Source organism: Acinetobacter sp. S-1 (assembly GCF_059579785.1).
This window is the reverse complement of record NZ_CM184207.1, coordinates 805722-921064: the sequence shown is the minus strand read 5'-3', so window position 1 is coordinate 921064 and position 115343 is coordinate 805722. Positions and strand designations below refer to the sequence as shown.

The following is a 115343-nucleotide window of genomic DNA, read 5'->3' as shown; positions in this document are numbered from 1 at the left end:
GTAGATGGATCATTGTCATGATCGGTCTTCACAAGGCTGTCTTCAGCATTAAGTGGTGTACCGTTACGATCCACTGTTTCTGCTTCAACTGTTAACTCGCCATCAGCAAAGCCTGCCGGTACTTCTGCTGTATAGCTACCATCCGGTTGAACTGTTGCGGTCACTTGTTGCTCAAGTGGATTACCTGCCTGGTCTTGACCGGTAATCGTCAAGATCACTTCACTACCCGGTGCAACATCAGTCGTTCCACCTGTGATATGACCTTGGTTATCCACATCAACAGAAATCGTGCCATCAACTCGATCTAGACCATCTTGACCTGACAGATTGTCTTCAGCATTAAGCGGTGTACCGTTACGATCCACTGTTTCTGCTTCAACTGTTAACTCGCCATCAGCAAAGCCTGCCGGTACTTCTGCTGTATAGCTACCATCCGGTTGAACTGTTGCCGTCACTTGTTGCTCAAGTGGATTACCTGCCTGGTCTTGACCGGTAATCGTCAAGATCACTTCACTACCCGGTGCAACATCTGTGGTACCGCCTGTGATATGACCTTGGTTATCCACATCAACAGAAATCGTGCCATCAACTCGATCTAGACCACCTTGATCCGGTGTAGATGGATCATTGTCATGATCGGTCTTCACAAGGCTGTCTTCAGCATTGACTGGTGTACCGTTACGATCCACTGTTTCTGCTTCAACTGTTAACTCGCCATCAGCAAAGCCTGCCGGTACTTCTGCTGTATAGCTACCATCCGGTTGAACTGTTGCGGTCACTTGTTGCTCAAGTGGATTACCTGCCTGGTCTTGACCGGTAATCGTCAAGATCACTTCACTACCCGGTGCAACATCAGTCGTTCCACCTGTGATATGACCTTGGTTATCCACATCAACAGAAATCGTGCCATCAACTCGATCTAGACCACCTTGATCCGGTGTAGATGGATCATTGTCATGATCGGTCTTCACAAGGCTGTCTTCAGCATTGACTGGTGTACCGTTACGATCCACTGTTTCTGCTTCAACTGTTAACTCGCCATCAGCAAAGCCTGCCGGTACTTCTGCTGTATAGCTACCATCCGGTTGAACTGTTGCGGTCACTTGTTGCTCAAGTGGATTACCTGCCTGGTCTTGACCGGTAATCGTCAAGATCACTTCACTACCCGGTGCAACATCAGTCGTTCCACCTGTGATATGACCTTGGTTATCCACATCAACAGAAATCGTGCCATCAACTCGATCTAGACCACCTTGATCCGGTGTAGATGGATCATTGTCATGATCGGTCTTCACAAGGCTATCTTCAGCATTGACTGGTGTACCGTTGCGATCCACTGTTTCTGCTTCAACTGTTAACTCGCCATCAGCAAAGCCTGCCGGTACTTCTGCTGTATAGCTGCCATCCGGTTGAACTGTTGCCGTCACTTGTTGCTCAAGTGGATTACCCGCCTGATCCTGACCTGTAATCGTCAAGATCACTTCACTACCCGGTGCAACATCAGTCGTTCCACCTGTGATATGACCCGTGTTGTCTACATCAACAGAAATCGTGCCATCAACCCGGTCTAATCCACCTTGATCCGGTGTAGATGGATCATTGTCATGATCGATCTTCACAAGGCTGTCTTCAGCATTGACTGGTGTACCGTTACGATCCACTGTTTCTGCTTCAACTGTTAACTCGCCATCAGCAAAGCCTGCCGGTACTTCTGCTGTATAGCTACCATCCGGTTGAACTGTTGCGGTCACTTGTTGCTCAAGTGGATTACCTGCCTGGTCTTGACCGGTAATCGTCAAGATCACTTCACTACCCGGTGCAACATCAGTCGTTCCACCTGTGATATGACCTTGGTTATCCACATCAACAGAAATCGTGCCATCAACTCGATCTAGACCACCTTGATCCGGTGTAGATGGATCATTGTCATGATCGGTCTTCACAAGGCTATCTTCAGCATTAAGCGGTGTACCGTTACGATCCACTGTTTCTGCTTCAACTGTTAACTCGCCATCAGCAAAGCCTGCCGGTACTTCTGCTGTATAGCTACCATCCGGTTGAACTGTTGCCGTCACTTGTTGCTCAAGTGGATTACCCGCCTGATCCTGACCGGTAATCGTCAAGATCACTTCACTACCCGGTGCAACATCAGTCGTTCCACCTGTGATATGACCCGTGTTGTCTACATCAACAGAAATCGTGCCATCAACCCGGTCTAATCCACCTTGATCCGGTGTAGATGGATCATTGTCATGATCGGTCTTCACAAGGCTGTCTTCAGCATTAAGCGGTGTACCGTTACGATCCACTGTTTCTGCTTCAACTGTTAACTCGCCATCAGCAAAGCCTGCCGGTACTTCTGCTGTATAGCTGCCATCCGGTTGAACTGTTGCCGTCACTTGTTGCTCAAGTGGATTACCTGCCTGGTCTTGACCGGTAATCGTCAAGATCACTTCACTACCCGGTGCAACATCTGTGGTACCGCCTGTGATATGACCCGTGTTGTCTACATCAACAGAAATCGTGCCATCAACCCGGTCTAATCCACCTTGATCCGGTGTAGATGGATCATTGTCATGATCGGTCTTCACAAGGCTGTCTTCAGCATTAAGCGGTGTACCGTTACGATCCACTGTTTCTGCTTCAACTGTTAACTCGCCATCAGCAAAGCCTGCCGGTACTTCTGCTGTATAGCTACCATCCGGTTGAACTGTTGCCGTCACTTGTTGCTCAAGTGGATTACCTGCCTGGTCTTGACCGGTAATCGTCAAGATCACTTCACTACCCGGTGCAACATCTGTGGTACCGCCTGTAATATGACCCGTGTTGTCTACATCAACAGAAATCGTGCCATCAACCCGGTCTAATCCACCTTGATCCGGTGTAGATGGATCATTGTCATGATCGGTCTTCACAAGGCTGTCTTCAGCATTAAGCGGTGTACCGTTACGATCCACTGTTTCTGCTTCAACTGTTAACTCGCCATCAGCAAAGCCTGCCGGTACTTCTGCTGTATAGCTACCATCCGGTTGAACTGTTGCGGTCACTTGTTGCTCAAGTGGATTACCTGCCTGGTCTTGACCGGTAATCGTCAAGATCACTTCACTACCCGGTGCAACATCAGTCGTTCCACCTGTGATATGACCTTGGTTATCCACATCAACAGAAATCGTGCCATCAACTCGATCTAATCCACCTTGATCCGGTGTAGATGGATCATTGTCATGATCGGTCTTCACAAGGCTATCTTCAGCATTGACTGGTGTACCGTTGCGATCCACTGTTTCTGCTTCAACTGTTAACTCGCCATCAGCAAAGCCTGCCGGTACTTCTGCTGTATAGCTGCCATCCGGTTGAACTGTTGCCGTCACTTGTTGCTCAAGTGGATTACCCGCCTGATCCTGACCGGTAATCGTCAAGATCACTTCACTACCCGGTGCAACATCAGTCGTTCCACCTGTGATATGACCCGTGTTGTCTACATCAACAGAAATCGTGCCATCAACCCGGTCTAATCCACCTTGATCCGGTGTAGATGGATCATTGTCATGATCGGTCTTCACAAGGCTGTCTTCAGCATTAAGCGGTGTACCGTTACGATCCACTGTTTCTGCTTCAACTGTTAACTCGCCATCAGCAAAGCCTGCCGGTACTTCTGCTGTATAGCTACCATCCGGTTGAACTGTTGCCGTCACTTGTTGCTCAAGTGGATTACCTGCCTGGTCTTGACCGGTAATCGTCAAGATCACTTCACTACCCGGTGCAACATCTGTGGTACCGCCTGTGATATGACCCGTGTTGTCTACATCAACTGTAATGGTGCCATCAACCCGGTCTAGACCGTCTTGACCTGACAGATTGTCTTCAGCATTAAGCGGTGTACCGTTACGATCCACTGTTTCTGCTTCAACTGTTAACTCGCCATCAGCAAAGCCTGCCGGTACTTCTGCTGTATAGCTGCCATCCGGTTGAACTGTTGCCGTCACTTGTTGCTCAAGTGGATTACCCGCCTGATCCTGACCTGTGATGGTTAATGTGACTTCGCTGCCCGGTGCAACATCAGTCGTTCCACCTGTGATATGACCTTGGTTATCCACATCAACAGAAATCGTGCCATCAACTCGATCTAGACCACCTTGATCCGGTGTAGATGGATCATTGTCATGATCGGTCTTCACAAGGCTGTCTTCAGCATTGACTGGTGTACCGTTACGATCCACTGTTTCTGCTTCAACTGTTAACTCGCCATCAGCAAAGCCTGCCGGTACTTCTGCTGTATAACTGCCATCCGGTTGAACTGTTGCCGTCACTTGTTGCTCAAGTGGATTACCTGCCTGGTCTTGACCGGTAATCGTCAAGATCACTTCGCTGCCCGGTGCAACATCAGTCGTTCCACCTGTGATATGACCTTGGTTATCCACATCAACTGTAATGGTGCCATCAACCCGGTCTAGACCATCTTGACCTGACAGATTGTCTTCAGCATTAAGTGGTGTACCGTTACGATCCACTGTTTCTGCTTCAACTGTTAACTCGCCATCAGCAAAGCCTGCCGGTACTTCTGCTGTATAGCTGCCATCCGGTTGAACTGTTGCCGTCACTTGTTGCTCAAGTGGATTACCTGCCTGGTCTTGACCGGTAATCGTCAAGATCACTTCACTACCCGGTGCAACATCTGTGGTACCGCCTGTGTGAACCGTACCGGGTTTGTCGGAGAGTCAATATTCTGAGAGACTATCCCGATGACAAAATTAAAATATACCCCTGAAATCAGAGAAAGAGCGGTTCAATTATTGATTGAATCTGAAAAAGATTATCCATCGAATTGGGCTGCGATCACCGCTATTGCTCCCAAGATAGGTTGTACTCCTGAAACACTACGTGTTTGGTATCAAAAATATTTAGATAAACTAAATCCAGTTAAAGTACAGCAGCTTTCAGATCAAGAACGTATTAAACAACTCGAACGTGAAAATAAAGAACTGCAACGCGCCAATGAGATTCTACGTAAAGCAGCCGCTTTTTTCGCCCAGGCGGAGCTCGACCGCCCACACAAATAATGGTGGATTTTATCCATAATAATAAAGAGCTGTACGGAGTCGAGGCGATTTGTAGAATTTTACCGATCGCACCCTCAACCTATTACCGGACTCTAGATCTCTGCGAAAATCCAGAACATCGAGCAAAGCGAGATTTACATGACTTGCATCATGCTGAGGAGATTAAACGAATTTGGAAGGAAAGTTCAGGTCGGTATGGTGTACGTAAAGTCTGGCAAAAACTGAAACGTGAAGGCTATATTATTGCACGCTGTACTGTTGCTCGATTAATGAAAAAGCTAGGTATACAAGGTGTTTGGCGAGGTAAGAACAAACAAACCACCCGTAGCCGAGATGACCAAAAACGAGCAGATGATTTAGTGAAACGTAATTTTACTGCTGATCATCCTGACCAACTGTGGGTCAGTGACTTTACGTATATTCAAACTCATTCAGGCTGGGTCTATACCGCCTTTATTATTGATGTGTTCTCACGAGCAATTGTTGGCTGGAAAGTATCTACACGAATGAATACAGATATGGTGCTCGATGCATTAGAGCAAGCATTGCATGATCGAGGCATGCCAAAGAATGTGATTCATCATTCCGACAGAGGTGTGCAATATCTTTCCATTCGTTATACCCATCGTTTAGAAGCAGCAAATTTACGAGCATCAGTCGGTACGACTGGTGATTCATACGATAATGCTTTGGCTGAAACGGTGAATGGCTTATACAAAACAGAGGTGATTGAATATCTAAAAGCAGATTGGCAAGGTTTAGCAGATGTACAACTTGCGACACTAAACTGGGTAGATTGGTTCAATAAAAAGCGTGTACACAGTGCACTGGGTTATGTATCGCCTTTTGAGTTTGAAGCAATGTACTATGATAAGATTAACCCGTTAGGTCAGGTGGCCTAACTTAAATAAAAAAGTCTCCGACAAACCCGGTACGGTTCAGTGATATGACCCGTGTTGTCTACATCAACTGTAATGGTGCCATCAACCCGGTCTAGACCGTCTTGACCTGACAGATTGTCTTCAGCATTAAGCGGTGTACCGTTACGATCCACTGTTTCTGCTTCAACTGTTAACTCGCCATCAGCAAAGCCTGCCGGTACTTCTGCTGTATAGCTACCATCCGGTTGAACTGTTGCCGTCACTTGTTGCTCAAGTGGATTACCTGACTGGTCTTGACCGGTAATCGTCAAGATCACTTCACTACCCGGTGCAACATCTGTGGTACCGCCTGTGATATGACCCGTGTTGTCTACATCAACAGAAATCGTGCCATCAACTCGGTCTAATCCACCTTGATCCGGTGTAGATGGATCATTGTCATGATCGGTCTTCACAAGGCTGTCTTCAGCATTAAGTGGTGTACCGTTACGATCCACTGTTTCTGCTTCAACTGTTAATTCACCATCAGCAAAGCCTGCAGGTACTTCTGCTGTATAGCTGCCATCCGGTTGAACTGTTGCTGTCACTTGTTGCTCAAGTGGATTACCCGCCTGGTCTTGACCGGTAATCGTCAAGATCACTTCACTACCCGGTGCAACATCTGTGGTACCGCCTGTGATATGACCTTGGTTATCCACATCAACTGTAATGGTGCCATCAACCCGGTCTAGACCGTCTTGACCTGACAGATTGTCTTCAGCTTTTACAACATTACCATTTTGATCTACAACCTCAGACTCTACCTTCAAATCCCCATCAGCAAAGTCATTTGGCACTTCTACTGTATAGCTACCATCAGGATTAACAGTAGTTTCAATTTCCCGGCTAATTAAATTGCCATCTTTATCTTCACCCGTAATGGTAACATTCACTTTACTACCATCAGGAATATTTTCAGTCTTACCCGTTATAAGCCCACTACTTGCAACTTGGATACTATTCGTACCATTAGGTGTACTTGGTGAATTATCATCATCATTATGGGTGGCAGCAATTACACCCCCAACAGCACCCAGACCAGCTAACCAAGGTAAAAGGCTAACAAGTTGACTCCCTGCTTCTGGTAGTAATACTTCTAACCCAGGAATATCTTTAAAGTCAGAAACCCCATCAAACCAATAAAGAACACATCCATCTTCTTCAAATACTAAATCAGAAATTACTTCATCATAAGCAGTAAAGAAATTTTCAATAACTATTACTTCTCCATTTTTCAATTTAAGTAATAAGTTATTACCGTCACGGATAAATTCCTCAACATCGTCACGATGCATTTTCGTATGAACGATTGATGCTTCTGTTAAAGTAATCTGATTGGAATTAACTATTGATTTCTCTAATGAATCTTTTTCTATTACAATAAAATTAGTCATATTTCACCTAAAATTCTTATTCCATAAATTGGTAATTACTTAGAAATCCCAGTAATTTCGACAGTTACACGACGATCTGGTTGCAAGCAGGCTTTTAAGGCTTCTTGTGATTTAGCGTTAGGACATCCATCAGTTACAGGTTGAGTTTCTCCCATGCTTGCTGTACTGATAACGCTATCAGCCACCCCATTTTGGATTAGAAGATTCCGTACTGTATCCGCCCGGCTTTGCGCCAGCTTTTGGTTATAATTGTGATTGCCTAATCGGTCTGTATGACCAATCAACTTAATTGCACTTACCGAAACATATCCATGCGAAATTTTAGAAGCTAAATCCATTACTTCTTGACGCCCTTTTGGCAGCAAGTCATTAAGTGTAGAACCATCAAATTTGAATAAAGTATCTGCTGATAATTGGATTACTGAAGTGTGTTCAATAGTTGGAGTTTCTTCTTTTTTTGAGCAAACAAGTTCTTTTCCATTATTTAAAATATAAGGTTTGCCATTCTTATCTATGGAAAGGGTCAAATTATTGTCGGATAACTGATTGGTTTGAAGGTCTACATCACATGATTGACACTCTTGAGAAGTACAATTTTTAACTTTGAAATTGTAAATTTCAGGCTTCAAACGGTACTGCGCTGCATTATTAATATAGAAGCTACCCGATTGAATGTTGTCTATATAGAAATTAATAGGACAGTTTTGCTTTTCCGGAGCATCTTCTGCACATAATTTATCATCTCGTTTTACGTTTATTACTTGAGTCTTATCGTTGCCCCCTTCTTGAAACCGTAAACCTGTAGGCTGGGAATAATTGTTGGCTGCACAGGCAGACAGTCCAATTGACACAGCTATTACTAACAATCGCAATTTATACATATAGCATTCCCTAAACGTTAAAAGTAAAAACCATTGTTATCTCTATATTTGTGAAGCAGTTCTCATATATGCAAAGTGAAGTTATCAAATTCACATCATGATTTATGTGCATTTTACACATTTTTATTTTATTTCAAACTATGCTTTTTATATTAAAAATGAAAATAGTTTCAAAAAAATTCTCTTACAAATTTAAATATTTAATATTTAATATTTTTTTTAATTTATTTTTTTAATAAAAAATTGTTATTTTTTATCTACAACTAATTATGTGCATTTTTAACATAAAAAATTTGTGACTGCGTGACTTTAAGCTCAGTAGCGTCTTATGCGGATAAAGTAAATAATTTCTATAAGAGAATAAGAGATAAAAAAAGCCATACTGAAGTAGATGGCTTAGATGAAGAGCGGTTTGAAAGAAAAAATTAAGTTAAATTTAGTCTACTTTAAATTTAAACTTATAAATCAAACCCACCGAAGATTGGGGGCTCTTCTGTCGTACTATCATCATTGTTTGAGTTTCCTTCCGACGAGTTAGAACCATTTTCTTGTTCAGATGTTTGTGGAGGAGCTCCATCTTTACTTGATGGATAATCATCCATTAATAATATTGTACTTAGCGCAGCACAATGAGTTCTTAGGCTCTCATTATCATCATCGTACATTGTTGGATATAATTGTTTAGAATATTGTGAAGTATAACTTGCAGTCCAATTCTGCAAGATATTAGGTAAATTAAAAGTATAGTAATATGTTTTTTCTTCATTGGGTTGATAAGTATTAACAGTTTCATCATTTAAACAATAATTTGTTTCTGTTTCTTTTTCTGTTTTAGAACCTGTTAATTGTATAGCAGCTTTACAACTGTTGATGTACTCATAGATCGGTTCTGATGTCGTATTTTTCACAATGACTTGTAATTTATACCTTACCTTCAATCCACTATTTATTCCCAAAAGATCCATCCGATCCCCCATTTTCATAGGGATAAATGGAGCATAGTGTCTAACAAATTGAATTGTTCGCTCTACACCGCCACAATATTGTGTTACAGGATTTGGATAAGCAACAGCATACTCACCATCATCTTCCATTTGATTAGAACCTGGATTTGGTCGAGGATTAGTAACAGGGTTTTCGGTGCCAACCGTCATTTCACCTGTGCCAGTCCCCCCTAAAGTCACTCCAACATTAAATCCGCCGTCCTCTCCAGTACAACCCGAGAGCATAAACAAACCTACAGATACTAATGGTAATGTAAGACGCGAATGAGGCATATGAGTTATCTCAATAAACGTTGTAAGAACTAAAAACAGAAAATTCCTTTAAACCTGTTTTTTTCATGAAATATTTTATAGGAAACTTAAATACTTGGTATTATTCAATCACTATAAAATTTAAATTTTATAAAATTCAATTAGCTAACAATAATCTAGGCATTCAGAAATAAATATATTCTTTTACAATTGGATGATGTCTGGAACTCCTCTCTTATTAAAAGCTAATATAATTTAACAATAAACATACTTTTTGACAAACAAAAATGTGCAATTAAATCATTTTTTATAAAAAAAATTATATAAAGGGAAGTTAAAATTTAAAAAAAATAATAATATGTGCAATATGTACATATTTTTTAAATAATGGTACATTTCCTTTGAGTGACTCTACGTAAAGGAGATAGGACTGTAACATTTGAATAGAAAAAATTACGATAGCTCAAACAGTAGGTTTTTATTAAACATTTGACACTAGGGAAATGAGTTAAATTCTATGCGTGCGTATTCTTTAGACTTTCGCCAGAATGTAATGGCTGCTTACAAACAAACGCAACATAAGACAAAAGTCTGTAAACAGTTTAAGATTGCCAGATCAACACTGGATGAATGGATTGCTCTTGAAGAAACAACACAAGATTTAAAACCACTACCACTTACTCGTACTGGTAGACCCTTTTCTATTTATGACTTAAAAAGCTTTGAAGATTTTGTAAAATCTACACCCTTCTCTAAAATCAGAGAATTAATAGACCCTTTTGAACATAGATTTGGTTATAAAGTCTCATATTCTATTCTTTGGAGAGGCTTAAAAAAAATTGGATGGAAAAATAAATTTAAAAGTCGAGAGTGAGTCAATATTTATTTATCATATTGGAAAATACCCAGACGAAACTGTTTATTCGCATCAGTCGATCTTTCATCATTTTTACAATATTCTATTGCCGAAGAAAGTACAGCCTTAGACATCAAATTCCACATATCAAGACTTAATTTTTTAAGCTTTTCTACAGATTCAGGACTTAACTCGTCTGCAAAAATAGCTTGTTCTAAAAAATTGGTTTTTTGCGTTAGATTACTAATTCCGGCTGCAAGATGATCTGAAATATTTTGAGTAAATAGTTGCTTACTTTCATCCATGTGTGGATCTGGAGTAAAACTGGAATTCTGCAAAATAATTTGATCATTTTCTTCTATAACTAACCCCAATCGTTTAAGTTCGAGTAATATTGATTTTGGATGCTTTTCAGAAGATATCTGCTTAACCAAACCCTCAAAACTTGGTTCCTCCCCATTAAAAGGAATTTGGGTTGGCAGTTTTTGGCCTATCCACAAACCTATTACACGAGCAGGTACACTAATAGGTAATTGCTGATTAAACTGATTAATTAATCTATATTCACCATAGGTCTGACAAAAACTTCTGACATCACGTCGCCCTAAACCAGATAATAAGCTAACAGCAGAGTCTGTCTTTTTTTGTTTGATAGCGTCTAGCTCTTTAATGGCTTCATTATAAAATACCGACTTTAGTGCAGTTGAAAACTCATTGTAACCAATACCAGTTTTAATAAGCCAACGAACTAACTCAGGCATAATACTGATAGCATGTTCTAATGTCGTTTCAGTGTCATGAGACAACATCATGTCTTTAGAAGTTACCAAAGCCGATGTCTCTTTACCCATGCATACTCCAGTGTGAGATGAAATAGACTTCCCCAATTCAATAGTAGTTAGAAAGTTAAAAATCATTTTAATTTAATAAAATTATACTTTTTCAGCCTAATAAATTGTAGGCTTTTTTTTAAAAAAATGTAGGCTTTTTTTTATAAACTAACGAATTACTTCGTACACTTTGTTCATTCTCTACAAGCTGTGTTGATGTTAAAAAGGGAACAATTAAGTTTCTTATGAAACTAAGATATATCTAAAAAGATAAAAGAACCAATATTCAAAGAAAGCAAATTATTATAAAATTTTAAATAAAAACAAAAATTTATATCAAAAAAATATTTTGATTATCAATAACAATTTGAAAATTTAATTATGAAAAAAATAGGCTTATTCTTGATTCAATCTGAATAAGCCTTTTATAGAAATAATATATGAAATTTTACTCAATGATACCATCAACATCTATTACTACACGCCTGTTGGGCTCTAGGCATTTCACTAATAGATTTCTTGAAAGACCATCTGCACAGTGTTTTACAGGATCCTGCTCGCCTAGACCTTGCGCAATAAGAACTTGGGCATTGATTTGACTATTCAAAAAATATTGTTTTATCGTTTCTGCTCTTTTTTGAGATAAAGTTAAGTTATAAGCCTCCTGTCCTAAGTAATCTGTATATCCCAAAATCCGAATTGTTCTAATTTCATTAAATTTATGAAGTTCTCTAACCAAACGATCTAAATCCTCTCTTCCTTTTAGATTTATATGATTCAGATCACTTTTATCAAAAGCAAATAATGCATCTGCACCTAGTGTATAACGTTTGATTGATACTTGCTGTTTAGGCTCTTCTTTCTTTGGTGGATTGAATGATGGAGGACAAGCAGCATTCTCAGGATGAATCGGATTCCAATAGAAACTGCTTGCAATCATATTTTGATCAAATAAAACCTTATATTGGCAAGTGGTTATACCATTTTCACCTTTGCCAGGTGTATTAAAGTGAAATAAATAATTCCATTCTCTTGGTCTCCACCCATCATCATATTGTGGTCGTCCAATTAGTTCATATAACTGATCTTTTGTCATACCTGAACGAATTTGGCTTAAGCTTTGTAAATTTGGAAATGTTCCTAACTCCTTATTAAAAATAACATCATTAGCTTTATGCCATTTAGGATTGTCAGTCGTCCCCTCTTTTGTAATTAACGTACCAGTTGAACATCCACTAAAAATTCCCACTGCTAAACACATAATAAATAAATTTTTCATATCTTAATTCCCGTATAAATTTTGTATTCGATAATTTAAATTTAAGTAGTCTTTATATTAGACACACTGAAATATTCAATGTATCTAATAATCACTAAAGGCTTACCATTGGATACCTGCGCCTACAGTTCCTCCAAAATCACCACGAGAATTACCACTGCCAGACATTTTAAAAACCCATTTTCCATTATCTGAAATCGATGACATACCTATTGCGTAACCAGATTCACCTCGGTACGTACCACCGCTGATTGCCATCATACTTTTACCTGGAATGTAAGCTTGTGGTAATCCAGCAGTTGCCATTGCTTGAGCAATACCTCCATTGGCATGATCTTCTAAATCATCGATACGTTTATTCGTTGTATAGAATGCTTGTTCTAATTGATTACTTACATTAGCGACTTGTTGATCTAAAGAATTCAGCGCATCTCCCACATTATTGTAAGAGCCTCCACCCACATTATAAGTAGGGCCTGTATTGGTTTCATAATTGGCACCACCACCTAAGTAGTTATAAATATTGGTGTTGCTCGCATGTAACTGAGACCCATTAATCGCATCTTTCGATGTAGAGTTAATTGTGCCATCCGCTACATTTGTAACTTTACTGCCACCAGCATTTATACCCGTTTGATCAATAGTAATATTTCCTACAGAAACTTTATTTGTGGTAACCGAACCAGAAGTAACGGTATCAAACTTAACATCTTTATTGGTTGCCACTTGATAATTCGTACTACCATCAGCATTTTTAGTACTTGAAACAGTAATATTCTCCCCAGACGATACAGTTGTTTTAGCAGCTGTTGCAGCTGCATTTGCATTTTGAGCAACTTGTTTTAATTGATCTTCAGTAGCAGCTTGCCCAGAAACAATATTGTTAGGATTCCAAGTCGTATTTGTTAATCCATTAACTGTACCAGCTTCGCCATTAACAGTAACTTTTCCAGCCGAAATATTGCCTTTTTCACCATCAATATGAACATCTCCAACCTGAATTGTTCCAGTATTGCCATCAATTGAAACCGCTTTATCTCCTGTACCAATTTTAATCTGATCAGCCAAACTCACTTTAATGTTATTACCAGAATTCGTTACTAATACACCATTATCAGAGCTACCATTAATATTCACTGTTTGACCTGGTTTTACTGTGCTTGTCGCATTCGAACCTGAATCAGTACTTACATTCCAACCTTGGTTTGCATTTGCAACCTGATCATTTACATATTTAATTGCATCATCAATGTTATTCTGTCCAGTGCCACCAATATTGCTCCAGTTAATCTGGTTATTACTATAAAGAGCATTACCGCCAAACAGTTGAGTCAAGTTATTAGCAAAGCCAAAAAGCTGACTACCATTGATCGCATCTTTAGAATCTGCACTAATAATTCCCTCCGCAACATCAGTTACTTTTTTATCGCCTGCACTAATACCATCTTTCGTTAAGCTTGGCCCATTGGCAATAACAATACCATCCGTTGAAATTGTGGTATCACCAACTGTAACCTTATTAAAATCAACCTCATCGGCTGTCGCAACAGTGTATATATTTTGCCCATCTACGCCAGTGCTTGAAATAACAGTAATATTTTTCCCTTGTTCAACCTCTGTTCTGGATGCTGCTGTTGCCTGGTCTACATAGGTTTTATTGGTAATATGGTTTCCTTCAGTAATTGGACCTGTGTAGTAGCTGCCTCCATTATTCACCGTAAAACTATCGCCTAGCTTGGTTTCTCCTGTCGCAGTCAGGTTCGTCGTGTTCACTGTATTGAACGTCACATCCGCTGACGTACCAACCGTGATACTGCCATCCGCATTCGCTGTTAACTCAACATTGTCTCCAGTCACAAAGTTAACCTTGTTGTCATCTTTATTGACTGTCTTAACATCAACTCCGTCAATCTGCGTCACCACACTTTGTAAGGCTGTATCTGCCTTAACCAGACTGTCTTTGGTACTTTGACTCAAATCAACTGCATAGTCCGTAACATTGTTAGCATCAGGTGTACCTGCCGTTACCGTAACTGCACTTGATCCTGCTGACGCAGTGCTACCTTTGGCATTTACCGTATAAATATCCTGTCCATTGCTGCCTGTAGTTTTAACGACATCGGTAACATTCGTTCCTGCTGCAACCTCGGTTCTTGACGCTGCTGTTGCCTGGTCTACATAGGTTTTATTGGTAATATGGTTTCCTTCAGTAATTGGACCTGTGTAGTAGCTGCCTCCATTATTCACCATAAAACTATCGCCTAGCTTGGTTTCTCCTGTCGCAGTCAGGTTCGTCGTGTTCACTGTATTGAACGTCACATCTGCTGACGTACCAACCGTGATACTGCCATCTGCATTCGCTGTTAACTCAACATTGTCTCCAGTCACAAAGTTAACCTTGTTGTCATCTTTATTGACTGTCTTAACATCAACTCCGTCAATCTGCGTCACCACACTTTGTAAGGCTGTATCTGCCTTAACCAGACTGTCTTTGGTACTTTGACTCAAATCAACTGCATAGTCCGTAACATTGTTAGCATCAGGTGTACCTGCCGTTACCGTAACTGCACTTGATCCTGCTGACGCAGTACTACCTTTGACATTTACCGTATAAATATCCTGTCCATTGCTGCCTGTAGTTTTAACGACATCGGTAACATTCGTTCCTGCTGCAACCTCGGTTCTTGACGCTGCTATTGCTGAATCAATTGTATTTTGTCCAGTACCACCAATGTTACTCATTGAAAGTGTGCCATTACTATTTAAAACAGCATCACCCCCTAAAATATCTACTGTGCTATTAGCAACATTACCTAATATATTATTCGTTGCATATAACTGACTACCATTGATAGCATCTGTACTAGTCTCGGAAATAGCACCAGACCCTACATTTTTAATTTGACGTTCTGCTCCCGCTGAACCAACTGACAATTGCATCCCTGTATTTGTAACTTGTCCCGCAAAATTACCATAGGTCAAACCATTTAAATTTACCTCTGACTCTTGTGTTGCATCACTAACAGTATTTGCATTTGCACCTAAAGCAATTGAATTCTCTTTAGTAGCTAGAGTATTCGTTCCAATACTTACAACATTATTAGTATTTACACCTATATTAGAATTTGAGCCTAAAAGAACATTGTTATTGCCTTGAGAAGAAACCCCAGAAAAGTACCCTATAGCAATATTCTGGTTTCCTTGAACACTACCACCCGAAGCATAACCTATAGCAATATTCTCATTTCCTTTTATATTTGAACCAGAATTATATCCGAATGCCGAATTATTATTTCCAATAATACGTTGACCTGTATACGTACCTGTTAATGTATTGCCATTTCCCTCTAGGTTGACACCTGAAGCCGTACCAATAGCAGTATTAAACTCACCAGTAGAGTTTGTAGTATTACTAATTCCTGTTAACGCATTACTACCTAGAGCCGTATTATAGCTCCCAGTTCGGTATCGTGCCGCATTTTGCCCTACATAACTATTATGTTGACCAATGCTATTTTGACCTGCTTGATCACCAATAAATGTCGCATATAGGTATTGAGAATTACGCCCAGCTTGATTGCCTAACATAACACTATCTGAACCATAGGTATTTTTAACACCATCATCATAGCGTTGTGCATTTTGAGCGGCATAAGATCCGATAATAACTTCGCTACCACCTACTGAACGAGCATTTAGACCTATTGCTATAGATCCAGGTAGGCCATTCACATCATTAACGTGACTTCCCACAATTACTTGTGCATTATCACCAATAGCAATACCACTATTACGATTATTTACGGTTGCATCACTTCCAATTGCTACAGCATTTCGTGCCGTTATCACTGAACTTCCAAAACCCTGAGCAATTGATTCATTAGAATTTGTATCTACATAAGACTCACGTCCAAAAGCCAATGATCCAAAAGCTAATGCTTGAGCATAATCACCCAGAGCAATCGCTGCATCTGCATCAGCATTTGCAACACGTCCAATTCCAATCGCACTCCATCCATGAGCTTTTACACCATCACCAATAGCTACCGCAGCATTACCAACAGCATCAGCAGTTGAACCTAATGCTACTGCTCGATTTCCATTTGCAGAACTACTGTCCCCTAGCGCAATAGTGCCACTTCCAATTGCATTATTTATCCGACCTACTGCAACTGCACCATCACCCTCAGCTGTATTAGATGAGCCTATCGCTACAGCCCCGATACCATTAGCATCCTCACCATAACCAATAGCTACGGCACCTCCAGAACCTATAGTATATTGACTACCTTTTGTACTAGCTATACTGTTAGATCCAATCGCTACATTATTAGATAGGTCTTCATTTATATCAGAGTTATCTGCCGTTATATTTTTACCAATAGCAACTGAGTTTTTACCTAACGCATTAGCAGTTTCTCCAATTGCCACACTATTCGTGCCCGAAGCGGTTGTATCAATAAAACCAATTGCAATTGCTTCTTGCCCAGAAGCTCTTGCATCTAGATTTGTCTGAGCAACATTTTGCGCATTGGCCTGCACACCATTAATGAGGGTAAAACCGCCTGTTGCAGTCTGACCAAGACATGTCCATGGAACAGCACTAGTAAGATTGGTTGCCGCTTGACTCACACAGCTATTGCTCGGTCCGATAGCCGCAGTTACTGTTGGTGTTCCTATGTCTGCACTACCTGCAGCAAAAGCACCAGTTGATATTAAAGCGCCAGAAAAGAGAGCACTCCTAGAAAAAACAATAAATTGATTATGTTTAACTTTGCTAGATGTATGACTAATACCCACATTTGTAATATTGCTACCTGAACTACGCTTCCCTTTGGCTTTAGATAGCTCAGATGCAGTAACCCAAATTCCCAAAACCTCATTCCAGATTAACCGATATATCTTATTCATTTTAATTTCCTTTTTTGCATATGTTGGTTGGAAATATCCTTGTGCTTGAGTTAACTGCAAGAGGTATAACAGCTATAACTGCAGCAACAATTTTTCTATTAGTGTGATCAAATTATCATCAAGACATAAAATGTGCAATATGCACATTAAAATTAAATAAAACTATAATCATCCTTTTAAAAATTAATATTTTATTGATTTTTAAATATTTATTATTTTTAAATTTTAGTAATCAAGGACAAGTTTTAATAAATTCTTTTAATTCCCCCTCTAGACTTTGAATTAGAAAATGCTTTCAAAATCTAGGGGGTGGATTCTATCTAATAATTAAATTAGTAGGGCTATCTAAAGTTATAATTTTCTAGAGATGAGCAAAACACCAATACCTTTACCTTGGATTTATATAATAAAAATAAGTGGTTATTATAAAAAGTAAAGAAAAAGAAAGAATTAAATAAGTGTTTACAGTATTAAAACTTTTAATAAAGTTCCAGATATTCATAAATTTACCCAGTTACCATGCAAAACTACAGACGAAAAAAAAGCTCATAGCAATCGCATTGAGCCGTGCATAATACATGCAATATAGACCACACTATGCCTGAACAATGTGATTCTCATTTTAAAATACCAAAAAATGTTCAATTTGTACATAATTTATAAATTAGAAATAGATGTACTTTAGATGTCCTCTCCTGTACTAGTATTTCATGATAGTACCCTAAATGTACTACCGAGCTTCTAAAATTATCGTACTCACCTGACAGGTTATGTATTAATTGAACAAATAGATCCATATCAATAAAATTCTTATAAGCGAATTTAACTGCGACTACATTTTTAACAAATGCATTAAATCCTAATATGTAGTTTTACAAGTTGATCATAGTGTCATGATGCTAATAAAACGATATACGAAGTAAATTAATTCAGATGAGAATAAGAGAGGATTACTAAAATTTAGAAGATTTCCAAAATTGTAATAAAAAAACGGAACCAAATTATACATTTGATTCCGTTTAAAAATTTTTGGCGGAAGCGGTGAGATTCGAACTCACGGAGGACTCACACCCTCGTCGGTTTTCAAGACCGGTGCATTAAACCGCTCTGCCACGCTTCCAACGAGCGCTATAATATAAATAAAAATTGAAGTTGGCAAATCTTTTTACTTAAGTTTTCATCTAAATGCTCAAAATAAAAACAAAAAACCTTAAATTTTTAGTTTTTATCTACTTATTGCTACTTTTCATCTTAAACAAAACTCTCTTTTGAGATTCTTAGCTATCTTTGACAGCAGAACACTCTTGGCATAACTAAATGATATTCGTCTATCTTTTTGATAACATATTCACACAGATAAGAAGCTTTACGCTTTACTCAGGGTATTCTGCCCTTTGCACTTACTGATAAGTTTTAATTCCTGATGTAGTTTCTAACGAAACTATCTATATGAAAGAAGTTTTGGCCATATGATGAATCGCAAACTATTAACGGCTGAAGGTTATCAACGATTACAAGATGAGTTAAATGATCTTGTAAGAAAAGAACGTCCAGAGATTACTAAAATTGTGTCATGGGCAGCCAGTCTTGGTGATCGCTCAGAAAATGCAGACTATCACTACAACAAAAGAAAACTACGTGAAATTGATCGTAGAATTAGATACCTAACCAAACTATTTGAAGTCGCACATAAAGTTGAATATAGCCCTGAACAAGACGGAAAAGCATACTTTGGAGCATGGGTTGAGTTAGAAAATGACGAAGGCGAAGCTATTAAATTTCGCATAGTCGGCGATGAAGAAATTTACGGTCGTAAGGATTATATTTCTTTGCAATCGCCTATGGCAAAAGCTTGTTTAGGTAAAAGTATAGATGATGAAATACAAGTTCAAACTCCTAAGGGTAAAATGATTTGGTATATAACAAACATCTCTTATCAATAATTTAATTTTTATTACAATATAATTAAGTGAAATATAATATTGAATTATATTGTCATTGAAAATCAATATAGCTCATTGATTTTTAATATACACCTATATAAGCTCATGTATAAAAATAAAAAACATAAAAATTAAAATTAAAAAAATAAATAAAATGCCATCGATAATAGATTAAAAACCAAACAAAATTTTATTTTTATAATAAAGAGATTATTTAACTATGAAAGGTATAAAAATTTCTGCTATATCAACCTATCATCCAGAAACAATTAGAAATAATGATTACTATTTAAATAAATTTGAAGATAAAGACAGTTTAAATAGAATTTTTGAAAAAGTAGGTAGAAATAAAAGGCATGTAATTATTGATGAGGAAGAAAATGCTCTCACAATGGCAATTCATGCTTCAAAAAAATTATTAAAAAATTATAATATTTCACATGATAGTATTGATATTATTATCTTTTCCTCTACAACATTACAATATCTATCTCCAACTAATGCTTTACTTATTCATTCAGAACTAAATATTAAAACTGACTGTATATGCTTTGATATAAATGCTAATTGTTTAGGAATGTTTGTTGCCCTTGAACAGGCATCAGTTTTACTAGCGTCTAAAGAGAGCTACAAACGTGCACTAGTGATTGGATCTGACCATCTAACAATGCTCGGAGATGAAAAGCAACCAATTCCTTCAACAATTGTAGGAGATGCAGCAGCAGCCATAATACTTGAAAAAAATACTGGTGATTCAGGCATTATTGACAGGATGTATCAGACAGATAGTAGTTTTTGTAAAACTATTGTTTTTCCTCCTCATGGTTTAACGAATTACCATAGTAAGGAACAAAAAATTCATTGGGCACCATTTACTGGTTTAGAAAGCGTGGAATTTGCTGCGGACGCGTTAGAAAAGTTATTAAAGAAAAATAATTTAAAAATTGAAGACATATCTTGTTTTTTATTATCTCAATTTACAAAATCTAATATTGACATTCTTCAGGATAAAATCAATATACCTACTGAAAAAATTGAATATATTGGAGATCAATATGGGTATACAGGAGTAAGTAGTTTTTTTATTGCCTATAAAAAACGTTTAGAAAAATCACTTATAAATAAAGGCGATATTATTGTTTTTTGGTCTTTAGGAGCAGGTTATCAGACCGGTGTAATGTTATGGAAGATTTAATGAAAAATAACTTATAAAAATATTACCTTAGTTAAAAGATACTTTTTTAACAAGTATCTTTTAACTTCAATTTAATTATAAACAAATTAAATTTATTAGAACAAAACTAAATTATTTTATATTTTCAATTATTTAACTTATATCAATTTACCTAGTATCTAAATCAAATTTCACGTTGTACTAACACGATGGCTACAAAATGTAGCATTTTATACCCTATTTTCTCACATCAGAAGTGTATAAATTTTCTTCCTTAAGAAATTCATGTGTTTATGATGATATATCGAAGTTTTAATTGTACAAAATTTGACATTACTTTTTTTCAATATTATGATGCGCGCAGTTTAAATGTTGAGCATTTTTTAACCCACTCGAAAACTATGTAGATTTTCTACACAGTTTGTTTTTTTCATTTCATGTCATTTTGAATGACGTCATGACTGCCCACCCCTTATTGAATTTATCAACTTTTAGAAGTTATGGCAGCTTTTTGTCTGACTTTTAGGGCATAAATTATCTGTAGCGGAGACAACATGCACAGTAATTCAAGTTCTGGGTCGAGGCTTTGCCTTAACTCTTTATTTTCTTCTCTCTCGTTAAAAGCTCTTGCACTCAGTACTATATTTCTCCCATTTCATAGTCTTAATGCAGGAAAAACCCTACAGTACAATACTGTAGTTAACACAAACACTTTAACTGTTGTTGCGGTAGAAAGCCCGACAACCGTTTTCAAAGAAGATCAGTTTTTACACGGTTTTGGTTATGACCTAGCACGTAACTATGCACAGAACCTAAATGTAAAGCTGGACTTTAAAATCGTGGCAGACAATGCCACTGCACTTAGATGGGTTCAGCAAGGTAAAGCAAACTTTGCGATGACTACAGCAGGTTTAAGCACAATCGAAAACAAAGGTTTAATGTCGTTTTCTGCAAGTTGTGGTGACACAGCAAATTTGCAAAAAAATGGCTTAAATCCTGAGTTAAGTTGGGTATTTAAACAGGCTGATGACCCACTTACACAGACCGCCAGCGGCTTTGTATGCCAAAGTAAGCAAAATGGTGTGACCCAACAGCTTGCCTCTTTTTATAACCGCAATGTGGTGAAACCAGAAGCATGGTCAACCATTCAACGTGACTTAAGCACACGTTTACCGATTTACAAAGCGAGCTTTAAGCAAAGCGCAGCGAAGTATGATCTAGATTGGCATTTACTTGCTGCAATTGGTTATCAAGAATCATATTTAAAGCCAGAATCTGTTTCTCCCACAGGTGTGCGTGGCTTAATGATGCTAACCAATAGCACTGCTCGAGCAATGGGTGTAAGTAATCGTAGCGATCCTGCTCAGAGTATTCAGGGCGGCGCGAAGTATTACGATCTGATGCTAACTGAATTTGATAATATTCCGTTCCCTGATCGGAACTGGTATGCGCTGGTGGCCTATAACATGGGACCGGGTGCGGTAAGTCAGATTCAGAAGCGCTTGCAATCTCAAGGGAAAGATCCGAACAAATGGGTCAACCTCTATGACTATTTGCAAAGTAATAAAACGCGAAATGGTCGATATAAGCAAGCAGTTCAATATGTCACTCGTATCCGTGCTTATCTTGAACATATCAAAACGGCGCAAACACGAATCAATATCTAATTTTTATTTTTAAAAGTTGATAAATTCATTGTTTGTACAAATAAAAAGCTTACCTCTTTGGGTAAGCTTTTTATTTGAATTCTTTTAAGTTTAAGCAGTATGCTCTAATACTTTCTTAAACAAATCTTTTTGTTCTTGGCTTGGCTTAGCTGTTTGTAAAGCCATTAATTGAGACATGTCGCCTTGAACTTTAATTTTACCAGTCATGAATGCCTGCATAGCAGCAGCCATATCAAACTCTAAGAATACTTTACGTAAAGTCTCAGCATCCATATTTAAAGTTGTTTTGGCATTTGAAGACAAACCTTTTTGGATTTTACCCCCATCTAAAGCTAATTCGGTATTTCCAGAAGCATCTGTAACTACTAAATTAATTGCCAAGTTCGCAAGAGCGGGCGGCAAATTAAGATCACCTGCTTCAGCAGTTAATTTTTCGACAGTCGCAAACCAATCTTCAGTTAAAAATGCAGGCATGATTCTTCCTCAAATTTATTTGTTCAATTTCTCTGGTTGTCTATCCAGACAACATCATGTGAAGCAATTCTGCTTGTGGCTTGTTATAGCATGTAATTTAAATTTTGGGCTATGACTTTTTGTACGGAACATTCATTTTTTAGTATTTTGATACATTAAAGGCACTTGTTTATAAAGTGCCTTTAACATTCTTTATGCTAGCGTTTATTCAGCAGCGAAGCTTAAGTTCACGACATCTAAACGGTTCTTAAGCTCTTCCGGATCTTTAATATCGAACTCGCGCTGAGAATCTAGAGCCTCGAAATCAAACAATTCGCGGTCTGCTAACTGAGACGGAGATACGTTTTGTAAGGCCCCGAAAATGCTGTGTAAGCGCTTCGGATATTGTTTATCCCATTCACGTAGCATTTCATTAAGCATGGCACGCTGTAGGTTTTCCTGCGAACCACAAAGATTACATGGAATGATTGGGAACTGACGAATCTCGGCATATTTAATAATGTCTTTTTCTTCAACATATGCCAAAGGACGAATCAAAATGTTCTTTTTATCTGACGATAAAAGCTTTGGAGGCATCGCCTTTAAGCTACCGCCATGGAACAAATTCAAGAAGAACGTTGCAATGATGTCATCACGGTGGTGACCTAAAGCAACTTTCGTCGCACCAATCTCTTGTGCAAAGCCATATAAAGAACCACGGCGTAAACGTGAACACACTGCACAGTAGGTTTTACCTTCAGGTGTTAAGCGTTTAGTAATGGTATAGGTGTCTTTTTCTAAAATGTAATATGGAATGTTGTTCTCTTCCATATAACGAGGCAAAACATCTTCAGGAAAGCCTGGTTGTTTTTGGTCAAGGTTAACCGCAACCACCTCAAAATTAATCGGTGCGATACGCTTAAACTGCAACAAAATATCGAGCAAGGTATAACTGTCTTTACCACCAGACACACACACCATGACCTTATCGCCATCTTCAATCATATTGAAGTCACGAATAGCATGCCCAACTTGACGGCGAAGCTTCTTGAGCAAACGGTAATAGGCCGAGCTTGTTGGAAGTTCAGGCTTAAAATTAAATCCCTGATTGGACTCAACTGGCGCGTACATAGACGAGATATACCCATAAATAAAAATACCGCGCAATTTTATATGATTCAGAAGAGAATCGCATCAAAAGAATAGTTTCAATTCTTGAAGTCGTCACATTGCTCGTGCATGATGCAAAACACATGCTCTATTTTGACTGAAGCGTTCAAAATTTGTGCAAAATGCTTACTTTTTGGACTTTTCCACAGTTTTCCACAAAACCTGTGGATAAAATTGTGGATTTCTTCGTACTTGACAAACTGTTTTGGCCTTCTGTTAAGGGTTTTCTTTAAATTGATCATTTTTTAACCAATGTTTTTTATTATTAATAATCAATGAGTTAACCATGTCAATAGAATCATTTTAAAAAAATTTTTTAATTTTTTTTGATGAGCATTCGAACAAATCAGCTTGATTTTTTGAAAGAGTCGAAATAAAAAAAATTACACAAATCTTCTTTAAGTAATATTTTTTGATAAACTCTTTTGCAAGTTTTGAGTACCTAAAAATTGTGAATAACATAAAATGAAAAATTCGGTTCAATTTCTTGTTTCTTGTTTGCTGGGGATGACCACTTTTACGGTCGGCATAACTTCGAGTTCAGCAGGTCAAATGTATATTTACCAAGATAAAAACGGTAGTACATTACTCACCAACCGAAAAAGCTATGACCACTCCCTTAAAAAAGTAAAAGTGACCTATTACCCTGATAGTAATATTCACAGTTATACAAACTGGGGAGCATCAGAAGCTTCTGTTTTGCCAAGCTACAATAAAAATAAGAACGCTTTCGACCACATTATTAGACAAGCTGCACAACAACATGGTGTTTCAGAAGGTCTAATTAAAGCCGTTATGCACACCGAGTCAGGATTTAACGTAAGAGCTCGTTCGCCAGTAGGTGCTCAAGGGTTAATGCAGCTCATGCCTGCGACTGCCCGTCGTTTTAATGTCTCTAACGCCTATGACCCGCAACAAAATATTTTTGCAGGCGCTAAATATTTAAGTTGGTTGCTCAAGCGTTTTAATGGAAACACACAAATGGCGCTTGCGGCTTACAATGCCGGTGAAGGTAATGTCGACAAATATGGCGGTATTCCCCCTTTCCGTGAAACACAAGATTATGTGCGCCGTGTAACAAGTCGATACCAAAACCTATATGCATCAGGTTCAGGTTTTTCATCTTTTACCAATGCTTCAGTACAAACTGTTTCACATCCGTCTAATTTGGCAGAAAACACAACAGCTCAAATTACGACTCAATCACCTAAATATTCATCTTCTCGTCAAATCGTGACTTTATCTGACGGTACCTATACCGATGCACCAACAGGCACTTATGTCACCAATAATGCCACCGCAATTGCCCATATACGAATTGAATAAACAGTAAAGAAGAACTGTGGCTCGCAGTTCTATTTAGGTTAATTCAGATGTTTTAAATTGTAATGATCTATTACCTGATCTTTACCATTTTGACGAATTTAGCCAATTATTCTTTAAATTTAGGTACATTCTGTCACATGAAAGAATGTATCAATTCCTTATTTTTTTCTTGAATTTTTCCCCCAAGCCCCGCATATTAGCTTCATGATTTCGAATTTGTAAATCAGATAACATTTTATTTATAAGAGGATTTTCTCAATGATGCGGATTGGTTTGTTTTTGCTTACCAACCTCGCGGTACTGGTTGTAGCTGGCATTATTTTGTCACTCTTCGGTGTCGGTAGTTACCATGGCGCGGGTGGCTTGAATCTAGGCAACCTTTTAGTGATCTGTTTTGTGTTTGGTATGGTGGGATCTTTAATCTCGTTATTCATGTCAAAATGGATGGCTAAGAAAACGACCGGTACAGAACTGATCGACCCGAATGCTCCTCGTAACCAAGCTGAAAGCTGGTTATTGCAAACAGTCGCTGAACTTTCTCAACGTGCTGGTATTAACATGCCAGAGGTTGGTATTTTTCCATCATATCAATCCAATGCCTTTGCAACAGGCTGGAACAAAAATGATGCCTTAGTTGCCGTTTCATCTGGTCTACTTGAACGTATGAACAAAGATGAACTACGTGCAGTGCTTGCGCACGAGATTGGTCACGTTGCGAATGGTGACATGGTTACCCTAGCGCTCATCCAAGGTGTTGTGAACGCCTTTGTTATGTTCTTTGCTCGTGTAGTTGGTGACTTTATCGACCGTAATGTCTTTGGTCGTCAAGACGATGAAGCCCCTGGTATGGGTTACTTCATTATTACCATGGTATTGGATATCGTCTTTGGTATTCTCGCTTCTGCCATTGTGATGTGGTTCTCTCGTTATCGTGAATACCGTGCTGATGAAGCAGGTGCACGTTTAGCAGGTAAACAAGCAATGATTTCTGCATTACTACGTCTCCAAGCTGAGACAGAAATGCCAGATCAAATGCCAAAAGAAATGAAAGCCTTCGCAATTGCGGAAGGTAAAGAACAAGGTTTCAGCTTAGCTGCTTTGTTCCAAACCCACCCAACAATTGAACAACGTGTGGCAGCTTTACATCAATTAGATTGCCCATAAAACGTTTAATCTAAAAATAAAGCCTCCAAATGGAGGCTTTATTTTTTATTACATTGTTTGATAGAGACCCCACAGGTAACTTGCGCCCCACCAAACAGCTAAGCCAATTAAAAGCAGTACTAATGCACCTACTGAATCGGGAATATGCAACCATAACCAACTGACAACAGGATTTCGCCAGAAAGCTGAGTTCTGCTGCTTCTTTTCAAGCTTTTCATGCAAATAGGGATGAACAACATGGATATCGCTCTGAATCGCATATTCTTCGCGTATATGCGTGTGCACTACATCTAGTGCTTTTCGACTCGGTCGTATAAAAATATCGAAAATAGTTCCAGCCACAGGAACAAAGCCTACTACAGCATCTACAACAGCGAGTTTGATGACTGGAGTCAACTTATGTTGAGGTACACCAATTTGTTTAGCTTTATAAATCGCATAACACGTCAATGCAAAACCAGCGACATCACCGGCAAACGGAATAGTACTCAGTGCAGCATCGGCACCAATGCCCTGCTTTGTAAAAGGAATGCGAACCGCACTGTCCATCATGGTTGCAAACTTGGCCAGATCTCGTTCTAGTGCGATGACCTGTTGCTCTGTTAATTTTTTTTCTTGAGGCATTTAAATCAAATATATAAAGAGAAAGTTAATCTTAATATACTTGATTTAATACCTCTTTTTAAATTATTTACTTAACGAGTAGCTTTCGATCTAAACAAGGAACGCAGCAACACGTACATGACTGGAATAAAGAAAAGAACCAGTACTGTACCAAACATTACGCCACCTAAAATACTAATACCGATTTCTTGACGGCTTACAGCCCCTGCCCCTTGCGCAAAGACAAGAGGAATCACACCTGCACCAAAAGCCAAAGAAGTCATTAAAATCGGTCTTAAACGTAAGCTCGCGCCTTCTAAAGCTGCTTCAATTGCACTCTTCCCTTTTTCTTGAGCCAAGGCGGCGAACTCAACAATTAAAATTGCATTTTTACAAGACAATCCAATTGTGGTTAACAGTGCAATTTGGAAATACACATCATTTGGGAGGCCAAAAATATAAGAGAAAATGACACTTCCTCCCACCCCAAGCGGAATAGAGGTCATTACCGCAGCGGGAATACTTAGACTTTCATAGAGTGCAGCTAAACATAAGAAGATAAAGCCTGCGGAAATTAAATATAACCACACGGCCTGATTTGTCGACTTCTGCTCTTCAAAAGATAGACCTGTCCACGCCAAACCAACATCCTTTTGCTGATTTACAAGTTGTTCAACATCTTTCATTGCCTGACCTGAACTGCTGCCACTTGCAACATCAGCTTGTAACTGTAAGGCGCTATAGCCCATGTAGCGTTTTACAATTTCAGGAGCACCGCCCCAACTAAAGTTAGCAAATGAACTAAAAGGTACCATCTCATTTTGGTTATTACGTACAGACCAATTATATAAATCTTCCGGTTTTGATCTGAACTGGGCATCACCTTGAATCATAACGCGCTTGATACGACCACGGTCAATAAAGTCATTCACATACGTTCCACCCCACGCACTCGATAAAGTGTTGTTAATCGCAGGAAGCTCTAATCCATTTGCTAATGCTTGTTTCTGGTCAATTTTGATATTGAGGTTTGCTTTACTATTAGTAGATTGCTTATCAAAGTTTTCAAAACTTGAATAGCTTTTACTCTGCGTTTGCAACTGACGGAAGGTGTTATCTAGAAAATCTTGCCCTTGGCCATTTAAATCTTGAATCCATAAATCTAGACCATCTGTTTGGCCCAAACCATTGACTGAAGCAGGTAATGTCACATTAATTTGTGCATTATTGAATTGGCTGAAATATTTCATTGCACGCTTTTGTATAGCGTCAGCTGAGTTTTCTTTTCCAGTACGCACATCCCAAGGTTTTAAGGCAATAAATCCTTGAGCCAAGTTCTGGCCTGTACCAGAATAATTTCGGCCATAGCGGATCAAAACCAGGTCCACATTCTTATCTTCTTGAGTTAAGAAATATTGACGGACTTGTTCTCCAATTTTTTGACTTTGTGAGATCGGGGCACTATCAACAAGCTTAATTTGAACACTTAAAATGCCTTGGTCTTCTTTAGGAATAAATCCACTTTTTAAACCACTATAGAACAGTGCAAAAACAGCAATCAAAGCCACAAAAATCACGATAACCGATTTACTGTAACGGATGCTTGTTTGGACAATCTTGATATATTGATTTTTAAGTTGATCAATTTTTTTGTTAAACCAAACTGCCCAGCGCATAGGCTCTGGATTCGGTTTTAAAATTAAAGCGCATAACGCAGGTGTTAAGACTAATGCCACGACGAGTGATAACGCCATAGCGGCAACTAAAGTAATGGAAAACTGACGGTAAATCACGCCAATTGAACCACCTAAAAATGACATTGGAATAAAAACAGCAGTTAAAACCAATGTAATTCCGACTAAGGCACCACTAATTTCTCCCATCGACTCAATGGCTGCTTCTTTTGGTGTTAAATGCTGTTCATGCATGAGCCGCTCAACATTCTCAACCACTACAATCGCATCATCTACTAGCAAACCAATGGCGAGCACCAATGCAAACAGCGTTAAGGTGTTAATACTAAAACCGAGCACATATAAAACAGCAAAAGTTCCTAAAATAACAACAGGAACGGTAATACTTGGAATGAGTGTGGCGCGCCAGCTTTGCAAGAACAGGAACATCACCAAAATAACTAAAATAATGGCTTCAATAAGCGTCTTTACAACTTCTTTAATAGACTCTTGAACAAACGGCGTATTATCTCGTGGATAAACAATTTTATAGCCAGCAGGTAGCTTGGTTGTAAGCTGATCTAGAGTTTGATGGATGAGTTTAGAGGTCTGAATCGCATTTGCACCAGAAGATAGTGAAATGCCTAAACCAGCGGCCGGATAGCCATTAATAGTGTTAAAAGACTGATAATTTTCTGCACCCAACTCGACTCTAGCAATATCTTTTAAGTAGACATAGCTCGCTGTTTGATTTGCTTTCACTACAATATTTTTAAAATCTTCGACTGTTTTTAGTCGAGATCCTGCGGTGACTTTCGTATTTAAATATTGTCCATCAATGACAGGTAAATCACCGATTGCACCTGCAGCAACTTGTGTATTTTGAGCAGTGATTGCATTCGCTACATCACTTGGCATTAAATTATATTGTTTTAATTTCTCTGGATTTAGCCAGATTCGCATCGCATATTGCGAACCGAAAACATCAGACTCACCCACCCCTTCAATACGGTTCAGGTCATCTACCACATGCGTAGTTAAATAGTCCGATAGCTCAATATTGCCCGATTTACCTGTAGAGTCATATAAACCTACCACCATAAAAGTATCGCCGAGTGACTTACTCACGGTCACCCCTTGGCGTTGTACTTCATCAGGTAAACGTCTTATGACCCCACTAATACTATTTTGTACTTGGACCTGTGCTGTATCTGGATTTGTGCCATTATCAAAACTAATGGTAATTCGGCTACGTCCTGATGAATCACTGGTAGAGCTGAAATAAAGTAAATTATCAATACCTTGTATTTGTTGTTCTAAAATCTGAGTAACACTTTGCTCAACCGTTTGCGCATCCGCACCACTATAACTTGCCGATACTGTAATTTTAGGAGGGGCAATATCAGGATAGCGCTCTACGGGTAAATTCAGCACCGAGAAAATACCAAATGCCATAATAATAATTGCGAGTACACTGGCAAAAATGGGACGCTGAATAAAAAATTTAGATAGCATGGCTGCTCAGAATTAGGTCGTCAATTAACAGATGGCAATACCAAATTTGCCCTCTTGATCATCAACGAGCGATATAAAAAAGACAAGTAGAATTAACACAATAAATGCAATTAGAACAAAAACAAAGCAAGAACTGGCATTTCCTACAAACCCATAAACAAGGTTTTAACAAGTGTCACTGAAAATTCATGAATTCTTCATGATCACGTCAAGTTCAATCATCAGACTAAATACGTTTCGACTAAAACAATATGAGTAGAATTATGTTTAAAAGAGCACTTTTATGCTTAAGTTTAATTAGCTTGGTTGGTTGTAATGATCACGATAAAACTGAAAACTCACCAACCACACCAGAATATCAATTTCCTAAAATTTTAGTGGTAGGACACCGCGGCGCGAGCGCTTTACGTCCTGAACACACATTAGCTTCATATCAAAAAGCGATTGATGATGGCGCAGATTTCATTGAACCTGATCTAGTCTCTACAAAAGATGGCGTATTGGTTACTCGCCATGAAAATGAGATTGGTGGAACAACCAATGTAAGCACTTTAAGCCAGTTTGCAGATCGTAAAACAACAAAAAATATTGATGGTAAAGACTTAACAGGCTGGTTTACAGAAGACTTCACTTTAAGTGAATTACAGCAGCTTAAAGCGCGTGAACGTATTCCAGAATTCCGACCAGCAAACACAGCCTATAATGACCTTTACCCTGTTCCGACGCTAGAACAAGTGATTGAACTAGCTGAAGCAAATTATAAGAAAACTGGGAAAATTATTGGTTTATATATTGAAACCAAACATCCGACTTACTTTAAAAACCAGAAACTGGCAATGGAAGATGCCCTTCTTAAAACCTTAGCCAAATACGAATATACACGTGATATTGCACCTGTCTATTTACAGTCTTTTGAAGTGAGTAATTTAAAGTATTTAAAAGATCAGCTTGATCTTCATAAAACGATTAAACATGCACAAATCATTCAATTATATGACGCTAAAACCTCTCAACCAGCCGACTTCGTTGAATCTGGCGAAACTAAAACTTATGCCGATTTAGCCACAGCACAAGGCTTAAAAGACGTGGCTAAATATGCAAACGGTGTAGGGCCAAGCAAAGGCTATATTCTTAACTTTAATGACAGTGGCTCAGTTCAAACAACTTCGTTTATCACTGATGCACATACAGCTGGGTTAAAAGTACATCCTTATACTTTCCGCCCAGAAAATTATTATTTACCAACGCATTTAAAGTGCAGTCAAGATAAACCAGCGGAGCGCTGTCCATCTGGTGCTTTAAAAGAGTTTGAAGCCTATTTTAAAGCTGGTGTTGATGGAGTCTTTACAGATGACCCAGCACTTGGCCGTGAAGCCGTTATTAATTTTGAAAAAGCTGCAAAATAAATAAAGTTTTTAATAAAAAAACAGGGCAATAAATGCCCTGTTTTTTTATTTCTCTACAACATTATCAAAATAGAGCGGGATCCACTGATATTGCTCGGCATTTACTTTATAAACATGGCCAATGCCCGGGAATGGTAAATGTGGTGCGGCAACCCATTGTTGCTTATTTGAAATTTCAGCAAACATTTTTAGACGGGTATTAATTGCCTGCTCAGAATTCACATCAAAATCTACCCCAGTTTTTGGAGCATCAAATTGCAATGAATGTGAGTGAACAATGTCTCCAACAAAAATGATTTGCTGATCATTACTTTTTAAGCGGAAGCTATGATGACCTGGTGTATGACCACGAGTATCGATTACCTCAAAACCTTGAATGACATCGCCGTCTTTAAATGTCTTGAATGCTTTTTTTGCTTGGTATGGAGCAAGAGCAGTTTTTACGTTTTTAACAGTGCCCAAATAATTTTCTTTTTTGTCTGCTGGCACTGTTTTTTCAGAAGCTGGATTTAACCAGTAATCAGCTTCACGCTCATGTGCATATACTGTTGCATTTGGAAATACAGCTTTTCCATTTTGAGCAATACCACACACATGGTCTGGATGTAGATGAGTAAGTAAAACAGTTTTTACATTAGCAAGCTTATAACCTGCCAATTCAATATTTTTTGCAATCGAACCCAGTTGCGGGCCAAAACAACTTGCTGCTCCACTGTCTACAAGCGTTATGCTTTTTCCATCATCAACTAAAAATGCATTTACCGAGGTTTGAATCCCTTTCTCATTAACAGCAGCATATTTTGTTAAGATTTTAGCTTTCTGGGCCTGTTTTAGATTTTTGAATAAATCAGGATTTAAATAAATCGTACCATCAAGCAAAGAAGTTACACGGTAGTTTCCAAATTGATGGTGATAATATCCTGGTACTTGTGGGGTTACTGTTGGCTCAGCATAACTTGCATGGATGCTTCCAATTGCAAGGCCCAACGCTACACATAATTTTTTCATCTTTTCTTCTCTATTGAGTTATAAAGTCGAAATCTTTAAAAAAGATTTAATAATTTTTTAAGGGCTAGGGTATATAATGCATGAAAAGTGTCAGAAATATAAGTATATGAATAGCTATTCTCCCTATAAGGGTAAAAGCGGTCTTAAGCGCATATTAAATGCAACGGGCTACTCTATTTCAGGATTTAAAGCAGCTTATAAAAATGAGGCAGCTTTTCGCCAAATTGTTTTAATTAATATTATTTTGATTCCGGTTAGTTTTTTTCTTGATGTGAGCCGTAGTGAACATGTATTACTGATTATTGTATGTCTTTTTGCAATGATCGTTGAGCTATTCAACTCGGCTATTGAGGCTGTGGTTGACCGAGTCTCTCTTGAAAAACATCAGCTTTCTAAAAATGCAAAAGATATGGGAAGTGCTGCCCAATTTGTTGCACTCTCTATCATTGCAATTACATGGTTAATTATTTTATTAGGCTAAAAAAAACCATGCCTACAAGTAAATAAGCATGGTTGTAACAAAAGAGGAACTTCTAGCTGCTGTTCCTGTTTTTAATATAAATAATGGAACTTAATTATTTCTTAAAATTACGTGAAAAATAAAAAAATCCCTGCATAAGCAGGGATTTTTTGGTTAAAGCGTTGATGCGTTATTACATCATGCCGCCCATACCACCCATACCGCCCATATCTGGAACAGCTGGTTTATCTTCAGGAATGTCAGTAATCATACATTCTGTAGTTAACATTAAGCCAGCAACAGAAGCTGCATGCTCAAGTGCAGAACGAGTTACTTTAGCTGGGTCAAGGATACCCATTTCTAACATATCGCCATATTCACCAGTTGCAGCGTTGTAACCAAAGTTACCTTCACCACCTTTAACAGCATTGATCACTACAGATGGCTCATCACCAGCGTTTGCAACGATTTGACGAAGTGGAGCTTCGATCGCACGACGTAAAATGTTGATACCTGCTGTTTGGTCTTCATTAGCGCCTTTTAAGCCATCTAATGCATTAACCGCACGTACTAGAGCAACACCACCACCAGCAACAACACCTTCTTCAACTGCTGCACGAGTTGCATGAAGTGCGTCGTCTACACGGTCTTTCTTCTCTTTCATTTCAACTTCAGTCGCTGCACCGATTTTAATTACAGCAACACCGCCTGCTAATTTAGCAACACGTTCTTGTAATTTCTCACGGTCATATTCTGAAGTAGATTCTTCAATTTGAGCACGGATTTGTTGAACACGCTCAGCAATACCAGCAGCATCACCAGCACCATCAACGATAACCGTGTTTTCTTTAGAAACAGTGATTTTGTGCGCAGTACCTAAATCTTGAAGAGTTGCTTGCTCTAAAGACATACCAACTTCTTCAGAAATAACAGTTGCGCCAGTCAAGATTGCGATATCTTGAAGCATTGCTTTACGACGGTCACCGAAACCAGGAGCTTTAACAGCACATACTTTGATAATACCGCGCATATTGTTTACAACAAGTGTAGCAAGCGCTTCACCTTCAACATCTTCAGCGATGATAAGAAGAGGTTTACCAGTTTTTGCAACTGCTTCTAAAACAGAAATCAATTCACGGATGTTGCTGATTTTCTTGTCAACAAGAAGAATGAACGGATTTTCAAGTTCAGCAGTTAAAGTATCTTGCTTGTTTGCGAAGTATGGAGAGATATAACCACGGTCAAACTGCATACCTTCTACAACGTCTAACGCGTCTTCAAAGCCAGAACCTTCTTCTACAGTAATTACGCCTTCTTTACCTACTTTTTCCATCGCTTGAGCGATAAGTTTACCAACAGTAGTATCAGAGTTAGCAGAGATAGAACCTACTTGCTCGATCGCTTTGAAATCGTCAGCTGGTTTTGCATTTGAACGGATATTTTCAACTACAGTTTTTACTGCGATATCGATACCACGTTTTAAATCCATTGGGTTCATACCTGCAGTTACAGATTTGATCCCTTCATTTAAAATTGCTTGAGCAAGTACAGTTGCAGTTGTCGTACCGTCACCAGCGATGTCGTTAGTTTTGCTAGAAACTTCACGAACAAGTTGAGCACCCATGTTTTCAAACTTGTCTTTTAATGAAATTTCTTTAGCAACAGTTACACCGTCTTTAGTGATGTGCGGAGCACCGAAAGAACGGTCAATCACTACGTTACGACCTTTAGGGCCTAAAGTCACTTTAACCGCATCTGCAAGTACGTTTACGCCTGCAATCATTTTTGAACGAGCTGAATCACCAAATTTTACGTCTTTAGCTGACATATTAAACTCCGAATCTTTTTAAATACTGAATCTGATAATGAATTGAGTTATGGATTGATTAGCCTTCCAACACAGCTAAAATGTCTGACTCTTTCATGATTAAGAGTTCTTCACCACTTACTTTCACTGTTGTACCTGCATAAGTACCAAACAATACTTTGTCACCAACTTTAACATCCAAAGCACGTACGCCATTCTCAGTGATTTGACCATTACCTACTGCAATTACTTCACCTTGAGATGGTTTTTCAGCAGCAGAACCTGGAAGTAAAATACCACCAGCAGTTTTGGTTTCTTCTTCTACGCGACGAATTACAACGCGATCATGTAATGGACGAATGTTGCTCATAATTAACTCCATCAGACTAAGTCTTTTTGATTAATCGTTATTGCTTTAATCCAGAGCAATAACAAAATATTTAGATGTCACTTTTGTGGGGATGAAAAAAAAGGCTTCAAGGGGAAATAAGAAAAATTTTTCTGTTTTTTGAATATTTTTTAAACAATCAAATATTTAAACTCATCTAAACCAAATCAATCAGAAGTGAATTCAGCCAACTGCGCATTAAACCAATAATGATTAATTTTTCCTTCATTTGAAATGACATTAAAACTATTTGGAACATGATAATGCAAACGGCTAGAAGTCGCTGTTCCTGCATGAATATCATAAATAGGATGATTTATCTTTAACTGATAAATTTGCGTTAAATCATATACAGCAGTTTTATGTAAATGCCCGTGTAACATTCCAAATAGTCCCGTTGTACTCCATTTTTCGAGTGCCATTTTTCCTAATACAGGACAATCTTTAATACCATGCTCATCATCAGGTGGAGTATAAAAAGGTTGATGGAAAACAACTAATTTGATTTTATCCGCTGGCGCTTGCTGTAATCGCTCATATGTAGTTTGAATTTGCTCAATCGAAATATGTCCACGAGTATGATAACGACGGCGAATACTATTCACCCCAACAATATAAAAATGTTCAGTTTCTAAAGTTGGTTCAAGCTGGCCAAAAAAATATTGGTAGCGAGTAAATGGTGAGAAAAAACGGTTCCAGACATGGTACAACGGAATATCGTGATTACCAGGAACAACAAGATAAGGAATATTAAGGCTATCTAAAAACTGACGGCATTTATAAAACTGTTGATATCGGGCACGTTGAGTAATATCACCACTCACCACAATGACTTCAGGTTTATGTTGAGTGCAAAAAATTCGGATTGCATCTAAACATGCCTCAACTTCTGTTCCAAAATGCAGATCAGACAGATGTAACAACATTTGGCACCATAATATTTAAAGCATTCTTTTCTACAGAGAAATTTAAAGGTGCTTTCATCTCTAATATTTCACCATCTAAAGCTACTGTAAGTTTTGATCTTTTTGCACAATCTACCACCACATGATCTGCACAAAAACTATAAACATCTTGTGTCTCTTCTACTTTGCCTTGAATCCACTGCCACAACATGTTTAATAAACTAAGCCTATCACTTTTCGTAATGACCACTCCAGCGACTCGACCTTGTGCTGCACATTCGGCAATTCTTAATTTCATATCACACAACTGCAACTGGTTATTACCAAAGAAAATTAGAGGGGTTTTGACTGGATATTTCTTCCCATCAACTGTGACGGAAAGTTTCATGGATTTATTTTCTCTTAATAAAACATCCAGAGCTGAGGTATAGGCATGTAAAGGTAAGCGTCCTAAATATTTATTATAAAGCTCACGTTTCTTTATAAATAATGGATAAAGTCCTAGACTCGCATTATTTAAATAAACATGGTCATTAATTGTCGCAATATGTACAGAGCGTGGTGTACCTGTAGCGATGACTTCAGCAGCTTCTAACAAATCTAAGGGAATATCTAAAACTTTAGCGACATAATTAAAAGTTCCCAAAGGTAAAATTCCCATAGGAATATTAGTATGTCTAAGCTTTGACGCTACTGCATTTAAGGTTCCATCCCCACCCGCTGCAACGACAACACCTGAATTTGTATTTTGACTATGCCGATGAATCACTTGACTCATTAAATTATCAAAGGAAACATCTTCTGCTAATTCAAAAACTTGTATCTCGAAACCAAATTCGGTGAATACAGTCATTAACTGTTCATACATATCTTCATGTTTTGACGCATGAAAACCGGATTTTTGGTTATAGACGATAGAAAGAGGTTTTAAAGTCCGCATTTTTATTATCTTAGAGGGATTCATCACAAATATTGTATATAAAAACGCCTAATAAAAGTCCCTTTATGTAAATTTCGAATGAACATCATCTGTATAATCAATAATAATTCTCAAGAAAAAAATAAGAATCAAGCTGTTGATTTTTAAGGAAATAAATAATATAAATAACATACATACAACATAAAAATATTGAGAATAAGATATTGTAAAAAACTACAAGTTAATGATTTAAATAAGAAAAATATAAAAAAGTAAAATATCTATTTCTTAGTCTTTAGTCTTATTTTTTTTATGATTTTGTGCTTTAATACAGCCACTTTTTTATTTGATCTTTCATTGTACCTCTCAATGAATGACTTGTACGTTGTACATATTTTGAATAGGCCTCACCATGACCACAGTGAACGCACCAGAATTCGTTCGTCATCCTAAGCTTATCGCATGGGTTGAAGAAATTGCAAACTTAACCAAACCAGCAAAAATCGAATGGTGTGACGGAAGCGAAGAAGAGTATCAACGTCTAATCGACTTGATGATTGCTAACGGCACCATGCAGAAATTAAACCAAGAAAAACATCCTGGTTCTTATCTTGCAAATTCTGACCCATCTGACGTTGCACGTGTTGAAGACCGTACTTACATCTGCTCTCAAAATAAAGAAGATGCTGGTGCGACAAACAACTGGGAAAACCCAGCTGTTATGCGTGAAAAATTAAATGGTTTATTTGAAGGCTCAATGGAAGGCCGTACAATGTACGTTGTTCCTTTCTCAATGGGTCCTTTAGGTAGCCACATTGCTCATATCGGTATTGAGTTAACTGACTCTCCTTACGTTGCTGTTAGCATGCGTAAAATGGCACGTATGGGTAAAGCAGTTTATGACGTATTAGGTACAGACGGCGAGTTTGTTCCTTGTGTACATACAGTAGGTGCTCCACTTGCTGAAGGTCAACAAGATGTTGCTTGGCCATGTAACCCTGAAAAATATATCGTTCATTACCCAGAAACTCGTGAAATCTGGTCTTTCGGTTCTGGTTACGGCGGTAACGCATTACTTGGCAAAAAATGTTTAGCTCTTCGTATCGCTTCTGTCATGGGACGCGAACAAGGTTGGTTAGCTGAACACATGCTTATTCTTGGTGTGACTAACCCTCAAGGTGAAAAACACTACATCGCTGCAGCATTCCCGTCTGCATGTGGTAAAACAAACTTTGCAATGTTAATTCCACCAGCAGGTTATGAAGGTTGGAAAATCGAAACTGTAGGTGACGATATTGCTTGGATCAAACCAGGTGAAGATGGTCGTTTATATGCGATTAACCCTGAAGCTGGTTTCTTCGGTGTAGCTCCTGGTACAAACACCAAGACTAACCCGAACTGTATGGCAACTCTTCATAAAGATGTTATCTATACAAACGTAGCGGTAACTGAAGATGGTCAAGTATGGTGGGAAGGTCTTTCTAAAGAAGTTCCAACAAACTTAACTAACTGGAAAGGTCAACCTCACGTAAATGGTGAAAAAGCAGCGCATCCAAATGCTCGCTTCACTGTTGCAGCTGGTCAATGCCCTTCTATCGATGCTGACTGGGAAAATCCAGCAGGCGTTCCAATTTCTGCATTTATCTTCGGCGGTCGCCGCGCAGATACAGTTCCTTTAGTTTCTGAAGCTTTCGACTGGGTTGACGGTGTATATAAAGCGGCAACTATGGGTTCTGAAACTACTGCTGCTGCTGTTGGTCAACAAGGTATCGTTCGTCGTGACCCATTCGCGATGCTTCCATTTGCTGGCTATAACATGGCTGACTACTTTGATCACTGGTTAAGCCTTGGTCAACAAGTAAGCACAAAAGCTGAAGCAGCTGGTAATAAATTACCAAAAATCTTCAATGTAAACTGGTTCCGTCGTGATGCTGAAGGCAACTTCGTATGGCCTGGTTTCGGTCAAAACATGCGTGTTCTTGAGTGGATCATTGATCGTTGTGAAGGTCGTGCAAACGCTGTTGAAACACCAATTGGTCTTGTTCCAACATATGACGACTTGAACTGGGAAGGTACTGAATTCTCTAAAGAAGAATTTGACCTAATCACAGCTCAAGATAAAGATCAGTGGATTACTGAAATTGAAAGCCACACTGATTTATTTAATAAACTCGGTGATCGCTTACCGAAAGCATTAAAAGAACGTCAAGCGGCTTTACTTGAAGCTGTAAAAACTGGCTTCTAATTGCTATATATAAAAAAGGTCGCTATATGCGACCTTTTTTATTATGCAGCATCATCTTTTTGTCGACGCTCAGATAAATAAGCTTCTAATACTTTTACTTGTTTTTCATCAAATGCCAGACCTAGTTTTGTTCTACGCCACAATATATCCTCAGCAGTAGTTGCCCATTCATATTCACATAAGTATTTGACTTCGCATTCAAATAAATCATGTCCAAAATTCTGGCCTAATTGCTCTATTGCATTTCTCTCTTGGAGCATATTCCAGACTCTTGTGCCGTATGCATGCGCCCAACGGTTAGCAAGTGATTCAGACACTCCACTTACACGTGAATAAATCTGATGCGTTAAATCATCTAATGTTGTCCAGTTTTCAGCGCCAGGTAATGGCTCATCTGCAGTCCACTCCTCTGCCATATTACTAAAAAACGGGGATAGATCTTCTAAAGCAGCCTCTGCCAGTTTCCGATAAGTCGTGATCTTGCCGCCAAATATAGATAACAAAGGTGCTTTTTTATGTTCAGCCTGTAATGCCAAGGTATAGTCACGTGTAATCGCTGAAGGATTATCAGATTCATCATCACATAAAGCACGTACACCCGAGTACTGGCTTACAATATCAGCTCGAGTTAACTGCTTTTTAAAATGTGAATTGGTCACTGTTAAGAGGTAATCAATTTCTACCTCTGTGATCTCTACCTTTTGTGGATCACCTGTATATTCCTGATCGGTCGTACCAATCAGTGTATATTTTTCTAAATACGGAATTGCAAACACGATGCGTCGATCTTCGTTTTGCATAATGAAGGCTTTATGGCAGTCATATAATTTTGGTACAACAATATGACTTCCTTGGATCAGCCGAATTCGATAGGGTGATTTTAGCTTCAGATTTTCACTAATAATTTCTTCAACCCAAGGGCCTGCCGCATTCACTAAAGCTCGTGCACGTACCTGATAAAACTCTGCTCCGCTTTGTAACTCCAGATGCCACAACTCTTGTTCCCGATAAGCTTTAATACAACGCGTACGCGTTACGACTTTGGCACCTTTCTCTTTGGCCTGTAATGCATTTAAAACCACAAGACGTGCATCATCTACAGTACAGTCAGAATATTCAAAACCACGTGTGATAGCCGGTTTTAAAGGACTATCTTCTTTGAAGTAAATCAGATTTGATCCTAATAATTTTTCTCGTTTTCCCAAATGATCATAAAAAAACAAGCCCGCCCGAATTAACCACGCAGGACGTAAATGTGGTCGATGAGGCATAATAAAGCGCATGGGTTTAATAATATGTGGAGCTTTAGCCAACAACACTTCACGCTCTGCTAAGGCTTCTCTAACCAGTCGAAATTCTTTATGTTCTAAATAGCGCAGACCACCATGAATTAATTTGCTGCTAGCAGATGAGGTGTGACTAGCTAAATCATCTTTTTCACATAAAAATACCGATAATCTACGACCTGCAGCATCATTAGCAATACCAACACCATTAATACCGCCACCGATCACGGCAATGTCATATATTTTTGAATAATCATTAGGCTGTATTTTCATTTCTCATTTTCTTTTTATTGTTGATCTTATAAAAATTAAAACATCAAATTGATGAAACAACAATCAAAAAAGTAGAATAATCAATTTTAAATAACTAAGTGTTTAACCGTTAATTGATTACCCTACTAGTGAATTCAACCAGTTAAAGAACGAACTAATCCTCAGCCCAACTTTGACTACGTTTAACTGCCTTGAGCCAACCCTTATAAATCATCTCAGATTGCTCAGAAGACATTTTTGGCTCAAATACCTTTTCTATGGCAGATTTATTTCTTAACTCATGTAGATCTTGCCAGAAACCCGTCGCCAGCCCAGCAAGGAAAGCTGCACCCAAAGCAGTAGTTTCTTTCATTATTGGACGTTCTACTGGTGTCGCTAAAATATCAGCCTGAAATTGCATTAAGAAATTATTTTCCGTTACTCCCCCATCAACACGGAGTGTACGGAGCTCTTCTTCTGCATCTTGCTGCATTGCATCTAAAACATCTCGGGTTTGAAAAGCAATAGACTCTAAAGTTGCACGAATGATATGTTCAATACTAGCCCCACGAGTAAGTCCAAAAATAGCTCCACGCGCTGTTGGGTCCCAATATGGTGCGCCTAACCCTGTAAAAGCAGGTACAACATATACACCGTTACTGTCTTTCACACGTGTTGCATAAAGCTCAGAGTCTTTAGCATTCTTAATGACTTTTAATTCATCGCGTAACCACTGCACGCAAGAACCACCATTAAACACGGCGCCCTCTAGGGCATAGTTCACCTCACCACTCGCACCACATGCAATAGTAGTTAGTAATCCATGTTCTGACCGGACAATCTTCTTACCTGTGTTCATTAATAGAAAACAGCCTGTGCCGTAGGTATTTTTTGCCTGACCAGATTCAACACACATTTGACCAAACAGTGCGGCTTGTTGATCACCTGCGATTCCTCCAATGGGGATACCAACTTCTTGCCCACTTATGGTATGTGTATATCCATAAACCTCAGATGAGCTACGTACTTCGGGTAACATTGCTCGAGGAATCTCTAAAACTTGTAAAAGTTTTTCATCCCATTCTAGCTTTTCGATATCAAACAGCATGGTTCGTGATGCGTTGGTAAAATCAGTCACATGAACAGCACCATTGGTTAGTTTCCAGATTAACCAAGTGTCCACCGTACCGAACAACAATTCTCCTCGCTCAGCACGCTCACGACTTCCTTCAACATGGTCTAATATCCATTTAATTTTTGTAGCCGAAAAATACGGATCAATCACTAACCCCGTTATTTTACGTATGTATTCTTGCCATCCTGCCTTATGTAATTGATTGCATATCTCAGTCGTTTGTCGACTTTGCCAAACAATCGCATTGTAAATCGGCTTGCCCGTTTTTTTATCCCAAACAACCGTGGTTTCCCGCTGATTGGTAATCCCAATTGCTGCAACTTGTTCACTCTTAATGCCTGCTTGAGCTAAAGCTTCTACCCAAACAGCACTTTGCGTAGCCCAAATTTCCATAGGGTCATGCTCAACCCAGCCAGGCTGAGGATAAATCTGAGTAAATTCTTTTTGAGCAATACTGAAAACATTAGCATCATGGTCTAAAACAATTGCTCTTGAGCTTGTTGTTCCCTGATCAAAAGCAACAATATATTTTTTCGGGCAATTTGACATCTGAATGTCCCTTTCATTATTCACACACATCTAGTCCACAATGCCAAGACATCATGCCTAACTATATTTACTTAAAATTTTCTTTGGAATATATCATTATTTTTAAGGGGTATAGGTTTTCTTCGCCCAAACTCTACTCATTCTTTATCAATTTTTACTACTTGGAAAAAATAATATACCAAAGATCCCAACAATATTATAAAGGTGAGCTGATCGGCTAATTTGAAATCACATAAATATTCAACTTATTCTTTTGCTTAAATAACAAACATTGTTTTACAGACATAAAAAAAATAAAGTGAAATACTCCTCTAGAAAATATGTAAAAACGGAATAAATCTTCTCTTTTTTAGCATTCAACCCAAGCGAAACATGGAGCGACTCATGGTTGATCAACCTTCTACCGCAACAACTCCACACTCTAATTTAGATACAAAAACTCGTCTAAAATCAATTTTGGGCGGTTCTGCCGGTAACCTTGTTGAATGGTACGACTGGTATGTATATGCAGCTTTCACGCTCTATTTTGCTCATGCTTTTTTCCCAAAAGGTAGCCAGACGGCTCAACTCCTTCAAGCGGCCGCAATTTTTGCTGTAGGCTTTTTAATGCGCCCGATCGGTGCATGGATTATGGGTATCTATTCAGACCGTAAAGGACGTAAAGCGGGTCTTACCCTTTCCGTCACTTTAATGTGTATAGGTTCTCTTCTTATTGCCGTGACACCAAGTTATGAAAGTATTGGTGTATTTGCCCCTCTTCTTTTAGTTGTCGCTCGTTTAATTCAAGGCTTAAGTGTAGGAGGAGAATATGGAGCTAGTGCTACCTATTTAAGTGAAATGGCTGAAAGAAATCGACGTGGTTTTTTCTCTAGCTTCCAATATGTAACATTGATTGCTGGTCAGCTCACAGCCCTATGTGTTCTATTAATATTACAAATGGTATTAACTGAAGAACAATTACATGATTGGGGATGGCGTATTCCATTCTTTATTGGAGCTTTACTTGCTATTGTAGTTTTCCGTATTCGACGTGGCCTCTTAGAAACTCAATCTTTTAAAAATGCTCAAAGTGAAACAGACCAGCCTAAATCAGGCATGTTTGCTTTATTTAAACATTATCCGAAAGAAGCGTTCACAGTATTGTTTTTAACAGCTGGCGGGACTTTAGCTTTCTATACTTACACGACTTATCTGCAAAAATATTTAGTGAATACTTCTGGATTTACTAAACCTGAAGCTACCCAAATTACAACTTTAGCGCTATTTATTTTTATGTGTCTACAGCCGGTAGCGGGTGCTCTATCGGATCGCATTGGTCGAAAACCCCTTATGATTTTCTTCGGAATAACAGGTGTTTTATTCACTTACGTTTTATTTGATGCACTCGCAAATACACATAACTACTGGACAGCTTTCTGGTTATGTTTTGGCGGTCTTGTAATGGTGACTGGTTATACTTCAATTAATGCCGTAGTTAAAGCTGAGCTTTTCCCTGCACACATTCGCGCTTTAGGTGTTGCATTACCTTACGCAATTGCTAATACGTTATTTGGCGGAACAGCAGAGTTCTTTGCTTTAAGTTTTAAAGAAGCTGGGCATGAATCTTGGTACTTTATTTATGTAAGTATTATGATCTTCATTTCTCTCATTATTTATATTTTTATGAAAGATACCAAGCATCATTCAAAAATCAAAGAACATTAATACTTTACTAATAAGGGCTAATATCGTTCGCCGATGTTAGCTCAAATCATGAGATTAAGCCCCAACAACCTTTGTATTTTATGAGATACTAGCTATAAGAAAATAAGGACGATACTGATGAATAGAAGTATTTTATGCTTGGCATTAAGTAGTATGTTTGTTTTAACTGCTTGTCAGACTACCCCTCGACAATATAATGGTTCAACTGGATACCAGATTGAAAACCAAACAAAAACTTCGGCGACTTTAGCTTACACTTTAGCGGGTCGTAATAACCAGCAACTCGATGAACGTAAATTACAACGCGCTTGTCAGAATGTGCTAGGTGCTCAGAAAGTTTATAAATTATCAATTTTGAGTATCAATGAAATTCCTAATCCAGCGAAAGATGAGCATTATGGAATTCAACTCGGCGAAACTCGTGCTTCTTTTGGCTTATCAAATACACCTAGCTTAAATAATGGTGAAGACTATGCGACTCGCCAAGCGCTTGAAGCACGTCCAAGCACACTAAAAGTTGTTCGTTATACTTGTTCATAAAATAAAAAAGACGCTGTTCTTTTACAGCGTCTTATAAAAACTTACATTTCTAAACTCTTTAGCTTCATCTAGATCTGGCCATGTAGAAGCACTTCTTTCTTCAATTTTTTCATATTTGGGATGACTAAAGTTTTTAACACGGCTATCAGCCACCCAGACTTCTGGCGCAAACTTTAAAAATTCATCTAAGAAAAAGCGGTTACATTGATCGTATAAAACATCAGCTGCCAATAAAACATCAACTTGCTCAGCCTTATATAAATCATCTAAATATTCTAGCTCAACATTATTAAGTAAAGCGTTTTCACGGCAAGCATTAAAACTAACTTGATCGATATCACAGCAGATGACTCGTTTCGCTCCTGCCATTTTTGCAGCAATTGCAACTACACCCGAACCGGCCCCAAAATCCAAAACAACTTTATCCTTAACATGGTGCGGCTCTGCAAGTAACCACTGCGCCATCGCCAAACCAGATGCCCAACAAAAAATCCAATACGGCGTATCATCCCAAATACGGCGAATAACTTCATCATCTAAGCGATTAGTTGGAAAAACTGGTGGAATCAACCATAAAGAAATAGGCGTTTCTGGTAATTGTTGTACCATCAACTCACAATTAGGAATAACTTCATTTAGTGCTTGAAGTAAATGTTCAGGGGCTTTAGACAGTTGAAAAGTGCAGCTCATCAGATTTCTTTTAATTCATTTTTATAACAAGCATAACAGAGTCATTCCATTATGATTTGAATTTTTAGAATAACCTTTGGTTGGACCTACTTTTCTTTCGGGAAAAGTAGGCAAAACCATTGTCATCCGCAAAACTCGGCAGATACTCTCTAGAATCGAAAGCATCGCAGAAACATTAAATTTTTAACGTATTTCTGCCTCAAACAATTGCGGATGACGGTTACGCGTATCAAATAACAGCCTAGCGTTAATTAAATTAACCTAAAGCTTTTTCAGCAGCTTCTACAGTTTGAAGAATCAAAGTTGTAATGGTCATTGGACCAACACCACCCGGTACTGGTGTATAAGCAGAAGCAATTTCTTCAATACCTTGTAATTGAATATCACCTACGCCACCGCCATCACGAGGATGGAAACCAGCATCTACAACCACTGCACCTTGTTTAATCCAATCTTTTTGGATAAGTTCAGCTTTACCTACAGCACCAACAATAATGTCAGCTTGTTTCACAAGCTCAGGTAAGTTTTGTGTGCGTGAATGGCAAATCGTTACTGTTGCATTCGCTTGCAAAAGCATCATTGCCATTGGTTTACCTAAAATTGCTGAACGGCCAACCACAACCGCATGTTTACCAGCAATTTCGATATTGTTTTCTTTTAAAATGGTCATAATGCCCGCAGGAGTTGCTGAACCATAGGCAGCTTCGCCCATAGCCATACGGCCAAAACCAAGACAAGTTACACCATCAACATCTTTAGCTAATGAGATAGCATCGAAACATGCACGCTCATCAATTTGCTCTGGAACTGGATGTTGTAAAAGAATGCCGTGTACATCTGGGTTAGCATTAAGTTTTTCAATTTCAGCTAATAATTGTTCTGTTGTCGTTTCTTGTGGCAATTCAATTTTTAAAGAGTCCATGCCTACTCGACGGCAAGCATTTCCTTTCATGCGTACATAAGTTGCAGATGCACCATCATCCCCAACTAAAATAGTCGCCAAAATTGGGGTACGACCTGTTTTAGCTTTTAAAGCTTCAACACGTACTGACAAATTTTCTTCAATTTGCTTTGCTAATGCGCGACCGTCTAAAACCAATGCCACAGCACATCTCCAAGGTAGACATGAATTTAATGTGCCAATAATACATGATTATTTGGACAAATTTATTCTAGATGTTGCTTTTATGTTCATCTTATCTCAAAACAGTATTGTTTTTTTTGTAAAGGTTGCTAATATGTGCATCACCAAATGTAGGCGGGGTGGCAGAGTGGTCATGCAGCGGACTGCAACTCCGTGGACGCCGGTTCGATTCCGACCTCCGCCTCCAAATTTGGTAAAGCCCGGGTGGTGAAATAGGTAGACACAGGGGATTTAAAATCCCCCGCCCACAAAGCGTGCCGGTTCGAGTCCGGCCCCGGGCACCATTTTCTAGTACAGAAATTGGTGTCATAAAGAATCCAGCGAAAGCTGGTTTTTTTATGTCTAAAAAAAGGATACTTATTAGCATCCCTTTCTCGCCCCATATATTTAAGCAGTTTTTTGCTTATCTTTTTCAGGTGTTAAATTCGCATCCAACACCAATTGATAACCTCGACTAGAATCTACTTTATATTCTGCATTTTTAATTGAATCTACAAAAATCCAATCCGACAGCACCTGCTTATCATCTAGTGTAACCATCAAATAACCCCGCTGATTTAAATTACAATATGCCAATTCATCGATAAGCGTCGTAAAGGCAAATTCAAATTGCTGCAACTGAGCTAGCGGAATACTTAAATATTTTTCAAGACCCGGTGAAGAAACCGAACTTGTCGCCAGTTCAACCCCGACATATTCACCCTTTTGGCTATATAAGTAAGATGTCCACGCATTATGGGTATCGCCTGCCAAAACAATAATTTTCTTATTAAACTCTGCCAATTTAGTGTAAAAGAACTCTCGCTCAGCATAGTAACCATCCCAAGCATCAAGGTTATATGGAACTAAAGTTGTGACTCGCGCTTTTTCTTGAACAGTTAAAGTTGGATCACCCTGCTCTAATCGTAATTTTAATGTGACTAATTCTGTAATTTGCGCATTCATTTTAGCTAACGTATCTGGCGATGTTCCGCCTGAAGTAATTTGCCCCAGCGATGCCAACAACTCAGCAGGAATCCACATTTTACTCATTAAGACTTGCTGTCCCACAACATTCCATGTTGCAGTTGAACTTTGTAAGACACCTACTATATTTTTCTCTTTACTACCTAATAACCACTCACGCTGAGTTTCACCCATTAAGGTCCGCATTGGATTAGTCAAATCTGCTTGGAATTTTGCAATATCCAAACCATTTGCTGTTATATACTTGCCATAATCCAACTGCTCATCACGGGCAATAATGCGAGTATCTAACATCATTAAATTGACAAGCCCCCCAAAATCAAACCGGCGATAAATCTTAGTATGCTGATCATCGATAGGACGGATAGGCATCCATTCAAAATAAGCTTGTAAAGCCGCTAGCTTTCTTTCTAAAAACTTACCTTCATTCTTTGCTTTTGGAGTTTCTTCCGTATGATTCTCAGCCCCTTCACGCCAAGTATTATTTGCTAACTCATGGTCATCCCAAATTACAATAAAAGGATGACGCTGATGAGCGGCCTGTAAGTCTTTATCTTGACGATACAGCGCATAACGCTTGCGATAACCATCTAACTCAATAATTTCTTTATTATTATCGGACGGTAAAGTACGGCCCAGCTTTGCAGCATCTTCTGTCGCATAGCCATCAGCCCCATATTCATAAATATAATCGCCCAAATGAATCACTACATCCACGTTCTGTTTTGCCATTTCACGATAAACGTAAAAATAACCCGCAGGATAATTAGAACAAGAACATACTGCAAAGCTAACCTTATTAGTAGTTACAGGTAAAGTTTTAGTTTGCCCTATTGGCGAGACTTTACTACCAAATCGAAAGCGATAATAATAAGTCGTACCTGCTTGTAGACCTGTTGCATCCACCTTCACGGTAAAATCGTCAGTTTTAGTCGTTTGAACCGTACCAGCCTTTAAATTCTGCTTGAACTGATCATCGGTAGCAATTTCCCAAGTCACCTTAAGAGGTGCACTAAGGTCTACTGGTGTTAAACGCGTCCATAAAATTACTTTATCCTGCAATGGGTCACCACTTGCTACACCATGAAGGAAATCTGCTTGTGCTTCTGGACTTTCATCATCGGAACCATCGTTACACCCCGTAAAAGCTACAGGCAAAGATAGCGCCCCAAAACCAAATAAACTTTTTTGAATTAATTCTCGGCGTGAAATTTTCTCTGACATAAAATTACCTAAGTTTTAAGCAATGAGTGTCTTAAATTTAGGTAGATAAGATGAACAACTGATCTCAGTTTAATGAACAAATCATGACATAAACTGGTCAATTTATATAAATACCAACAAGAACTGATTGAAAATAAAGCAAACACTCTGATTTTCTCTTGCCAATCGCGCACTTGTCCTCTATTATTGCGCACATGCCCGGGTGGTGAAATAGGTAGACACAGGGGATTTAAAATCCCCCGCCCACAAAGCGTGCCGGTTCGAGTCCGGCCCCGGGCACCATTTTCAAATATTGAATTTGGTGCTACAAAGAATCCAGCGTATGCTGGTTTTTTTATGCCTAATCAAAATGAATTTTATGATAAGAATATTATTACTCGTTTACACTACCCTTTTTATAACAAAGGTTTACGCCATAGATCTTTTCTCTGGTACCCTTTCTCTCAAAGACAACCATTGGTATTTTTCACGTTGCTCTATTACCAAAGATGATTATTTAGTTAAAGCACCCGAACAGATAATAGATAAATTTAAAACGCTGGAACAAAAACGAGAAACTTATTGGGTCAGTTTGTTAGCGGACGCAGATTATCAAGAGAATGGTGTTTTAATTTTAAAAATTAAAGAAATAGACGAAATACATTTAAAGGCATCTTGCCACTTGTTAGATGTATTTGAAGATATTGAAAATCGAGAGTAATCACCACTCTCGATTCATCACCAGCTCTTCCATTTCTAGATCTAAATATCCAGCTTCCTGTGCTACCATCATCATTGCTTCAGCAATATAGTCAGCAGCACTATCATCTAAAGAAGAATCTAGATCTTCGAACTGAGGTTTCATCTCATTAATTTCAATTACAGTTTGATGAGCATATCGATAGATATCCTGCTCAGCTAAGGCAGGCTTCTGAACTTTTTTAGCAAATTGTTCAATGAGCTGCTTGAGTTCAGCGACCAAAATATCTGGATAATATTCATCATCAAACATCGGGAGAAGTAAGTCTTCGAACATACAAAAGTTTACACAACAGCAAAAACTTGCCGCTTATAACATATTTTCAAAAGAATAACGATATTTTTCCCTGACTCAATCATCTAGCTCATTAAATTAATGAGCTACTACCTGATTTTTATAAAGCCTACTTTGTTAAGCTTGTATCATCGCCTTCCAAACTAGAATTGCATCAGTCATTGCTTTGACATCATGCGCTCTAACAATGCATGCTCCTTGCTGAATACTAAGCAAATGCCCCGTAACGCTTCCTACCGCACGCTGATCTGCAGTTGCACCCTTTAATGCTTCACCAATAAAACGTTTACGAGATAGGCCAGATAAAATCGGATAACCCATTTCACCAAGCTTCCAAAATTCTTTGAGTAGTCTTAAGTTTTGCTGCGCATTTTTTGCAAAACCAAAGCCAGGATCAATAATAATATTATGTTTTTTCACGCCCGCATTTAAAGCTTCATTCACGCGCTGCTGGAGCTCCGCTATAACATCTAAGGTTACGTCCGTATATTGGTCTAACTGATTCATTGTAGTCGGCTCACCACGCATATGCATGATCACTACAGGTATATCCAGATCTGCTGCCGTTTTTAAAGCATTGGGACGAGTAAGCGCACGTACATCATTCCAAATATGTGCTCCTGCTTTTTTCGCTGCACGAATAACATCAGGCTGACTTGTATCAATTGATAGAACAATATTATGTTTAGCTAAAGCTTCAACTACGGGCACAACTCTTCGTATTTCTTCTTCTACGCTTACTTCAGATGCTCCTGGACGGGTAGACTCACCACCAATATCAATAATGGTGGCGCCTTGCTCTACCATGGCTAGCGCATAAGCAATCGCTTGATCTACTTGATTATGCTTTCCACCATCACTAAAAGAATCTGGTGTGACATTTAATATGCCCATAACGTGAGGCTGTGATAGATCTAACTGAAGCTGTCCACACTGTAAAATCTGTTGAGGCAAAGGCATTAGTTGCATAAAAAGCTCCAGTTTAAAATCAGGCTGTATTTTAGCAATTATCATCTATATATGGTGTTGATTTGTTTTTAGCTTTTAACAAACTCAAGCCCATAAAAAAAGCCACATGACTGTGGCTTTTTTAATTAACTAATTATTAGTTCATTGCTGGCAATGGTGGTGGTGTAGATGGACCATCTTTTGGTGGTTCAAATGCAGCCACTGGATTTTCAGCAACATATACTTTAGGCGGTTGTGGCTCACGGCCTTCCATAATGTCACGGATTTGATCACGATCAATAGTTTCCCATTCCATCAAAGCTTTTACCATCGCATGTGCAATATCTTTATTACCTTCTAAGATATTACGTGCAACTTTATATTGCTCATCAAGAATACGACGTACTTCTTCATCAACTAACTGTTGAGTTGCTTCAGAAATCGTACGGCTTCCCACATTACCAAAGAAACCATTTTGGTTTTCATCTTCATAAACCATTACACCCATTTTGTCAGACATACCGTACTTCGTAACCATTGCACGTGCCATTTTAGTAGCTCGTTCAAAGTCATTTGAAGCACCAGTAGATTGCTGTTGGATAAATACTTCTTCAGCAATACGACCACCAAACAAAATTGCAATTTCGTTTAGCATCTTGTCTTTATAGTGGCTAATTTGGTCTTGTTCAGGTAACTGCCAAGTTACACCTAAAGCCCAACCACGCGGCATAATCGTTACTTTATGAACAGGATCTGTACCCGGTAAAATTTCAGCAACAATCGCATGACCCGCTTCATGATAAGCAGTTGCACGACGTTCTTCTTCACGTAGAACCATCGATTTACGCTCTGGTCCCATGTAGATTTTGTCTTTTGCATCTTCAAAGTCATGCATGTCAACAGTGTTCTTATTACGGCGTGCAGCAAATAATGCAGCTTCGTTAACAAGGTTTGCCAACTGTGCACCAGAGAAACCTGGAGTACCACGAGATAGAACTTTAACATCTACACCGGTAACTGAAGGTAATTTTTTCAAATGTACATTCAGAATCTGCTCACGACCACGAATGTCAGGTAAACCTACCATTACTTGACGGTCAAAACGACCTGGACGTAATAATGCTTTATCCAAGACATCAACACGGTTCGTCGCAGCAATTACGATTACACCTTCGTTACCTTCAAAACCATCCATCTCTACAAGCATTTGGTTCAAGGTTTGTTCACGTTCATCATGACCACCACCTGTACCTGAACCACGATGACGTCCTACTGCATCAATCTCGTCAATAAAGATAATACAAGGCGCATGACGTTTCGCTTGCTCGAACATATCACGGACACGGGACGCACCCACACCCACGAACATTTCGACAAAGTCAGAACCTGAAATGCTGAAGAAAGGAACTTTAGCTTCACCAGCAATTGCTTTGGCTAATAACGTTTTACCAGTACCCGGAGGACCAACCATAAGTACGCCACGAGGAATAGTAGCGCCCAAACGTTTGAATTTTGCAGGGTCTTTTAAGAAATCTACAATTTCAACAACTTCTTGTTTTGCTTCATCACAGCCGGCAACGTCAGAAAAATTAACTTTGATTTGGTCTTCAGAAAGCATTTTTGCTTTCGACTTACCAAAACTCATCGGTCCATTTTTTCCGCCTGCACCACCACCCATGTTACGCATAAAGAACATGAATAACAGAATGATTAACAGTACAGGGAAACTAGCAATGAGAAGTTGCATCAAAATGCCTTGACGTTGAGGAGCTGTTCCCTCTACAACAACATTTTGCTTATTTAAGCTCGGCATAAGCTCAGTGTCTTCAACTTGCGGACGAACAGTTTCAAACTGTGATCCGTTAGTTTTTTCACCATTAATATTTAAACCGTCAATTGTGACTTGCTTAATTTGGCCAGCATTCACCGCTGCAACGAAATCTGAATATTTCATCGCAGTAGGCTTATTGCGGTCACTGATATTACTGAAAATTAAAATCAGAACACCAAGTATTATTAGCCACAATACGGCATTCTTGAAGTAATCGCTCAAAGCTTTATTCCCATATCGATCTAATTTGATCATGCCCAATCTTGGCTGATCGTCATAAAAACAGCAACTGTATTGCTTGCGGATAACCTAAAAGTACAAAATGCACAATTTTTAGGAGCTTGGCAAGTAAACTTTATTGCAATGCTTTCTTACGCCCTTGTCCAACCAAAAAAACTTCTTTAGAGCGCGCCCGAGAAGCTGCTGGTTTTGCTGTCTTTAACACATCAAAACTATCAACCACTTGTTTACGAAACTCATCGAATCCTGCGCCTTGGAACACTTTAACCACAAACTGTCCATTAGGACCAAGAACCTTTTGAGCAAAATCTAAAGCCAGTTCACATAAGTAAATCTGTCTAGGTTGATCAACAGCCCTATTACCTGATGTATTGGGGGCCATATCAGAAATTACAATGTCTACTTGTCGCCCATTTAAAATATTTAACAATTTTTCAAATACAGCTTCTTCTCTAAAGTCGCCTTGTAAGAAAGTGACATCAGGCAAAGCATCCATGGGCAAAATATCGGAAGCAATCACTAAACCTTTGCTACCCACAAGTTTTCCAGCAATTTGAGACCAGCTACCAGGAGCTGCACCCAAATCGACTACCGTCATGCCTGGCTTGATCAACTTATATTTTTCTTGGATTTCAAGAAGTTTATATGCTGCTCGCGCACGATACCCTTCCTTTTGTGCTTTTTTTACAAAAGGATCGTCTAGATGTTCCCTCATCCACGCACGACTACTTTTCGACAATTTCTGGTTTGTAATGCGTGTTGCCATAACTCACTAAATATCAAAAAAACTTCTGATCGTTCATTGTACGTGAAAATTACTCTCATTACAGTACGGATGTAGCGTAATCTCACCAAGTTTTACAGTTTTTTTCCAATAATGTTGATCGATTATTTATACAGTTTTTCGTACATCTGAATTTAAGTTTTTTGCTATACTAAGTCGTTTTTAAAATCAGGTATTTTTAATGGCCGCTTTATCTATCCATGAACGTAAACGTTTACGTCAAATTGGTCATGTGCTTAATCCGGTTGTCATGATTGGTGGACAAGGCTTAACAGATGCTGTTATCGAAGAAACTCTTCGTGCTTTAAACGACCACGAACTTATCAAAGTTAAAGTTACTGGTGAAGACCGTGAAGCACGTACTGCTGTAATTGATGCAATTGTAGAAGCCACTGGTGCAGAAGCTGTGCAAAAAATTGGTAAAATTGTTTTACTTTACAAAAAAGCAGCTAAGCAAAATCAGCATTTGTCTAATCTTGTTCGCCACGCTCATTTAGCAAACTAATTTGATTTGACAAACTATGGCAAGTTACGAACTTTCAGCTTTTGATCGTTTTCATGCTGTTTCTGTTGTTGGCGCAATTGAACAGCAAGCACCGCACACATTAAATGTCGGTTTTTGGATTCGTGATCCAAATCAACTCATTGTCTGGCCCCAAGAAGTCGCGGCTCATCCTCGTCAGGATTTTTTGTGGGAAGAAACTTGTTTCGAAATTTTTGTTGGCGTGCATGATGAAGATTATTATCGGGAAATTAACCTTTCCCCTTCTCAAGCATGGCAGTCTTATCAGTTTGAAGAATATCGCTATCCAGAAAGTATGCCTCCCCTTACTGCTTACGATATCGAACTGAACCATCTCAAGCGTACTCATTATGGCTTAAATGTTAGTCTTGATTTGGGACAATTTATGCAACAGCAACGCTTGAAATGGGCAAACCTTTATTTAGGTTTAACTGCAGTTTTAAAAACCAAAGAAGGTATGCAGTACTATGCAATGCAGCATAGTGGAAAAAGTGCAGATTTCCATAATAAGCGTGACTGGTTACATCAGTTTTAAAAGTAAAAAAGCGAGAAATTAATTCTCGCTTTTTTTATAGCTGGCTAAAAGCTAAGATCATTAGTTATCTCGTGCTTTATTCCAAGCTTCAACTGCATTATTTTTAGTACGCTTAATACTTTCACTTAAAGAATCTTTGTGCTTCAAAGAAATCTGGCTAATATCACCTTTAAGTTCTTTACTGACTTTAGTCAAATCTTCGATAAGTGCGTTAATTTCTGCTTTCAAAGCATTTTTAAGTTCAGAAAGTCCTTCTTGTGAAGTGCTAAACTGAGCTTTAATCACATCAAGACGTTGTAGAATATCTTGTTTAATTTGAACAAATTGATTTTGAATATTCTTGTTTAACTCATGAGTTTCAGCTTCAATTTTTTCTTGAGTTTCGCTTAAAACTTCTTTGACCTGCTCTTGAGTTTCAGTGATAGCTTCTTTCACCTGAGTTTTCGCTTCTGTAGCAACTTCTTTAATCTGCTCAGTTTTCTCGGCAACACTTTCTTTTACTTGCGCAGTTTTAGCAGTTACTGTTCTTTTCGCTTTAGTTGTAGTAGCTGCTACGGTTTCTTTCACTTCATTCACCTCAGCTTTTACCGAATCAACTACTGCTTGAGCTTTCTCGCTCACATCTTTTGAAACTTGATCATTACTCATGCTATTTCCTCATATTGTTTATTTTTTAACTAGCAATACAATAAATCCAGTTCTAAAAATTCAGCCAGCAAATTGTTAGACAATTTATCAAAAGTAACTGATTCGGATGAGCGGATAATTTTTTTGTAAAAATCAAGCAATGAATTATGTTTTTTAGCAGAAAATAAATAGACTTTTTGAGGTTCCATGCGTATAATGCGCTGTTAAGTTACAAGCGAGCAGACCGATAGGGAGGGGCATGTTTTATCACAACATCGCCTATCTTTTTTGGGTCTACTCGCTTTTTTACAGCCGAAATTCAGGAGCTTTGGTTTGAGCACCCCCGCCATTTTAGCCCTCGCAGATGGAACGATCTTTAAAGGAACGTCAATCGGCGCAACGGGAAGTACGACTGGAGAAGTCGTTTTTAACACAGCCATGACAGGCTATCAAGAAATTTTGACTGACCCAAGTTATGCACAACAAATTGTGACATTAACTTACCCTCATATCGGAAACACTGGCTGCAACGCAGAAGACGTTGAATCTGGTCGTATCCATAAAGTATGGGCGAATGGTTTAATTATTCGTGACCTTCCTCTACTACACAGTAACTTCCGTGCTGAGCAGTCTTTGAGTGAATATTTGCAAGAACACAATGTTGTTGCAATCGCGGACATTGATACACGTAAATTAACACGTATTTTGCGTGACAAAGGTGCACAAAATGGTTGCATCCTTGCTGGCGAAAATATTACTGAAGAAGAAGCAATTGCCAAAGCTCGTGCTTTTGGTGGCTTAAACGGTTTAGACCTTGCAAAAGAATGTTGCGATCCAACTGGTTTTGAATGGTCTGAAGGTTCATGGACTCTAGGCCAAGGCTTCTCTCAACCTGAATTAAAATATCATGTAGTTGCATACGATTACGGTGTCAAAACCAACATCTTACGTATGCTTGCAGACCGCGGTTGCAAATTAACCGTTGTACCTGCAGAAACTCCGGCTGAAAAAGTATTGGCACTTAATCCGGATGGCGTATTCCTTTCAAATGGTCCTGGCGATCCAGCTGCTTGTGATTATGCAATCGAAGCTGTAAAAACTATTGTTGAAACCACAACATTACCTGTATTTGGTATTTGCTTAGGCCACCAAATCCTGGCACTCGCTTCTGGTGCAAAAACTGTAAAAATGAACCATGGTCACCACGGTGCTAACCACCCTGTACAAAATCTTGAAGATGGTACAGTGATGATTACTTCACAAAACCATGGTTTCGCTGTAGATGCTGAAACTTTACCGGCTAACTTAAAAGCAACGCATAAATCATTGTTCGATGGCACCTTACAAGGGATTCACCGTACAGACAAACCAGCTTTCAGCTTCCAAGGTCACCCTGAAGCAAGCCCAGGTCCACATGATTGTGCCCCATTGTTCGATCATTTCATCGAACTTATCGAAGCATCTAAACAGTAATTAAGGAGCGAATAATGCCTAAACGTACGGATATTAAAAGCATCTTAATTATTGGTGCTGGCCCGATTGTGATTGGTCAGGCATGTGAGTTTGACTACTCAGGTGCTCAAGCGTGTAAAGCGCTTCGTGAAGAAGGCTACCGTGTTATTTTGGTTAACTCTAACCCAGCAACCATTATGACAGACCCTTCAATGGCTGATGCAACTTATATTGAGCCAATTACTTGGCAAACAGTTGCACAGATTATTGAAAAAGAACGTCCAGATGCAGTATTGCCAACTATGGGTGGCCAAACTGCGTTGAACTGTGCTCTTGCACTTGATGAGCACGGCGTTCTTGAGAAATATAATGTTGAATTAATTGGTGCAACTAAAGACGCAATTGAGAAAGCCGAAGATCGTAAACTCTTCGATATCGCTATGCGTAAAATTGGCTTGGAATGTCCAAAAGCTGCCATTGCTGAAACAATGGAAGAAGCTTTAGAAATCCAGTCACGCTTTGGTTTCCCAGTAATTATCCGTCCATCATTCACAATGGGTGGTTCGGGTGGCGGTATCGCATATAACCGCGAAGAATTCCTTGAGATTTGTGAACGAGGTTTTGACCTCTCTCCTACTCACCAGTTATTGATCGATGAATCTTTAATTGGTTGGAAAGAATACGAAATGGAAGTTGTTCGTGACAAAAACGACAACTGTATCATCGTATGTGCGATCGAAAACTTCGACCCAATGGGCGTACACACTGGTGACTCTATTACTGTAGCACCAGCTCAGACATTAACTGACAAAGAATACCAATTGATGCGTAACGCTTCGGTTGCAGTTCTTCGTGAAATTGGTGTTGAGACAGGTGGTTCTAACGTTCAGTTCGGTATTAACCCGAAAGACGGCCGTATGGTTGTTATCGAGATGAACCCTCGTGTATCTCGTTCATCTGCACTTGCTTCTAAAGCAACAGGTTTCCCGATTGCTAAAATCGCAGCAAAACTTGCTGTTGGTTATACCCTTGATGAATTGAAAAATGACATCACTGGTGGCGTGACTCCTGCAAGCTTCGAACCATCAATTGACTACGTTGTAACGAAGATTCCTCGTTTTAACTTCGAGAAATTCCCGCAAGCTGAACCAGTTCTTACCACTCAGATGAAATCTGTTGGTGAAGTGATGGCAATTGGCCGTAACTTCCAAGAATCTGTACAAAAAGCATTACGTGGTCTTGAAGTTGGTGTAAGCGGTTTTGATGAAAAAATCGAAGCTGGTGCAACAAATGCAAAAGAAATTATTCTAAAAGAACTTAAAGTTCCGGGTCCTGAGCGTATCTGGTATGTAGCGGACGCTTTCCGTCATGGTTTCTCTTTAGATGAAGTTTTTGAAGCGACTAAGATTGACCGCTGGTTCCTTATCCAAATTCAAGACATCGTTAAAACTGAAGCTCAAGTGAAAACTTTAGGTTTTGGTGACTTAAACGCTGACAACATCCGTTCGTTCAAGCGTAAAGGTTTATCTGACCTTCGTATTGCTCACCTCATGGGCATTTCACAAAAGCAATTCCGTAAACAACGTTGGAACTTGGGTGTTTATCCAGTGTACAAACGTGTTGATACATGTGCAGCAGAGTTTGAGTCTGGTACTGCATACATGTATTCAACTTACGATGAAGAATGTGAAGCAAATCCATCAAACCGTGACAAGATCATGGTCATTGGTGGTGGTCCAAACCGTATTGGTCAAGGTATCGAATTTGACTACTGCTGTGTACACGCTGCATTAGCTATGCGTGAAGACGGTTACGAAACAATCATGGTGAACTGTAACCCTGAAACTGTTTCTACCGACTATGACACATCTGACCGTCTATACTTCGAACCTGTAACACTTGAAGATGTACTTGAAATCGTACGTACAGAGAAACCTAAAGGTGTAATCGTACAGTACGGTGGTCAAACTCCGCTTAAATTGGCACGTGCTTTAGAAGAAGCAGGTACTCCAATTATCGGTACATCACCAGATGCGATTGACCGTGCTGAAGACCGTGAACGTTTCCAACAAATGATCCAACGTTTACAGCTTCGTCAACCAAACAACAGCATTGTAAAATCTGCTGAAGAAGGTATCTCTGAAGCTGCAAAAGTAGGTTATCCGCTTGTTGTTCGCCCATCTTATGTATTAGGTGGTCGTGCAATGGAAATCGTATATAACGAAGAAGAACTTAAACGTTACCTTCGTGAAGCAGTTCAAGCATCTAATGAAGCCCCTGTTCTTCTTGACCGTTTCCTAGATGACGCAACTGAAGTTGATGTTGACTGTGTATCTGACGGTAAAGACGTTGTGATCGGCGGTATCATGCAGCATATTGAACAAGCTGGTATTCACTCAGGTGACTCTGCATGTTCGATTCCTCCTTATTCTTTATCAAAAGAAATTCAGGATGAAATGCGTCGTCAAACGATTGCGATGGCAAAAGAACTTGGTGTTGTCGGCTTGATGAACGTTCAGTTCGCTGTAAAAGGTGACGATATTTACGTTCTAGAAGTTAACCCACGTGCTTCACGTACAGTTCCATTCGTATCTAAGTGTATTGGTGATTCTTTAGCGAAAGTTGCTGCGCGTTGTATGGCAGGTCAATCTCTTGAGTCTCAAGGATTTACTAAAGAAATCATTCCAACTCACTTTGCTGTGAAAGAAGCCGTTTTCCCATTCGCTAAATTCCAAGGCGTAGACCCTATGCTTGGACCTGAGATGAAATCTACAGGTGAAGTGATGGGCGTAGGTAAAACATTTGGTGAAGCATTCTATAAAGCTGTTTTAGGCTCAAATGAACGCTTACCTGGTTTACCAACTGAAGGCGAAGTAAAACATGCTTTCTTATCAGTACGTGAATCTGACAAGAAATACATCGCTGATATCGCTAAGAAATTAGTTGAATATGGCTTCAAGCTTGTTGCAACAGGTGGTACTTACCAAGTGCTTAAAGAAGCAGGTTTAGAATGTGAATCTGTAAATAAAGTTACTGAAGGTCGTCCACATATTGTTGACCGCTTGAAAAATGGTGAAATACACCTTATTGTCAATACCACTGAAGGTAAACAGGCTCAATATGACTCTGCAATGATTCGTCGTGCTGCCCTACAAGGCAAAGTGTATTACACAACGACTATCAATGGCGCAGAAGCTGTTTGCCAAGCCTTTGCTGTGAAATTGCCAATGGATGTATACCGCTTGCAAGATTTAACTGTAGGTTAATTTTTTTACCGATAAGTCCCGTCACCTTATCGGTGGCGGGATTTTTTCATTTTTTTAACTGTGTTTTCTCAACTTAAGAGGGACCGAAATGCAACGTTATCCAATGACCCCTGAAGGTAAAATCGCCTTAGAGAAAGAATTACAACATCTGAAATCTGTTGAACGTCCACGTATTACTCAAGCGATTGCTGAAGCACGTGAACATGGGGACTTAAAAGAAAATGCAGAATATCATGCTGCTCGTGAACAGCAAGGTTTCTGTGAAGGCCGTATCCAAGATATCGAAGGAAAATTGGGTGCTTCACAAGTCATCGATGTTAAGGACTTAGAACAAAACGGTCGTGTTGTATTCGGTGTTACGGTAACGATTGAAAACCTTGATACTGAAGAACGCAAGACTTATAAAATTGTTGGTGATGATGAAGCTGATTTTAAAATCAATAAAATCTCAGTGAACTCACCAATCGCACGTGGCCTTTTGAGCAAGAGTGAAGGTGATGAAGTAAAAATCGTTACTCCTCAAGGCGAAGTGGAATATGAAATCGTAAGTGTAGAATATCTTTAATTTATAAATAGATATACTTAAACTATAAAACCCCTCAATTGAGGGGTTTTTTTATATTTCAGACTAATATTAAAAAATTCACTATGCATCTTTTAAAAAACCTGATGCAAAGATTTGAAAAGCATTTAATGCTTCAGGAAGTACCTGTTCAGGATATTCACTAGAGGCCACCCATAATGCAGCGTTCATGGCAGCGCCATTTAAAAGCACTGCTGCCGCTTCAGGATCTACAATTTTAATTCGTTCTGCTGCCAATAGCTGTTCAACGCACTCACGGGTAGACTGCAGACATCTATTTTGACTTGGCCAATGCGCTGGATCGCCCAGCACTGCAGGTCCATCACGTAACACAATACGCTGAAACTCAGGATTCAAAGCATTTTGTATATAGGTCTGCCCTTCAAGTAGTAACCCTTCCCAAAGATCATCAGGCTGCTCTCGATGCTGCTGGGCATATTCTGCCATTTGTGAATCAATTTGATCGACCACTGCAGCAAATAAACCACGCTTATCGCCAAAATGATGGTACAGCGCCCCACGGGTCAACCCTGCTTCTGCCGTGAGCTTATCCATTGAAGTATCTGCATAGCCATATTCAGCAAATGCACGACGTGCTACTTCAATCAGTTTCTTGCGGGTTTCCGCCATCTTTTGTTCACGAACAGACATGTATTTCACCAAGGAATCATCACAAAAAATTTTAATTGACATACGCCTCGTATGTCAATTATGTTTACATACGAGGCGTATGTGAAATCTAAGCGACATTTATTGATTTGATATTTAAATACTGAAGGAGAACAAACCTGATGAGAACTGCAATATTTCCTCAAGACCGTCATGCATTATATGAACAGCATGGTTATTCAGCCGCAATTCAATCGAAAGATTTACTCTTTGTTTCAGGGCAGGTTGGTAGCCTTGAAGATGGCTCGCCTGTCCTGATTTTGAAAAACAGGTAATCCAAGCTTTTAAGAACTTAGCAGAGACACTGAAAGCAGCTGGTTGTACTTTCGATGATATTATTGATGTCACCACCTTTCATACTGATCCTGAACGGCAGTTTGAAAGTATTATGAAAGTTAAAAATCAGATCTTTACACAAAAGCCTTATCCAAACTGGACCGCTGTGGGCGTAACTTGGTTAGCAGGCTTTGATTTTGAGATTAAAGTCATTGCACGTATTCCTCATAATAATTAGTTCAAATTAGCATCCCCTTTAATATTTGATTCACTGGCTGGGCTGAGATTATGGGTTCAGCTTGAATCGCAATTCGGTATAATGGCATATTCCCTTTTTTTATATTTCCCTTATGGCTGAAAAGTTAATTGGCTCCCCTGTTCGTCACTGGTGTGAATTTGAGTTTATTTCCAAAACTGTGAAAAATCCAAATATCCATATTAAAGGGAATTACTCTTACTACTCGGCATATTGGGATCAAGGTTTTGAACGTTGTGTAGTGCGATATCTACATGACAAGCCTTCTACTCCAGACAAGCCAATTGATCAGCTCTATATTGGTAATTTTGTTTGTTTTGGCGCTGAATGCGTGATTATGATGGGTGGTAACCAACTTCATCGGCCAGACTGGATATCGACATTCCCCTTTGATACCCGAAGTTTTTTAGCCGCTGGTGACACTATAATTGCAGATGGCTGCTGGATTGGAAGCCGTGCAATGATTATGCAAGGTGTAAAAATCGGTGAAGGTGCTGTTGTTGCAACTGGAGCTGTGGTCACTAAAGATGTCCCCCCCTATGCAATTGTTGGTGGCGTACCTGCAAAAATTATTAAATACCGTTTTCCTCAAGAGCAAATAGAAAAACTACTTGCTTTAAAAATTTATGATTTAGATGAAAAACAAGTTTTAAAAATGCGGGAATATTTACAAACGGATGATATAGATGCATTAACAGCACATCTTAAAAAATTACAGAGCGAATAAAATATATTTGCAAGAATTTCTTGCTTAAAAACACAAATGATTACGTGCTCGAATTTCAATCGTAAGAAAAGAAGTATAAAGTATTGAATAAATAACCATCATTACAATAAGGAATAAACTCATGTTATATCAACATATTCTTGTACCAATTGACGGTTCTGAAACTTCTATGGTTGCTATGAAAGAAGCAATCAAAATTGGGAAAGCATTAAACAGTAAAATTACGGTTGTACAAGTTATGGCACTTGACCCGATTATTGCTGACCTTTACGTTAAGACGGGGCAAACCAATGAATTGATTGAGCGTACTAGAACATATTTGCTAGATATTTTAGAGCAAGCCAAGCAACAATTTTTGCAAGAAGGTCTTAGTGTAGAAACCAAATTACTTGAAGGTTTTGTTGTTCACGAAGAAATTATTCAAGCTGCACAAGAGCTTAATGCTGATCTGATTGTGATGGGTTCTCATGGCCGCACAGGGGTCCGGAAACTCGTGTTGGGAAGTGTTGCACAAAAAGTTTTAGGGGAAAGCCATATTCCTGTGTTAATTGTTCGCTAAAGTGAGACGCCTGTCTGGCTAAAGTGAACAAGATAGGCTTCTATTTCTTAAAAGGCATAACCTCTTCACGCGATTGCTCAACCGTTATCGTTTTTTTACTTTTGAAAGCTTCCCAAGAATAATTTTTATAATTTAATTGCCATAAATAATATGGTTGCCCCACATCTTTAAATTGAATGTTTAGTATCATCCATGCCTCATCATGACAATGGGGCGATTTTTTATAATCTTGTTCTGAAAAACATGCTCGAATCATTTCTCGTGAAGAAAAAGTAATATCTTTTAGTGCAACTTGATACTTCCCATGAGGTTTGAGCTTAATGAAGTCAGCATTTTCTTCAAAACGCCCTCCTCCTGAGTAACCAGTAAACCATTTATTAACTACTGCGATTGCAAACTCATTTTTATTTAATGGATATAAAGCTGGAAAGATTTGTAATCCATCTGGTGCCAAATCATCGGTGTGAGGCTCTTTATTATTATGTTGATAATCTTTAAAGTCCCATTGATCAACTACTTTATATTGATTATTTTGCTTCTTAACCTGAACAATTTGTGGACTTTCATCTATTAGGTAATAAACCGGATCTTGCGTATTTTTTCCCTTCCACAGGATAGCTTCACCACTGCATTTCTGTCTCAGTTGCTTGCATATCAAATCTATGTCTTGCTGAGAAGCCTTTATATTTGCAAAAGGTTGAGTTGAAATATCCTTTTCAGCATAACTCACCTGTGCCATCAAACTTAAAAGTAATACTGCTCCAATACACCATTTATTATTCTTTTGCATGTGTATTTACTCTCTAACATAAATATTAAGGCTGCCAAGCAAACTGCTTTAAGTCAACTTTACCATTTAACAAATAAACACCTTCAGCTTCCAATTTTAATTGCTGAATATTTTCACCTTTTTCATTAAATTTACTTAGGCTAATTTTTCCTTGAGAATTAATCACACGATACCAAGGAACTTGATGATCAGCTTCAAGATGTTTCAAAACATAGCCGACTAATCTTGCATGTTTTGGTAATCCTGCCATACGAGCCACTTGTCCATAAGTTGCAACTTTTCCATATGGAATCAAAGCGATGACTTCTAAAATTTGTCGATGTAGTTCATACTGAGTTGTCAAAATGGAATCCATAAACGTTGACATTATTCATATCATATAAAAATTTTTGAATAAAATTAAACCTACTCCAAGATGAGCTCAAGGGAAAATCGCATGAAAAAAATATTGCTGTTGATCAGTGGAACTTTACTGTGTGTTTCTTGTACTACTCGTCCCCCTCTACAAAAGCCAGACTTATTAGAGGAGCCTGGTAATAATAGACCTGTAGTCCCTGTAACTTTCGTTTTTACAACAAACAATCCTTCTGCTGCACAATTTGATAACTTTACGCAGATGCGTAAAGAAATCAGCATCCTTAATAAATATTATTTAGATGACCAAGGAAAGAAAATATTTAATTTCAAATTAAACCGTTATATCCCTTACGAAGAGTTCTCAAAGTTACATTGTGATTTGAAACAACAAATTAACCAGCCTTATCCCATTTCTACTGAAACTATTCCTGCCAGTGTAAATACATGTTTTCCTAAGCGTACTGCAAGTAAAGAAGTCATTATTTTTATTTATGATGCCTATTCAACAAAATGGAAATTTAAAGATGTAACAAGTAGAGCGTTTCGTAATAATGGCAAACCTTTTATTTTATTAGATTGGAACCGTCTAAATTATAATATTCAGGCTGGTAGCGTGCATGAAATGGGACATGTGTTTGGTCTAAAACATGTTTGTGCGCCAAAAGCTACAAAACGTACTCCAACCAACATCATGGCAAGCGCCGAATGTAAATTAGGCAGTGGTGGCTTAAGAAATTTAGGATTTACGCCAGTACAACTTCAAACTATTTTATCGACATACAAACAATATCCCTAAAATTTAATTTCAATATATGCCCCTAAGTTATCTTGGGTAGCGATGTAATTTTCAGGGGTCAGTAAAGATGTCATGTAAGTACTCGCCTTTAAGAAATTTTCGGCATTGACTGGATAGGGCTGCCAAAATGTTTTCAAATTATTGGTGTAAATTGGATAAAGGCGAAGTAAGTCTTTTGACAAATCTAACCTTGCTATACAGCCAAATGGCAAAGCATTTTGCTGTTCATATTCACCGTCACTATTAAACACTGCATTGCCTATATTAAAAACAACAGGCTTTTGGTTGATGATCTGGATAGGTTGAATAGTATGAGCACCATGACCAATGATCAGGTCAGCGCCAGCTTGGGTTAGAATCGTAGCAAGCTTATTCTGCTCTTTTGTAATGGGCTTAAAGTCGACACCCCAATGGCAAATAACAATAATTTTATGTTCAGGATGAGTCAGCCTATAGCGACCTATTTGTTCAAGCAAAACACCATTTAAACACGCAACCCCACTCTTATAACCTAAAGCATAAAAATCATAATCGAGATAGGCAGTGTCTCTGTGCCAGTATCCGTTAAAAATAGCATAATGCTTATTTTCAAAAGAGAGCTCAAAGTAATTATGAGCATCTTTTTGGTTTACACCTGCCCCGATATAAGAAATGTTAGCCTGATCCAACTGTTGTAATGTATAGGTCAGCCCACGATCCCCATAGTCTTTTAGATGGTTGTTTGCCAACACCACATGATTAAGGTGAATATTTTTGAATTCTGCTAATGTTTGTTCAGCATCAGCTTTAAGAATAAAAGGCTTTTTATGATCTAAAGGAGATTGGTTTTCTAAAGAAAATACCGCTTCAAAGTTAGCAATATTTAAGTCATGTTCACCTAAAAAAGCTTTTATTTTTTTAAAAGAATAGCCATATCCATACTGTTGCAGAGCATCTATTTGCCCTCTAGCCTTACGTTTTTCAGTGTAGATTTCCCCAAAGTAGGTATCGCCTAAAATATTAATAATGCCACTTGGAGTTGAGCAAACTTTAGGTTTTACATTCTGTGCTTGGAAACAATGATAGTAAGGAATCAAGTGCTCAGCACGATGAATATCATCTAAGAATAAAAAGAAACCTATCGTTTGGTTTTCTTCAAAGAACGTCAGATAAATTTTTCTAAAAGAATTTATAAGATATAAGACTTCTACTACATTCTGTCCCATTAATGGTGTCTGAGGGAGATAAATCTTTCCTTGAAAATTCAGCTCCTTTATAAAGAATAGTTCTTTTATATCATTGGGATAGCTATAAATTTTTCTGATCAATAAAAACAAATGCTTTAGTTGATTTTGGGTAACTTCATTTTTTAAAGTTAAGTTATAGGTAGCGGCTCTTTTAGAGAAAATTAAAGATGCTTGCTCATTTGTACCACAGAGCATCTTACTTAAAGCATCTTTTACATCTGCTGCTTGAGTAAAAATTAAGAACTGCAATAACTCGGTAAATGTATAACTTTCTGATGTTTTTAAACCTAAGTTTTGTTGTCCAATGTGCTTACTCATATTTTGTGGCACAACATAGACATCTTGAGCTTGTACATTTTTTTGCTGAAATTGTTCTAATGCGTAGTCGATTAGAAGTAGTGTTGAAATATCATCGTCAAATTCGAATTGCCATAAAGCTTCATCGAAACTTGTAGTGTCGATATGTGCTAATAGCTTGATCTCAACGGGTTGATATTTCATGGTTCATATCCTTGTAATCTTTAACGTAAGCGATATAACCCGATAAGTTATGCTCTTGGTCATCAATCCGTACTCGGAAACGATCATGGCGAATATAAAAAGCATGTAAAATTTTATCTGGCCGTGCCATATACATCGCCATTTCCGGATAAAAAAATCCTGTCGTTTGAAAATCAGCTCTAAACTCAATTAATTTTTGAAGCTCAGGCATATACGCCTGCTCAAAAAGTGCTGTACGTCCCTGCTCTTTTAAGCGGCTTACCATTTTATAAGCAGCCATTAACATTTCTAGTAAAGTCGCATAAGTCGTTTTTCGATTACGAATAAAAATAAAATGTTTTAAATAATTATTTAAACCAAAAATAAAATATTTATCTTCAGGGCATATTTTAGTGAGTTCATTTGTACAATAACTTAACCAATGGTCATGATATTTTTCATATCTCTTTTCAATAAAATATTCAAACATTAATTTAACAGTTTCTAATAATCTATAATCTTGGTTAATTTGATATAACCTTAATAAAGCTAAAGCAGCTTCACCATCATAATAAATAATTCTGAATTTTTCTTTTAAATCATAATCTGGATAATTTAATACATGAGTTGTTGAGCCATTTGAGTCTATTAATTTTAAAATACCATTTGCAAGTTTCTCTGCATATTTTTGATAATTAGTTTTTTGAGTAATTTCTTGATATTTAGTTAACATTAAAATAGCAGCCGCATTGGCACCTAATTTAATTTCAAACTCCCCTTCTTTACCATCAATCATGAAAGCAGTTTCTGAGTCTTTTTCTTTATAGAAGTTGGTCAGTGCATATTGGATAGCAGCATGTATCTTGGGCCAATATTCTGGCTTGCTCTGCACTTCAAATGTTTCCAGCAACGCATACACCGAGGTACAGTGGCGTACCGTATTGTAGTTACGAATATCTCGATCATAGGCAGAAAAATAGCCATAGATAAATTTGCCATTTTCTTGAATTTGATCATGCAAAAATGCCGAATTTTTTTCAATTAACGACTGAAAATGCTGTTTCTTATTGCTCGAAATCGCCCTAATACCATTCGCATCATAACCACTCGCTAAATTAATGAATTGCCCATTTTCATAAAATGCTGCGTAGGTATCAAAAGTCCAAATGTCTTGTAGCTCTTGTAGTTTAATCTGTGGTTTAGTCGCGTTATATTTTTGCTTAATTGAATAATTCAGATTTGTTTCATCAAAAAAGTTGGGTTTGTCATAGCTCAAACCTCGTATAATTGCCTTTCCATAAATCTCTTGCTCCAGAAAAGCTACTGAACACTTTTCATCAAACCCAATACCTTTACGGTAGTGGTTGTTGTGAAATTGATGATGGACCTGCTGCTCTACTATTTTCCAAGCTTGTTTCGTTAAATTATATGCAACATCAATTTTTATATAATCAACAAGTGACTCATATGCAAACTGGTCATTAATGAAAGCTAATAATTGTATTTTTGCTTGAGAAAAGTTTGTTTTTTTACTATGCCATACGTTACATCTTTGGTCTTTAGGCCCATAAGATATAAATAAAATCGTCTTCTTTTGAAGATCTGAAACATGGGGAGCGATATGTTCTAACCAAAGGTTCAGTTGTCTTTGGAAGTTTAAAAATGCTGTCACTCGAAATCAGTTCCTATCCGTTGTTTGTTGTTCTATAAAGTTTTCAATCCATCATAGCATGAACATGTAAAAAGCTAAGTTAACGTATTGTTTAGACATAAAAAAAGAGCCCGAAGGCTCTTTTTTTATTTGGTTAATTATCTATTAATAGATAATTGAGTTGTTATTTAACAAATCTACTAAACTAGTAATAGGATTTGTTGCATGCTCTTCATTAGTTAAAGTTAGCAAGGTGGTAGGTGAGGAAGCACTACCACTACCATCTCGGTCAACCAACAAGGTGACTTGATTCCCACTAATAGTCACACTGAGATAGTTATTAATAGTAGTTGCTGTTGCACCTGATAATAAAGATGACACATCAATTTTATCGCCTTCAGACATATTAAAATCCAGCCATTGATCAGTACCGTTTCCACCTGTTGGGCTTGAACCATTAAGTACATTGTAAATTAACAAATCAGCGCCATCACCTAATGTGAAGACTTCATTTGTAGATTGACTTACAGCAATGTCGTTCCCTGCTGTGCCCGCATTTGGCGTACCAATCAAAACATTATCAGCATCTACCTTAATTGTTAAAGTTTGCGTGTTTACAGTACCATCCAATGTCTCAATTTTATATGTAAAGACATCATCTTTTCCAAGATCAGCAATTTCACCATTAGCTTGATAACTATAGGTTCCATCTAAATTAACAGTTAAAGTTCCATACGTTCCTACTATTGGTGTTGAATTTACGTCCAAATAAGTGCTAGGCGTAGTCGATCCAGCCGCAACACCAATTTTAAAGACACTTGAATACAATGTATCATTAGAGATTAGGTCACCTGATACAGTTGATGCTGTATATGTTGTACCTGTAATATCTAATTGAATATTATTAATACCAAATGTCTTACCAGTAGTATTCGTCCAGTTAAACAATCCTGAACCATCACCATAAGCAATATTTAAATCATAATCAGCCGATGAAGTTCCTGTATTAGTCACTTTATAATAATATTTTGTACCACTGATGGTTGATGTCCAAGTGGCCAATTGAGTATCTAGTACTGCTCCATCTCTCTCTAGTTCAATAACCACATTATAAGCACTGGTTTGATTTCCTCCTAGACCAAAATTCTGAGTCACATTTGATGGTAATATTGATGTGAAAGAAATATATGCTGTTTGCCCTGCACCTAGGGTAAAACGCCCAGAATCATCTGGAATTGCCGTACTACCTGTCGCAGGAGGTGAAGTAGGTAATGCACCGTTACTTCCAGTTACCTGAATACTATTTAAAGAATCACCGGAACCATTTAATACCTGATCAAATAAAGTAGTAACTGTACCTGCGGAAGCCTTATTATCAGCGGTCAGTTGCGTTACTAATTTATCAGCCTCCTCAAGTCCTATTTTATCCGTCCAATCTAATGTAACCAAACTGGAGTCTAAACGAATATAAATAGTTGCCTGTTTTGAGTGGCCATCATTATCTTGTACGGTATAAGTAAATGCTTCAACCTTACCTAAAGCAGTTGCATTAGCCGTCATTTGATAACTATAAGCACCGGTTGAATCTATAGTTAAAGTACCATACATCCCTTCAATGACTTTAGGAGTACCAGATATTACATTTTCATCTACACCTACTGTAGTTTCTTTAATAGAAACAACTGACAAATCTAAACCTATCGGTGCAGTAGTATCATTAGATAAAACATTACCAGTAATAAGATCTGTATTATTAATGGTTGCTACTACATCATTAGACGATAATACTAAATTACCTAATAAGTTCAGAGATAATAAGTTACTTAAAGCACTCGAAGTTGAAGAATTTGGAGCAAGAATAAACTTATAAACACCAGCATCATCCAAAGAAATAGATTGCGAACCAGACGCGGTAAAAGTTAAAACACTATTATTTAATGTATACGCATTAGCAACAGTATTATAAACCTCATAGCTACCTGTTGATGTTTCTTTGGCAATAATCAAATCAAGACTACCGCCAATATTTCCGCCTAAAATAGCATCAATCAAATTCCCAACTGCACTTATATCTAAACCGGTAGATCCACTTGCTGTTAATGTTAAAGTGATTTGCTCATTTGTACCGACGGTCACACCAGGAGCGGATGTTGCACTCAGATCTAAATCAATTAAATCTCCAAGAACACCAGCATTAGCTAAAGTAAAAATACCACCACTAATATCTGGACGATCTGCTGTAGTAGATAACTCATAGTTAGTTTGATTAGGGTCATCAAGCGCGACAATATTATGCAGACTTGCAATTGTTGGTGTAGATATATTGCCAGCCGCATCCCTTGAGGTAACAACCACTGTGTCCCCTAAAGCTATTGCAGGGTTCAACGTGACTGTATAACTACCATCAGGATTAGCTGTAGTTATACCAAGTAATGTATCTGGAATACCATCGCCATCACTGTCTATACCACCATAGACATTAATAATACTATCAGCTTCCGCAGCTCCGACAAAACCTGTAACGGTGGTTTCATCCAATGAAGAAACTATAGGTGCTTTTGGTGCAATAACATCTGCTACACTTATAGTTAAAACGGCTGTATCTGATTGAATACCGTCTGATAAAGTGTAAGTAAAGTCATCTACCTGACCATTAGAATCTACACTACCATTCAAAACATAACGATAAACACCATCTTTATTGATATATAAAGTGCCATATAAACCTTTAATCACTGCATCTGTACCATCAGTAGGGATATCTACTCCATCTACTTTGGTCACAAGTGCTGCATTACTATTACCACGATCATCTGCTCCAGATCCATTGTCAGCAAAGACATTACCCGCTAATTCTGGTGTAGTGTAATAAGTTTCTGAACCATTGATGGTTACATTGGTAAACTCAAGTACAGTAAGTAGATTATCAACCAAGGCATCAGCAATAAAATCTAAAACAGTATCAACACCTCCCAAGAGACTACCAACTAATGGTATTTGCACAATTGCTGCAACGATATCAGTTACAGCCAAGGTTTCACCAGCAGCATTAGCAGCATTTAACAGTGGTTCTAAAACATTTCTTACTAAAGTTCCTAAAGTTAATACTTGACCATTTAAGGCAGTTTCTACCGCATCTAATACAGCATCCTGATTGTCAGCTCCTAATAAAATACCTTGGTCACCCAGTTCTGCTAATGTTAAGTCGTCTAACAAATCACCAATAGCACTACTATCGTTCTGCACTACAACACGATATTGACCTTCTGGCACGCCTGTCAGATGCACAGCTATTGTTTTGCCATCATCTACAATCCCTAGAACTCCTAAACCTAGCGCATCAGCAATTAAACCTCCATTTGTAGTTGTAGCCGTGGTGTACTGTACCCAATTAGTTCCATCAAAATATTCCACCAATACACTAAAACCAGAAGCAACTGCTATCAAATTGTCTTGGCTTACTTGAATAACAACATCACCTTCATGACCTGTACCAATATCCGCGCTATTTCTAGGAACAGAAAACTCAACATTCATTGAAGTATCACCAATAATAGAGGTATCAAGAACATTAATATCCTGAGCTATTATTGGTGCGTCCCAAATAGTACTTACAAACGGACCTGGATCAAACGTTACATTATCATTAATAGCATCAATGGTATCTAGCGCTACCGCTGTCGCTGTATCCGTCGCAGGGTTGCCGTTCACATCGGTCGCTGTCCCCGTGTAATCCCCAGCCAATGCTGGTGCCGCAATACTGCCACTGATCGTGCCATCTGGCGCAACAGTCACTGCCACCGGATTGCCTGCCGGGTCCAGAATTTCAACTGTCGCACCCGGCTCGGTGCTGCCTGCAATCGTCGCTGTCCCATCGGCATTGATGGTTACCGTGAAGTCAAAGGCCGGTGCTGTCGTATCTACCGCTGTCGCTGTATCCGTCGCAGGGTTGCCGTTCACATCGGTCGCTGTCCCCGTGTAATCCCCAGCCAATGCTGGTGCCGCAATGCTGCCACTGATCGTGCCATCTGGCGCAACAGTCACTGCCACCGGATTGCCTGCCGGGTCCAGAATTTCAACTGTCGCACCCGGCTCGGTGCTGCCTGCAATCGTCGCTGTCCCATCGGCATTGATGGTTACCGTGAAGTCAAAGGCCGGTGCTGTCGTATCTACCGCTGTCGCTGTATCCGTCGCAGGGTTGCCGTTCACATCGGTCGCTGTCCCCGTGTAATCCCCAGCCAATGCTGGTGCCGCAATGCTGCCACTGATCGTGCCATCTGGCGCAACAGTCACTGCCACCGGATTGCCTGCCGGGTCCAGAATTTCAACTGTCGCACCCGGCTCGGTGCTGCCTGCAATCGTCGCTGTCCCATCGGCATTGATGGTTACCGTGAAGTCAAAGGCCGGTGCTGTCGTATCTACCGCTGTCGCTGTATCCGTCGCAGGGTTGCCGTTCACATCGGTCGCTGTCCCCGTGTAATCCCCAGCCAATGCTGGTGCCGCAATACTGCCACTGATCGTGCCATCTGGCGCAACAGTCACTGCCACCGGATTGCCTGCCGGGTCCAGAATTTCAACTGTCGCACCCGGCTCGGTGCTGCCTGCAATCGTCGCTGTCCCATCGGCATTGATGGTTACCGTGAAGTCAAAGGCCGGTGCTGTCGTATCTACCGCTGTCGCTGTATCCGTCGCAGGGTTGCCGTTCACATCGGTCGCTGTCCCCGTGTAATCCCCAGCCAATGCTGGTGCCGCAATACTGCCACTGATCGTGCCATCTGGCGCAACAGTCACTGCCACCGGATTGCCTGCCGGGTCCAGAATTTCAACTGTCGCACCCGGCTCGGTGCTGCCTGCAATCGTCGCTGTCCCATCGGCATTGATGGTTACCGTGAAGTCAAAGGCCGGTGCTGTCGTATCTACCGCTGTCGCTGTATCCGTCGCAGGGTTGCCGTTCACATCGGTCGCTGTCCCCGTGTAATCCCCAGCCAATGCTGGTGCCGCAATGCTGCCACTGATCGTGCCATCTGGCGCAACAGTCACTGCCACCGGATTGCCTGCCGGGTCCAGAATTTCAACTGTCGCACCCGGCTCGGTGCTGCCTGCAATCGTCGCTGTCCCATCGGCATTGATGGTTACCGTGAAGTCAAAGGCCGGTGCTGTCGTATCTACCGCTGTCGCTGTATCCGTCGCAGGGTTGCCGTTCACATCGGTCGTTGTCCCCGTGTAATCCCCAGCCAATGCTGGTGCCGCAATGCTGCCACTGATCGTGCCATCTGGCGCAACAGTCACTGCCACCGGATTGCCTGCCGGGTCCAGAATTTCAACTGTCGCACCCGGCTCGGTGCTGCCTGCAATCGTCGCTGTCCCATCGGCATTGATGGTTACCGTGAAGTCAAAGGCCGGTGCTGTCGTATCTACCGCTGTCGCTGTATCCGTCGCAGGATTGCCGTTCACATCGGTCGCTGTCCCCGTGTAATCCCCAGCCAATGCTGGTGCCGCAATGCTGCCACTGATCGTGCCATCTGGCGCAACAGTCACTGCCACCGGATTGCCTGCCGGGTCCAGAATTTCAACTGTCGCACCCGGCTCGGTGCTGCCTGCAATCGTCGCTGTCCCATCGGCATTGATGGTTACCGTGAAGTCAAAGGCCGGTGCTGTCGTATCTACCGCTGTCGCTGTATCCGTCGCAGGGTTGCCGTTCACATCGGTCGCTGTCCCCGTGTAATCCCCAGCCAATGCTGGTGCCGCAATACTGCCACTGATCGTGCCATCTGGCGCAACAGTCACTGCCACCGGATTGCCTGCCGGGTCCAGAATTTCAACTGTCGCACCCGGCTCGGTGCTGCCTGCAATCGTCGCTGTCCCATCGGCATTGATGGTTACCGTGAAGTCAAAGGCCGGTGCTGTCGTATCTACCGCTGTCGCTGTATCCGTCGCAGGGTTGCCGTTCACATCGGTCGCTGTCCCCGTGTAATCCCCAGCCAATGCTGGTGCCGCAATGCTGCCACTGATCGTGCCATCTGGCGCAACAGTCACTGCCACCGGATTGCCTGCCGGGTCCAGAATTTCAACTGTCGCACCCGGCTCGGTGCTGCCTGCAATCGTCGCTGTCCCATCGGCATTGATGGTTACCGTGAAGTCAAAGGCCGGTGCTGTCGTATCTACCGCTGTCGCTGTATCCGTCGCAGGGTTGCCGTTCACATCGGTCGCTGTCCCCGTGTAATCCCCAGCCAATGCTGGTGCCGCAATGCTGCCACTGATCGTGCCATCTGGCGCAACAGTCACTGCCACCGGATTGCCTGCCGGGTCCAGAATTTCAACTGTCGCACCCGGCTCGGTGCTGCCTGCAATCGTCGCTGTCCCATCGGCATTGATGGTTACCGTGAAGTCAAAGGCCGGTGCTGTCGTATCTACCGCTGTCGCTGTATCCGTCGCAGGGTTGCCGTTCACATCGGTCGCTGTCCCCGTGTAATCCCCAGCCAATGCTGGTGCCGCAATGCTGCCACTGATCGTGCCATCTGGCGCAACAGTCACTGCCACCGGATTGCCTGCCGGGTCCAGAATTTCAACTGTCGCACCCGGCTCGGTGCTGCCTGCAATCGTCGCTGTCCCATCGGCATTGATGGTTACCGTGAAGTCAAAGGCCGGTGCTGTCGTATCTACCGCTGTCGCTGTATCCGTCGCAGGGTTGCCGTTCACATCGGTCGCTGTCCCCGTGTAATCCCCAGCCAATGCTGGTGCCGCAATGCTGCCACTGATCGTGCCATCTGGCGCAACAGTCACTGCCACCGGATTGCCTGCCGGGTCCAGAATTTCAACTGTCGCACCCGGCTCGGTGCTGCCTGCAATCGTCGCTGTCCCATCGGCATTGATGGTTACCGTGAAGTCAAAGGCCGGTGCTGTCGTATCTACCGCTGTCGCTGTATCCGTCGCAGGGTTGCCGTTCACATCGGTCGCTGTCCCCGTGTAATCCCCAGCCAATGCTGGTGCCGCAATGCTGCCACTGATCGTGCCATCTGGCGCAACAGTCACTGCCACCGGATTGCCTGCCGGGTCCAGAATTTCAACTGTCGCACCCGGCTCGGTGCTGCCTGCAATCGTCGCTGTCCCATCGGCATTGATGGTTACCGTGAAGTCAAAGGCCGGTGCTGTCGTATCTACCGCTGTCGCTGTATCCGTCGCAGGGTTGCCGTTCACATCGGTCGCTGTCCCCGTGTAATCCCCAGCCAATGCTGGTGCCGCAATGCTGCCACTGATCGTGCCATCTGGCGCAACAGTCACTGCCACCGGATTGCCTGCCGGGTCCAGAATTTCAACTGTCGCACCCGGCTCGGTGCTGCCTGCAATCGTCGCTGTCCCATCGGCATTGATGGTTACCGTGAAGTCAAAGGCCGGTGCTGTCGTATCTACCGCTGTCGCTGTATCCGTCGCAGGGTTGCCGTTCACATCGGTCGCTGTCCCCGTGTAATCCCCAGCCAATGCTGGTGCCGCAATGCTGCCACTGATCGTGCCATCTGGCGCAACAGTCACTGCCACCGGATTGCCTGCCGGGTCCAGAATTTCAACTGTCGCACCCGGCTCGGTGCTGCCTGCAATCGTCGCTGTCCCATCGGCATTGATGGTTACCGTGAAGTCAAAGGCCGGTGCTGTCGTATCTACCGCTGTCGCTGTATCCGTCGCAGGGTTGCCGTTCACATCGGTCGCTGTCCCCGTGTAATCCCCAGCCAATGCTGGTGCCGCAATGCTGCCACTGATCGTGCCATCTGGCGCAACAGTCACTGCCACCGGATTGCCTGCCGGGTCCAGAATTTCAACTGTCGCACCCGGCTCGGTGCTGCCTGCAATCGTCGCTGTCCCATCGGCATTGATGGTTACCGTGAAGTCAAAGGCCGGTGCTGTCGTATCTACCGCTGTCGCTGTATCCGTCGCAGGGTTGCCGTTCACATCGGTCGCTGTCCCCGTGTAATCCCCAGCCAATGCTGGTGCCGCAATGCTGCCACTGATCGTGCCATCTGGCGCAACAGTCACTGCCACCGGATTGCCTGCCGGGTCCAGAATTTCAACTGTCGCACCCGGCTCGGTGCTGCCTGCAATCGTCGCTGTCCCATCGGCATTGATGGTTACCGTGAAGTCAAAGGCCGGTGCTGTCGTATCTACCGCTGTCGCTGTATCCGTCGCAGGGTTGCCGTTCACATCGGTCGCTGTCCCCGTGTAATCCCCAGCCAATGCTGGTGCCGCAATGCTGCCACTGATCGTGCCATCTGGCGCAACAGTCACTGCCACCGGATTGCCTGCCGGGTCCAGAATTTCAACTGTCGCACCCGGCTCGGTGCTGCCTGCAATCGTCGCTGTCCCATCGGCATTGATGGTTACCGTGAAGTCAAAGGCCGGTGCTGTCGTATCTACCGCTGTCGCTGTATCCGTCGCAGGGTTGCCGTTCACATCGGTCGCTGTCCCCGTGTAATCCCCAGCCAATGCTGGTGCCGCAATGCTGCCACTGATCGTGCCATCTGGCGCAACAGTCACTGCCACCGGATTGCCTGCCGGGTCCAGAATTTCAACTGTCGCACCCGGCTCGGTGCTGCCTGCAATCGTCGCTGTCCCATCGGCATTGATGGTTACCGTGAAGTCAAAGGCCGGTGCTGTCGTATCTACCGCTGTCGCTGTATCCGTCGCAGGGTTGCCGTTCACATCGGTCGCTGTCCCCGTGTAATCCCCAGCCAATGCTGGTGCCGCAATGCTGCCACTGATCGTGCCATCTGGCGCAACAGTCACTGCCACCGGATTGCCTGCCGGGTCCAGAATTTCAACTGTCGCACCCGGCTCGGTGCTGCCTGCAATCGTCGCTGTCCCATCGGCATTGATGGTTACCGTGAAGTCAAAGGCCGGTGCTGTCGTATCTACCGCTGTCGCTGTATCCGTCGCAGGGTTGCCGTTCACATCGGTCGCTGTCCCCGTGTAATCCCCAGCCAATGCTGGTGCCGCAATGCTGCCACTGATCGTGCCATCTGGCGCAACAGTCACTGCCACCGGATTGCCTGCCGGGTCCAGAATTTCAACTGTCGCACCCGGCTCGGTGCTGCCTGCAATCGTCGCTGTCCCATCGGCATTGATGGTTACCGTGAAGTCAAAGGCCGGTGCTGTCGTATCTACCGCTGTCGCTGTATCCGTCGCAGGGTTGCCGTTCACATCGGTCGCTGTCCCCGTGTAATCCCCAGCCAATGCTGGTGCCGCAATGCTGCCACTGATCGTGCCATCTGGCGCAACAGTCACTGCCACCGGATTGCCTGCCGGGTCCAGAATTTCAACTGTCGCACCCGGCTCGGTGCTGCCTGCAATCGTCGCTGTCCCATCGGCATTGATGGTTACCGTGAAGTCAAAGGCCGGTGCTGTCGTATCTACCGCTGTCGCTGTATCCGTCGCAGGGTTGCCGTTCACATCGGTCGCTGTCCCCGTGTAATCCCCAGCCAATGCTGGTGCCGCAATGCTGCCACTGATCGTGCCATCTGGCGCAACAGTCACTGCCACCGGATTGCCTGCCGGGTCCAGAATTTCAACTGTCGCACCCGGCTCGGTGCTGCCTGCAATCGTCGCTGTCCCATCGGCATTGATGGTTACCGTGAAGTCAAAGGCCGGTGCTGTCGTATCTACCGCTGTCGCTGTATCCGTCGCAGGGTTGCCGTTCACATCGGTCGCTGTCCCCGTGTAATCCCCAGCCAATGCTGGTGCCGCAATGCTGCCACTGATCGTGCCATCTGGCGCAACAGTCACTGCCACCGGATTGCCTGCCGGGTCCAGAATTTCAACTGTCGCACCCGGCTCGGTGCTGCCTGCAATCGTCGCTGTCCCATCGGCATTGATGGTTACCGTGAAGTCAAAGGCCGGTGCTGTCGTATCTACCGCTGTCGCTGTATCCGTCGCAGGGTTGCCGTTCACATCGGTCGCTGTCCCCGTGTAATCCCCAGCCAATGCTGGTGCCGCAATGCTGCCACTGATCGTGCCATCTGGCGCAACAGTCACTGCCACCGGATTGCCTGCCGGGTCCAGAATTTCAACTGTCGCACCCGGCTCGGTGCTGCCTGCAATCGTCGCTGTCCCATCGGCATTGATGGTTACCGTGAAGTCAAAGGCCGGTGCTGTCGTATCTACCGCTGTCGCTGTATCCGTCGCAGGGTTGCCGTTCACATCGGTCGCTGTCCCCGTGTAATCCCCAGCCAATGCTGGTGCCGCAATGCTGCCACTGATCGTGCCATCTGGCGCAACAGTCACTGCCACCGGATTGCCTGCCGGGTCCAGAATTTCAACTGTCGCACCCGGCTCGGTGCTGCCTGCAATCGTCGCTGTCCCATCGGCATTGATGGTTACCGTGAAGTCAAAGGCCGGTGCTGTCGTATCTACCGCTGTCGCTGTATCCGTCGCAGGGTTGCCGTTCACATCGGTCGCTGTCCCCGTGTAATCCCCAGCCAATGCTGGTGCCGCAATGCTGCCACTGATCGTGCCATCTGGCGCAACAGTCACTGCCACCGGATTGCCTGCCGGGTCCAGAATTTCAACTGTCGCACCCGGCTCGGTGCTGCCTGCAATCGTCGCTGTCCCATCGGCATTGATGGTTACCGTGAAGTCAAAGGCCGGTGCTGTCGTATCTACCGCTGTCGCTGTATCCGTCGCAGGGTTGCCGTTCACATCGGTCGCTGTCCCCGTGTAATCCCCAGCCAATGCTGGTGCCGCAATGCTGCCACTGATCGTGCCATCTGGCGCAACAGTCACTGCCACCGGATTGCCTGCCGGGTCCAGAATTTCAACTGTCGCACCCGGCTCGGTGCTGCCTGCAATCGTCGCTGTCCCATCGGCATTGATGGTTACCGTGAAGTCAAAGGCCGGTGCTGTCGTATCTACCGCTGTCGCTGTATCCGTCGCAGGGTTGCCGTTCACATCGGTCGCTGTCCCCGTGTAATCCCCAGCCAATGCTGGTGCCGCAATGCTGCCACTGATCGTGCCATCTGGCGCAACAGTCACTGCCACCGGATTGCCTGCCGGGTCCAGAATTTCAACTGTCGCACCCGGCTCGGTGCTGCCTGCAATCGTCGCTGTCCCATCGGCATTGATGGTTACCGTGAAGTCAAAGGCCGGTGCTGTCGTATCTACCGCTGTCGCTGTATCCGTCGCAGGGTTGCCGTTCACATCGGTCGCTGTCCCCGTGTAATCCCCAGCCAATGCTGGTGCCGCAATGCTGCCACTGATCGTGCCATCTGGCGCAACAGTCACTGCCACCGGATTGCCTGCCGGGTCCAGAATTTCAACTGTCGCACCCGGCTCGGTGCTGCCTGCAATCGTCGCTGTCCCATCGGCATTGATGGTTACCGTGAAGTCAAAGGCCGGTGCTGTCGTATCTACCGCTGTCGCTGTATCCGTCGCAGGGTTGCCGTTCACATCGGTCGCTGTCCCCGTGTAATCCCCAGCCAATGCTGGTGCCGCAATGCTGCCACTGATCGTGCCATCTGGCGCAACAGTCACTGCCACCGGATTGCCTGCCGGGTCCAGAATTTCAACTGTCGCACCCGGCTCGGTGCTGCCTGCAATCGTCGCTGTCCCATCGGCATTGATGGTTACCGTGAAGTCAAAGGCCGGTGCTGTCGTATCTACCGCTGTCGCTGTATCCGTCGCAGGGTTGCCGTTCACATCGGTCGCTGTCCCCGTGTAATCCCCAGCCAATGCTGGTGCCGCAATGCTGCCACTGATCGTGCCATCTGGCGCAACAGTCACTGCCACCGGATTGCCTGCCGGGTCCAGAATTTCAACTGTCGCACCCGGCTCGGTGCTGCCTGCAATCGTCGCTGTCCCATCGGCATTGATGGTTACCGTGAAGTCAAAGGCCGGTGCTGTCGTATCTACCGCTGTCGCTGTATCCGTCGCAGGGTTGCCGTTCACATCGGTCGCTGTCCCCGTGTAATCCCCAGCCAATGCTGGTGCCGCAATGCTGCCACTGATCGTGCCATCTGGCGCAACAGTCACTGCCACCGGATTGCCTGCCGGGTCCAGAATTTCAACTGTCGCACCCGGCTCGGTGCTGCCTGCAATCGTCGCTGTCCCATCGGCATTGATGGTTACCGTGAAGTCAAAGGCCGGTGCTGTCGTATCTACCGCTGTCGCTGTATCCGTCGCAGGGTTGCCGTTCACATCGGTCGCTGTCCCCGTGTAATCCCCAGCCAATGCTGGTGCCGCAATACTGCCACTGATCGTGCCATCTGGCGCAACAGTCACTGCCACCGGATTGCCTGCCGGGTCCAGAATTTCAACTGTCGCACCCGGCTCGGTGCTGCCTGCAATCGTCGCTGTCCCATCGGCATTGATGGTTACCGTGAAGTCAAAGGCCGGTGCTGTCGTATCTACCGCTGTCGCTGTATCCGTCGCAGGGTTGCCGTTCACATCGGTCGCTGTCCCCGTGTAATCCCCAGCCAATGCTGGTGCCGCAATGCTGCCACTGATCGTGCCATCTGGCGCAACAGTCACTGCCACCGGATTGCCTGCCGGGTCCAGAATTTCAACTGTCGCACCCGGCTCGGTGCTGCCTGCAATCGTCGCTGTCCCATCGGCATTGATGGTTACCGTGAAGTCAAAGGCCGGTGCTGTCGTATCTACCGCTGTCGCTGTATCCGTCGCAGGGTTGCCGTTCACATCGGTCGCTGTCCCCGTGTAATCCCCAGCCAATGCTGGTGCCGCAATACTGCCACTGATCGTGCCATCTGGCGCAACAGTTACTGCCACCGGATTGCCTGCCGGGTCCAGAATTTCAACTGTCGCACCCGGCTCGGTGCTGCCTGCAATCGTCGCTGTCCCATCGGCATTGATGGTTACCGTGAAGTCAAAGGCCGGTGCTGTCGTATCTACCGCTGTCGCTGTATCCGTCGCAGGGTTGCCGTTCACATCGGTCGCTGTCCCCGTGTAATCCCCAGCCAATGCTGGTGCCGCAATGCTGCCACTGATCGTGCCATCTGGCGCAACAGTCACTGCCACCGGATTGCCTGCCGGGTCCAGAATTTCAACTGTCGCACCCGGCTCGGTGCTGCCTGCAATCGTCGCTGTCCCATCGGCATTGATGGTTACCGTGAAGTCAAAGGCCGGTGCTGTCGTATCTACCGCTGTCGCTGTATCCGTCGCAGGGTTGCCGTTCACATCGGTCGCTGTCCCCGTGTAATCCCCAGCCAATGCTGGTGCCGCAATACTGCCACTGATCGTGCCATCTGGCGCAACAGTTACTGCCACCGGATTGCCTGCCGGGTCCAGAATTTCAACTGTCGCACCCGGCTCGGTGCTGCCTGCAATCGTCGCTGTCCCATCGGCATTGATGGTTACCGTGAAGTCAAAGGCCGGTGCTGTCGTATCTACCGCTGTCGCTGTATCCGTCGCAGGGTTGCCGTTCACATCGGTCGCTGTCCCCGTGTAATCCCCAGCCAATGCTGGTGCCGCAATGCTGCCACTGATCGTGCCATCTGGCGCAACAGTCACTGCCACCGGATTGCCTGCCGGGTCCAGAATTTCAACTGTCGCACCCGGCTCGGTGCTGCCTGCAATCGTCGCTGTCCCATCGGCATTGATGGTTACCGTGAAGTCAAAGGCCGGTGCTGTCGTATCTACCGCTGTCGCTGTATCCGTCGCAGGGTTGCCGTTCACATCGGTCGCTGTCCCCGTGTAATCCCCAGCCAATGCTGGTGCCGCAATGCTGCCACTGATCGTGCCATCTGGCGCAACAGTCACTGCCACCGGATTGCCTGCCGGGTCCAGAATTTCAACTGTCGCACCCGGCTCGGTGCTGCCTGCAATCGTCGCTGTCCCATCGGCATTGATGGTTACCGTGAAGTCAAAGGCCGGTGCCAATGTATCGACCGTAAAGCTCTCTGTTGCGGTCAGGTTGGCATTGCCTGCCACGTCCGTAACAATACCTGCCGGAACATTCACAACCACATCGCCTTCAAAGTCCGCAGCCGGTACCAGTGTACCGCTGAAGCTGCCATCGCCGTTGTCTAACAGGTCAGTCAATGTACCGTTGGCAATGTCCAGCAATCCCTCAAGTGCATCTGCCGTAAGCGGACTGCCATCAACCGCATTGACTGCTTCACCAAAGTCAATCGTGATTGCATTCGTTACAGGATCAATCGTAATCACTGGTGCCGGCGCTAATGTATCTACAGTAACTGTTAATGCAGGACTCGGTGCACTTTCATTACCAGCCGCATCAGTCAGCGTATAAGTTAGTTGATGTGAACCATCTGCCAACGGAGTGGTAGGCGTCAGTGTACCTGTTACAGGATCATAGCTTGCAGGGACCTTCACTCCATCTACATACAGTGCAGGGGTCTCACCCGCACCCGGTGCAGAAATCACCACACCTGGTGTCGTGTCATCTGTACTGCTTCCTGACCCCTTGATCCCTTGATCAGCGCCAACATTGTCCAGATAGCCACTCGGCACTGCAGGTGTAGCCGGCGCTAATGTATCTACAGTAACTGTTAATGCAGGACTCGGTGCACTTTCATTACCAGCCGCATCAGTCAGCGTATAAGTTAGTTGATGTGAACCATCTGCCAACGGAGTGGTAGGCGTCAGTGTACCTGTTACAGGATCATAGCTTGCAGGGACCTTCACTCCATCTACATACAGTGCAGGGGTCTCACCCGCACCCGGTGCAGAAATCACCACACCTGGTGTCGTGTCATCTGTACTGCTTCCTGACCCCTTGATCCCTTGATCAGCGCCAACATTGTCCAGATAGCCACTCGGCACTGCAGGTGTAGCCGGCGCTAATGTATCTACAGTAACTGTTAATGCAGGACTCGGTGCACTTTCATTACCAGCCGCATCAGTCAGCGTATAAGTTAGTTGATGTGAACCATCTGCCAACGGAGTGGTAGGCGTCAGTGTACCTGTTACAGGATCATAGCTTGCAGGGACCTTCACTCCATCTACATACAGTGCAGGGGTCTCACCCGCACCCGGTGCAGAAATCACCACACCTGGTGTCGTGTCATCTGTACTGCTTCCTGACCCCTTGATCCCTTGATCAGCGCCAACATTGTCCAGATAGCCACTCGGCACTGCAGGTGTAGCCGGCGCTAATGTATCTACAGTAACTGTTAATGCAGGACTCGGTGCACTTTCATTACCAGCCGCATCAGTCAGCGTATAAGTTAGTTGATGTGAACCATCTGCCAACGGAGTGGTAGGCGTCAGTGTACCTGTTACAGGATCATAGCTTGCAGGGACCTTCACTCCATCTACATACAGTGCAGGAGTCTCACCCGCACCCGGTGCAGAAATCACCACACCTGGTGTCGTGTCATCTGTACTGCTTCCTGACCCCTTGATCCCTTGATCAGCGCCAACATTGTCCAGATAGCCACTCGGCACTGCAGGTGTAGCCGGCGCTAATGTATCTACAGTAACTGTTAATGCAGGACTCGGTGCACTTTCATTACCAGCCGCATCAGTCAGCGTATAAGTTAGTTGATGTGAACCATCTGCCAACGGAGTGGTAGGCGTCAGTGTACCTGTTACAGGATCATAGCTTGCAGGGACCTTCACTCCATCTACATACAGTGCAGGGGTCTCACCCGCACCCGGTGCAGAAATCACCACACCTGGTGTCGTGTCATCTGTACTGCTTCCTGACCCCTTGATCCCTTGATCAGCGCCAACATTGTCCAGATAGCCACTCGGCACTGCAGGTGTAGCCGGCGCTAATGTATCTACAGTAACTGTTAATGCAGGACTCGGTGCACTTTCATTACCAGCCGCATCAGTCAGCGTATAAGTTAGTTGATGTGAACCATCTGCCAACGGAGTGGTAGGCGTCAGTGTACCTGTTACAGGATCATAGCTTGCAGGGACCTTCACTCCATCTACATACAGTGCAGGGGTCTCACCCGCACCCGGTGCAGAAATCACCACACCTGGTGTCGTGTCATCTGTACTGCTTCCTGACCCCTTGATCCCTTGATCAGCGCCAACATTGTCCAGATAGCCACTCGGCACTGCAGGTGTAGCCGGCGGTGTATTATCTATTGGTGTTGAGTCATCATCATTATCACTATTCGATGCTGCAGCGATAATACCGCCCGCAACTAAAGGAATAGCTGCCCACAACCATGGGTTTACACCTGCATCGTGATAAAGTAATGGTTCAATTGAAGAAATAGGCTGGTAAATAACGTCAGATACCAACTCTTGTGGTGCTTCTGCCGGTAAAGCAGCAGGTAAATCCTCAGCTACCAGAGCTTGTGGTTCAACATCACTGTCTGCGTCAGCGTCCGCATCGGCGTCCGCATCATTTTCAGCATCTTTGAATTTTGCCCAAATCAACTGTCCATTTTCATCTTGAAAAACAAGACTGTTATCTTTAGGCTCAGCTGTTCCACTAAAGAAGCCTTCAATAACAATAGTCTCGCCATTTTTCAGGCGAATGACTGCATTGGTACCCTCCCTATTCACTACCAATACATCACTGGCAGCCACTTTTACCAATACGACCGACGCTTCTGAAAGCTTTGCAGAAGTTCCCTTGATTGTTGACAAGGTATCGTGACTATCCTTGGCAATAATTTGTATTTCAGGCATATCTGTATTCCTTTTATATTATTGATTTAAATGATTTTATGTATAATTCTTTTTACTTAATCTTTCTAAGTTTTTGACCTACAACTTAAAAACATTAAGTAATGTGATCATTTTTACATTAAACACTTTAAAATAAAAAAAACAAATACTAAAGTACCTAAAGAAAAAATTTTAATTAATAGAAATTATATATAAGTCTTAGTTAAGTTTTTCTTATGTTAATTTAATGAAAAATCACGTTAAACGTTTTATATATAAAACAAATTTATTATTTTACTATTTACCATTTGTTGAAAAATCATTTAATTAAAATATTCATATAACAATTATTAATATCTTAATAAAATATATTATTAATAATATATATAGAAAAAAAAGGCTTTAGGTAATATTTTACTATTACACCAAAACCTCATTTTTAAATATCTTATAAATTTTAAAACTATTTATATTTAGAAATTATCTGGACTCTCAAATCTTTTTACTTCTTGTAACTTATTCGGGTCATGCATTGTCGCAATTCCGTCCTCAGTTTTTTGGTCTACAAGAATATCTGGATTATAAACGGTGATTGTTTCTCTACCCAGCGCATCCTCCCCCACAATATACTGAAAACCTCTTCGGTTCATCTTATGGCACAACCTTTGATAGAAGCCTTTTAAGCCTTCAGTTTCCTCGTTGGGGTTGTAATAAAAAGCATTCATCACAGCTGGTAAGCCTAGGCCGCACACAATACCTGATAACAATACACTAATAAATGTATATCCAATCAGGATACTACTATAGGGACTTAAGGCAGGAATATTGGCTACTGCCAAAATCAATGCAAGTGAAATCCCTCCTCGTACCCCACCCCAAGATAAAATAGTCAAACTACCGTTGTAGCTTTTAGTTCTACGCATTGTGGGGAAAAAAGCGAAAGCCATAAAGTTGGCAGCAAAACGGGAAATATGAAGAATAAAGAATGCAACAATACCGCCTAAAATCAGGCTAAAGTTTAGATCAAGAATAAATAACTCTAAGCCAATTAAAGTAAATAAGAATGAGTTAATGATTCCTTCTACTGTATGCCAAAAATGATTAACTTCTTGAATCTCTCGCTCTTCTCGTATTTCTTTCCATTTGTTCCCAACAATTAAACCGCCAATTACACAAGCAATCGGTGCTGATGCATGTGCAAACAAAGCAACCAAATATGCTCCACTTGCAAGTAAAGCTGTTGTTAAAATCAGGGACTCCATTTCGTGTTTACCACGTAATAGACGCAACACCCCTACCCCAAATGCCCAACCAATCCCGACGGCGACAACAATTTCATAAAGTAGAGCTTCTAATGTCGCTACCAATGAAAAATGTTCACCCTGTAAAACATTAAGTAAAGTCATAAACAATGCAATACACATTGCATCATTAAATAATGATTCACCTTCTAGCTTAACAATTAAATGATGTGGTGCTCGAATCGAACTAAGCACACCTTTAATACCAATTGGGTCTGTTGCCCCTAAAGCTGCACCTAAAAGTAACAGCACCAGAATTGGCACATGATATCCAACCAGTAATTGGAATCCGTAGAGTAAACTGCCAAATAATACGGCGCAAAGTACTAAGGCAATTGTTGCCAAAATACTAATTTGTTTCCAATAACTTTTTAGATCTGAAATTTTAAATTTGAGTGCAGAAGAAGTTAGAATAAAACAAATAACACCATTAATTAAAAAATCATAAAAATCGATATGGCGTACTGCTTCTTCAATATTATGAATGTTAATGGTAATAAACTGGTTACCATTTAGTAGGCTGGCACCCCACTGTAGAATAAAGACAAAAATTGCTGAGACTAGAGGAACACCAATCGCCTGTGGAAAGCCTAAAATACGCTTATTAAAGATCGTGGTTGCAATTGATAGTGCAAAAACCACTGTAAACGCTTGTAATAGAAAAAAATTACCCATGAATACCCTTCTTCTGGGTCAACGACCAAATAAACAACTTTGCTAGATCGACCAAACTTAATAAAAAGCTGACATAAACAATGCCATAATCATAAAAAACAGAAATTAGGATGCAAGTTTAACGAATTGATTGAACAATCTATCAATCTGTTAAATTTCTTAACATTATTTATAGTTATGATCGAAACAAAAAAGATGAGCTTATTAAATTATGTTTAACAAGACTCATCCTATAGAATTTTAAACTGGATTATTAAAAGTATCGCATTGGTTAATATCACCAGTTTTTAAACCAACCTGAAACCAATGCATGCGCTGTTCACTACTACCATGAGTAAAGCTATCCGGAACGACCTGACCTGTGGAACGCTTTTGTAAATAATCATCTCCAATTTTTTGAGCAGCATCCATCGCCTCTTCAATGTCACCTTGCTCTAAAAATTGAGTTCGCTGTTGATTATGGCTCGCCCAAATACCCGCTAAACAGTCAGCTTGTAATTCTTGACGAACAGATAATTGGTTACCTTCTCTTTGGCTGACTTGTGCACGGGCTTGCTGTACTTGTGACGAAATACCCAGCAAGGTTTGAACATGGTGCCCTACTTCATGTGCAACCACATAAGCTTGTGCAAAATCCCCAGCTTGATCTTCTCTAGAAAGTTCAGTTTGGTTCTGCTCACCAGAAATTCCCATTTGCTGACGCATATCTTTAAAGAATTCTGTATCGATATAAACCTTTTGGTCTGCAGGACAATAAAATGGCCCCATTGCAGATTGAGCAGTACCACATCCTGACTGAACCATTCCACTAAACAATACTAATGTTGGTGGCGTATAGCTTTTACCTAACTGTTTAAATATGGGGGTCCAAGTATCTTCTGTATCAGCCAAAACCGTTCCAACAAAATCCGAGGCTTCCTTTTGCTCGGCCGTTAAACTTTCTGGCGCAGTTGCATTTGATTGTTGTGAAGCAGTAACTTGCTGCGTTGCTTGATAAGCCTGCTGTGGGTCAACACCAAAGAACTTCCACGCAACAAATGCAACAACCAAACCAATAATACTAATACCGCCTGCTCTAACACCGCCACCACCTCGACGGTCCTCAACATTGCTACTAATTCGTCGACCTTTCCAGCGCATAATTTCCCTCTTCTTTTTAGAATGGCATCATGAACCCGATGCTTTTTTAGGCCACATTTTTTGTATTAAGCTCACAATTAATAGAACAATTGCACCTGCAACAAGTCCTATTCCAAAGTTAATCAATGTTGGTGTTAAAGCACCAATGATGTTACCCACTGCTGGTATTGTTTCCACATGATCCACTGTGTCTTCAGTTAAGTGATGAAGCAATGGAATGGTATGATTAATAATCCCGCCACCCACTAAAAACATTGCAATAGTGCCCACGATTGAAAGTAATTTCATCAAAATAGGAGCAAAAGCTAATAGGCCTCGACCTATAGTTTGTTTAAATGAGGTCGACTGTTCTGTTAAATATAATCCCAAATCATCAATCTTAACAATCATACCAACTAGGCCATAAACGCCAATCGTCATCACAACAGCAATAACACTTAAAACGCTTACCTTTGTCATTAAAGTAGCTGTAGCAACTGTACCAAGCGTAATCACCACGATCTCAGCCGATAAAATAAAATCAGTTCTTACTGCTCCTTTTATTTTTTCTTTTTCAAAAGTTGCTAAGTCTAATTCTTCAGTTTCAAGCTCTGCTTTTGCTTCCTCTGATGTAGAAGCTTTTTTATGCATAATGGTATGAAGAACTTTCTCTACTCCCTCATAACATAAAAATAACCCCCCGAGCATTAATAGCGGGTTAATAAGCCAAGGTGCAATCACACTAATTAACAATGCTAAAGGAACTAAAATAAGCTTATTAACAAATGAGCCTTTAGCCACTTTCCAAACAATAGGTAGTTCGCGATCTGCGCGCACACCTGTTACTTGCTGAGCATTTAAGGCCAAATCGTCACCTAAAACTCCTGCAGTTTTCTTGGCTGCCATTTTGCTCATTAAAGCAACATCATCTAAAATTGTTGCTATATCATCTAGTAATAAAAGTAAGCCACTCGCCATTTCTTATCCAAGTTTGTATTTATTAAGGCTATTGTAAGATGATTTTTTTGAATTTCTGTAATTTTACTGAATAAATTCACAATATTATTTTAAGAAAAGTTTCCCCAATCGCTGACGAAAAAAATTTATTTCCCGTACAATAATGCCAATCTTTTATATTACAGGGCTTACTACCCCTGATTAAGCCAATACGATAGTGGAATAAATAATGAGTAATGTTGATCAGCGTCCAATTATTTTGACAGGCGACCGCCCAACCGGACAACTTCATCTTGGGCATTTTGTCGGTTCTTTGCGTTCTCGTGTAGGTTTACAGGATAGCCATCATCAACATCTCTTATTAGCAGATGCACAAGCATTAACAGATAATGCAGATAATCCAGATAAAGTTCGTCGTAATATTCTAGAAGTTGCTCTCGATTATTTAGCTGTAGGCATTGACCCAACAAAAACTACCATTTGTGTTCAGTCTTGCTTGCCAGCACTCAATGAACTCACAATGCTCTATCTTAACTTTGTGACAGTTGCGCGTTTAGAACGTAACCCGACCATTAAATCTGAAATTCAAATGCGTGGTTTCGAGCGTGACATTCCAGCTGGTTTCCTCTGCTACCCTGTTGCACAAGCGGCTGATATTACTGCTTTCAAAGCAACTGTGGTTCCAGTGGGTGAAGATCAGATTCCAATGATTGAACAAACGAATGAAATCGTACGTCGAGTAAATCGCCAAGTCGGTCAAGATCTTTTGCCTGAATGTAAAGCTTTGCTTTCTAATATGGCACGTCTACCTGGTTTTGATGGTAAAGCGAAAATGTCTAAATCATTAGGCAATACCATCGTTTTAAATGCTTCTGATAAAGACATTAAAAAAGCTGTTAATGCGATGTACACCGATCCAAATCACCTTCGTATTGAAGATCCAGGTCAAGTTGAAGGCAATATTGTATTTACTTATTTAGATGCATTTGATCCAAATAAAGAAGAAGTTGAAGAGTTAAAAGCTCACTATCGTCGCGGTGGTCTTGGTGACGGTACAGTTAAAAAACGTCTTGAAGGTGTCTTAAAAGAGTTAATTACACCTATTCGTGAACGTCGCGAAGAACTTGCTAAAGATCCTGACTATATTATGGATGTTTTACGTCAAGGTACAGATAAGTGTCGTCTTATTACTCAACAGACTTTAGACGAAGTTAAAGATGGTTTAGGTTTATTTAAATTTTAATTCTCGTTAGAAATTAAAAGCCCTTCGGGGCTTTTTTTATTTATTAGATTCAATAATATTCATTTTTTAGAATTACTAATGTATTGATAGCCATTCACAGGCTTTTACCCTATTAACGTGAAGTAACACTTATTAACGCTAATAGCGATGAAGAATATCTTAACTTTATCTATTATCTTCTATGTAGGTTACATCATATGAGCCTCACGACATTTCTCCTTAAACCGAAACTGTTTTTACAGATTCGTTGTTCTACGCAATGATCACCCCAATCATTGCGTATTTTTTTGCCTAAAAATTTTATTTATGAATTAGCTATACTTATAAAAACTCTTATTTTTCTTTAATAAATAAAAAAACACCGCATCATTTTTCAGATGCGGTGCTTTTTAAGATTCAGCGTAAAGCGATTAAGCTAAACCTTTCTCTTTTAAAACTTGCAACATAGTTGAACCAAGCTCAGCTGGGCTACGAGTGTAAGCCATACCTGCTTTTTCAAATGCAGCGAATTTCTCTTCAGCAGTACCTTGACCACCAGAAATAATCGCACCAGCGTGACCATACGCTTACCTTGTGTAAGCCATACCTGCTTTTTCAAATGCAGCGAATTTCTCTTCAGCAGTACCTTGACCACCAGAAATAATCGCACCAGCGTGACCCATACGCTTACCTTTAGGAGCAGTTACACCAGCAATGTAACCCACTACAGGCTTAGTCACGTTAGATTTGATGAATTCAGCAGCTTCTTCTTCCGCTGTACCACCGATCTCACCGATCATGATGATTGCATCAGTATCTGGATCGTCTTGGAACAATTGAAGCGCTTCGATTTGGTTCATACCTGGGATTGGGTCACCACCGATACCGATACAAGTAGACTGACCTAAACCAAGCTTAGTTGTTTGAGCAACAGCTTCATAAGTCAATGTACCTGAACGTGAGATGATACCAATACGACCTGGTTGGTGAATGTGACCAGGCATAATACCAATCTTACATTCACCCGGAGTGATCACGCCTGGACAGTTAGGACCAACTAAACGAGTACCGTTACCGTTAGTTTCTAAGTAGCGTTTTGCTTTAAGCATGTCGATTGTTGGAACACCTTCAGTGATCACAACGATTAGGCCAACACCTGAATCAACCGCTTCAACGATTGAGTCTAAAACGAATGGAGCTGGTACATAGATTACAGATGCATCTGCATTTGTTTCACGTACAGCTTCTTTCATTGTGTTGAATACTGGTAGGTCAAGGTGAGTAGTACCGCCTTTACCTGGAGTAACACCACCAACAACTTTTGTACCGTAGTCTAAAGCTTGTGCAGAGTGGAAAGTACCGTTTTTACCAGTAAAACCTTGTACCAATACTTTAGTGTCTTTATTAATTAATACGCTCATGATTGATACTCCCCTTACGCTTTAACTGCAGCTACAACTTTTTCTGCGGCATCAGACAAGCCGTTTGCAGAAATTAATTTCAAACCAGATTCATCAAGTAATTTAGCACCTAACTCAGCGTTGTTACCTTCTAAACGAACAACAACTGGAACAGTTACGTTTACTTCTTGAACCGCTGCAATAATTGCTTCAGCAATCATGTCACAACGTACGATACCACCGAAGATGTTGATTAAAACACCTTGTACAGATGTATCAGCAAGGATGATTTTGAACGCTTCGATTACGCGCTCTTTAGTTGCACCGCCACCAACGTCAAGGAAGTTTGCAGGCTGACCACCATAAAGTTTAATGATGTCCATAGTTGCCATTGCAAGACCAGCACCGTTAACCATACAACCGATGTTACCTTCTAAAGCAACATAGTTAAGATCAAATTCAGATGCTTTTAATTCACGCTCATTCTCTTGAGATTTGTCACGTAAAGCAGCAACTTTAGGTAAACGGTAAAGCGCGTTAGAGTCGATACCTACTTTCGCGTCTACACATAAAATTTCGCCATTTTCACGAACTGAAAGTGGGTTAATTTCAAATAAAGCAAAATCATTTTCAACAAATGCTTGGTAAGCAGCTGTCATGATTTTTACGAATTGACCGATTTGTTTATCTTTCAAACCTAAAGCAAACGCAACTTCACGTGCTTGGAATGGTTGTAAGCCAACTAATGGATCAACTTCAACTTTGATAATTTTTTCTGGAGTTTCTTCAGCAACTTTCTCGATTTCTACACCACCTTCTGTAGAAGCCATGAAAGTAATACGACGGCTAGAACGGTCTACAACCGCACCTAAGTAAAGCTCACGCTCAACTGGGTATACGTCTTCAGCAACAATGATGCTGTTTACTGGTTGACCATTTGCATCTGTTTGATACGTTACAAGACGAGTACCAATGATATTGTTTGCAAATTCGATAACATCTTCTTTAGATTTTGCAACTTTAACGCCACCAGCCTTACCACGACCACCAGCATGAACTTGCGCTTTCATTACCGCGAATTTACCACCAAGCTGTTCAAATGCAGCAACTGCTTCGTCTGCATTGGTAGCCAAGATACCTTCTTGTACTGGCATACCATATTCTTTCAATAACGCTTTAGCTTGATACTCATGTAAGTTCATTTAGTTACCTACTTAACTTTGTTTGTTGTCTTCAATTTGCGCAACATTCTCATGTTACTTATGCAAATTGCTGTCTACGTCTTTCACCTTGATGCTTTTTTAATCACACCATCGAATGTGAAAAAGAGCGGAGAACCGCTCTTTATTTTATTTACGCTTACGTTGAATCGCGTGAATTGCACGACCATCTACAGCAAGTGCAGCTTCATGAACAACTTCAGAGAATGTTGGATGACCAAATGTCATTAACTGAAGATCTTCAACAGAAGATACAAATTCAAGAGCGATCATACCTTGGTGTACGATATCAGATGCAGCAGGTCCAATAACATGCATACCTAATAAACGGTCAGTTTTTGCATCAGCAACAAACTTAACAAAACCAGCACCTTCACCCGCCGCTAAAGCACGACCATTTACAGCAAAACCGAATTGACCAGTTTTAACTTCATGACCTTTTTCTTTAGCTTGTTCTTCAGTTAAACCAACCCATGCCGCTTCCGGATGTGTATAGATAACAGAAATGATTGTGTCATAGTTCACTTGAGCTGCATGACCGTGAATACGTTCAACAGCCATTACACCTTCTTCCATTGCTTTATGAGCAAGCATTGGACCACGAACCAAGTCACCAATCGCGTATACACCTTCTACAGAAGTTGCACAGTGATCATTTACTTCAACTAGACCGCGTTCAGTCAATTTAATGCCTGAATCATCTGCCAATAAACCTTCTGCATAAGCTTTACGGCCTACACAAACGATTAATTTGTCAAAAGTCTGAGTTTTTTCTTCGCCGCCTTGAGTGTATTTAACAGTCACTTCACGACCATTAATTTCAGTACCAGAAACTTTAGCACCGATACGAATATCAAGACCTTGCTTAGTTAAAAGTTTTTGGTAGTCTTTTGCCAAAGCTTTATCAGCCATTGGTAAGAACGCATCCATTGCTTCAAAAACAACAACTTCAGCACCAAGACGACGCCAAACAGAACCAAGCTCTAAACCGATTACGCCTGCACCAATTACACCTAAACGCTTAGGTACTTCTGGGAAGTTCAATGCACCAGTTGAATCAACAATAATATCTTGATCTACAGGAGCTACTGGAATATTTACAGGCACAGAACCAGACGCAAGAATAACGTATTTAGGTTCTAAAACTTGAGTTTCACCTTCATGAGAAACGAACTCAACTTTTTTACCAGCAAGTAATTTACCAGTACCTTTTAACCATTCAATGCCATTGCCTTTAAGCAATTGATCGATACCACCAGTTAATTGGTCAACAATTTTGTCTTTACGAGCAAGAAGCTTAGCAAGATCAAAATTCACTTCACCTGTAGTGATACCGTGATCAGCTAAGTGATGTACTGTATCTTCGTAACGGTGAGAAGAGTCAAGTAATGCTTTAGAAGGAATACAACCTACGTTTAAGCATGTACCACCTAAAGATGGCTTACCGTTGTGAATACGTTTTTCGATACAAGCGACTTTAAAACCTAGTTGAGCAGCACGAATCGCAGCTTCATAACCACCAGGACCACCGCCAATAACAACAAGATCAAATTGTTGAGACATTGTTTATCTCCATGGTCCGAGATAGAGGATCACTCTACCTCGGTAATATTATTCGAAGAAATTAAAGATCAAGGATGAGTTTAGCTGGCTCTTCTAACAATTCTTTGATTGCTACCAAGAAACCTACAGCTTCTTTACCATCGATCATACGGTGGTCATAAGAAAGTGCTAAATACATCATTGGCAAGATTTCAACTTGACCATTTACAGCCATAGGACGCTCTTGAATTTTGTGCATACCCAAGATACCAGTTTGTGGCTGATTCAAAATTGGAGTTGAAAGTAATGAACCGAAAGTACCACCGTTAGTGATTGTGAAAGTACCACCAGTCATTTCTTCGATAGATAATTTACCATCACGTGCTTTAGCAGCATATGCACCAATACCAGATTCAACTTCTGCATAGCTCATACGATCAGTATCACGTAATACTGGTACAACAAGACCACGATCAGAAGATACTGCAACACCGATGTCGTAGTAACCGTGATAAACGATATCGTCGCCATCAATTGAAGCGTTTACAGCTGGATAGCGTTTAAGCGCTTCAGTTGCTGCTTTAACGAAGAATGACATGAAGCCTAAACGAGCGCCATGACGTTTTTCAAAAGCATCTTTATATTGCTTACGCAATTCCATGATTGGCTTCATGTTAACTTCGTTGAATGTAGTTAACATTGCTGTTTCTTGAGTTGCAGCAAGAAGACGCTCAGCTACACGCTTACGTAAACGAGTCATTGGAACGCGTTTTTCGATACGCTCACCAACAGCCACACTTAACGGAGTAACGTTAGCAGCTGGTTTAGCTTGATGGTTTGCAACATCTTCTTTAGTGATACGACCACCACGACCAGTACCTTGTACGTCAGCAGCAGCAATACCAGATTCAGTTAATGCTTTACGAACTGCAGGAGCTTGATCAGATACAGTTTCTGTACGCTCAACAACAGGCGCTGCACCAGCTTGAGTTTGAGCAACTGCTTGCTCTACTGCTGCCGGAGCAGCCGCTGCTGCACCAGCACCAGCTTCAAATTGAGCAATAACTTCGTCAGAAAGAACTGTATCGCCTTCATCTTTAATGATTGCAACTAAGCTACCATCAGCAGGAGCAACAACTTCTAAAACAACTTTGTCGGTTTCAATATCACAGATTACTTCATCACGTGATACAGGTTCACCCACCTTTTTATGCCAAGTTGCGATGGTTCCATCTGCAACAGACTCTGGGAATACCGGTGCTTTAATTTCGGTTGCCATTATTGAGAATCTCCTGATTGTTCAGCTTCGATTGCCAATGCATCATTAATTAGCTGAGCTTGTTGTTTTGCATGCAAGTACGGTGAGCCACAAGCTGGTGCAGCAGAAGCTTCACGACCTGCAAAACTGATACGGATTTGTTTGCCAGATTTTAAGATATCGTCATATAAACGCGGTGCAATAAATAACCATGCGCCTTGGTTCTTCGGCTCTTCTTGTGCCCAAACGAGTTCTTTCACATTTGGATAAGCAGCCAAGATTTCCGCAAGACGTTGCTCTGGGTATGGATACAACTGTTCAATACGTACGATTGCAACATTAGTTAAGTTTTGTTCACGACGTTTTTCAAGTAAGTCGTAATAAACTTTACCGCCACAAAGTACAAGACGAGTTACATCTGACTTGTTAATTTGATCGATTTCATCAATTACAGTTTGGAATGAACCATTTGCAAGCTCTTCTAAAGTAGAAGTCGCAAGTTTATGACGAAGTAAAGATTTCGGTGACATTACAATCAATGGCTTACGAATTGGGCGTACAGCTTGACGACGTAATGCATGGAAAATCTGTGCAGGTGTCGTTGGAGTGATCACTTGCATGTTGTCTTCAGCACATAACTGCAAGAAACGTTCTAAACGAGCTGATGAGTGTTCTGGGCCTTGACCTTCGAAACCGTGTGGTAACAACATTGTTAAACCACAAACACGTTCCCACTTAGTCTCACCAGAAGCAATAAACTGGTCAATCACAACTTGAGCACAGTTTACGAAGTCACCAAATTGTGCTTCCCAAATAATCAAGCTCTTAGGAATTGTAGTTGCGTAACCATATTCGAATGCAAGAACTGCTTCTTCAGATAAAAGAGAGTCATAAATCGCAAAACGTGGTTGGTTCTCTTTCACATGACAAAGTGGAATGTAAGTTGAACCATCAGCTTGGTTATGCAATTTCGCATGACGGTGTGAGAAGGTACCACGACCCACGTCTTCACCAGTAATACGAACTAGATAATCTTCATCTAATAAAGTTGCATAAGCTAAAGTTTCTGCTGCACCCCAGTTTAATGGAGTTTCACCAGTTTGCATTTTTACGCGGTCTTCAATTACTTTTTGAACCTGACGCTGCATTACAAACCCTTCAGGAAGTTTGCTCATGCCCTCGCCTAATTCTTTTAAGCGATTTAAGTCAAATGAAGTATCCCAATCGTCTGTGTAGTCATGGCCCAAATATGGAGTCCAGTCAACAAACATTTTGGTATTTGGTTCAAGAATCAATGCATTTGCTACATGATTACCCGCTTCTAGATCAGAACGGTAATCTTCAACCATTTGGTCTGCTTCAGCACGATCAAGTACTTTCTCTTGAACAAGTTGATCAGCATAAAGTGTACGAGTAGTCGCTTTCTTCGCAATTACTTGATACATCAATGGCTGTGTACCAGATGGCTCATCTGCTTCGTTATGGCCACGACGACGATAACAGAACAAATCGATAACAACATCTTTACGGAATTCGTGACGGAAATCATGTGCTAATTGAGTAGCAAAGATAACAGCTTCAGGATCATCGCCATTTACATGGAAAATTGGCGCCTGAATCATTTTAGCAACGTCTGTACAGTATTCTGTAGAACGTGCATCACGAGGATCAGAAGTTGTGAAACCTACTTGGTTGTTCACAATAATATGAACTGTACCACCAACCGTATAGCCACGAGTTTGTGACATCTGGAAGGTTTCCATGTTCACGCCCTGACCTGCAAATGCCGCATCACCATGAACTATCACTGGTAAAACGTCATCACCGCCAATGTCTCTACGACGTACTTGACGTGCACGTACAGAACCTTCAACTACAGGACCAACAATTTCCAAGTGAGATGGGTTAAATGCTAATGCCAAGTGAACTTCGCCACCTGGAGTCATTACATTACTTGAGAAACCTTGGTGGTATTTAACGTCGCCAGAACCTTTTTTATGAATTGATTTACCTTCGAACTCACCAAATAAGTCCGCAGGGTTTTTACCCATAATATTCACAAGAAGATTTAAACGGCCACGGTGTGGCATACCAATAACAACTTCTTTACAACCTACAGCACCAGCACGCTGAATAATCTCGTTTACCATAGGAATAAAAGATTCGCCGCCCTCAACACCAAAGCGTTTAGCACCGACGTATTTATTACCAAGATATTTTTCAAGACCTTCTGCAGCAGTTAAACGCTCTAAGAAGCCTTTCTTTTGATCATTTGTGTAATTGAATTTACCACGGGCACTTTCAAGACGTTGTTGAATCCAACGTTTTTCTTTTGTGTCCACGATATGCATGTATTCAACACCGATCGAACCACAATAGATTGATTCCATTGCCTCAATCATTTCAGCAAGCGTTGCTTCGCTTTTGCCAATTTCAAGATTGCCGGTATTGAATACAGTGTCTAAATCTGATTTGGTTAAACCGTGAGCTGAAAGATCTAAATCCGGAATCTCTTCACGCTTAGCAAGACCTAATGGATCTAATTTAGCTTTTTGATGTCCGCGATTACGATAAGCAGCAATAAGTTGTAAAACGCCAATTTGACGACGCTCATGCTCAGTACTTACAGTACTTTGTACAACAGGTTGAACACGATTAGCATTACGTCCTAGTAATAGGAATTGCTCACGCACAGCGCTGTGTGGTTGGTCACCCTTTGGATATTTATCGAAATATTGGCGCCAGTCCTCAGCTACAGAGGTTGGGGAAGTCAGGTACTGCTCGTAAAGTTCTTCAATATACGCTGCACTATCAGCGGAAAGTTCAGTGTCAAGACGCAATGCGTCAGCAACTTCTTGCATTTGTGGACCCATTTCCTATTGCAAAAAATATTACAGGCTGCCTTTTAAGCACACCCATGATGCATAATGCCAAATTGGTAAAAAAGGCATTACTTACCCAACAGGTCTCTAAGACCATGGGGCGTCATACTACCTAGAGAGAAAACTCCATAGGTAATTAATGAATCACAACGCCCTCAATGGCATCATCACTCACCTTATACTCGATTAAAACCGAGCAATTTTTTGCAAATCTTTTTAGAAAAATTAACTTTAAAATTAACTTTTCTAAAATGACTTTAACCATAAAAATTAAGCACAGATCTAAGATCGTGCTACTTAAATTAATTTCACTAGTATACGCTTTTTTCACCTATAACTTTGTGGCAAATCGTATCATGTTCTTAAACAACGATTGATTTTTTTGACACATACCACCTATAAATTGGCGAAATACATAAGCGATTTTATCTTTTAATATATGGTGCAATATATAAAATCCTCGCTCTTTTCGACCAAAGTCTAAAGTTTACATTATAAAATTAAAAAAAAACGCACATCAAGGATGCGCGTTTTCTATTTGTGCAGAATTAACCCGCTTGATCTAATAGCATGTTACGGATGTGACCGATTGCTTTAGTAGGGTTTAGACCTTTAGGACATACTGACACACAGTTCATAATACCTTTACAACGGAACAAACTGAATGGATCGTCAAGACGAGCCAAACGGTCTGCAGTAGCAGTATCACGAGAGTCGATAATAAAACGGTATGCATTCAACAATGCTGAAGGACCCAAGAATTTATCAGGGTTCCACCAGAATGATGGGCATGAAGTTGAACAACACGCACAAAGAATACATTCATACAAACCATTTAAGTGTTCACGCTCTTCAGGAGACTGTAAACGCTCTTTAGGTGGAGCTGGTTGGTTATTGATCAAGAATGGCTGAATTTTGTCATATTGATCATAGAATTGGTTCATATCAACAACCAAATCTTTAACAACCGGCAAACCTGGTAATGGACGAATTACAATTTTCTCAGGCAGGTCGTTTAAATTCCATAAACAAGCCAAACCATTTTTACCATTAATGTTTACACCATCCGAACCACAAATACCTTCACGGCATGAACGACGGAACGTTAATGATTCATCTTGAACCTTCAAAGCAAGTAATGCATCAAGCAACATACGGTGCTTATCAGTCAATTCAAGCTTGAAAGTTTGCATATACGGCGCTTTATCCTTATCAGGATCATAGCGGTAGATTTCGAATGTACGAGTACCTCTACTCATCTTTATACTCCCGATTAGAATGTACGTGGTGCTGGTGGAATTGCATCAACAGTCAACGGTTTGAAGCGCACTGGCTTATATTCCAAACGGTTATCTGATGAATACCATAAAGTATGCTTCATCCACTCATCATCACGGCGACCGTATGAATAAGTTGGGTGATCAGCTGGCAATTCATAATCAACTACAGTATGCGCACCACGACATTCTTTACGCGCAGCAGCTGAAATTAATGTAGCTTTTGCAACTTCATATAAGTTTTCAACTTCAAGCGCTTCAACACGTGCAGTGTTAAATACTTTAGATTTATCTTTCAAGTGAATGTTGCGCACACGTGGCTCAAGAGCAAGAATCTCTTTAACACCTTTATCAAGCAAAGCTTGAGTACGGAATACACCAGCGTGGTCTTGAACGATATCACGAATCGCATCAGCAACTTCTTGTGCATTTTCACCAGAAGTTGATTCATCCAATTTACGTACGCGATCTAAAGTTTGCTCTAATACGTTTGTTGGAAGTGGTGCATATTCATCACCATGATGCTTAGTTACGTAGTCGATAATGTGCTCACCAGCAGCTTTACCAAATACAACCAAGTCAAGAAGTGAGTTAGTACCTAAACGGTTTGCACCATGTACTGATACACAAGAACATTCACCAATTGCATAGAAACCTTTTACAGGTTTAGTGTAGTTGTCTGTACCGGCTTCAGGTAAGCACACTTGACCATGCATATTTGTAGGAATACCACCCATTTGATAATGGATTGTTGGTACTACAGGAATTGGTTCTTTAGTAATGTCAACGTTCGCGAATTTTTTACCAATCTCAAATACAGATGGTAAACGCTTCATGATTGTGTCAGCGCCCAAGTGAGTCATATCTAATAAGATATAATCACCTTTTGGACCACAACCACGACCTTCTTTAATTTCTTGGTCCATAGAACGTGATACGAAGTCACGTGGAGCCAAGTCTTTTAAAGTTGGTGCATAACGTTCCATGAACGGTTCGCCGTCTTTGTTACGAAGGATTGCACCTTCACCACGACAACCTTCAGTTAACAATACGCCTGCGCCCGCAACACCCGTAGGGTGGAATTGCCAGAATTCCATATCTTGTAATGGAATGCCAGCACGAGCAGCCATACCAAGACCGTCACCAGTGTTGATATAAGCATTTGTTGATGCACGGTAAACACGACCAGCACCACCAGTAGCAAACAATGTCGCTTTTGCTTGGAATACAGCGATATTACCAGTTTCTTGGTCAATCGCTGTTACACCAAGAACATCACCTGCTTCGTTACGGATCAAATCAAGCGCGATCCATTCAACGAAGAACTGAGTACCCATTTTCACGTTGCTTTGATAAAGCGTGTGTAATAATGCGTGACCAGTACGGTCAGCAGCAGCACAAGCACGTGGAACCGGTTTATCACCATAGTTCGCAGAGTGTCCACCGAACGGACGCTGGTAAATTGTACCATCAGCGTTACGGTCAAACGGCATACCCATGTGTTCAAGCTCATACACAACTTTTGGTGCTTCACGACACATAAATTCAATTGCGTCTTGGTCACCTAACCAGTCAGAACCTTTTACCGTATCGTAAAAGTGGAAATGCCAGTTATCTTCTTGCATGTTACCTAACGACGCACCGATACCGCCCTGAGCAGCAACTGTATGTGAACGTGTTGGGAAAACTTTAGTAAGTACTGCAACTTTCAAACCTGCTTGAGCAAGTTGGTAAGATGCACGCATACCAGAACCACCACCACCAACGATAACTGCATCGAAAGTGAGGTTTTGAATATTTGAATAATCTTCTTTAGGGGTTATCGCGCCCATGATATCTTCCTATCAATTCGCCCAGAAAATCTGGATACCCCAGATTGCGTACACAAACACTGCAATAATGACAGCCGTCGTCAGTACAAGGCGTAAACCTTTCGCTGAAGGACCCATTTGACGAGTAGTGACATAGTCAGTGAAAACTTGCCACATACCAATCCATGCGTGTGCGATAAGCGATAAAATTGCCAATAAAGAAAAAATCTTCATTGGTAATGTCATCATGAAGCCAGCCCACTGTTGATAGTCAAATTCACCTTTGCAGAGAATCCAACCAAAAAGAACAACAGTATAAGCTGCTAATACAACCGCACTTACACGCTGGATAAACCAATCACGAGAACCTGAACCAGTTAAACCTGTAGCACTTTTCATTAGAACATAATCCATACAAAGGCTGCGATAATGGCTACCACAGATAAGATCAATGAAATTGTCGCTGCAATACGACCACTTTGCAGTTCTTCAGCAAAACCTAAATCTGCAAGTAAGTGCTTAACTCCAGCAATAAAGTGGAATATCAAGCCGGCTGCAAATACCCAAACAACAAAACGTACAAGGATATTTCCAAAAACGACATTTTTAACGTAGTCAAATCCTTCTGGTGAAGATAATGATTTATCTAGAATCCATAAGAGAACTGGTACTAATAAGAAAACGATGACACCTGATAAACGGTGTAAAATTGATGCAATAGCCACGGGTGAGCGTAAATTTACCGCTAACACCTGACCCATGGACAAATTGACAGGTCTGTTGCTTTTCACAGCGGGCATCCTGTAGGTAGAAACTCCGACCGGAGTTTGTTGAATTAATTCCAAGGAAAGCTGGCATTGTTAGGCAAGCACAGCTCATGCCTAACCTATAAACGACACTGAATTATAAAACGCGAAGTATCAAAATACAAACAATCCACTTTGCCATTTCAGCAAAAAACCATTAAATAAGAATCATTCAAAACAATATTACATTATTAGGTCAATAAAAAAACTATACCTACACACATCATGTCCTTGTTTAAAATAACTTTTTATTTAATTTCATTTTTTCTGAAATTTCTTTTAAATAAGCCGATTTTAGACTAAAGATAAAGTTATAAATTCCTCATATCAATAGAAAAATGATCGCAATATCCTCCTATTTTCAATGTGAGCCACATTTCAAATAAGTGAGCAAACTTATATTTCAGATAGATATTAAGCGATCTACACTAATTTTTCGAAAGTGAATTTCATTAAAAAATAGTTCTTATGATTTTAAAGTCGTCTGATGAGCTATTTTTTATACAATTAAACTTAAAAAAAGAACAATATTCTTTGTTACAACTAAATAAAAATACCATTTTTTTTGAGTGTAAATTTGAAATTACACCATGAGTTTTATGATTTTTTTAAGCAGATTGGCATTTTCTACCGCCTTATTATTCTAAATTGCAATTTATAAATTTGCTTACAATTGTACTCATCCTTCATTTTTTTTCTGCACGTTCTTGTTGAATTGACTTATTATACCATCCCGATGCAGTGATTTTACTGACTTTTTTGCTCGGGTCTTGATGACTAACTCTCTGTGGGAACGTCATTTTTTATCCATAAGTATAATTGACAAAATTTCAGTACTCACTAATCTTATAGCAAATTTTGACACCGTCTGATTCGCACATGAGAACATTAGGATTTCGAGTCAGATCAACATTCACCAGGACAGGAGATCTATTGAATGTCTGAAGCAAATGGCAAAAAAGCCGTATTACATCTTGATGGCAAAGAAATTGGATTACCAATCTACAGTGGCACTTTAGGTCCAGATGTAATTGATGTCAGCAGCATACTGAAAGAAGGTCATTTTACTTTCGATCCTGGTTTTATGGCGACAGCCGCATGCGAATCTAAAATTACTTTCATTGATGGTGACAAAGGTATTTTATTACACCGCGGCTACCCAATTGATCAGTTAGCAACTCAAGCAGACTACCTTGAAACTTGTTATTTATTATTAAATGGCGAGCTCCCAACTGCTGAACAAAAAGTTGAGTTTGATACGAAAGTACGTGCTCACACTATGGTTCACGATCAAGTTAGCCGTTTCTTCAATGGTTTCCGTCGTGATGCTCACCCAATGGCAATCATGGTTGGTGTTGTAGGTGCATTATCTGCGTTCTATCATAACAACCTAGATATTGAAGACATCAATCACCGTGAAATCACTGCAATTCGCTTAATTGCAAAAATTCCAACGCTTGCTGCTTGGAGTTACAAATACACAGTAGGTCAACCATTCATCTATCCACGTAACGATTTAAGTTATGCGGAAAACTTCTTGCACATGATGTTTGCTACTCCTGCTGACCGTGATTACAAAGTTAATCCTGTTCTTGCTCGCGCAATGGATCGTATTTTCACGCTTCATGCTGACCACGAACAAAATGCTTCTACATCTACAGTACGTCTTGCTGGCTCTACTGGTGCAAACCCGTATGCATGTATCTCTGCTGGTATCTCTGCACTTTGGGGACCTGCTCACGGTGGTGCAAACGAAGCAGTTCTTAAGATGCTTGATGAAATCGGTAGCGTTGAAAACGTTGCAGAGTTCATGGAAAAAGTTAAACGCAAAGAAGTTAAGCTTATGGGCTTCGGTCACCGCGTTTACAAAAACTTCGACCCACGCGCTAAAGTAATGAAGCAAACTTGTGACGAAGTTCTTGAAGCTTTAGGTATCAACGATCCTCAATTAGCACTTGCTATGGAACTTGAGCGTATCGCATTGAACGACCCGTACTTCGTTGAGCGTAAACTTTACCCTAACGTAGACTTCTACTCAGGTATCATCCTTAAAGCGATTGGTATCCCAACAGAAATGTTTACTGTAATCTTCGCTCTTGCTCGTACAGTTGGTTGGATCAGCCACTGGTTAGAAATGCACAGCGGTCCTTACAAAATCGGTCGTCCTCGTCAGCTTTATACTGGTGAAACTCAACGCGACATCAAACGTTAATATTCGAAAGAAAATTAATGAAAAAAAGCTGCCAAAAGGCAGCTTTTTTATTTACGTCTTTTTCTACTCTAGACTTATTCTTCTTCATACATAGTTAACAAGTGATGGCTAATTCCATCTGCTCGCAACCAAGCCAACTCATAGCTCGCTTTAGCCAAAGCTAAAACACGTCCTTCAAACTCAACCCATATTGTTTTGACTTGAGACTCCGAAATACCCAAACCACTCTCGTGTGCTAGATGTTTATTCTTTTCACATATTTTTAAGGCATGGTAAAGCTTACGACCCTGGCTCGCCCCCTCCATTAACCGAACACGCTTACTTAGGATAAAGCCCTCAACATGCTGTAAGTCCGCATGAGGCAGCATTGGCACTAAGATTTGATTCAATTGATCATCTAAACGCTTCCATACAGCCAAACGCTGCTCTGCCGTATAAGTGTTCCATTGAATCACCTCGTGGTTAAAACGGCGACAACCACGACAAACCTGATCACCAAAAACTGTTGAACAACGCCCTGCACATGGGGTGAGAGAGAGCGTTCGATGATCATTACTCAAAACAAACTCCTTAAATAAACCATATACTTTTTATGGTTTTCTCGCTTATTACTAATTTTCGCGCTAAAATATGCGCCTTAAATTTCTATCTTAATACATTTGGAGTTTTCCATGAACGCTACTGTAGAACAGCTTGCACCTGTAGAACAGCAAGCGACCGCAGGTTGGGTTGTTGCAGCACTATATCAATTTAAAGAAGTTCAAGATCCTGCCGATCTTCAACAACGTTTATTAGACTTAGTGAAAACAATTAACCTTTGTGGAACTCTGATTGTAGCAGGTGAAGGAATTAATGGTACTGTTGCTGGTGATCGCTTAGCAATTGATACACTACATCAATTTTTGCTCAATGAAGGCTTTGGCGCTATGGAATACAAAGAATCCCATAGTTCTGACAAACCTTTCCGCAAAATGAAAATTAAACTTAAAGAAGAAATTGTGACTTTAGGTGTTGAGGTTAAACCTCGTGACTTAGTCGGTCACTACCTTGATCCTAAAGAGTGGAATGATTTAATCGCACGTGATGATGTAATTTTAATCGACACACGTAATGATTACGAATATAAAGCGGGTACATTTAAGGGCGCAATTGACCCTAAAACTGAAACATTCCGTGAGTTTCCAGAATACGTCAAGAAAGAATTAGAGCAACATAAAGACAAAAAAATTGCGATGTTCTGTACTGGCGGTATTCGCTGTGAAAAATCAACTTCTTTACTTCTTCAAGAAGGATTTAAAGAGGTTTACCATCTTAAAGGCGGTATCCTTAAGTATCTAGAAGAAACCCCTGCTGATGAAAGCTTATGGGAAGGTGAATGTTTCGTATTTGACGGACGTACTGCTGTAACTCATGGTGTAGAGGAAGGCGTGAATATTAAATGTCATGCTTGCGGTTGGCCTTTAACTCCTGAAGAGTCTGCTCTACCAAGTTACGAACACGGTGTTTCTTGCGTTTATTGCATCGACAAAACCACTGAAAAGCAAAAAGCTGGTTTCCGTATGCGCCAGTCACAAATTGCTGCTGCAAAGCGTAAACGCTTGTAATAAAAACAGGAGGATCCAATGATCCTCCTCTTCCATCTAGTGAATCTATTAAAAATCAATATTATTTATACTGCTCCATAATTTTCTTAAACTCAATACTTACACAATTCATTGGCGCAACAGTTGGAGATTTCCCAACAACTCCTCTTAACTTCCCATCATTAGAAAAGTCTAATCCAATCTGACTATAGGTATTAATATCTGTATAAGGTCCGGTATTAATCATAATATCTACAATCTCTAACTCACCCTCATCAAAAGTAAAGCTCATGCCATCTTCTAATTCTTGATCCAATAATGCTGATACTGTTTGATCCCCTTTGGTTAAACTCACTTTATTACCTTGTTTTACCAAAACACACTTTTCATCTGAGTCGGCAGCCACCAAATTACTTTCAATAAAATTATTAATAACCTTATCTGAACATTTATTGTATTGCTGCATATTTTCTAATGCAGGCAGTATTTGACAGACATTCGTATTAAAATTAAAAATCATTGGTATTGAGTTATTCAAAATATCAACTTTCTTAGGTAATTGAGATAAATTTCCATCTTTAATTAACATTAACAGTGCATCATAGTCTTTGATGTTTTCATTATTCTTAATAGCTTCCAACAACTCTTGAATAGCTTGATGAATAGGGCTATTTACTTTCATCTCAGTATTAAATAGATCCGCATCATTATTAATACCATACCCCTTTTTAATAAGTTCAGCTACCAAAGCAGAATTTGCAGAATTTAACTTTTCTGTAGTCATGGTTCCAGATTGATACCATATTGCAGGAACTTGGTTACTGGCATAAGCAACGACCATATCCGTAAGCGGATTAATATTTACATTACCCTCACGCTCAACATAACTATAGTAGCTTTGTCCATTAGCTTTTACCTGTAAACGACAAGGAAACTTACTATTATCTACTTCACCTTGCCATTTACCTTGGGCATTAACATTTACAGTATTTTTAAAACCGATTCCATCTTTACAAATTGCTGTTACATTTGCACCATTCAAAGCAGAAGTTGAAAATGCTGTACCAGAGATTAATTTATAAGTCACTTCATTTTGATTAGATTGTGAAATTTTCGCTTCACTAACACTGTTACTATTTTCACCACCACAAGCTATAAGTAATATTACTAAGAGCAAGCCACTAATTTTACAAATTATATTCATATTAAATCGCATTGTTATAGCACTAAAGATTTTTATATCGATCATGGACTAACACATGATGATAGGTAAATTAAACTCTATTAAAAGTATAATTTTAAAATAACAATAAATATTATATATAAATAAAATTAATGCAAAAATATTATTATACTCAATTACCTATTAAAAAATTCAGGCAATAAAAAACGCCCTAGAAAGGACGTTATTTATTATTTCTTCTAATAAATTAATTTGGCGTATGATACATCAAGTATAATTCATTCAAATTATCTGGGATTTCTTCTGCCAGCTCATCCATTAACTGTCCATTACGACGGAAAGATTCCATCTGTGGATCTTCTTCATCAATTCCACTAAATACCATCATTGGTAAAGTTAAATCAATTAATTGTTCTTCATATTCAGGTGCAAACCATGCATCTTCATTTAAGAACATCGCATCAACAAATCCAACACTCCAGTCGCCTAAGCTAGACTCAACATCAGCTTCTTCAATTTCAAACGGAAATTCAATTCCATTTTCATTTGCTAAGTCTTGTCGAATTGATTCTAACCACGCTTTGATCTGCTGAATAATTTCGGCAGGAACTTTCTTATGGTTATTATCGAATAATTCATCTAACCAACGATCAAACTGAGGGCCTACTGCAATTGCACACAGAAAACCATGAGTTGCAGCGAAATCCAGACCATACTCATTGTGGTCTCCATCTAGATATTCACTTAATTGGTCTAAATCTAACGCACTCATTGTGTTACCTGACTATAAAAAAGAAATCTACGATAGCATAGCATCTAAGCTGACGATGCCCTATTCAGATTTGATTAGTCTTCATCATCAAGATCATCATCGTCTAAATCGTAATCAAAATCTTTTAACTCACGCTCTAAACGGCGTTGAGCCAATAGATCATCAATTAATCTACGTTTTTCTAATGATTCTTTCGCAGTGATTTTGCCTGATGACTCATCAAAACCGACATCATCATCATCACCGTAGTTATCATCTAATTCAAAATCTGTAGAAGACACTAAAACTACCTCTAATGAAAAAATGTGAATGGGTCTAGCCGCTATTTATCTTGGTTATTAAATCGTGTCAAGTTTTATTTATATTTTTTTCATTAAACTGCATATTTGTACTTTTTTTCGCCCAAAAAATTGTGTATTTATAAAGCTGAACTATTTTTTTGATCAAAAAAAAATTCTATGATTTTTTCGATGATTTAAGCTTGAAAAAAATGATTTTATCCCAATATTCAAAAAACAGACGTGAATTCAAAGATATTTTTTATTTAACGGTTACTGATCAAAGCCAAAACATTTCAAGCAAATTGTGCTATCATGCACGGTTTTTCACTGCCACAGATTCAACAAAGAGTAAGCAAAGATGAGCGATATGCATTCCCCTACTTCTCAAGTAGCGGCTCTGATTAGCCGAGGCAAAGAACAAGGTTACTTAACTTACGCTGAGGTTAACGATCATCTGCCGGACTCGATTACTGAAAGCGAACAGATTGAAGACATTATTCAAATGCTTCAAGACGTTGGTATTCCTGTACACGAGCGTGCACCTGAATCTGACGATACCATGTTCGGTGAGTCGGCTGACGCAACTGATGAGGTTGCTGAAGAAGAAGCTGCTGCCGTACTTGCATCGGTTGAAAATGAGCCTGGACGTACGACAGACCCTGTACGTATGTACATGCGTGAAATGGGTACAGTTGAACTATTAACCCGTGAAGGTGAAATCAGCATTGCCAAACGTATTGAAGAAGGTATCCGTGATGTCCTTAATTCAATTGCTTACTGGCCAAATGCTGTTGAAGTTGTATTAAAAGAATATAATGATTTTTTAACTGGCGAACGCCGTCTTGCAGATATTTTATCAGGCTACCTCGATCCTGAAACCGATGAAGATATTCCAGAAGTTTTAGAAGAAGTTGAAGAACTTGAAGAAGAAGACGAATCATCTTCAAAATCAACGAAAGAAGTTAAACTTGATGATGACGATGAAGAAGAAGAGTCTGAAGGTGATGATGACTCTGAAGGCGATTCAGGTCCAGACCCTGAGGTTGCAAAAGTTCGTTTTACTGAACTAGAAGCTGCTTGGGCTAAAACAAAAGCTGTTGTTGAAAAACATGGTCGTAACAGTCCAGAGGCTGAAGAAGCTTTAGAAGCTTTAGCTACTGTGTTCATGATGTTTAAATTTACACCACGTTTATTTGACATCATCTCTGAAATGATTCGTGGTACCCATGAGCAAATTCGTGCCAATGAACGTGAAATCATGCGTTATGCAGTACGTCGTGGCCGTATGGACCGTACTCAATTCCGTACATCTTTCCCTAAACAAGAATCTAATCCAGCTTGGTTAGATGAACAAATTGCTAAAGCACCTGCTGAAATCAAGGCGCATTTAGAAAAAGTTCGTCCAGATGTTTTAGCATTCCAACAAAAGATTGCAGATATTGAGAAAGAGCTGAGTTTAAGCGTTGCTGAAATTAAAGATATCTCGAAACGTATGGCGATTGGCGAAGCGAAAGCACGTCGCGCTAAGAAAGAAATGGTGGAAGCCAACCTCCGTTTGGTAATTTCAATTGCGAAAAAATATACCAACCGTGGTTTACAGTTCCTTGACTTGATTCAAGAAGGGAACATTGGTTTGATGAAAGCCGTAGACAAGTTTGAATACCGTCGTGGTTATAAATTCTCGACTTATGCAACTTGGTGGATTCGTCAGGCGATTACTCGTTCGATTGCCGATCAGGCTCGTACAATCCGTATTCCAGTACACATGATTGAAACGATTAACAAGATCAACCGTGTATCTCGTCAATTGTTACAAGAAATGGGCCGTGAACCGACACCTGAAGAATTAGGTGAACGTTTAGAAATGGATGAAGTTAAAGTTCGTAAAGTACTTAAAATTGCTAAAGAACCGATTTCGATGGAAACACCTATTGGTGATGATGAAGATTCACATCTTGGGGATTTCATTGAAGATCAAAACATCACTTCTCCAATTGATGCTGCGACTTCAGAAGGCTTAAAAGAAGCAACTCGTGAAGTATTGGAAAACTTAACTGAACGTGAAGCAAAAGTATTGAAGATGCGTTTTGGTATTGATATGCCAACCGATCACACACTTGAAGAAGTTGGTAAACAATTTGATGTAACGCGTGAACGTATCCGTCAGATTGAAGCAAAAGCATTACGTAAATTACGCCACCCTTCTCGTTCTGAACACTTACGTTCTTTCTTGGAAAATGACTAAGTTTTGAAAGCTTGAAATTTCAAAACCAAGCCCCATTTAATAGAAAGAGCTATAAACGCCTGCGATAATGCAGGCGTTTCAAATCATGAGGTAACTTATGTTAGACCGCACTCCATCTCGCGAACTACAAGAACATCTTTGGGTATTTCCGATGGATTATCCAATTAAACTTATTGGCGATGCGGGTGAAGAATTACGTGTTGCTGTAGTCGATATTTTGGTAAAACATTTTCCAGACTTCGACCACTCAACATTAAAAGTTCAAGAATCTCGCACCGGCAAGTATCATTCTTTAACAGCACAATTGCGCTTTGAAGAATTGGAACAAGTTCATGCACTTTATGCTGACTTGGCTGCTTGTCCGCAGATTAGAACTGCGCTTTAATTTTAAGTTCTTCAATCAATACCACAGTCAGGCATTCTTACTGTGGTATTTTTTTGGAAATTTTAAAAACCTCCCTACCACGAAAAACCTTACAAATATTTAGAATTCCTTTTATAAAATCCTTTAAAATTACAAGGTTTTCGGCTTTTATCTAGTAGATATTAACTGGGCGCCGCATAAACTAATTATAGGAAGAGATTGTGATGAGCCTTGATAAACCTAACTTAATCATTCGGCAATGGAACGATTTACAAGATTATCAAAGCAAGTTTGAAACCATGAAACTCTTAACAAATGAGCGAGATCAAGATACGCCCGATGAGTTATGGTTACTTCAACATCATAATGTTTTAACTCAAGGTCAAGCTGGTAAACCTGAACACATCCTAATTTCATCAGATATTCCTGTAGTGCAAACTGACCGTGGTGGACAAGTGACTTGGCATGGACCTGGTCAACTTGTGGCTTACTTCATGTTTGATCTTAATCGTCTAAAATGGAACGTGCGTACATTGGTCAGTTTTGCTGAACAATTCATGATAGATGTTTTAAAAAAATACGGAATTGAAGCGTATGCTAAGCCTGATGCACCAGGAGTATATGTAGATGGCCGTAAGATCGGTTCCCTAGGTTTTAAAATTCGTCGTGGTCGTAGCTACCATGGGTTAGCGCTAAATCTGGACTGTGCCCTAGATGGGTTCCAGACGATCAATCCTTGTGGCTACGCTGGTTTAGAAATGGTGCGTATACAAGATTTGGTGACTCCTTATCCATCATTCACTCAACTTTGCCAAGACTTTATTGAGTATATTAAGAACACTGGATACTTTAATGACCCAGAAGTCAAAACTGAATAAATCGCTTTGCGATGAAATAAAAATGGATTAGAGTAATTACTCTAAATTTGCTTTTGCATAATTTTAACAAGGGATACGCGAGTGATTTCGACAAAAGCTGTAAAGCCTACTCTGCAACTTGCCTACGTTAAGCTCATGATGGATGTTGTTGGTCGTGGCTTAGTCATGGCAAGTCAAGTGGACACTGAAATACAAGAGGAAGTATCTAAATTTCCTGTTCACTTTGTACTTTCAATGAATGTTTTCCCAAATGGACCAGCATTTTTTGCTCGAGTCACAGAAGACAAACAGTTAGAGCTACTCAAAAGAGCTGAAAGAAAGCCAGACTTAACTATTACATTCAAACATGTAACTCATGCCTTTTTAGTATTTTCTTTTCAAGAAAGTACTGCCCAAGCATTTGCTAATGACCGAATGATTGCTGATGGTGATGTATCTGCTGCCATTCGCTTAGTACGCTGTCTAAATAAAATGGAATCTCTTATTTTACCTAAATTGGTTGCGTCTCTTGCAGTCAAAGAATACCCAACCGAACTCACCCTAAAAGAAAAATTCAACGAAGCTGCAAATATTTACTTAAAAGTAGCTAAGTCCTATTTCAAGCGGAGCGCATAACATGGCTAAACCATATTACGAATTCTTTTGTCCTGTAAAAGTCATTGCTGGTAATGCTGCGTTAGAACATATTCCGTTTGAACTTGCGACTTTAGGTGCAAAACGCCCGCTCATCATTACAGATAAAGGTGTGCGCGCAAATGGCTTACTCAACCCGATTGAAGCTGCATTCAGCACAACCGATGCTGTCATTGGTCATGTGTTTGATGATGTTCCACCAGACTCCAGTTTAGAAGTCGTTCGTCTTGCCGCAGAAGCTTATCGCAAGAATAAATGCGATGCGATTATTGCTGTAGGTGGTGGTTCAGTTATCGATACCTCTAAAGCAACTAACATTTTAGTATCTGAAGGTGGAGATGACTTACTTCAATATTCTGGTGCACACAACCTACCAAAACCATTAAAACCATTTTTCGTAATCCCAACTACATCAGGTACGGGATCTGAAGTGACTATGGTTGCCGTGGTTTCAGATACGCAAAAGAATGTTAAATTGGCATTTGCTTCTTATTACTTAATGCCACATGCAGCGATTTTAGATCCACGCATGACACTTACATTGCCACCTCATTTAACTGCAATGACAGGTATGGATGCCTTAACACATTGTGTTGAAGCATATACATGTATGGCTGCCAATCCACTCAGCGATGCTTATGCAAGTGCTGGAATTAAAAAGATTAGTGAAAACCTATTTAATGTCCTAGAAAACCCAAATGACTCACAAGGTCGTTTAGAACTAGCACAAGCCTCTACAATGGCAGGTATTGCATTCTCAAACTCAATGGTAGGCCTTGTACATTCCTTAGGTCATGCTTTAGGTGCTGTTGCTCACCTGCCCCACGGTTTATGCATGAATTTATTCTTACCGTATGTGCTTGAATATAATAAGCAGGTAAATGGCCAGAAAATTGGTGAATTACTATTGCCGTTAGCTGGTGCTGATATCTATGCACAAACTCCAGCAACTCAACGTGCAGACAGAGCGATTGCAACAATTTTAGCAATGCGTGATCGTTTATTTACTTTAATCAAGTTACCACGTACTTTACGTGAAACTGGCAAAGTAACGGAAGCACAGCTCGATGAAGTTGCAGAAAAAGCACTAAATGACGGCTCAATTATTTACAACCCTAAAGAAGCAAGCCTAAAAGATATCCGAGAGATCTTACAAAAGGCATGGTAATTCGATAGGTTAAACTCGAGACTTAAATCTAAAGACCTGATTTTTATATAAAATCAGGTCTTTTTTATCACTGTGAATTTTTATTCATCTTTTTATTTGGAAATATGGCAAAAAATTTGCTAAAAAATCGATGAAAGTACTGACAATTTGCATCAATTTAGGATAGATTGGCGCACTTTATCTTTTTCTGTAGGGGGGATCGTTCGTCTCAAACGATCCTTAACACCAAGCTGATCCTTGATCAACGATTATGAGGATAACGCCGTTGACAAATTTATCTGGGACTAAACCAACAGCTAAACTTCAAAAGAATCTTGTGCTTTGGCACATTATTATTATTGGTTTAGCTTATATTCAGCCATTAACGTTATTCGATACTTTTGGTTTAGTATCAGAGCGAAGTGGCGGTCATGTACCAACTTCCTACATCTTTGCATTAGTCGCAATTTTATTAACATCGATCAGTTATGGACATATGATTAAGCGCTACCCTTCTTCTGGGTCAGCTTATACGTATGCTCAAAAATCAATTCACCCTAATGTTGGTTTTATGGTGGGTTGGTCTTCTTGGTTAGACTATTTACTGTCACCGCTTGTTAATATTATTTTGGCAGATATTTATCTAAGAGCTCTTTTTCCAGAGGTAAATAACTGGTTATGGGTGATTGGTTTAACCACCCTAATGACTGTTATTAACTTATTTGGTGCACGATTTGTCGCACGCTTTAACAGTACAATCGTTATTATTCAGCTTGGCGTAATTTTTTATTTCGTTTATCAGGTATACATTTTACTCACTCAAGGTGTATATGCAGATGGAACTTTAAATCCAGATAAAGCTGCCTTGTGGTCATTAACTCCTTTTTGGAACGACATGACATCCGTAAGTGCTTTAATTGCTGGTGCAACTGTACTCTGCTTCTCTTTCACAGGGTTTGATGCCTTATCTTCTCTTGCTGAAGAAACAAAAGATGCGGAGAAAACGCTGCCAAAAGCTATTTTTACGACAGCATTACTTGCAGGTATTATTTTCATTGTAAGTACTTACTTCATCCAATTATATTTCCCTAGTAACCCAAATACTTACTTTAATCCTCTGGATGAATCACAGCCTGTGATGGTTGCTGCGATTGGTAGTATTGCGTTTAAAACTTTGGTTTTATATTTTGCTGTAGTTGCTGTTATGGCATCAGGTATCTCTGCTCATGCTGGTGTATCTCGTTTAATGTATGTAATGGGACGTGACGGCGTAATCAATAAGAAATTATTTGGTCATATTAGTCCAAAATTGCATACTCCAACTTACAACATTCTTATTGTAGGTGTAGTTGCTTTATCTGCTGGTTTCTTAGATCTTGAGCATATTGTCAACTTGATTAGTTTTGGTGCTTTAACTGCTTTTAGTTTTGTTAACTTCTCTGTTATTTCTCGCTATGCATTAAGAGATGGCAAGAACAAAACGTTTAAAGACATCATCAACTATATTGTTATACCAACACTTGGTTTTGCCAGTGTGTTTATGATGTGGCTAGAAATTGATAAGCTTGCCTTACAAATTGGCTTAGCTTGGGCCGTTATTGGTGTAGGTTATTTGGCCTACAAAACCAAAGGTTTCAAATATAATGCTCCACAGCATAATGAACATGAATAAT

77 protein-coding genes, 4 tRNA genes, 5 pseudogenes and 1 other annotated feature (1 of these 87 only partly in view) are annotated in these 115343 nt (G+C 40.6%); of the genes and pseudogenes, 35 read left to right on the top strand and 51 right to left on the bottom strand.

From position 1 onward, the window contains the following. Positions 1 to 4655, bottom strand: the 5' portion of a protein-coding gene (locus AC52J8_RS04490; protein WP_496538882.1) for a type I secretion C-terminal target domain-containing protein. The gene continues 2395 nt to the left of window position 1, outside the view; only the first 4655 of its 7050 coding nucleotides appear in the window; its start codon is at positions 4653 to 4655; the stop codon falls past the left edge of the window. Between the two features lie 87 nt (positions 4656 to 4742). Here AC52J8_RS04490 and AC52J8_RS04485 point away from each other — a divergent pair. Further along, positions 4743 to 5962, top strand: a protein-coding gene (locus AC52J8_RS04485; RefSeq protein ID WP_103270969.1) for an IS3 family transposase whose coding sequence is annotated in 2 segments (ribosomal slippage) — positions 4743 to 5019 and positions 5019 to 5962 — 1221 coding nt in all. Because the reading frame shifts where the segments join, the coding sequence is not laid out codon by codon here. Further along, positions 5018 to 5134, top strand: a sequence feature (AL1L pseudoknot). Its footprint overlaps the gene before it by 117 nt. Here AC52J8_RS04485 and AC52J8_RS04480 read toward each other — a convergent pair. From AC52J8_RS04480 to AC52J8_RS04470, 3 genes are all read right to left on the bottom strand, one after another. Next, the gene (locus tag AC52J8_RS04480; protein ID WP_496538881.1) at positions 5959 to 7374 is read right to left on the bottom strand and encodes a BapA/Bap/LapF family prefix-like domain-containing protein; all 1416 of its coding nucleotides are present in this window, start codon (positions 7372 to 7374) and stop codon (positions 5959 to 5961) included. The genes AC52J8_RS04485 and AC52J8_RS04480 overlap by 4 nt on opposite strands. 35 nt (positions 7375 to 7409) lie before the next feature. After that, the gene (locus tag AC52J8_RS04475) at positions 7410 to 8255 is read right to left on the bottom strand and encodes an OmpA family protein (RefSeq protein WP_130119573.1); all 846 of its coding nucleotides are present in this window, start codon (positions 8253 to 8255) and stop codon (positions 7410 to 7412) included. A 458-nt stretch (positions 8256 to 8713) separates the two neighbouring features. Beyond that, entirely contained in the window at positions 8714 to 9532 is an 819-nt protein-coding gene (locus tag AC52J8_RS04470) for a hypothetical protein (protein ID WP_001120776.1), read from the bottom strand. A 496-nt stretch (positions 9533 to 10028) separates the two neighbouring features. Here AC52J8_RS04470 and AC52J8_RS04465 point away from each other — a divergent pair, with 496 nt between their 5' ends. Next, a complete protein-coding gene (locus tag AC52J8_RS04465) occupies positions 10029 to 10385 on the top strand; it encodes an IS630 transposase-related protein (protein WP_130119572.1) in 357 nt (118 codons plus the stop codon). Between the two features lie 8 nt (positions 10386 to 10393). On the opposite strand, the gene AC52J8_RS04460 is transcribed toward AC52J8_RS04465, so the two are convergent. From AC52J8_RS04460 to AC52J8_RS04445, 4 genes are all read right to left on the bottom strand, one after another. Beyond that, positions 10394 to 11218 (bottom strand): DUF6502 family protein, encoded by an 825-nt coding sequence (locus tag AC52J8_RS04460; RefSeq protein ID WP_130119571.1) that lies wholly within the window; start codon positions 11216 to 11218, stop codon positions 10394 to 10396. Positions 11219 to 11645: 427 nt separating this feature from the next. Further along, positions 11646 to 12476, bottom strand: a complete 831-nt coding sequence (locus AC52J8_RS04455) for an OmpA family protein (protein ID WP_208753388.1) — start codon at positions 12474 to 12476, stop codon at positions 11646 to 11648. A gap of 102 nt (positions 12477 to 12578) precedes the next feature. Further along, the gene (locus tag AC52J8_RS04450; RefSeq protein ID WP_471675617.1) at positions 12579 to 17387 is read right to left on the bottom strand and encodes a YadA-like family protein; all 4809 of its coding nucleotides are present in this window, start codon (positions 17385 to 17387) and stop codon (positions 12579 to 12581) included. Between the two features lie 1030 nt (positions 17388 to 18417). Then, positions 18418 to 18507, bottom strand: a tRNA-Ser gene (locus AC52J8_RS04445). Between the two features lie 352 nt (positions 18508 to 18859). Between AC52J8_RS04445 and greB the strand changes: the two genes are divergently transcribed. The 3 genes from greB to AC52J8_RS04430 all read left to right on the top strand — a co-directional run bounded on the left by greB (position 18860) and on the right by AC52J8_RS04430 (position 22171). Next, the gene (gene greB, locus AC52J8_RS04440; protein ID WP_017480520.1) at positions 18860 to 19330 is read left to right on the top strand and encodes a transcription elongation factor GreB; all 471 of its coding nucleotides are present in this window, start codon (positions 18860 to 18862) and stop codon (positions 19328 to 19330) included. 220 nt (positions 19331 to 19550) lie between these two features. Further along, a complete protein-coding gene (locus AC52J8_RS04435) occupies positions 19551 to 20525 on the top strand; it encodes a 3-oxoacyl-[acyl-carrier-protein] synthase III C-terminal domain-containing protein (protein WP_017399205.1) in 975 nt (324 codons plus the stop codon). A gap of 533 nt (positions 20526 to 21058) precedes the next feature. Next, the gene (locus tag AC52J8_RS04430) at positions 21059 to 22171 is read left to right on the top strand and encodes an MltF family protein (RefSeq protein WP_208753390.1); all 1113 of its coding nucleotides are present in this window, start codon (positions 21059 to 21061) and stop codon (positions 22169 to 22171) included. 90 nt (positions 22172 to 22261) lie between these two features. On the opposite strand, the gene AC52J8_RS04425 is transcribed toward AC52J8_RS04430, so the two are convergent. After that, positions 22262 to 22645, bottom strand: a complete 384-nt coding sequence (locus tag AC52J8_RS04425) for an SCP2 sterol-binding domain-containing protein (protein ID WP_002118641.1) — start codon at positions 22643 to 22645, stop codon at positions 22262 to 22264. Between the two features lie 204 nt (positions 22646 to 22849). Beyond that, positions 22850 to 23755 (bottom strand): tRNA 2-thiocytidine(32) synthetase TtcA, encoded by a 906-nt coding sequence (ttcA, locus tag AC52J8_RS04420; protein WP_017399627.1) that lies wholly within the window; start codon positions 23753 to 23755, stop codon positions 22850 to 22852. A 573-nt stretch (positions 23756 to 24328) separates the two neighbouring features. Here ttcA and AC52J8_RS04415 point away from each other — a divergent pair. Both AC52J8_RS04415 and htpX read left to right on the top strand, forming a co-directional pair. Beyond that, positions 24329 to 25120 (top strand): annotated as a pseudogene (locus AC52J8_RS04415) (lytic transglycosylase domain-containing protein); the annotation flags it as partial. A gap of 258 nt (positions 25121 to 25378) precedes the next feature. Next, complete coding sequence (gene htpX, locus AC52J8_RS04410) at positions 25379 to 26284, top strand: protease HtpX (protein ID WP_002118851.1); 906 nt, start codon at positions 25379 to 25381, stop codon at positions 26282 to 26284. A gap of 48 nt (positions 26285 to 26332) precedes the next feature. Here the strand turns inward: htpX and AC52J8_RS04405 are convergent, their stop codons facing one another. Together AC52J8_RS04405 and AC52J8_RS04400 are read right to left on the bottom strand one after the other, a co-directional pair. Then, entirely contained in the window at positions 26333 to 26908 is a 576-nt protein-coding gene (locus AC52J8_RS04405) for a DUF4112 domain-containing protein (RefSeq protein ID WP_208753392.1), read from the bottom strand. A 71-nt stretch (positions 26909 to 26979) separates the two neighbouring features. Further along, entirely contained in the window at positions 26980 to 30075 is a 3096-nt protein-coding gene (locus AC52J8_RS04400; RefSeq protein WP_086399720.1) for a multidrug efflux RND transporter permease subunit, read from the bottom strand. A 263-nt stretch (positions 30076 to 30338) separates the two neighbouring features. On the opposite strand from AC52J8_RS04400, the gene AC52J8_RS04395 reads away from it, so the two are divergent. Next, positions 30339 to 31481 (top strand): glycerophosphodiester phosphodiesterase, encoded by a 1143-nt coding sequence (locus AC52J8_RS04395; RefSeq protein WP_086399719.1) that lies wholly within the window; start codon positions 30339 to 30341, stop codon positions 31479 to 31481. A gap of 45 nt (positions 31482 to 31526) precedes the next feature. Here the strand turns inward: AC52J8_RS04395 and AC52J8_RS04390 are convergent, their stop codons facing one another. Beyond that, positions 31527 to 32489: an MBL fold metallo-hydrolase gene (locus AC52J8_RS04390; protein ID WP_086399718.1), complete on the bottom strand. Its 963-nt coding sequence runs from the start codon at positions 32487 to 32489 to the stop codon at positions 31527 to 31529. A gap of 106 nt (positions 32490 to 32595) precedes the next feature. Between AC52J8_RS04390 and AC52J8_RS04385 the strand changes: the two genes are divergently transcribed. Next, on the top strand, positions 32596 to 32970 hold the full coding sequence (locus AC52J8_RS04385; protein WP_002118962.1) for a diacylglycerol kinase: 375 nt from the start codon (positions 32596 to 32598) through the stop codon (positions 32968 to 32970). Positions 32971 to 33142: 172 nt separating this feature from the next. Here the strand turns inward: AC52J8_RS04385 and groL are convergent, their stop codons facing one another. The 4 genes from groL to AC52J8_RS04365 all read right to left on the bottom strand — a co-directional run bounded on the left by groL (position 33143) and on the right by AC52J8_RS04365 (position 36989). After that, positions 33143 to 34777, bottom strand: coding sequence for a chaperonin GroEL (gene groL, locus AC52J8_RS04380; protein WP_002120607.1), 1635 nt, complete (start codon positions 34775 to 34777; stop codon positions 33143 to 33145). Between the two features lie 58 nt (positions 34778 to 34835). Beyond that, positions 34836 to 35126, bottom strand: a complete 291-nt coding sequence (locus AC52J8_RS04375; protein WP_002120604.1) for a co-chaperone GroES — start codon at positions 35124 to 35126, stop codon at positions 34836 to 34838. Between the two features lie 185 nt (positions 35127 to 35311). After that, the gene (locus AC52J8_RS04370) at positions 35312 to 36070 is read right to left on the bottom strand and encodes a metallophosphoesterase family protein (RefSeq protein WP_086399717.1); all 759 of its coding nucleotides are present in this window, start codon (positions 36068 to 36070) and stop codon (positions 35312 to 35314) included. After that, positions 36051 to 36989, bottom strand: a complete 939-nt coding sequence (locus AC52J8_RS04365; protein ID WP_086399716.1) for a diacylglycerol/lipid kinase family protein — start codon at positions 36987 to 36989, stop codon at positions 36051 to 36053. The genes AC52J8_RS04370 and AC52J8_RS04365 overlap by 20 nt, the downstream gene beginning before the upstream one ends. Positions 36990 to 37380: 391 nt before the next feature. Between AC52J8_RS04365 and AC52J8_RS04360 the strand changes: the two genes are divergently transcribed. Further along, on the top strand, positions 37381 to 39213 hold the full coding sequence (locus AC52J8_RS04360) for a phosphoenolpyruvate carboxykinase (GTP) (RefSeq protein ID WP_002115528.1): 1833 nt from the start codon (positions 37381 to 37383) through the stop codon (positions 39211 to 39213). A gap of 41 nt (positions 39214 to 39254) precedes the next feature. Here the strand turns inward: AC52J8_RS04360 and glpD are convergent, their stop codons facing one another. Then, positions 39255 to 40772, bottom strand: coding sequence for a glycerol-3-phosphate dehydrogenase (gene glpD / locus AC52J8_RS04355; protein ID WP_014207451.1), 1518 nt, complete (start codon positions 40770 to 40772; stop codon positions 39255 to 39257). 154 nt (positions 40773 to 40926) lie between these two features. Next, entirely contained in the window at positions 40927 to 42435 is a 1509-nt protein-coding gene (glpK, locus tag AC52J8_RS04350; RefSeq protein ID WP_496538880.1) for a glycerol kinase GlpK, read from the bottom strand. 372 nt (positions 42436 to 42807) lie between these two features. On the opposite strand from glpK, the gene AC52J8_RS04345 reads away from it, so the two are divergent. Together AC52J8_RS04345 and AC52J8_RS04340 are read left to right on the top strand one after the other, a co-directional pair. After that, positions 42808 to 44139, top strand: coding sequence for an MFS transporter (locus tag AC52J8_RS04345; RefSeq protein ID WP_086399714.1), 1332 nt, complete (start codon positions 42808 to 42810; stop codon positions 44137 to 44139). A 117-nt stretch (positions 44140 to 44256) separates the two neighbouring features. Then, positions 44257 to 44679 carry a hypothetical protein gene (locus tag AC52J8_RS04340; protein ID WP_002115580.1) on the top strand — a complete coding sequence of 141 codons (423 nt, stop codon included), beginning with the start codon at positions 44257 to 44259 and terminating at the stop codon, positions 44677 to 44679. 21 nt (positions 44680 to 44700) lie between these two features. Here the strand turns inward: AC52J8_RS04340 and AC52J8_RS04335 are convergent, their stop codons facing one another. Together AC52J8_RS04335 and folD are read right to left on the bottom strand one after the other, a co-directional pair. After that, positions 44701 to 45369: a class I SAM-dependent methyltransferase gene (locus AC52J8_RS04335; protein ID WP_086399713.1), complete on the bottom strand. Its 669-nt coding sequence runs from the start codon at positions 45367 to 45369 to the stop codon at positions 44701 to 44703. A gap of 256 nt (positions 45370 to 45625) precedes the next feature. Beyond that, positions 45626 to 46474, bottom strand: a complete 849-nt coding sequence (folD, locus tag AC52J8_RS04330) for a bifunctional methylenetetrahydrofolate dehydrogenase/methenyltetrahydrofolate cyclohydrolase FolD (RefSeq protein ID WP_086399712.1) — start codon at positions 46472 to 46474, stop codon at positions 45626 to 45628. A gap of 152 nt (positions 46475 to 46626) precedes the next feature. Here folD and AC52J8_RS04325 point away from each other — a divergent pair. Continuing rightward, positions 46627 to 46700: transfer RNA gene (locus AC52J8_RS04325), tRNA-Cys, on the top strand. Positions 46701 to 46711: 11 nt separating this feature from the next. Continuing rightward, a tRNA-Leu gene (locus AC52J8_RS04320) sits at positions 46712 to 46797 on the top strand. A 103-nt stretch (positions 46798 to 46900) separates the two neighbouring features. On the opposite strand, the gene AC52J8_RS04315 is transcribed toward AC52J8_RS04320, so the two are convergent. Continuing rightward, positions 46901 to 48703, bottom strand: coding sequence for an alkaline phosphatase D family protein (locus AC52J8_RS04315; RefSeq protein WP_086399711.1), 1803 nt, complete (start codon positions 48701 to 48703; stop codon positions 46901 to 46903). A gap of 196 nt (positions 48704 to 48899) precedes the next feature. Here AC52J8_RS04315 and AC52J8_RS04310 point away from each other — a divergent pair. Both AC52J8_RS04310 and AC52J8_RS04305 read left to right on the top strand, forming a co-directional pair. Then, positions 48900 to 48985 (top strand) — tRNA-Leu (locus AC52J8_RS04310). Positions 48986 to 49025: 40 nt separating this feature from the next. Next, positions 49026 to 49403: a hypothetical protein gene (locus AC52J8_RS04305; RefSeq protein ID WP_416202770.1), complete on the top strand. Its 378-nt coding sequence runs from the start codon at positions 49026 to 49028 to the stop codon at positions 49401 to 49403. Here AC52J8_RS04305 and AC52J8_RS04300 read toward each other — a convergent pair whose 3' ends face one another. The 4 genes from AC52J8_RS04300 to rlmE all read right to left on the bottom strand — a co-directional run bounded on the left by AC52J8_RS04300 (position 49404) and on the right by rlmE (position 53521). Beyond that, positions 49404 to 49718 (bottom strand): DUF5713 family protein, encoded by a 315-nt coding sequence (locus tag AC52J8_RS04300; RefSeq protein ID WP_005067609.1) that lies wholly within the window; start codon positions 49716 to 49718, stop codon positions 49404 to 49406. Positions 49719 to 49853: 135 nt separating this feature from the next. After that, on the bottom strand, positions 49854 to 50705 hold the full coding sequence (gene folP, locus AC52J8_RS04295; RefSeq protein ID WP_198912083.1) for a dihydropteroate synthase: 852 nt from the start codon (positions 50703 to 50705) through the stop codon (positions 49854 to 49856). A gap of 136 nt (positions 50706 to 50841) precedes the next feature. Then, positions 50842 to 52737: an ATP-dependent zinc metalloprotease FtsH gene (gene ftsH / locus AC52J8_RS04290; protein ID WP_005803954.1), complete on the bottom strand. Its 1896-nt coding sequence runs from the start codon at positions 52735 to 52737 to the stop codon at positions 50842 to 50844. 133 nt (positions 52738 to 52870) lie between these two features. Then, complete coding sequence (rlmE, locus tag AC52J8_RS04285; protein WP_000235573.1) at positions 52871 to 53521, bottom strand: 23S rRNA (uridine(2552)-2'-O)-methyltransferase RlmE; 651 nt, start codon at positions 53519 to 53521, stop codon at positions 52871 to 52873. 199 nt (positions 53522 to 53720) lie between these two features. Between rlmE and yhbY the strand changes: the two genes are divergently transcribed. Together yhbY and AC52J8_RS04275 are read left to right on the top strand one after the other, a co-directional pair. Further along, positions 53721 to 54044: a ribosome assembly RNA-binding protein YhbY gene (gene yhbY / locus AC52J8_RS04280; protein ID WP_086399710.1), complete on the top strand. Its 324-nt coding sequence runs from the start codon at positions 53721 to 53723 to the stop codon at positions 54042 to 54044. A gap of 16 nt (positions 54045 to 54060) precedes the next feature. Next, positions 54061 to 54597: a DOMON-like domain-containing protein gene (locus AC52J8_RS04275; protein ID WP_086399709.1), complete on the top strand. Its 537-nt coding sequence runs from the start codon at positions 54061 to 54063 to the stop codon at positions 54595 to 54597. Between the two features lie 60 nt (positions 54598 to 54657). Here the strand turns inward: AC52J8_RS04275 and AC52J8_RS04270 are convergent, their stop codons facing one another. Beyond that, entirely contained in the window at positions 54658 to 55245 is a 588-nt protein-coding gene (locus tag AC52J8_RS04270) for a hypothetical protein (protein ID WP_005072962.1), read from the bottom strand. Positions 55246 to 55274: 29 nt separating this feature from the next. Next, on the bottom strand, positions 55275 to 55433 hold the full coding sequence (locus AC52J8_RS04265; RefSeq protein ID WP_002115567.1) for a hypothetical protein: 159 nt from the start codon (positions 55431 to 55433) through the stop codon (positions 55275 to 55277). 124 nt (positions 55434 to 55557) lie between these two features. Between AC52J8_RS04265 and carA the strand changes: the two genes are divergently transcribed. The 3 genes from carA (at position 55558) to greA (ending at position 60507) form a co-directional block, all read left to right on the top strand. After that, entirely contained in the window at positions 55558 to 56697 is a 1140-nt protein-coding gene (gene carA, locus AC52J8_RS04260) for a glutamine-hydrolyzing carbamoyl-phosphate synthase small subunit (protein ID WP_005067597.1), read from the top strand. A gap of 14 nt (positions 56698 to 56711) precedes the next feature. Beyond that, on the top strand, positions 56712 to 59942 hold the full coding sequence (carB, locus tag AC52J8_RS04255) for a carbamoyl-phosphate synthase large subunit (RefSeq protein WP_005067595.1): 3231 nt from the start codon (positions 56712 to 56714) through the stop codon (positions 59940 to 59942). Positions 59943 to 60030: 88 nt separating this feature from the next. Next, positions 60031 to 60507 carry a transcription elongation factor GreA gene (greA, locus tag AC52J8_RS04250; RefSeq protein WP_002115570.1) on the top strand — a complete coding sequence of 159 codons (477 nt, stop codon included), beginning with the start codon at positions 60031 to 60033 and terminating at the stop codon, positions 60505 to 60507. 17 nt (positions 60508 to 60524) lie between these two features. On the opposite strand, the pseudogene AC52J8_RS04245 reads toward greA, so the two are convergent. Next, positions 60525 to 61176, bottom strand: a pseudogene (locus tag AC52J8_RS04245) (TetR/AcrR family transcriptional regulator). Between the two features lie 140 nt (positions 61177 to 61316). Between AC52J8_RS04245 and AC52J8_RS04240 the strand changes: the two are divergent. The 3 genes and pseudogenes from AC52J8_RS04240 to AC52J8_RS04230 all read left to right on the top strand — a co-directional run bounded on the left by AC52J8_RS04240 (position 61317) and on the right by AC52J8_RS04230 (position 63012). Beyond that, a pseudogene (locus AC52J8_RS04240) lies at positions 61317 to 61708 on the top strand (RidA family protein). A 112-nt stretch (positions 61709 to 61820) separates the two neighbouring features. After that, positions 61821 to 62453, top strand: coding sequence for a CatB-related O-acetyltransferase (locus AC52J8_RS04235; protein WP_000818514.1), 633 nt, complete (start codon positions 61821 to 61823; stop codon positions 62451 to 62453). 121 nt (positions 62454 to 62574) lie between these two features. Beyond that, positions 62575 to 63012 (top strand): universal stress protein, encoded by a 438-nt coding sequence (locus AC52J8_RS04230; protein ID WP_000966781.1) that lies wholly within the window; start codon positions 62575 to 62577, stop codon positions 63010 to 63012. Positions 63013 to 63052: 40 nt separating this feature from the next. Here AC52J8_RS04230 and AC52J8_RS04225 read toward each other — a convergent pair whose 3' ends face one another. Beyond that, on the bottom strand, positions 63053 to 63802 hold the full coding sequence (locus AC52J8_RS04225) for a hypothetical protein (RefSeq protein ID WP_086399708.1): 750 nt from the start codon (positions 63800 to 63802) through the stop codon (positions 63053 to 63055). Positions 63803 to 63827: 25 nt separating this feature from the next. Beyond that, positions 63828 to 64157: an MGMT family protein gene (locus AC52J8_RS04220; RefSeq protein ID WP_086399707.1), complete on the bottom strand. Its 330-nt coding sequence runs from the start codon at positions 64155 to 64157 to the stop codon at positions 63828 to 63830. 81 nt (positions 64158 to 64238) lie between these two features. Here AC52J8_RS04220 and AC52J8_RS04215 point away from each other — a divergent pair, with 81 nt between their 5' ends. After that, on the top strand, positions 64239 to 64955 hold the full coding sequence (locus tag AC52J8_RS04215; protein ID WP_086399706.1) for a zinc metalloprotease: 717 nt from the start codon (positions 64239 to 64241) through the stop codon (positions 64953 to 64955). Here the strand turns inward: AC52J8_RS04215 and AC52J8_RS04210 are convergent. The 6 genes and pseudogenes from AC52J8_RS04210 to AC52J8_RS04185 all read right to left on the bottom strand — a co-directional run bounded on the left by AC52J8_RS04210 (position 64952) and on the right by AC52J8_RS04185 (position 88975). Then, on the bottom strand, positions 64952 to 66682 hold the full coding sequence (locus tag AC52J8_RS04210) for a CapA family protein (RefSeq protein ID WP_086399705.1): 1731 nt from the start codon (positions 66680 to 66682) through the stop codon (positions 64952 to 64954). The genes AC52J8_RS04215 and AC52J8_RS04210 overlap by 4 nt on opposite strands. Then, positions 66679 to 68333 (bottom strand): annotated as a pseudogene (locus tag AC52J8_RS04205) (glycoside hydrolase family protein). The gene AC52J8_RS04210 and the pseudogene AC52J8_RS04205 overlap by 4 nt, the downstream one beginning before the upstream one ends. Positions 68334 to 68477: 144 nt before the next feature. Next, the gene (locus AC52J8_RS04200) at positions 68478 to 84923 is read right to left on the bottom strand and encodes an Ig-like domain-containing protein (RefSeq protein WP_496538879.1); all 16446 of its coding nucleotides are present in this window, start codon (positions 84921 to 84923) and stop codon (positions 68478 to 68480) included. Between the two features lie 452 nt (positions 84924 to 85375). Beyond that, positions 85376 to 86878 (bottom strand): cation:proton antiporter, encoded by a 1503-nt coding sequence (locus AC52J8_RS04195; RefSeq protein ID WP_002116022.1) that lies wholly within the window; start codon positions 86876 to 86878, stop codon positions 85376 to 85378. Positions 86879 to 87118: 240 nt separating this feature from the next. Beyond that, positions 87119 to 88018, bottom strand: coding sequence for a KPN_02809 family neutral zinc metallopeptidase (ypfJ, locus tag AC52J8_RS04190; protein ID WP_002116484.1), 900 nt, complete (start codon positions 88016 to 88018; stop codon positions 87119 to 87121). 27 nt (positions 88019 to 88045) lie between these two features. Next, on the bottom strand, positions 88046 to 88975 hold the full coding sequence (locus tag AC52J8_RS04185; RefSeq protein WP_005072929.1) for a DUF808 domain-containing protein: 930 nt from the start codon (positions 88973 to 88975) through the stop codon (positions 88046 to 88048). 208 nt (positions 88976 to 89183) lie between these two features. On the opposite strand from AC52J8_RS04185, the gene trpS reads away from it, so the two are divergent. After that, on the top strand, positions 89184 to 90197 hold the full coding sequence (trpS, locus tag AC52J8_RS04180; RefSeq protein WP_086399703.1) for a tryptophan--tRNA ligase: 1014 nt from the start codon (positions 89184 to 89186) through the stop codon (positions 90195 to 90197). A gap of 410 nt (positions 90198 to 90607) precedes the next feature. Here trpS and sucD read toward each other — a convergent pair. The 10 genes and pseudogenes from sucD to sdhC all read right to left on the bottom strand — a co-directional run bounded on the left by sucD (position 90608) and on the right by sdhC (position 102366). Continuing rightward, positions 90608 to 91597, bottom strand: a pseudogene (gene sucD, locus AC52J8_RS04175) (succinate--CoA ligase subunit alpha). Positions 91598 to 91611: 14 nt separating this feature from the next. Continuing rightward, positions 91612 to 92778: an ADP-forming succinate--CoA ligase subunit beta gene (gene sucC / locus AC52J8_RS04170; RefSeq protein ID WP_001048573.1), complete on the bottom strand. Its 1167-nt coding sequence runs from the start codon at positions 92776 to 92778 to the stop codon at positions 91612 to 91614. Positions 92779 to 92925: 147 nt separating this feature from the next. After that, positions 92926 to 94359 (bottom strand): dihydrolipoyl dehydrogenase, encoded by a 1434-nt coding sequence (gene lpdA, locus AC52J8_RS04165; RefSeq protein WP_002116053.1) that lies wholly within the window; start codon positions 94357 to 94359, stop codon positions 92926 to 92928. 61 nt (positions 94360 to 94420) lie between these two features. Beyond that, positions 94421 to 95617, bottom strand: coding sequence for a 2-oxoglutarate dehydrogenase complex dihydrolipoyllysine-residue succinyltransferase (odhB, locus tag AC52J8_RS04160; RefSeq protein WP_005064561.1), 1197 nt, complete (start codon positions 95615 to 95617; stop codon positions 94421 to 94423). Continuing rightward, the gene (locus AC52J8_RS04155) at positions 95617 to 98457 is read right to left on the bottom strand and encodes a 2-oxoglutarate dehydrogenase E1 component (RefSeq protein WP_025466613.1); all 2841 of its coding nucleotides are present in this window, start codon (positions 98455 to 98457) and stop codon (positions 95617 to 95619) included. The genes odhB and AC52J8_RS04155 overlap by 1 nt, the downstream gene beginning before the upstream one ends. A gap of 157 nt (positions 98458 to 98614) precedes the next feature. Beyond that, a complete protein-coding gene (locus AC52J8_RS04150; RefSeq protein ID WP_002116082.1) occupies positions 98615 to 98743 on the bottom strand; it encodes a hypothetical protein in 129 nt (42 codons plus the stop codon). Positions 98744 to 99026: 283 nt separating this feature from the next. Beyond that, complete coding sequence (locus AC52J8_RS04145; RefSeq protein ID WP_002116292.1) at positions 99027 to 99737, bottom strand: succinate dehydrogenase iron-sulfur subunit; 711 nt, start codon at positions 99735 to 99737, stop codon at positions 99027 to 99029. Between the two features lie 14 nt (positions 99738 to 99751). Continuing rightward, a complete protein-coding gene (gene sdhA / locus AC52J8_RS04140) occupies positions 99752 to 101587 on the bottom strand; it encodes a succinate dehydrogenase flavoprotein subunit (RefSeq protein ID WP_002116225.1) in 1836 nt (611 codons plus the stop codon). Positions 101588 to 101599: 12 nt separating this feature from the next. After that, the gene (gene sdhD, locus AC52J8_RS04135; RefSeq protein ID WP_086399702.1) at positions 101600 to 101965 is read right to left on the bottom strand and encodes a succinate dehydrogenase, hydrophobic membrane anchor protein; all 366 of its coding nucleotides are present in this window, start codon (positions 101963 to 101965) and stop codon (positions 101600 to 101602) included. Continuing rightward, positions 101965 to 102366: a succinate dehydrogenase, cytochrome b556 subunit gene (sdhC, locus tag AC52J8_RS04130; protein ID WP_075384165.1), complete on the bottom strand. Its 402-nt coding sequence runs from the start codon at positions 102364 to 102366 to the stop codon at positions 101965 to 101967. Before sdhC ends, sdhD begins: the two co-directional genes overlap by 1 nt. A 474-nt stretch (positions 102367 to 102840) precedes the next feature. Here sdhC and AC52J8_RS04125 point away from each other — a divergent pair, with 474 nt between their 5' ends. Together AC52J8_RS04125 and gltA are read left to right on the top strand one after the other, a co-directional pair. Beyond that, complete coding sequence (locus AC52J8_RS04125; RefSeq protein ID WP_086399701.1) at positions 102841 to 102966, top strand: hypothetical protein; 126 nt, start codon at positions 102841 to 102843, stop codon at positions 102964 to 102966. A gap of 343 nt (positions 102967 to 103309) precedes the next feature. Beyond that, positions 103310 to 104584, top strand: a complete 1275-nt coding sequence (gltA, locus tag AC52J8_RS04120) for a citrate synthase (RefSeq protein ID WP_002116327.1) — start codon at positions 103310 to 103312, stop codon at positions 104582 to 104584. Positions 104585 to 104658: 74 nt separating this feature from the next. Here gltA and AC52J8_RS04115 read toward each other — a convergent pair whose 3' ends face one another. Then, positions 104659 to 105144: a DUF1289 domain-containing protein gene (locus tag AC52J8_RS04115; RefSeq protein ID WP_086399700.1), complete on the bottom strand. Its 486-nt coding sequence runs from the start codon at positions 105142 to 105144 to the stop codon at positions 104659 to 104661. A 111-nt stretch (positions 105145 to 105255) separates the two neighbouring features. Here AC52J8_RS04115 and trhO point away from each other — a divergent pair, with 111 nt between their 5' ends. Beyond that, positions 105256 to 106188: an oxygen-dependent tRNA uridine(34) hydroxylase TrhO gene (gene trhO / locus AC52J8_RS04110; protein WP_002116523.1), complete on the top strand. Its 933-nt coding sequence runs from the start codon at positions 105256 to 105258 to the stop codon at positions 106186 to 106188. Positions 106189 to 106249: 61 nt separating this feature from the next. Here the strand turns inward: trhO and AC52J8_RS04105 are convergent, their stop codons facing one another. From AC52J8_RS04105 to AC52J8_RS04095, 3 genes are all read right to left on the bottom strand, one after another. Next, on the bottom strand, positions 106250 to 107371 hold the full coding sequence (locus tag AC52J8_RS04105) for a hypothetical protein (protein ID WP_086399699.1): 1122 nt from the start codon (positions 107369 to 107371) through the stop codon (positions 106250 to 106252). A gap of 226 nt (positions 107372 to 107597) precedes the next feature. Next, positions 107598 to 108122, bottom strand: a complete 525-nt coding sequence (locus tag AC52J8_RS04100; RefSeq protein ID WP_002116105.1) for a YecA/YgfB family protein — start codon at positions 108120 to 108122, stop codon at positions 107598 to 107600. 74 nt (positions 108123 to 108196) lie between these two features. Beyond that, the gene (locus AC52J8_RS04095) at positions 108197 to 108403 is read right to left on the bottom strand and encodes a PA3496 family putative envelope integrity protein (RefSeq protein ID WP_002116495.1); all 207 of its coding nucleotides are present in this window, start codon (positions 108401 to 108403) and stop codon (positions 108197 to 108199) included. A 358-nt stretch (positions 108404 to 108761) separates the two neighbouring features. Here AC52J8_RS04095 and rpoD point away from each other — a divergent pair, with 358 nt between their 5' ends. The 6 genes from rpoD to AC52J8_RS04065 all read left to right on the top strand — a co-directional run bounded on the left by rpoD (position 108762) and on the right by AC52J8_RS04065 (position 115342). Continuing rightward, on the top strand, positions 108762 to 110648 hold the full coding sequence (gene rpoD / locus AC52J8_RS04090; RefSeq protein ID WP_002116414.1) for an RNA polymerase sigma factor RpoD: 1887 nt from the start codon (positions 108762 to 108764) through the stop codon (positions 110646 to 110648). A gap of 97 nt (positions 110649 to 110745) precedes the next feature. After that, on the top strand, positions 110746 to 111033 hold the full coding sequence (locus AC52J8_RS04085) for a YbeD family protein (protein WP_002116017.1): 288 nt from the start codon (positions 110746 to 110748) through the stop codon (positions 111031 to 111033). A gap of 203 nt (positions 111034 to 111236) precedes the next feature. Next, on the top strand, positions 111237 to 111890 hold the full coding sequence (gene lipB, locus AC52J8_RS04080; protein ID WP_005064548.1) for a lipoyl(octanoyl) transferase LipB: 654 nt from the start codon (positions 111237 to 111239) through the stop codon (positions 111888 to 111890). 81 nt (positions 111891 to 111971) lie between these two features. After that, complete coding sequence (locus tag AC52J8_RS04075) at positions 111972 to 112505, top strand: hypothetical protein (protein WP_005072911.1); 534 nt, start codon at positions 111972 to 111974, stop codon at positions 112503 to 112505. 1 nt (position 112506) lies between these two features. After that, positions 112507 to 113691, top strand: coding sequence for an iron-containing alcohol dehydrogenase (locus tag AC52J8_RS04070; RefSeq protein WP_086399698.1), 1185 nt, complete (start codon positions 112507 to 112509; stop codon positions 113689 to 113691). A 265-nt stretch (positions 113692 to 113956) separates the two neighbouring features. Further along, complete coding sequence (locus AC52J8_RS04065) at positions 113957 to 115342, top strand: APC family permease (RefSeq protein WP_014207482.1); 1386 nt, start codon at positions 113957 to 113959, stop codon at positions 115340 to 115342. Position 115343 lies beyond the last annotated feature (1 nt).

What these genes read in the sequence shown, in the direction of transcription:
- AC52J8_RS04300 (WP_005067609.1), bottom strand. Translation starts at nt 49,718, where the DNA reads ATGTTCGAAGACTTACTTCTCCCGATGTTTGATGATGAATATTATCCA.
- AC52J8_RS04070 (WP_086399698.1), top strand. Translation starts at nt 112,507, where the DNA reads ATGGCTAAACCATATTACGAATTCTTTTGTCCTGTAAAAGTCATTGCT.
- folP (WP_198912083.1), bottom strand. Translation starts at nt 50,705, where the DNA reads ATGCAACTAATGCCTTTGCCTCAACAGATTTTACAGTGTGGACAGCTT.
- greB (WP_017480520.1), top strand. Translation starts at nt 18,860, where the DNA reads ATGAATCGCAAACTATTAACGGCTGAAGGTTATCAACGATTACAAGAT.
- AC52J8_RS04200 (WP_496538879.1), bottom strand. Translation starts at nt 84,923, where the DNA reads ATGCCTGAAATACAAATTATTGCCAAGGATAGTCACGATACCTTGTCA.
- gltA (WP_002116327.1), top strand. Translation starts at nt 103,310, where the DNA reads ATGTCTGAAGCAAATGGCAAAAAAGCCGTATTACATCTTGATGGCAAA.
- carB (WP_005067595.1), top strand. Translation starts at nt 56,712, where the DNA reads ATGCCTAAACGTACGGATATTAAAAGCATCTTAATTATTGGTGCTGGC.
- AC52J8_RS04235 (WP_000818514.1), top strand. Translation starts at nt 61,821, where the DNA reads ATGGCTGAAAAGTTAATTGGCTCCCCTGTTCGTCACTGGTGTGAATTT.
- sdhD (WP_086399702.1), bottom strand. Translation starts at nt 101,965, where the DNA reads ATGAAAAGTGCTACAGGTTTAACTGGTTCAGGTTCTCGTGATTGGTTT.
- rlmE (WP_000235573.1), bottom strand. Translation starts at nt 53,521, where the DNA reads ATGGCAACACGCATTACAAACCAGAAATTGTCGAAAAGTAGTCGTGCG.
- AC52J8_RS04360 (WP_002115528.1), top strand. Translation starts at nt 37,381, where the DNA reads ATGACCACAGTGAACGCACCAGAATTCGTTCGTCATCCTAAGCTTATC.
- AC52J8_RS04305 (WP_416202770.1), top strand. Translation starts at nt 49,026, where the DNA reads ATGCTGGTTTTTTTATGCCTAATCAAAATGAATTTTATGATAAGAATA.
- AC52J8_RS04370 (WP_086399717.1), bottom strand. Translation starts at nt 36,070, where the DNA reads ATGTTGTTACATCTGTCTGATCTGCATTTTGGAACAGAAGTTGAGGCA.
- AC52J8_RS04145 (WP_002116292.1), bottom strand. Translation starts at nt 99,737, where the DNA reads ATGAGTAGAGGTACTCGTACATTCGAAATCTACCGCTATGATCCTGAT.
- AC52J8_RS04215 (WP_086399706.1), top strand. Translation starts at nt 64,239, where the DNA reads ATGAAAAAAATATTGCTGTTGATCAGTGGAACTTTACTGTGTGTTTCT.
- lipB (WP_005064548.1), top strand. Translation starts at nt 111,237, where the DNA reads ATGAGCCTTGATAAACCTAACTTAATCATTCGGCAATGGAACGATTTA.
- AC52J8_RS04195 (WP_002116022.1), bottom strand. Translation starts at nt 86,878, where the DNA reads ATGGGTAATTTTTTTCTATTACAAGCGTTTACAGTGGTTTTTGCACTA.
- AC52J8_RS04085 (WP_002116017.1), top strand. Translation starts at nt 110,746, where the DNA reads ATGTTAGACCGCACTCCATCTCGCGAACTACAAGAACATCTTTGGGTA.
- greA (WP_002115570.1), top strand. Translation starts at nt 60,031, where the DNA reads ATGCAACGTTATCCAATGACCCCTGAAGGTAAAATCGCCTTAGAGAAA.
- AC52J8_RS04455 (WP_208753388.1), bottom strand. Translation starts at nt 12,476, where the DNA reads ATGAAAAATTTATTTATTATGTGTTTAGCAGTGGGAATTTTTAGTGGA.
- AC52J8_RS04210 (WP_086399705.1), bottom strand. Translation starts at nt 66,682, where the DNA reads ATGAAATATCAACCCGTTGAGATCAAGCTATTAGCACATATCGACACT.
- AC52J8_RS04385 (WP_002118962.1), top strand. Translation starts at nt 32,596, where the DNA reads ATGAATAGCTATTCTCCCTATAAGGGTAAAAGCGGTCTTAAGCGCATA.
- yhbY (WP_086399710.1), top strand. Translation starts at nt 53,721, where the DNA reads ATGGCCGCTTTATCTATCCATGAACGTAAACGTTTACGTCAAATTGGT.
- AC52J8_RS04465 (WP_130119572.1), top strand. Translation starts at nt 10,029, where the DNA reads ATGCGTGCGTATTCTTTAGACTTTCGCCAGAATGTAATGGCTGCTTAC.
- AC52J8_RS04230 (WP_000966781.1), top strand. Translation starts at nt 62,575, where the DNA reads ATGTTATATCAACATATTCTTGTACCAATTGACGGTTCTGAAACTTCT.
- AC52J8_RS04270 (WP_005072962.1), bottom strand. Translation starts at nt 55,245, where the DNA reads ATGAGTAATGATCAAGTTTCAAAAGATGTGAGCGAGAAAGCTCAAGCA.
- AC52J8_RS04150 (WP_002116082.1), bottom strand. Translation starts at nt 98,743, where the DNA reads ATGGTTAAAGTCATTTTAGAAAAGTTAATTTTAAAGTTAATTTTTCTA.
- AC52J8_RS04155 (WP_025466613.1), bottom strand. Translation starts at nt 98,457, where the DNA reads ATGCAAGAAGTTGCTGACGCATTGCGTCTTGACACTGAACTTTCCGCT.
- odhB (WP_005064561.1), bottom strand. Translation starts at nt 95,617, where the DNA reads ATGGCAACCGAAATTAAAGCACCGGTATTCCCAGAGTCTGTTGCAGAT.
- sucC (WP_001048573.1), bottom strand. Translation starts at nt 92,778, where the DNA reads ATGAACTTACATGAGTATCAAGCTAAAGCGTTATTGAAAGAATATGGT.
- AC52J8_RS04225 (WP_086399708.1), bottom strand. Translation starts at nt 63,802, where the DNA reads ATGCAAAAGAATAATAAATGGTGTATTGGAGCAGTATTACTTTTAAGT.
- AC52J8_RS04430 (WP_208753390.1), top strand. Translation starts at nt 21,059, where the DNA reads ATGCACAGTAATTCAAGTTCTGGGTCGAGGCTTTGCCTTAACTCTTTA.
- AC52J8_RS04125 (WP_086399701.1), top strand. Translation starts at nt 102,841, where the DNA reads ATGATTTTAAAGTCGTCTGATGAGCTATTTTTTATACAATTAAACTTA.
- sdhC (WP_075384165.1), bottom strand. Translation starts at nt 102,366, where the DNA reads ATGCCCGCTGTGAAAAGCAACAGACCTGTCAATTTGTCCATGGGTCAG.
- AC52J8_RS04340 (WP_002115580.1), top strand. Translation starts at nt 44,257, where the DNA reads ATGAATAGAAGTATTTTATGCTTGGCATTAAGTAGTATGTTTGTTTTA.
- AC52J8_RS04335 (WP_086399713.1), bottom strand. Translation starts at nt 45,369, where the DNA reads ATGAGCTGCACTTTTCAACTGTCTAAAGCCCCTGAACATTTACTTCAA.
- trhO (WP_002116523.1), top strand. Translation starts at nt 105,256, where the DNA reads ATGAACGCTACTGTAGAACAGCTTGCACCTGTAGAACAGCAAGCGACC.
- AC52J8_RS04265 (WP_002115567.1), bottom strand. Translation starts at nt 55,433, where the DNA reads ATGGAACCTCAAAAAGTCTATTTATTTTCTGCTAAAAAACATAATTCA.
- glpK (WP_496538880.1), bottom strand. Translation starts at nt 42,435, where the DNA reads ATGTCAAATTGCCCGAAAAAATATATTGTTGCTTTTGATCAGGGAACA.
- trpS (WP_086399703.1), top strand. Translation starts at nt 89,184, where the DNA reads ATGAGTAATGTTGATCAGCGTCCAATTATTTTGACAGGCGACCGCCCA.
- AC52J8_RS04435 (WP_017399205.1), top strand. Translation starts at nt 19,551, where the DNA reads ATGAAAGGTATAAAAATTTCTGCTATATCAACCTATCATCCAGAAACA.
- AC52J8_RS04425 (WP_002118641.1), bottom strand. Translation starts at nt 22,645, where the DNA reads ATGCCTGCATTTTTAACTGAAGATTGGTTTGCGACTGTCGAAAAATTA.
- ypfJ (WP_002116484.1), bottom strand. Translation starts at nt 88,018, where the DNA reads ATGCGCTGGAAAGGTCGACGAATTAGTAGCAATGTTGAGGACCGTCGA.
- AC52J8_RS04100 (WP_002116105.1), bottom strand. Translation starts at nt 108,122, where the DNA reads ATGAGTGCGTTAGATTTAGACCAATTAAGTGAATATCTAGATGGAGAC.
- AC52J8_RS04460 (WP_130119571.1), bottom strand. Translation starts at nt 11,218, where the DNA reads ATGGGTAAAGAGACATCGGCTTTGGTAACTTCTAAAGACATGATGTTG.
- rpoD (WP_002116414.1), top strand. Translation starts at nt 108,762, where the DNA reads ATGAGCGATATGCATTCCCCTACTTCTCAAGTAGCGGCTCTGATTAGC.
- AC52J8_RS04375 (WP_002120604.1), bottom strand. Translation starts at nt 35,126, where the DNA reads ATGAGCAACATTCGTCCATTACATGATCGCGTTGTAATTCGTCGCGTA.
- AC52J8_RS04365 (WP_086399716.1), bottom strand. Translation starts at nt 36,989, where the DNA reads ATGCGGACTTTAAAACCTCTTTCTATCGTCTATAACCAAAAATCCGGT.
- groL (WP_002120607.1), bottom strand. Translation starts at nt 34,777, where the DNA reads ATGTCAGCTAAAGACGTAAAATTTGGTGATTCAGCTCGTTCAAAAATG.
- AC52J8_RS04400 (WP_086399720.1), bottom strand. Translation starts at nt 30,075, where the DNA reads ATGCTATCTAAATTTTTTATTCAGCGTCCCATTTTTGCCAGTGTACTC.
- AC52J8_RS04395 (WP_086399719.1), top strand. Translation starts at nt 30,339, where the DNA reads ATGTTTAAAAGAGCACTTTTATGCTTAAGTTTAATTAGCTTGGTTGGT.
- AC52J8_RS04105 (WP_086399699.1), bottom strand. Translation starts at nt 107,371, where the DNA reads ATGAATATAATTTGTAAAATTAGTGGCTTGCTCTTAGTAATATTACTT.
- lpdA (WP_002116053.1), bottom strand. Translation starts at nt 94,359, where the DNA reads ATGTCTCAACAATTTGATCTTGTTGTTATTGGCGGTGGTCCTGGTGGT.
- AC52J8_RS04470 (WP_001120776.1), bottom strand. Translation starts at nt 9,532, where the DNA reads ATGCCTCATTCGCGTCTTACATTACCATTAGTATCTGTAGGTTTGTTT.
- glpD (WP_014207451.1), bottom strand. Translation starts at nt 40,772, where the DNA reads ATGAAAATACAGCCTAATGATTATTCAAAAATATATGACATTGCCGTG.
- AC52J8_RS04345 (WP_086399714.1), top strand. Translation starts at nt 42,808, where the DNA reads ATGGAGCGACTCATGGTTGATCAACCTTCTACCGCAACAACTCCACAC.
- AC52J8_RS04220 (WP_086399707.1), bottom strand. Translation starts at nt 64,157, where the DNA reads ATGGATTCCATTTTGACAACTCAGTATGAACTACATCGACAAATTTTA.
- AC52J8_RS04405 (WP_208753392.1), bottom strand. Translation starts at nt 26,908, where the DNA reads ATGCCTCAAGAAAAAAAATTAACAGAGCAACAGGTCATCGCACTAGAA.
- ttcA (WP_017399627.1), bottom strand. Translation starts at nt 23,755, where the DNA reads ATGTACGCGCCAGTTGAGTCCAATCAGGGATTTAATTTTAAGCCTGAA.
- AC52J8_RS04450 (WP_471675617.1), bottom strand. Translation starts at nt 17,387, where the DNA reads ATGAATAAGATATATCGGTTAATCTGGAATGAGGTTTTGGGAATTTGG.
- htpX (WP_002118851.1), top strand. Translation starts at nt 25,379, where the DNA reads ATGATGCGGATTGGTTTGTTTTTGCTTACCAACCTCGCGGTACTGGTT.
- AC52J8_RS04475 (WP_130119573.1), bottom strand. Translation starts at nt 8,255, where the DNA reads ATGTATAAATTGCGATTGTTAGTAATAGCTGTGTCAATTGGACTGTCT.
- AC52J8_RS04315 (WP_086399711.1), bottom strand. Translation starts at nt 48,703, where the DNA reads ATGTCAGAGAAAATTTCACGCCGAGAATTAATTCAAAAAAGTTTATTT.
- AC52J8_RS04390 (WP_086399718.1), bottom strand. Translation starts at nt 32,489, where the DNA reads ATGAAAAAATTATGTGTAGCGTTGGGCCTTGCAATTGGAAGCATCCAT.
- sdhA (WP_002116225.1), bottom strand. Translation starts at nt 101,587, where the DNA reads ATGGGCGCGATAACCCCTAAAGAAGATTATTCAAATATTCAAAACCTC.
- AC52J8_RS04185 (WP_005072929.1), bottom strand. Translation starts at nt 88,975, where the DNA reads ATGGCGAGTGGCTTACTTTTATTACTAGATGATATAGCAACAATTTTA.
- AC52J8_RS04275 (WP_086399709.1), top strand. Translation starts at nt 54,061, where the DNA reads ATGGCAAGTTACGAACTTTCAGCTTTTGATCGTTTTCATGCTGTTTCT.
- AC52J8_RS04480 (WP_496538881.1), bottom strand. Translation starts at nt 7,374, where the DNA reads ATGACTAATTTTATTGTAATAGAAAAAGATTCATTAGAGAAATCAATA.